The 105,063-nt window shown below is 47.9% G+C and carries 117 protein-coding genes; 40 read left to right on the forward strand and 77 right to left on the reverse strand.

From position 1 onward, the window contains the following. Positions 1-314 (forward strand): hypothetical protein (locus GLV97_RS20045; RefSeq protein WP_237418644.1); only part of this gene is annotated, 314 nt, incomplete at its 5' end. A gap of 25 nt (positions 315-339) precedes the next feature. Here GLV97_RS20045 and lpdA read toward each other — a convergent pair. The 5 genes from lpdA to GLV97_RS16115 form a co-directional block, all read right to left on the reverse strand. Continuing rightward, a complete protein-coding gene (gene lpdA, locus GLV97_RS16095; protein ID WP_160835461.1) occupies positions 340-1,749 on the reverse strand; it encodes a dihydrolipoyl dehydrogenase in 1,410 nt (469 codons plus the stop codon). 3 nt (positions 1,750-1,752) lie between these two features. Further along, positions 1,753-3,045, reverse strand: a complete 1,293-nt coding sequence (locus GLV97_RS16100; protein ID WP_160890102.1) for a 2-oxo acid dehydrogenase subunit E2 — start codon at positions 3,043-3,045, stop codon at positions 1,753-1,755. A 29-nt stretch (positions 3,046-3,074) separates the two neighbouring features. Next, positions 3,075-4,052 (reverse strand): alpha-ketoacid dehydrogenase subunit beta, encoded by a 978-nt coding sequence (locus tag GLV97_RS16105; RefSeq protein ID WP_160835459.1) that lies wholly within the window; start codon positions 4,050-4,052, stop codon positions 3,075-3,077. Between the two features lie 3 nt (positions 4,053-4,055). Beyond that, positions 4,056-5,138 (reverse strand): pyruvate dehydrogenase (acetyl-transferring) E1 component subunit alpha, encoded by a 1,083-nt coding sequence (pdhA, locus tag GLV97_RS16110; RefSeq protein WP_160835458.1) that lies wholly within the window; start codon positions 5,136-5,138, stop codon positions 4,056-4,058. Between the two features lie 598 nt (positions 5,139-5,736). Continuing rightward, on the reverse strand, positions 5,737-6,432 hold the full coding sequence (locus GLV97_RS16115) for a YkyA family protein (RefSeq protein WP_337194114.1): 696 nt from the start codon (positions 6,430-6,432) through the stop codon (positions 5,737-5,739). Positions 6,433-6,587: 155 nt separating this feature from the next. Between GLV97_RS16115 and def the strand changes: the two genes are divergently transcribed. Further along, positions 6,588-7,142 carry a peptide deformylase gene (gene def / locus GLV97_RS16120; protein WP_160890103.1) on the forward strand — a complete coding sequence of 185 codons (555 nt, stop codon included), beginning with the start codon at positions 6,588-6,590 and terminating at the stop codon, positions 7,140-7,142. Positions 7,143-7,181: 39 nt separating this feature from the next. Here def and GLV97_RS16125 read toward each other — a convergent pair whose 3' ends face one another. Beyond that, positions 7,182-7,958, reverse strand: coding sequence for a Cof-type HAD-IIB family hydrolase (locus GLV97_RS16125; protein WP_160835455.1), 777 nt, complete (start codon positions 7,956-7,958; stop codon positions 7,182-7,184). A gap of 437 nt (positions 7,959-8,395) precedes the next feature. Between GLV97_RS16125 and GLV97_RS16130 the strand changes: the two genes are divergently transcribed. Both GLV97_RS16130 and rnjA read left to right on the forward strand, forming a co-directional pair. Next, entirely contained in the window at positions 8,396-8,605 is a 210-nt protein-coding gene (locus GLV97_RS16130; protein WP_160835454.1) for a DNA-dependent RNA polymerase subunit epsilon, read from the forward strand. A gap of 3 nt (positions 8,606-8,608) precedes the next feature. Then, positions 8,609-10,276, forward strand: a complete 1,668-nt coding sequence (rnjA, locus tag GLV97_RS16135; protein WP_160835453.1) for a ribonuclease J1 — start codon at positions 8,609-8,611, stop codon at positions 10,274-10,276. A gap of 46 nt (positions 10,277-10,322) precedes the next feature. Here the strand turns inward: rnjA and GLV97_RS16140 are convergent, their stop codons facing one another. The 4 genes from GLV97_RS16140 to GLV97_RS16155 all read right to left on the reverse strand — a co-directional run bounded on the left by GLV97_RS16140 (position 10,323) and on the right by GLV97_RS16155 (position 13,713). After that, positions 10,323-12,044, reverse strand: a complete 1,722-nt coding sequence (locus GLV97_RS16140; protein ID WP_160835452.1) for a pyruvate oxidase — start codon at positions 12,042-12,044, stop codon at positions 10,323-10,325. Between the two features lie 116 nt (positions 12,045-12,160). Then, entirely contained in the window at positions 12,161-12,436 is a 276-nt protein-coding gene (locus GLV97_RS16145) for a hypothetical protein (RefSeq protein ID WP_160841964.1), read from the reverse strand. Then, positions 12,436-12,975 (reverse strand): hypothetical protein, encoded by a 540-nt coding sequence (locus tag GLV97_RS16150; RefSeq protein ID WP_160841965.1) that lies wholly within the window; start codon positions 12,973-12,975, stop codon positions 12,436-12,438. The genes GLV97_RS16145 and GLV97_RS16150 overlap by 1 nt, the downstream gene beginning before the upstream one ends. 66 nt (positions 12,976-13,041) lie before the next feature. Continuing rightward, positions 13,042-13,713, reverse strand: a complete 672-nt coding sequence (locus tag GLV97_RS16155) for a hypothetical protein (protein WP_160835449.1) — start codon at positions 13,711-13,713, stop codon at positions 13,042-13,044. 325 nt (positions 13,714-14,038) lie between these two features. Between GLV97_RS16155 and GLV97_RS16160 the strand changes: the two genes are divergently transcribed. Then, the gene (locus GLV97_RS16160) at positions 14,039-15,124 is read left to right on the forward strand and encodes a hypothetical protein (protein WP_160890104.1); all 1,086 of its coding nucleotides are present in this window, start codon (positions 14,039-14,041) and stop codon (positions 15,122-15,124) included. Between the two features lie 2 nt (positions 15,125-15,126). Continuing rightward, complete coding sequence (locus tag GLV97_RS16165) at positions 15,127-15,525, forward strand: Mov34/MPN/PAD-1 family protein (protein ID WP_160841967.1); 399 nt, start codon at positions 15,127-15,129, stop codon at positions 15,523-15,525. Between the two features lie 315 nt (positions 15,526-15,840). Here GLV97_RS16165 and GLV97_RS16170 read toward each other — a convergent pair whose 3' ends face one another. The 5 genes from GLV97_RS16170 to GLV97_RS16190 all read right to left on the reverse strand — a co-directional run bounded on the left by GLV97_RS16170 (position 15,841) and on the right by GLV97_RS16190 (position 23,118). Then, a complete protein-coding gene (locus GLV97_RS16170) occupies positions 15,841-16,506 on the reverse strand; it encodes a potassium channel family protein (protein ID WP_160835446.1) in 666 nt (221 codons plus the stop codon). Positions 16,507-16,911: 405 nt separating this feature from the next. Continuing rightward, positions 16,912-17,925 carry a cytochrome d ubiquinol oxidase subunit II gene (locus tag GLV97_RS16175; protein ID WP_160835445.1) on the reverse strand — a complete coding sequence of 338 codons (1,014 nt, stop codon included), beginning with the start codon at positions 17,923-17,925 and terminating at the stop codon, positions 16,912-16,914. Next, positions 17,922-19,283, reverse strand: a complete 1,362-nt coding sequence (locus GLV97_RS16180; RefSeq protein ID WP_160835444.1) for a cytochrome ubiquinol oxidase subunit I — start codon at positions 19,281-19,283, stop codon at positions 17,922-17,924. Before GLV97_RS16180 ends, GLV97_RS16175 begins: the two co-directional genes overlap by 4 nt. A gap of 246 nt (positions 19,284-19,529) precedes the next feature. Next, complete coding sequence (locus GLV97_RS16185; RefSeq protein WP_160890105.1) at positions 19,530-21,341, reverse strand: ABC transporter ATP-binding protein; 1,812 nt, start codon at positions 21,339-21,341, stop codon at positions 19,530-19,532. A 19-nt stretch (positions 21,342-21,360) separates the two neighbouring features. Then, positions 21,361-23,118, reverse strand: coding sequence for an ABC transporter ATP-binding protein (locus GLV97_RS16190; protein ID WP_160841970.1), 1,758 nt, complete (start codon positions 23,116-23,118; stop codon positions 21,361-21,363). Between the two features lie 377 nt (positions 23,119-23,495). Between GLV97_RS16190 and GLV97_RS16195 the strand changes: the two genes are divergently transcribed. Beyond that, the gene (locus GLV97_RS16195) at positions 23,496-24,338 is read left to right on the forward strand and encodes a mechanosensitive ion channel family protein (protein WP_160835441.1); all 843 of its coding nucleotides are present in this window, start codon (positions 23,496-23,498) and stop codon (positions 24,336-24,338) included. Positions 24,339-24,376: 38 nt separating this feature from the next. On the opposite strand, the gene GLV97_RS16200 is transcribed toward GLV97_RS16195, so the two are convergent. The 5 genes from GLV97_RS16200 to cbpB all read right to left on the reverse strand — a co-directional run bounded on the left by GLV97_RS16200 (position 24,377) and on the right by cbpB (position 29,835). After that, the gene (locus GLV97_RS16200; RefSeq protein WP_160835440.1) at positions 24,377-25,666 is read right to left on the reverse strand and encodes a hemolysin family protein; all 1,290 of its coding nucleotides are present in this window, start codon (positions 25,664-25,666) and stop codon (positions 24,377-24,379) included. A 159-nt stretch (positions 25,667-25,825) separates the two neighbouring features. After that, positions 25,826-26,941 (reverse strand): amidohydrolase, encoded by a 1,116-nt coding sequence (locus GLV97_RS16205; protein WP_160890106.1) that lies wholly within the window; start codon positions 26,939-26,941, stop codon positions 25,826-25,828. 100 nt (positions 26,942-27,041) lie between these two features. Continuing rightward, on the reverse strand, positions 27,042-27,761 hold the full coding sequence (gene dapD / locus GLV97_RS16210; protein WP_160835438.1) for a 2,3,4,5-tetrahydropyridine-2,6-dicarboxylate N-acetyltransferase: 720 nt from the start codon (positions 27,759-27,761) through the stop codon (positions 27,042-27,044). Between the two features lie 64 nt (positions 27,762-27,825). Next, entirely contained in the window at positions 27,826-29,295 is a 1,470-nt protein-coding gene (locus tag GLV97_RS16215; RefSeq protein ID WP_160890107.1) for an MDR family MFS transporter, read from the reverse strand. A gap of 75 nt (positions 29,296-29,370) precedes the next feature. Beyond that, positions 29,371-29,835, reverse strand: coding sequence for a cyclic-di-AMP-binding protein CbpB (cbpB, locus tag GLV97_RS16220; protein ID WP_160890108.1), 465 nt, complete (start codon positions 29,833-29,835; stop codon positions 29,371-29,373). 253 nt (positions 29,836-30,088) lie between these two features. On the opposite strand from cbpB, the gene trhA reads away from it, so the two are divergent. Then, the gene (gene trhA, locus GLV97_RS16225; RefSeq protein ID WP_160835435.1) at positions 30,089-30,727 is read left to right on the forward strand and encodes a PAQR family membrane homeostasis protein TrhA; all 639 of its coding nucleotides are present in this window, start codon (positions 30,089-30,091) and stop codon (positions 30,725-30,727) included. Positions 30,728-30,762: 35 nt separating this feature from the next. Here trhA and GLV97_RS16230 read toward each other — a convergent pair whose 3' ends face one another. From GLV97_RS16230 to GLV97_RS16240, 3 genes are read right to left on the reverse strand one after another with little or no spacing between them, the layout of a single operon-like run. Then, positions 30,763-30,963 carry a copper ion binding protein gene (locus tag GLV97_RS16230; protein WP_160890109.1) on the reverse strand — a complete coding sequence of 67 codons (201 nt, stop codon included), beginning with the start codon at positions 30,961-30,963 and terminating at the stop codon, positions 30,763-30,765. A gap of 13 nt (positions 30,964-30,976) precedes the next feature. Next, positions 30,977-33,382 (reverse strand): heavy metal translocating P-type ATPase, encoded by a 2,406-nt coding sequence (locus tag GLV97_RS16235; RefSeq protein WP_160890110.1) that lies wholly within the window; start codon positions 33,380-33,382, stop codon positions 30,977-30,979. Between the two features lie 13 nt (positions 33,383-33,395). Next, positions 33,396-33,713, reverse strand: a complete 318-nt coding sequence (locus GLV97_RS16240) for a metal-sensing transcriptional repressor (protein WP_027954028.1) — start codon at positions 33,711-33,713, stop codon at positions 33,396-33,398. Between the two features lie 138 nt (positions 33,714-33,851). Between GLV97_RS16240 and GLV97_RS16245 the strand changes: the two genes are divergently transcribed. Beyond that, complete coding sequence (locus GLV97_RS16245) at positions 33,852-34,517, forward strand: DUF4396 domain-containing protein (RefSeq protein WP_224872384.1); 666 nt, start codon at positions 33,852-33,854, stop codon at positions 34,515-34,517. A 143-nt stretch (positions 34,518-34,660) separates the two neighbouring features. On the opposite strand, the gene fadH is transcribed toward GLV97_RS16245, so the two are convergent. Then, the gene (fadH, locus tag GLV97_RS16250; RefSeq protein WP_160835431.1) at positions 34,661-35,428 is read right to left on the reverse strand and encodes a 2,4-dienoyl-CoA reductase; all 768 of its coding nucleotides are present in this window, start codon (positions 35,426-35,428) and stop codon (positions 34,661-34,663) included. 147 nt (positions 35,429-35,575) lie between these two features. Between fadH and GLV97_RS16255 the strand changes: the two genes are divergently transcribed. The 4 genes from GLV97_RS16255 (at position 35,576) to GLV97_RS16270 (ending at position 37,895) form a co-directional block, all read left to right on the forward strand. After that, positions 35,576-36,436, forward strand: a complete 861-nt coding sequence (locus GLV97_RS16255) for a metallophosphoesterase (protein WP_160841977.1) — start codon at positions 35,576-35,578, stop codon at positions 36,434-36,436. Between the two features lie 92 nt (positions 36,437-36,528). Continuing rightward, positions 36,529-37,083, forward strand: coding sequence for an SCO family protein (locus tag GLV97_RS16260; RefSeq protein ID WP_160890111.1), 555 nt, complete (start codon positions 36,529-36,531; stop codon positions 37,081-37,083). A 63-nt stretch (positions 37,084-37,146) separates the two neighbouring features. Next, positions 37,147-37,620 carry a YkyB family protein gene (locus tag GLV97_RS16265; protein ID WP_160835428.1) on the forward strand — a complete coding sequence of 158 codons (474 nt, stop codon included), beginning with the start codon at positions 37,147-37,149 and terminating at the stop codon, positions 37,618-37,620. A gap of 68 nt (positions 37,621-37,688) precedes the next feature. After that, a complete protein-coding gene (locus GLV97_RS16270) occupies positions 37,689-37,895 on the forward strand; it encodes a hypothetical protein (protein WP_035531270.1) in 207 nt (68 codons plus the stop codon). 35 nt (positions 37,896-37,930) lie between these two features. Here GLV97_RS16270 and GLV97_RS16275 read toward each other — a convergent pair whose 3' ends face one another. From GLV97_RS16275 to GLV97_RS16295, 5 genes are all read right to left on the reverse strand, one after another. Next, a complete protein-coding gene (locus GLV97_RS16275; RefSeq protein ID WP_160890112.1) occupies positions 37,931-38,836 on the reverse strand; it encodes a chemotaxis protein in 906 nt (301 codons plus the stop codon). A gap of 95 nt (positions 38,837-38,931) precedes the next feature. Next, the gene (locus GLV97_RS16280) at positions 38,932-39,342 is read right to left on the reverse strand and encodes a hypothetical protein (protein ID WP_160890113.1); all 411 of its coding nucleotides are present in this window, start codon (positions 39,340-39,342) and stop codon (positions 38,932-38,934) included. A gap of 59 nt (positions 39,343-39,401) precedes the next feature. Continuing rightward, on the reverse strand, positions 39,402-40,106 hold the full coding sequence (locus GLV97_RS16285) for a DNA alkylation repair protein (RefSeq protein ID WP_160890114.1): 705 nt from the start codon (positions 40,104-40,106) through the stop codon (positions 39,402-39,404). Beyond that, complete coding sequence (locus GLV97_RS16290) at positions 40,103-40,978, reverse strand: patatin-like phospholipase family protein (RefSeq protein ID WP_160835424.1); 876 nt, start codon at positions 40,976-40,978, stop codon at positions 40,103-40,105. The genes GLV97_RS16285 and GLV97_RS16290 overlap by 4 nt, the downstream gene beginning before the upstream one ends. Before the next feature lie 109 nt (positions 40,979-41,087). After that, positions 41,088-41,237: an FbpB family small basic protein gene (locus GLV97_RS16295; RefSeq protein WP_160835423.1), complete on the reverse strand. Its 150-nt coding sequence runs from the start codon at positions 41,235-41,237 to the stop codon at positions 41,088-41,090. A 108-nt stretch (positions 41,238-41,345) separates the two neighbouring features. Here GLV97_RS16295 and GLV97_RS16300 point away from each other — a divergent pair, with 108 nt between their 5' ends. From GLV97_RS16300 to GLV97_RS16315, 4 genes are all read left to right on the forward strand, one after another. Then, positions 41,346-42,497 carry an aminotransferase A gene (locus GLV97_RS16300; RefSeq protein WP_160890115.1) on the forward strand — a complete coding sequence of 384 codons (1,152 nt, stop codon included), beginning with the start codon at positions 41,346-41,348 and terminating at the stop codon, positions 42,495-42,497. 179 nt (positions 42,498-42,676) lie between these two features. Continuing rightward, positions 42,677-43,066, forward strand: coding sequence for a DUF3992 domain-containing protein (locus tag GLV97_RS16305; RefSeq protein ID WP_160835421.1), 390 nt, complete (start codon positions 42,677-42,679; stop codon positions 43,064-43,066). 84 nt (positions 43,067-43,150) lie between these two features. Continuing rightward, a complete protein-coding gene (locus GLV97_RS16310; protein WP_160835420.1) occupies positions 43,151-43,891 on the forward strand; it encodes a choice-of-anchor L domain-containing protein in 741 nt (246 codons plus the stop codon). Positions 43,892-44,007: 116 nt separating this feature from the next. After that, positions 44,008-44,865: an S-Ena type endospore appendage gene (locus tag GLV97_RS16315; RefSeq protein WP_160890116.1), complete on the forward strand. Its 858-nt coding sequence runs from the start codon at positions 44,008-44,010 to the stop codon at positions 44,863-44,865. Positions 44,866-44,944: 79 nt separating this feature from the next. Here GLV97_RS16315 and GLV97_RS16320 read toward each other — a convergent pair whose 3' ends face one another. After that, positions 44,945-45,094: an aspartyl-phosphate phosphatase Spo0E family protein gene (locus GLV97_RS16320; RefSeq protein ID WP_160836456.1), complete on the reverse strand. Its 150-nt coding sequence runs from the start codon at positions 45,092-45,094 to the stop codon at positions 44,945-44,947. Positions 45,095-45,391: 297 nt separating this feature from the next. Between GLV97_RS16320 and lepB the strand changes: the two genes are divergently transcribed. Further along, positions 45,392-45,919, forward strand: coding sequence for a signal peptidase I (lepB, locus tag GLV97_RS16325; protein ID WP_423784975.1), 528 nt, complete (start codon positions 45,392-45,394; stop codon positions 45,917-45,919). Between the two features lie 217 nt (positions 45,920-46,136). Here lepB and GLV97_RS16330 read toward each other — a convergent pair whose 3' ends face one another. From GLV97_RS16330 to GLV97_RS16340, 3 genes are read right to left on the reverse strand one after another with little or no spacing between them, the layout of a single operon-like run. After that, positions 46,137-46,280, reverse strand: coding sequence for a YvrJ family protein (locus GLV97_RS16330; protein ID WP_160835417.1), 144 nt, complete (start codon positions 46,278-46,280; stop codon positions 46,137-46,139). Positions 46,281-46,339: 59 nt separating this feature from the next. Next, positions 46,340-46,552, reverse strand: coding sequence for a DUF2922 domain-containing protein (locus GLV97_RS16335; RefSeq protein WP_160835416.1), 213 nt, complete (start codon positions 46,550-46,552; stop codon positions 46,340-46,342). 18 nt (positions 46,553-46,570) lie between these two features. Then, on the reverse strand, positions 46,571-46,795 hold the full coding sequence (locus GLV97_RS16340; protein ID WP_160835415.1) for a DUF1659 domain-containing protein: 225 nt from the start codon (positions 46,793-46,795) through the stop codon (positions 46,571-46,573). Between the two features lie 187 nt (positions 46,796-46,982). Between GLV97_RS16340 and GLV97_RS16345 the strand changes: the two genes are divergently transcribed. The 7 genes from GLV97_RS16345 to GLV97_RS16375 all read left to right on the forward strand — a co-directional run bounded on the left by GLV97_RS16345 (position 46,983) and on the right by GLV97_RS16375 (position 52,916). Beyond that, on the forward strand, positions 46,983-47,312 hold the full coding sequence (locus GLV97_RS16345; RefSeq protein ID WP_160835414.1) for an S-Ena type endospore appendage: 330 nt from the start codon (positions 46,983-46,985) through the stop codon (positions 47,310-47,312). 22 nt (positions 47,313-47,334) lie between these two features. Next, positions 47,335-47,664 carry an S-Ena type endospore appendage gene (locus tag GLV97_RS16350; protein ID WP_160890118.1) on the forward strand — a complete coding sequence of 110 codons (330 nt, stop codon included), beginning with the start codon at positions 47,335-47,337 and terminating at the stop codon, positions 47,662-47,664. A 439-nt stretch (positions 47,665-48,103) separates the two neighbouring features. Further along, entirely contained in the window at positions 48,104-48,607 is a 504-nt protein-coding gene (locus GLV97_RS16355) for a DoxX family protein (protein WP_160890119.1), read from the forward strand. Between the two features lie 301 nt (positions 48,608-48,908). Beyond that, positions 48,909-49,679 carry a carotenoid biosynthesis protein gene (locus GLV97_RS16360; protein ID WP_160835411.1) on the forward strand — a complete coding sequence of 257 codons (771 nt, stop codon included), beginning with the start codon at positions 48,909-48,911 and terminating at the stop codon, positions 49,677-49,679. After that, positions 49,660-50,322, forward strand: coding sequence for a lysophospholipid acyltransferase family protein (locus GLV97_RS16365; RefSeq protein ID WP_160890120.1), 663 nt, complete (start codon positions 49,660-49,662; stop codon positions 50,320-50,322). Before GLV97_RS16360 ends, GLV97_RS16365 begins: the two co-directional genes overlap by 20 nt. 21 nt (positions 50,323-50,343) lie before the next feature. Continuing rightward, positions 50,344-51,453 carry a glycosyltransferase gene (locus GLV97_RS16370; protein ID WP_237416963.1) on the forward strand — a complete coding sequence of 370 codons (1,110 nt, stop codon included), beginning with the start codon at positions 50,344-50,346 and terminating at the stop codon, positions 51,451-51,453. Continuing rightward, positions 51,450-52,916, forward strand: a complete 1,467-nt coding sequence (locus tag GLV97_RS16375) for a phytoene desaturase family protein (RefSeq protein ID WP_160890121.1) — start codon at positions 51,450-51,452, stop codon at positions 52,914-52,916. Before GLV97_RS16370 ends, GLV97_RS16375 begins: the two co-directional genes overlap by 4 nt. A gap of 45 nt (positions 52,917-52,961) precedes the next feature. Here the strand turns inward: GLV97_RS16375 and GLV97_RS16380 are convergent, their stop codons facing one another. The 17 genes from GLV97_RS16380 to GLV97_RS16455 form a co-directional block, all read right to left on the reverse strand. Next, positions 52,962-53,180, reverse strand: coding sequence for a hypothetical protein (locus GLV97_RS16380; RefSeq protein ID WP_160835408.1), 219 nt, complete (start codon positions 53,178-53,180; stop codon positions 52,962-52,964). Positions 53,181-53,259: 79 nt separating this feature from the next. Further along, a complete protein-coding gene (locus tag GLV97_RS16385) occupies positions 53,260-54,273 on the reverse strand; it encodes an ABC transporter ATP-binding protein (protein ID WP_160890122.1) in 1,014 nt (337 codons plus the stop codon). Then, the gene (locus GLV97_RS16390; protein ID WP_160835406.1) at positions 54,270-55,217 is read right to left on the reverse strand and encodes a C40 family peptidase; all 948 of its coding nucleotides are present in this window, start codon (positions 55,215-55,217) and stop codon (positions 54,270-54,272) included. Before GLV97_RS16390 ends, GLV97_RS16385 begins: the two co-directional genes overlap by 4 nt. A 14-nt stretch (positions 55,218-55,231) precedes the next feature. Next, complete coding sequence (locus tag GLV97_RS16395; protein WP_160890123.1) at positions 55,232-56,329, reverse strand: dipeptide epimerase; 1,098 nt, start codon at positions 56,327-56,329, stop codon at positions 55,232-55,234. Between the two features lie 16 nt (positions 56,330-56,345). Beyond that, entirely contained in the window at positions 56,346-57,266 is a 921-nt protein-coding gene (locus GLV97_RS16400) for a S66 peptidase family protein (protein WP_160835404.1), read from the reverse strand. A 55-nt stretch (positions 57,267-57,321) separates the two neighbouring features. After that, the gene (locus GLV97_RS16405) at positions 57,322-58,947 is read right to left on the reverse strand and encodes a peptide ABC transporter substrate-binding protein (protein WP_160835403.1); all 1,626 of its coding nucleotides are present in this window, start codon (positions 58,945-58,947) and stop codon (positions 57,322-57,324) included. A gap of 20 nt (positions 58,948-58,967) precedes the next feature. Then, on the reverse strand, positions 58,968-59,969 hold the full coding sequence (locus GLV97_RS16410) for an oligopeptide/dipeptide ABC transporter ATP-binding protein (protein ID WP_160890146.1): 1,002 nt from the start codon (positions 59,967-59,969) through the stop codon (positions 58,968-58,970). Between the two features lie 5 nt (positions 59,970-59,974). Beyond that, a complete protein-coding gene (locus tag GLV97_RS16415) occupies positions 59,975-60,931 on the reverse strand; it encodes an ABC transporter permease (RefSeq protein ID WP_160890124.1) in 957 nt (318 codons plus the stop codon). A gap of 1 nt (position 60,932) precedes the next feature. Next, positions 60,933-61,868 (reverse strand): ABC transporter permease, encoded by a 936-nt coding sequence (locus GLV97_RS16420; protein WP_160835401.1) that lies wholly within the window; start codon positions 61,866-61,868, stop codon positions 60,933-60,935. 15 nt (positions 61,869-61,883) lie between these two features. Next, a complete protein-coding gene (locus GLV97_RS16425; RefSeq protein ID WP_160890125.1) occupies positions 61,884-62,708 on the reverse strand; it encodes a M55 family metallopeptidase in 825 nt (274 codons plus the stop codon). 211 nt (positions 62,709-62,919) lie between these two features. Then, a complete protein-coding gene (locus GLV97_RS16430) occupies positions 62,920-63,363 on the reverse strand; it encodes a nucleoside deaminase (protein WP_160890126.1) in 444 nt (147 codons plus the stop codon). A gap of 97 nt (positions 63,364-63,460) precedes the next feature. After that, a complete protein-coding gene (locus GLV97_RS19845) occupies positions 63,461-63,607 on the reverse strand; it encodes a hypothetical protein (RefSeq protein WP_202409564.1) in 147 nt (48 codons plus the stop codon). Positions 63,608-63,698: 91 nt separating this feature from the next. After that, positions 63,699-63,947 (reverse strand): hypothetical protein, encoded by a 249-nt coding sequence (locus GLV97_RS16435; RefSeq protein ID WP_160890127.1) that lies wholly within the window; start codon positions 63,945-63,947, stop codon positions 63,699-63,701. A gap of 72 nt (positions 63,948-64,019) precedes the next feature. Further along, complete coding sequence (locus GLV97_RS16440) at positions 64,020-64,424, reverse strand: hypothetical protein (RefSeq protein WP_160890128.1); 405 nt, start codon at positions 64,422-64,424, stop codon at positions 64,020-64,022. Positions 64,425-64,492: 68 nt separating this feature from the next. Further along, complete coding sequence (locus GLV97_RS16445) at positions 64,493-65,329, reverse strand: phytoene/squalene synthase family protein (protein WP_160835396.1); 837 nt, start codon at positions 65,327-65,329, stop codon at positions 64,493-64,495. A gap of 2 nt (positions 65,330-65,331) precedes the next feature. After that, positions 65,332-66,807, reverse strand: a complete 1,476-nt coding sequence (locus GLV97_RS16450; protein ID WP_160835395.1) for a phytoene desaturase family protein — start codon at positions 66,805-66,807, stop codon at positions 65,332-65,334. Continuing rightward, entirely contained in the window at positions 66,804-68,288 is a 1,485-nt protein-coding gene (locus tag GLV97_RS16455; RefSeq protein ID WP_160835394.1) for a phytoene desaturase family protein, read from the reverse strand. Before GLV97_RS16455 ends, GLV97_RS16450 begins: the two co-directional genes overlap by 4 nt. A 264-nt stretch (positions 68,289-68,552) precedes the next feature. On the opposite strand from GLV97_RS16455, the gene GLV97_RS16460 reads away from it, so the two are divergent. Further along, complete coding sequence (locus GLV97_RS16460) at positions 68,553-68,756, forward strand: hypothetical protein (RefSeq protein WP_160890129.1); 204 nt, start codon at positions 68,553-68,555, stop codon at positions 68,754-68,756. Positions 68,757-68,831: 75 nt separating this feature from the next. After that, a complete protein-coding gene (locus tag GLV97_RS16465) occupies positions 68,832-68,954 on the forward strand; it encodes a YjcZ family sporulation protein (protein WP_084162986.1) in 123 nt (40 codons plus the stop codon). 191 nt (positions 68,955-69,145) lie between these two features. Here the strand turns inward: GLV97_RS16465 and GLV97_RS16470 are convergent, their stop codons facing one another. The 8 genes from GLV97_RS16470 to GLV97_RS16495 form a co-directional block, all read right to left on the reverse strand. Further along, the gene (locus GLV97_RS16470; RefSeq protein ID WP_160835392.1) at positions 69,146-70,504 is read right to left on the reverse strand and encodes a TrkH family potassium uptake protein; all 1,359 of its coding nucleotides are present in this window, start codon (positions 70,502-70,504) and stop codon (positions 69,146-69,148) included. A 165-nt stretch (positions 70,505-70,669) separates the two neighbouring features. Then, entirely contained in the window at positions 70,670-71,095 is a 426-nt protein-coding gene (locus GLV97_RS16475; protein WP_160835391.1) for a YwpF-like family protein, read from the reverse strand. A gap of 83 nt (positions 71,096-71,178) precedes the next feature. Continuing rightward, positions 71,179-72,192 carry a GTP 3',8-cyclase MoaA gene (moaA, locus tag GLV97_RS16480; protein WP_160836453.1) on the reverse strand — a complete coding sequence of 338 codons (1,014 nt, stop codon included), beginning with the start codon at positions 72,190-72,192 and terminating at the stop codon, positions 71,179-71,181. Positions 72,193-72,204: 12 nt separating this feature from the next. After that, a complete protein-coding gene (gene glp, locus GLV97_RS16485) occupies positions 72,205-73,473 on the reverse strand; it encodes a gephyrin-like molybdotransferase Glp (RefSeq protein ID WP_160890130.1) in 1,269 nt (422 codons plus the stop codon). Positions 73,474-73,857: 384 nt separating this feature from the next. Further along, entirely contained in the window at positions 73,858-73,986 is a 129-nt protein-coding gene (locus GLV97_RS20180; RefSeq protein WP_272917353.1) for a hypothetical protein, read from the reverse strand. Positions 73,987-74,117: 131 nt separating this feature from the next. Beyond that, complete coding sequence (locus tag GLV97_RS20185; RefSeq protein WP_272917354.1) at positions 74,118-74,249, reverse strand: hypothetical protein; 132 nt, start codon at positions 74,247-74,249, stop codon at positions 74,118-74,120. A 113-nt stretch (positions 74,250-74,362) separates the two neighbouring features. Continuing rightward, positions 74,363-74,503, reverse strand: coding sequence for a hypothetical protein (locus tag GLV97_RS16490; RefSeq protein ID WP_160835389.1), 141 nt, complete (start codon positions 74,501-74,503; stop codon positions 74,363-74,365). A gap of 370 nt (positions 74,504-74,873) precedes the next feature. Then, complete coding sequence (locus GLV97_RS16495) at positions 74,874-75,410, reverse strand: HD domain-containing protein (protein WP_160890131.1); 537 nt, start codon at positions 75,408-75,410, stop codon at positions 74,874-74,876. A gap of 153 nt (positions 75,411-75,563) precedes the next feature. Between GLV97_RS16495 and GLV97_RS16500 the strand changes: the two genes are divergently transcribed. Together GLV97_RS16500 and GLV97_RS16505 are read left to right on the forward strand one after the other, a co-directional pair. Next, positions 75,564-76,304: an SDR family NAD(P)-dependent oxidoreductase gene (locus GLV97_RS16500; protein ID WP_160890132.1), complete on the forward strand. Its 741-nt coding sequence runs from the start codon at positions 75,564-75,566 to the stop codon at positions 76,302-76,304. Positions 76,305-76,375: 71 nt separating this feature from the next. After that, positions 76,376-76,708: a hypothetical protein gene (locus GLV97_RS16505; protein ID WP_160835386.1), complete on the forward strand. Its 333-nt coding sequence runs from the start codon at positions 76,376-76,378 to the stop codon at positions 76,706-76,708. A 62-nt stretch (positions 76,709-76,770) separates the two neighbouring features. Here the strand turns inward: GLV97_RS16505 and GLV97_RS16510 are convergent, their stop codons facing one another. Next, complete coding sequence (locus tag GLV97_RS16510; protein WP_160890133.1) at positions 76,771-78,156, reverse strand: MFS transporter; 1,386 nt, start codon at positions 78,154-78,156, stop codon at positions 76,771-76,773. Between the two features lie 156 nt (positions 78,157-78,312). Between GLV97_RS16510 and GLV97_RS16515 the strand changes: the two genes are divergently transcribed. Next, a complete protein-coding gene (locus tag GLV97_RS16515; RefSeq protein ID WP_160890134.1) occupies positions 78,313-78,879 on the forward strand; it encodes an FAD-dependent oxidoreductase in 567 nt (188 codons plus the stop codon). A 43-nt stretch (positions 78,880-78,922) separates the two neighbouring features. Here GLV97_RS16515 and GLV97_RS16520 read toward each other — a convergent pair whose 3' ends face one another. Then, positions 78,923-80,443, reverse strand: coding sequence for a glycine betaine uptake BCCT transporter (locus GLV97_RS16520; protein ID WP_160842126.1), 1,521 nt, complete (start codon positions 80,441-80,443; stop codon positions 78,923-78,925). 151 nt (positions 80,444-80,594) lie between these two features. Here GLV97_RS16520 and GLV97_RS16525 point away from each other — a divergent pair, with 151 nt between their 5' ends. Beyond that, positions 80,595-80,975, forward strand: coding sequence for an SET domain-containing protein (locus GLV97_RS16525; RefSeq protein ID WP_160835383.1), 381 nt, complete (start codon positions 80,595-80,597; stop codon positions 80,973-80,975). A gap of 224 nt (positions 80,976-81,199) precedes the next feature. On the opposite strand, the gene corA is transcribed toward GLV97_RS16525, so the two are convergent. Continuing rightward, positions 81,200-82,150 (reverse strand): magnesium/cobalt transporter CorA, encoded by a 951-nt coding sequence (gene corA / locus GLV97_RS16530; RefSeq protein ID WP_160835382.1) that lies wholly within the window; start codon positions 82,148-82,150, stop codon positions 81,200-81,202. A 127-nt stretch (positions 82,151-82,277) separates the two neighbouring features. On the opposite strand from corA, the gene GLV97_RS16535 reads away from it, so the two are divergent. From GLV97_RS16535 to GLV97_RS16550, 4 genes are all read left to right on the forward strand, one after another. Then, on the forward strand, positions 82,278-82,844 hold the full coding sequence (locus tag GLV97_RS16535) for a GNAT family N-acetyltransferase (RefSeq protein ID WP_423784946.1): 567 nt from the start codon (positions 82,278-82,280) through the stop codon (positions 82,842-82,844). Then, positions 82,841-83,377: a hypothetical protein gene (locus tag GLV97_RS16540; RefSeq protein ID WP_160890135.1), complete on the forward strand. Its 537-nt coding sequence runs from the start codon at positions 82,841-82,843 to the stop codon at positions 83,375-83,377. Before GLV97_RS16535 ends, GLV97_RS16540 begins: the two co-directional genes overlap by 4 nt. 385 nt (positions 83,378-83,762) lie before the next feature. Beyond that, positions 83,763-85,133 (forward strand): PepSY-associated TM helix domain-containing protein, encoded by a 1,371-nt coding sequence (locus GLV97_RS16545; RefSeq protein WP_160890136.1) that lies wholly within the window; start codon positions 83,763-83,765, stop codon positions 85,131-85,133. Then, positions 85,123-85,587: a FixH family protein gene (locus GLV97_RS16550; protein ID WP_160835379.1), complete on the forward strand. Its 465-nt coding sequence runs from the start codon at positions 85,123-85,125 to the stop codon at positions 85,585-85,587. Before GLV97_RS16545 ends, GLV97_RS16550 begins: the two co-directional genes overlap by 11 nt. 532 nt (positions 85,588-86,119) lie before the next feature. On the opposite strand, the gene GLV97_RS16555 is transcribed toward GLV97_RS16550, so the two are convergent. From GLV97_RS16555 to GLV97_RS16595, 9 genes are all read right to left on the reverse strand, one after another. Further along, positions 86,120-86,329 (reverse strand): hypothetical protein, encoded by a 210-nt coding sequence (locus GLV97_RS16555; RefSeq protein ID WP_160835378.1) that lies wholly within the window; start codon positions 86,327-86,329, stop codon positions 86,120-86,122. Positions 86,330-86,342: 13 nt separating this feature from the next. Further along, entirely contained in the window at positions 86,343-88,277 is a 1,935-nt protein-coding gene (locus GLV97_RS16560; RefSeq protein ID WP_160890137.1) for a fructose-bisphosphatase class III, read from the reverse strand. A 108-nt stretch (positions 88,278-88,385) separates the two neighbouring features. Next, a complete protein-coding gene (locus GLV97_RS16565) occupies positions 88,386-88,580 on the reverse strand; it encodes a hypothetical protein (RefSeq protein WP_160842006.1) in 195 nt (64 codons plus the stop codon). A gap of 77 nt (positions 88,581-88,657) precedes the next feature. Beyond that, positions 88,658-88,831 carry a hypothetical protein gene (locus GLV97_RS16570; RefSeq protein ID WP_160835375.1) on the reverse strand — a complete coding sequence of 58 codons (174 nt, stop codon included), beginning with the start codon at positions 88,829-88,831 and terminating at the stop codon, positions 88,658-88,660. Between the two features lie 136 nt (positions 88,832-88,967). Further along, positions 88,968-89,411: a cell wall hydrolase gene (locus tag GLV97_RS16575; protein ID WP_160842007.1), complete on the reverse strand. Its 444-nt coding sequence runs from the start codon at positions 89,409-89,411 to the stop codon at positions 88,968-88,970. A gap of 207 nt (positions 89,412-89,618) precedes the next feature. Then, positions 89,619-90,581, reverse strand: a complete 963-nt coding sequence (locus GLV97_RS16580; protein ID WP_160890138.1) for an alpha/beta hydrolase — start codon at positions 90,579-90,581, stop codon at positions 89,619-89,621. Further along, entirely contained in the window at positions 90,565-91,191 is a 627-nt protein-coding gene (locus GLV97_RS16585) for a GNAT family N-acetyltransferase (protein ID WP_237418645.1), read from the reverse strand. Before GLV97_RS16585 ends, GLV97_RS16580 begins: the two co-directional genes overlap by 17 nt. A gap of 182 nt (positions 91,192-91,373) precedes the next feature. Beyond that, complete coding sequence (locus tag GLV97_RS16590; protein ID WP_160835372.1) at positions 91,374-92,300, reverse strand: manganese-dependent inorganic pyrophosphatase; 927 nt, start codon at positions 92,298-92,300, stop codon at positions 91,374-91,376. A 54-nt stretch (positions 92,301-92,354) separates the two neighbouring features. Further along, positions 92,355-92,771 (reverse strand): hypothetical protein, encoded by a 417-nt coding sequence (locus GLV97_RS16595; RefSeq protein WP_160835371.1) that lies wholly within the window; start codon positions 92,769-92,771, stop codon positions 92,355-92,357. 213 nt (positions 92,772-92,984) lie between these two features. On the opposite strand from GLV97_RS16595, the gene glnA reads away from it, so the two are divergent. Then, positions 92,985-94,295 carry a type I glutamate--ammonia ligase gene (gene glnA / locus GLV97_RS16600; protein ID WP_160835370.1) on the forward strand — a complete coding sequence of 437 codons (1,311 nt, stop codon included), beginning with the start codon at positions 92,985-92,987 and terminating at the stop codon, positions 94,293-94,295. Between the two features lie 501 nt (positions 94,296-94,796). On the opposite strand, the gene rsgA is transcribed toward glnA, so the two are convergent. The 3 genes from rsgA to GLV97_RS16615 all read right to left on the reverse strand — a co-directional run bounded on the left by rsgA (position 94,797) and on the right by GLV97_RS16615 (position 97,722). After that, positions 94,797-95,825, reverse strand: a complete 1,029-nt coding sequence (rsgA, locus tag GLV97_RS16605; protein WP_160890139.1) for a ribosome small subunit-dependent GTPase A — start codon at positions 95,823-95,825, stop codon at positions 94,797-94,799. 168 nt (positions 95,826-95,993) lie between these two features. Then, positions 95,994-96,773, reverse strand: coding sequence for an ABC transporter permease (locus GLV97_RS16610; protein WP_160890140.1), 780 nt, complete (start codon positions 96,771-96,773; stop codon positions 95,994-95,996). Then, positions 96,763-97,722, reverse strand: a complete 960-nt coding sequence (locus GLV97_RS16615) for an ATP-binding cassette domain-containing protein (RefSeq protein WP_337194115.1) — start codon at positions 97,720-97,722, stop codon at positions 96,763-96,765. The genes GLV97_RS16610 and GLV97_RS16615 overlap by 11 nt, the downstream gene beginning before the upstream one ends. Before the next feature lie 186 nt (positions 97,723-97,908). Here GLV97_RS16615 and GLV97_RS16620 point away from each other — a divergent pair, with 186 nt between their 5' ends. Next, positions 97,909-98,160 (forward strand): hypothetical protein, encoded by a 252-nt coding sequence (locus GLV97_RS16620; RefSeq protein WP_160835365.1) that lies wholly within the window; start codon positions 97,909-97,911, stop codon positions 98,158-98,160. A gap of 12 nt (positions 98,161-98,172) precedes the next feature. Here GLV97_RS16620 and GLV97_RS16625 read toward each other — a convergent pair whose 3' ends face one another. Beyond that, the gene (locus tag GLV97_RS16625; protein WP_160890142.1) at positions 98,173-98,526 is read right to left on the reverse strand and encodes a hypothetical protein; all 354 of its coding nucleotides are present in this window, start codon (positions 98,524-98,526) and stop codon (positions 98,173-98,175) included. Between the two features lie 174 nt (positions 98,527-98,700). Here GLV97_RS16625 and nfsA point away from each other — a divergent pair, with 174 nt between their 5' ends. Beyond that, positions 98,701-99,441, forward strand: a complete 741-nt coding sequence (gene nfsA / locus GLV97_RS16630) for an oxygen-insensitive NADPH nitroreductase (RefSeq protein WP_160890143.1) — start codon at positions 98,701-98,703, stop codon at positions 99,439-99,441. 12 nt (positions 99,442-99,453) lie between these two features. Beyond that, a complete protein-coding gene (locus tag GLV97_RS16635; protein ID WP_160890144.1) occupies positions 99,454-100,182 on the forward strand; it encodes an NAD-dependent protein deacylase in 729 nt (242 codons plus the stop codon). A 209-nt stretch (positions 100,183-100,391) separates the two neighbouring features. On the opposite strand, the gene GLV97_RS16640 is transcribed toward GLV97_RS16635, so the two are convergent. Next, positions 100,392-100,994, reverse strand: a complete 603-nt coding sequence (locus GLV97_RS16640; RefSeq protein WP_160835361.1) for a YczE/YyaS/YitT family protein — start codon at positions 100,992-100,994, stop codon at positions 100,392-100,394. A gap of 53 nt (positions 100,995-101,047) precedes the next feature. Between GLV97_RS16640 and GLV97_RS16645 the strand changes: the two genes are divergently transcribed. Continuing rightward, on the forward strand, positions 101,048-101,878 hold the full coding sequence (locus tag GLV97_RS16645) for a LysR family transcriptional regulator (protein ID WP_160835360.1): 831 nt from the start codon (positions 101,048-101,050) through the stop codon (positions 101,876-101,878). Between the two features lie 426 nt (positions 101,879-102,304). Here GLV97_RS16645 and GLV97_RS16650 read toward each other — a convergent pair whose 3' ends face one another. Further along, a complete protein-coding gene (locus tag GLV97_RS16650; RefSeq protein WP_160835359.1) occupies positions 102,305-103,516 on the reverse strand; it encodes a cation:proton antiporter in 1,212 nt (403 codons plus the stop codon). A 72-nt stretch (positions 103,517-103,588) separates the two neighbouring features. Continuing rightward, positions 103,589-105,063: penicillin acylase family protein (locus GLV97_RS16655; RefSeq protein ID WP_160890145.1), on the reverse strand; the 1,475-nt coding region annotated here is incomplete at its 5' end.

Consider the following 105,063-nt stretch of genomic DNA (forward strand, 5'->3'; position numbering starts at 1 on the left):
TGATCTTCTTGACCAAGTTAGCTGAGGCCGTGCCCGCGGCAAGCATCCATCGACAAGCGATTCGTGAGAATCAACAACAACCTTTAACCACTTCTCTTGATAGGAAAAGGAGTTTTTCAGTGGCCACGATCCACACAGGGCGCTTTTTCACATTTTCCTCAGCTTGTATAGTATTATGCACAGATACCTTTGAAAAGCCGTACAAAGAGTCCTCAGACGTTTTTCCTGCTGAAAGAGCTGTAAAGGCAGGCCCGATCTCCTCCTCCTTTCAATTAGAAAAACTGCAAAACGGCATAAAAAAACAGCCGGGCTGAAGCCCGGCTGTTTTTACTTTTACAATTACTTCGTGATGTGGATTGGCTGACCGATCGCAACTTCAGCAGCTTCCATCGTGATCTCACCAAGAGTTGGGTGAGCATGGATGGTAAGAGCCAAGTCTTCAGCCGTCATACCAGCTTCAATCGCAAGACCAAGTTCAGCAATCATGTCACTGGCATTTGGTCCGGCAATTTGAGCACCGATAACAAGATCGTCATCTTTACGCGTAACAAGTTTCAGGAACCCGTCACTGTCGTTAAGGGAAAGCGCACGACCATTAGCCGCAAACGGGAATTTAGAAGCTTTCACTTCGTAACCTGCGTCTTTAGCTTCCTGCTCTGTGTAACCAACAGAAGCAAGCTCTGGATCAGAGAATACTACAGCAGGGATGCCGTGGTAATCGATCTCTGTTTTCTCACCAGCAATCGCTTCAGCAGCCACTTTCGCTTCGTAGGAAGCTTTGTGAGCAAGTGGAGGTCCGGCTACGATATCACCAATTGCATAAACGTTATCAAGATTTGTGCGGCATTGGTTGTCGATTTCAATCAGACCTTTATCAGTCATGTTCAATCCAAGATCTTCAAGACCGATTTCATCGGTGTTCGGACGGCGTCCGACCGTGACAAGAACGTAATCAGCGTCGATTGTTTTCGTTTCGCCTTTTACTTCATACGTGACGGTTACACCGTCTTCGGTTTCTTCTACACCTTGAGCCATCGCATTCGTTTCGATAGAGACGCCTTTTTTCTTCAGACGTTTCTTCACGATGGAAGACATCTGTTTTTCGAATCCGCCAAGGATATCTTTCATACCTTCAAGGATGGTTACTTCCGTATCGAAGTTTGCGTACGCTGTACCAAGCTCCGTACCGATGTATCCTCCGCCGATGACGACAAGTTTCTTAGGAACTTCCTGTAGAGAAAGAGCTCCTGTAGAATCAAGGACGCGGTCGGAGAACTTGAAGTTCGGAAGTTCGATTGGACGGGATCCTGTTGCGATAATCACATTGTTGAACGTGTAGGTTTGAGAGTTTTTCTCATCCATAACACGAACCGTGTTTTTATCGACAAAGTAAACTTCACCTTTAACGATGTCTACTTTGTTGCCTTTAAGAAGACCTTCAACACCGCCGGTAAGTTTGTTTACAACACCGCTCTTCCATTCCTGTACTTTGGAAAAGTCGACAGTTGTATTTTCAGATTGGATACCCATGTCGTCGGCACCTTTGGCATGCTCATAACGGTGGCCCGCCTGGATCAATGCCTTGGAAGGTACACAGCCGACGTTCAAGCAGACACCGCCAAGGTTACCCTTGTCAACGATGGTTACTTTCTGACCAGTCTGGGCGGCGCGGATGGCAGCAACATAACCGCCCGGGCCCGCACCTACTACTAATGTGTCTAGTTCAATTGGGAAATCTCCTACTACCATACTTTACGCCTCCATCATGATTAGTTGTGGATCGTTCAGTAAACGCTTGATGTTGTTCATTGCGTGCTGAGCCGTTGCACCGTCAATAATACGGTGGTCAAAGCTTAGGGAAATAGCAAGAACTGGAGCCACTACGACTTCACCATCGCGTACGATCGGCTTATCAGCAATACGGCCGATACCTAGAATAGCTACTTCAGGGTGGTTGATGACTGGTGTGAACCACTGACCACCGGCAGAACCGATATTCGTAATCGTCGTGGAAGCACCTTTCATTTCTTCACCGGAAAGTTTACCATCACGGGCTTTTACAGCCAGTTCATTGATTTCACTTGAGATAGAGAATACAGACTTACGATCCGCGTCTTTAACGACAGGAACCATCAGACCTTTTTCTGTATCGGCAGCAATACCAATATTATAGTAATGTTTCTGAATAATTTCATCCGTATTGTCATCAATTGACGTGTTCAGAACAGGGAATTTCTTAAGTGTAGAAACAAGGGACTTCACAACATATGGAAGGTAAGTCAGCTTGATATCCTGTTCAGCAGCTACGCTCTTGAACTTCTTACGGTGGGCAACAAGTTCAGAAACATCCACTTCATCCATCAATGTTACGTGAGGAGCTGTATGCTTGGAGTTCACCATAGCTTTGGAGATCGCTTTACGGATACCGCTCATCTTCTCACGAGTTTCTGGATAAGCTTCGCCTGCAGCTGGTGCTGCCGGTTTGCTGGATGCTGCTTCTTCCTGCTTCTCTTCCTGTGCAGGTGCTTCAGCGGCTTCTGTTTGTCCACCGTTCATGAAGCTTTCGATATCTTCTTTAAGAATACGGCCGTTTCTGCCTGAACCCTGGACCTGACGGATTTCAATGTCATTGTCACGGGCAAACTTACGTACAGACGGCATAGCGATGACGCGCTTGTCTTCGTCTACATCTGCAGAAGCTGCAGCCGGCTGTTCCGTTTTTTCTTCTTTACTTTCTTCCTTAGGAGCCTCTGCTTCTTCTTCCTTGCTCTCTTCCTGAGGAGCTTCAGAAGACCCAGTGTCCTCGGAACCGTCATCAATTGTGATGATTACCGTTCCTACTGTTGTTGTTTCGCCTTCGTCGACGTGGATCTCTTTTACAGTTCCGTCCACCTGGGAAGGAATTTCAACGACAGCTTTGTCGTTCTGTACTTCACAGAGTACGTCGTCTTCTTTAACTTCATCGCCTGGTTTGACGAACCACTTTGCAATTTCACCTTCGTGGATACCTTCACCGATATCAGGCAGTTTAAATTCAAATGCCACGGGTATTCCCTCCTAGTAATTAGAGATAATTAAAAGTTCATAACGTCGTTGACTTTTTCAACGATCGTGTTGTGGTTAGGAAGCCATACTTCTTCCGCTTGAGTAAATGCATAAACAGTATCTGGTGCAGCTACACGCAGAACCGGAGCTTCAAGGTGAAGAATCGCTTTCTCCTGGATTTCAGCTACAATGTTGGAAGCAATTCCTGCCTGTTTTTGTGCTTCCTGCACAACAACAGCACGGTTTGTCTTCTTCACGGATTCAAGAATCGTTTCGTAGTCCACTGGGGAAACCGTACGAAGGTCAAGAACCTCAGCGCTGATTCCGTTTTTCTCAAGCTCTTCCGCCGCTTTAAGGGAAGAATGAACCATTGCGCCATAAGCGACAAGTGTTACGTCGGTACCCTCGCGCTTAACAGCTGCTTTATCAAGATCAACAGTATACTCTTCTTCCGGCACTTCTTCACGGAAAGAACGGTAAAGCTTCATGTGCTCAAGGAAGATGACTGGATCATTGTTACGGATGGAAGAGATCAAAAGACCTTTGGCATCGTAAGGGTTGGATGGAATGACTACACGCAGACCAGGCTGCTGTGCCATTAGACCTTCAAGGCTGTCCGCGTGAAGTTCAGGCGTGTGTACCCCGCCGCCGAACGGAGAACGAACCGTGATCGGCATTGGACGTGTACCACCGGAACGGTAGCGGTAACGAGCCATTTGGCCGCTGATCGCATCCATTACTTCGTAAACGAAGCCGAAGAATTGAATTTCTGGTACTGGACGGAACCCGGTAAGAGCCAGTCCAATGGACATACCGCCGATTCCGGATTCAGCTAGTGGTGTATCGAATACACGATCTTCGCCGAATTCTTTTTGAAGACCTTCAGTAGCACGGAATACTCCGCCGTTTTGACCAACGTCTTCACCGTAGATCAGCACGTTTTCATCATTGTTAAGTTCTGTGCGCATCGCGTCTGTGATGGCTTGGATCATTGTCATTTGTGCCATGATTTACTTCGACTCCTTTTCCTTATATTCTTCCAGCTGTTCCTGCAGGTTAGATGGAAGTTCCTCGTGCATAATACCGATAAGGTCGGTAACTGACTGCTTAGGAGTATTATCAGCTTCTTTAACAGCTGCTTTAATTTCTTCTTTTGTTTTTTCGATCAATTCGTTTTCTTCCTCTTCAGACCAAAGGCCTTTAGCTTCAAGGAACTTACGGAAACGAACGATTGGATCTTTCTTCTCCCACTCGTTATCTTCGTCTTCTGTACGGTAACGGGTCGGATCGTCACCAGCCATTGTGTGCGGGCCGTAACGGTAAGTAAGAGTTTCGATCAATGTAGGTCCTTCTCCGTTTACAGCACGGTCACGAGCTTCTTTCGTAGCCGCGTAAACAGCAAGAACGTCCATACCATCAACCTGGATACCTTCAATACCGGCAGCAACTGCTTTTTGAGCAATTGTCTGAGCTGCAGACTGCTTTTCAACAGGTACAGAGATCGCAAAGCGGTTGTTCTGTACAACGAAAATCGCCTGGGCACCGAAAGCACCTGCGAAGTTGATACCTTCGTAGAAGTCACCCTGGGAGGCACCGCCGTCACCAGTATAAGTAATCGCTACAGCGTTTTGGCCGCGCTTTTTATAGCCAAGACCAACGCCGGCTGTTTGTGTAATTTGTGCACCGATAATGATCTGCGGGCTTACTGCGTTCACACCCTCAGGCATTTGGTTTCCTTTGAAATGTCCACGGGAGAACAGGAATGCCTGGTGAAGCGGAAGACCGTGCCAGATCAATTGTGGTACGTCACGATAGCCTGGAAGGATAAAGTCCTCTTTTTCCAAAGCAAACTGGCTTCCCAGCTGAGAAGCTTCCTGCCCTGCTGTTGGAGCATAGAAACCAAGGCGTCCCTGGCGGTTAAGCGCGATAGAACGCTGGTCCAAAATACGCGTATATACCATACGGCGCATGATTTCTTTTAAATCTTCATCTGATAGGTCAGGCATGAAATCGTCATTTACGATTTCGCCTTCTTCGTTAAGGATTTGAAACGTTTCGAACTGGTTTTCAATGTTCTCTAGAGTTCGTTTCAAGTCATTCACCCTTTCCTTTCGTATTTTAAAATGGATGCTGTAAGTAGCTTTCCCAATTATGAAAAAAACTGTACCGATTTGCTCTTTACGTTTTACCCCTCACGTCTATGGATTAATCATGACGGGAAGATATCTAAAACTGTTACAATTGTTAACTAAGATTCAATGGTACAATGTCAATCCACTTTGTAGTTTAGCTCAATTCGTCATCATTCGTCAATCACTTCGCTGTAGATAATATCTATATGGTGAAAGAGCCAATGCACAGCCGTCGAAAAAAGGCTGATTCCGAGGGGAAAATCACTCATACTGTATCACCCGAAAATTTAAGCCTGTATTAATCTTACGTTTTTTCCCCTTAATAATCAAATGGGCTGCTTTGGTGTAAAGCCGTCCTGAAAGGCCCGTATGAGACACGCCCGGAAGTACAGTCCCCTTCCTTCAATAAGGACGCCCTTGTAAAGAAAGGTTTCTCTTATCGTAATGGATGTACTAAAGATCTCGAGCCGGCCAGCAGTACTAAATCGTAGTGATGCGGGGCCCTTCCACTGCATAAAACAACAAAAGACCCGCTTTCCTGCACAGCGGGTCTTTTGTTTTAGGACGCATCTTCTTCTGTCGTGTCCTCTTCGGATTCTTCATAGGTCACTTCCAGTTCCATCGTCTCATAAAGCTCTTTTTTCAATGTGTTGTATTCATCTGTATACTGGTTGAACGCTTCATTCTTCTCGATCACCTGATTGTAGCTTTCGTTGATCTGTTCGACCTGGGCTTTCAGGTCCTCTTCCTTCAGGTCTTCCTTCTGAGTCATTTCATACAATTCCGCATCAAGCGTGAGCGCCTCATCATAAGCATTGTATAATTCTTCATATGTACTATACCGCTTTTCCATCACATCAATGAGTTCCTGTGCTTTATCCCGGGCTTCCTCATTCTCTTCACCAAGATCTTCTACAGGAGATTTAATCTCATCAAATTCAGCTTTAGCTGCATCGATGCTCTCTTTTTCAAGCTCGAGCTTATTTCTGCGCTCCTCTACAATGCCAGCTGCTTCCTCTGATTTTTCCTTGATCTGATCAAACTGGTCCATATTCAAAGCAATGATTTCGTCATAAAGCTGTTGTTCCTTTTCCTCCAGTTCAACCATCGGCTCCTGCTGCTCACGGAAGGTTTCCTCCTGTGAAACAGCCTCCTCTAAATGTTCGTAAATTTGTTCTTCCGGTTCCTGATTCGAACATCCTGTCATAACTATGGCAGCTGCAGCCAGCGCCCCGATCATCGTATGTAATCGCACAACATTTCCCCCTCGTAATCCCTGACACATTATTGTAAACTAAGCATATCTACAATAGTATAATAATTGGCAGGAATTGAAAAGTACCGAATTGATTTACCTGCCCTGTCAATGAAAATACAGAGAAGGATATAAGGTTGAAAGGATGTTGTTTGATGATCACAATGGACGATATTGTCCGCGAGGGGCACCCCGCATTAAGGACAGTAACAGAAGAAGTACCACTCCCTCCTTCCGATAAGGATAAGAAAACATTGGAGGAAATGGTTCAATACTTGAAAAACAGCCAGGATGAACAGGTGTGCAGCCGTTACGGCCTGCGCCCGGGCGTCGGTCTTGCGGCACCGCAGATCAATGTGAATAAACGCATGCTGGCGGTGCATTTTACAGATATGAAAGATAAATTATACAGCTACGGCCTGTTCAACCCTCGTATAGTCAGTCATTCTGTTGAACGCACGTATCTATCCACGGGGGAAGGCTGTTTATCCGTGGACCGGGAAGTTCCAGGTTATGTTCCCCGCTACCGTAGAATTACGGTGAAGGCGACGGACCTCGAAGGCAATGAAGTTAAATTACGTTTAAAGGATTATGCAGCCATTGTCTTTCAACATGAAATTGATCACCTTCACGGAGTGATGTTCTATGATCATATTGACCAGGAACAGCCATTTAAAGAACCGGAAAATGCCACACCCGCCGACCGATAAAAAAAGAGCGCCGCTGTCCATTCAGCGGCGCTCTTTTTATTATTTTAATAATCCTAATTCATAAATCGCATGTGAAAGACCGTCTTCTGCGACATCAACCGTCACAAAATCACTCACTGCCTTCGTTTCAGATACAGCATTCCCCATAGCTACACCGGTACCGACCTCACGGATCATTTCAATATCATTCAATCCATCGCCAAAGGCAAAAGTATCCTCCATACGCAGGCCGGCAGCTTCTACAAGTTTCTTGATACCTTCTGCTTTTGAACCTCCTTGAGGAAGCACATCGCAGGAAACCGGGTGCCAGCGGATATAATCAAAAGCCGGGAAAGCTTCCCTGTATTCTTCAATTTCATCGCCCTCACAGAAGATCAAGGACTGATAAATCTTTCTTCCTTTATAAAAGGATGCGTCTTCATAAGGATGATCAATGTATAAAGTTCCAAGACTTGACGAAATATCTTCATGATCAGGAGTGGAAGCTCTCATTTCTTCATGGTTCATGAACACCATTGGGTGATCATTGGATTCTGCATGAGCATGCAGCTTCTCCAGGTCCGGGCCTGAAAGCGGGTTTGTGTAGACTTCCTTCCCTTCAAAGACGACATACTGACCATTGAAACTGATATAGGAATCGATTCCAAGCTCTTCCCTCAGTTCTTTGTACATAAACGGAGCCCGTCCGGTGGCAATGGCACAGTAAACCCCCTGCTCCTTTAAATCCTGAATCGCTTTTTTCGTCTTTTCAGGAAGCTTTTTATCGTGGTCCAGCAGTGTTCCGTCAATATCAAAAAAGGCAATTTTCTTATCCATAAGCGTTCCTCCTGCGTATTCAAATTCTTTATCATCTGCGTTCTTATCATAGCATGTCCTGCTCTTTGGCTATACTGTAGCATGAGTGGATAGGTTTGAGAAGAAAAACACACCATAATGACAAAATATAAAATGTAAATGTTTCATTCTTTCACAAACCGTATTATACTAGAGATAACAGGGATTGGGCGGTTTAACGTTTTTGGCGTTTTCTTCATCAACTTAAAGGGGATGGATGCAAATGATGAAGCGTCTGAGAAGAAAGCTTAGAAAACGTTGGAAAAATTTTATGAAACGGAAGACATACGCGTAAATCAATGTTTCAGGTGTACGGCCACCTGCACATACAAGAATCATTACCATAGACGATTGAATCGTGCTATGATGATGAGAGGACATGAATGTGGAAATTATATCTAGTTAGGAGCGATAACGTAATGATATTCAAAGTATTGTATCAGGAACTTGATACTGAAGTTCCTGTCCGCGAACGTACAGACAGCATGTACCTGGAAGCGGAAACAGAAAGACAAGTACGTGAAAAATTAAAAAATGCAGGATTAAATATCGAATATATCCAGGTGCTTGATGAGGATCACCTGGCATATGAGCAGCAATCCGAAGATTTCAAGCTGGAGCAGTTCTAACCGATGAAATTCGTAAAAAATGACCAGACCGCCGTGTTTGCCCTTGGAGGCCTCGGTGAGATCGGTAAAAACACATACGGTGTACAATTCCAAGACGAAATCATCCTCATTGATGCAGGGATTAAGTTCCCGGAAGACGAACTGCTCGGTATCGACTACGTCATTCCGGATTATACTTATCTCGTGCAGAACCAAGATAAAATCAAAGGTCTGTTCATCACGCACGGCCACGAAGACCACATCGGTGGTATTCCCTACCTTCTGCGTGAACTGAATATTCCAATCTATGCCGGCAAGCTGGCCATCGGCTTAATCCGTAACAAACTGGATGAGCACGGTCTGCTCCGCAGTGCGAAATTGAACACGATTCAGGAAGAAGACGTGATCAAATTCCGCAAAACGTCCGTTTCCTTTTTCCGGACGACACACAGTATCCCCGATTCTTACGGAATCGTCGTAAAAACACCACCGGGTAATGTCGTTCACACAGGTGACTTCAAATTTGACTTCACTCCTGTAGGTGAGCCGGCAAACCTTGCTAAAATGGCTGAAATCGGTAAAGAAGGCGTTCTTGCCCTCCTTTCTGACAGTACCAATAGTGAGGTTCCTGGTTTCACTAAATCCGAACGTGTTGTGGGCCAAAGCATCCATGACATCTTCACGCGTATGGACGGCCGTTTAATCTTCGCGACCTTCGCGTCGAACATCCACCGCCTCCAGCAGGTCGTGGAAGCCGCTATTAAACATGGTCGTAAAGTTGCCGTATTCGGCCGCAGTATGGAATCTTCCATCCGTATCGGCCAGGAACTTGGATATATCCGTGCCCCTAAGGATACATTCATTGATGCCCAGCAGATCAACCGTCTGCCGGCTAACGAAGTCGTCATCCTTTGTACCGGATCCCAAGGTGAACCAATGGCCGCCCTGTCAAGAATCGCCAACGGAACCCACCGTCAGATTCAAATTCAACCAGGCGACACCGTTGTGTTCTCTTCTTCCCCAATCCCTGGAAACACAATCAGTGTCAGCCGTACCATCAACAAATTGTACCGTGCAGGTGCTGACGTTATTCACGGACCATTGAATGATATTCATACGTCCGGACACGGCAGCCAGGAAGAAATGAAGCTCATGCTCCGCCTGATGCAGCCGAAATTCTTCATGCCGATCCACGGGGAATACCGCATGCTGAAAGAACACGTGAAATTGAGTCTGGACTGTGCGGTTCAGGAGGAAAACTGCTTCGTCATGGATAATGGTGACGTCCTTGCCCTTGGCAAGGAAGAAGCCTCCGTTGCAGGAAAAATCCCGTCCGGATCTGTATATGTAGACGGAAGCGGAATCGGTGATATTGGGAATATCGTTCTCCGCGACCGCCGTATTCTATCCGAAGAAGGTCTCGTTATCGTCGTTGTCAGCATCAACATGAAGGAATTTAAGATTGCTTCCGGTCCTGATATCATCTCCCGCGGATTTGTCTACATGAGAGAATCCGAGGACTTGATCAAAGAGGCCCAGCAGCTTGTCAGTTCCCACGTTGAAAAAGTGATGGAACGCCGTACGACTCAATGGTCTGAAATTAAAAACGAAATTACTGATACCATCGCGCCGTTCCTGTTTGAAAAAACAAAACGCCGTCCGATGATCCTTCCAATCATCATGGAAGTGTAATGAGAAAAGCCCGCTGTCTTTCGACAGCGGGCTTTTTATTGTTGAATTATATTAAACGCTGAATGGATTTTTTAAGGTCAGGAAGATCCAGCGTCCCGGATTCAAAGAATTCCTTCACAATATACTTGGAATAATTGACAGCTGAAGTATAATCAATTTTTCCTGGGAGTGGTGCCTGATCTTCAATGGCCACATCGATCAGAACCGGTTTATCAGATAAGAAGGCCTGCTTCATTTTAGTGCCAAGCTCTTCATAGGACTCAATACGGTACCCTTCTGCCCCGCAGGCTTCAGCAAATTTAGCGAAATCCACTTCGCCGAGATTCGTGGCATAATTCAGGTGTCCCATCTGTTCCTGCTCATATTTAATCATTCCGATTTTACTGTTATTTAAGACGACCATCTTAATCGGCAGGTCGTATTTAACAGCCGTAACGAAATCATGCATGACCATTGAAAAACCACCGTCGCCGGATACTCCGACCACCTGCTTTTCCGGATGAGCTTTCTGTGCCGCAATAGCACCGGGAAGTCCACTTCCCATTGTTCCGAGCCAGCCGGAAATCAGGAATTTCTGGTTGACCAGGTGAAGGAAGCGTGTCAGCCATACGGTAACGTTCCCAACGTCGCCGGAAACGACGGCCCCGGGCTTCAAGTGTTTTTCCAGTTCATACATCACTTGAGGCGCATGAAGAGGGTCTTCTTCCCTTCTCTTTTCTTCCTGGACGGCAATGCGCCAATCCTTCATCTTTTCCTGATAATAGGACAAATACTTACGGCTTTCCACAGGTGTTATTGAATCTGTCAGGGCCTTCAAGGTTTCCCGGCTGTCGCCGGCAAGTCCTGTGGTAATGGGATAATGCTTCCCAAGGTGAGCAGGTTCCCGGTCAATCTGAACCGCCTTCACCTGTTCAGGTAGAAAGTCCCGGTAAGGGAACTGGGTTCCGACCAAAATAAGGAGGTCTGTTTCCTTCATGGCGTGATAGGCGGGTTTTGTTCCAATCTGACCGTGCTGTCCTAAGCAGTAGGGATGATTATCCGGAATAATTCCTTTTCCTAGCAGACTCATGATAATCGGCGCTTTGATCGTTTCTGCGAAGGCAATCAGTTCATTTGCCGACGATTTGGTTCCCTGTCCGGCAAGGATGAGCGGCTTCTCTGCCTGTTCAATCAATCTCCTTGCTTCATTTAGATTTTCCTGACCAGGAAAGATTTCCGGTTTGAAAAATTCGCCGGAGGTACGTCTCGTCTTATCACTCTGTTTTTCAGCAAACAAATCATCCGGTACAATCAATACAGAGACTCCCTTATTGGCGTAGGCTTCCTTGACTGCCTGATCCAGCAGATCCGGAAGCTGCTCTTGGGTTTCCGCACGCTGATTAAAGACAGAGACATCATCAAACAGGCGTTCCAGATTAATTTCCTGAAACGCTCCTGTCCCTATTTCTTCGCTGTGAACCTGTCCAACGATGGCAAGGACAGGCGCACCATCAGCCTTCGCGTCATAGAGTCCATTTAATAAATGGATGGCTCCCGGTCCTGCTATCCCCATAGTCACGCCAAGCTTACCGGTCAGCTTCGCATAAGCGGCAGCTGAAAGGGCGCCGGTCTCTTCATGGCGGACCTGGAGAAATTCAATCTCGTCCTTTCTTTTACGTAAATCATCGATTAATTCATTTATAGAATCACCTGGCATGCCGTATACATGATCTACACCCCAGTCGATCAACTGCTGTGTTAATAGGGCTCCTGTACGCTTTTCAAACATGTGCTTCATCCTTTCAACTTGCTGAATTTCTGCATCTACCCTTTGTATTTCCTTAACCCTTCTTTCGTAAACAAAAAAAGAACGGGCCGTATCAGGCTCGTTCTGCAGGTCTCTTCCTATACATCCCCGTTCTCATTGTCCAAAAGGGCTGAAACTTCCTCCAGCTGGATCAACAGTTCCTCCATCATCGATTCGACCTCAACAAGATCGGCGGTCTTTTCCACCGTCCCTCTTTCCTCCTGTTTTTGTATGAGGTAGAGGAAAAGCAGCTTCAAGGAGTCTTCTTCGAGGAAAATGAAACTTTGATCATCAGCCCGTCTGGCACTCTTCTTCTGTTTCAGTTTTTCAACGAGCCACTGCTTGATGAACCTCTGTACATCTTCTTCCGCCATTACTCTCCCTCCCCTTTCACACCACTTGCACTCATCTGATTTAAGGAAGGGACACCTGATTCCCACCCTTTTCCATAGGCGTACCCATGCACACTGGCAGCATAAGAGGTTTCATGCTTCCACTTCAGTTGAAAATTTGCGAAAGTGAGAGATCCTCCCGGTTCAATGCCTGTATGGTCCAGAGGCTTCAACCAGAATTCATTTTTCTTCTGCTGTTCATCCATTCGAACCCAGGCCCCTGCCGCCTTCATTTTTCCAGCCTGTTCTTTATGTACATATTTCCCTGAGAATTGAAAAGGGGCATCCTCCGACATCTTAAGGCAGATATAAGGGTCGTGCATCTTCTGGTGACTCAAATTTCGAATATGGAAGCTTGCAATCATCATACATTCCTGGTCGGTATCATGGGAGATATGGATGGAATGGGTAAAAAAACAAATGACAGCCTCCCGCTGCCCTGCCTTCCACGCGTTGATTTTTTCCCGGATGTCCTGGATGCGGGCCTCCTGCTGCTTTTTCAACTGTAACAACCGTTCCATGCAACGCCACCTCCAAAAAAAATACAAGAGAGGAACGGTGTCCTCTCTTGTATTTATGCAACTGGATCAGCCATTATCACCATTGTCACCAGTCGGGAACAATACCGGACACTGCGGCGGCATTGTTGGAGCCGGGCAAGGCGGGATTGGAAGCATATCACGCGGCTCACAGAATTCAGCGATAAGCTCAAGCGTCACGGGATACGTAGACTGGATGCTCTGGCAGAGACGGACGGAAACCGTAATGTCATCAAGGGAATCCCCATCTGTACCATTTTCTTCACATGTGAAGTTACAAACGAAGCAGTCGAGGTCTGTATAAGTAACCTCTACGTCTGTTCCATCTGGAGCGCACAGCAGAACCTGCTCACAGCGGACGAAATCAGCTTCGCCTACTTCTACCACAGCTCCACCATTTTCTGCTGTCAATTCTACAGAAATGACTACCGTAAAGTATTTACGGATGTTCACAAGCTGAAGCGTCAACAGAGTACCGTCAACGACAAGCTCCTGGTCTACGCGTCCGACAATTTCAATTGGATCGTCTTCACGCGGCTCGACTGTACAGATGACCTCTTCAATGTCGTCACACTCAAGCTGTTCTCCTGAAGGACCGACGGGAAGATCAAAATCTCCGATTGTTAAATCAAACGAAGCCTCATTGATTACCCAGTCATAAACTTTTGTTGTGTTGATACATAGGAGCTCCTGGCCCCCATTAAGATTTTTTGCTTGCATGGTTAGCAAACACCTCCGAATAAGATTTTTCTTTCACTCGTAGCATATGTGTGGAAAAAAGCTTGGGTCTAGTACATTCGCTGATGTTTGGTTGGATTTTACAATTTTGTGCGAACACCTATATTACATGCAGAAGACGCCATATGGTGTCTGTCCCCTTTAAAGGAAATATCCCGGACATAACGTATGTGGAGCACGCATAAGCTGATATGTAAAAAGAGCCGCTTTACAACCATGGGCCGGTGTCTCTAAACCCACCCATTCTTGTGTCACGGATCGGCAGGGAATCAATACTATAATACTGTGCTGGTAAGGGTGATGAATGATGGAGCCGTACAGCCATACAGGACCAGACCATGTGGAACTTCTGAAATGGAACATCCGCCTTTTCAAAGAGATGATCCAATCGCTGGAAAATGGGGACTGGACTGTGGAAGAGGGGTACAGGGGAAAAGACCCACTTCATTATAAGTTATTGTTAGAAGGAGTTATTAACAAAATGGAAGAATTCAACCAGCAGCTTGAGCAGCGTACCAATCAGCTCACCGCTCAAGTGCAGCAACTGAGTGAGCATGTTCATCTATTGATTGATGATGTGGAAGGCATTAAGGAAAAGCTTGACCGCCTGCAATTGAATGACTTGATTCAAAAAATGAACGTGATCATCGAACAGCAGGATGACAAGGAACAGGAACAAGTGCAGCAATCCGAGAATGACCGTTTGAAAAGGGAAATCGATCAACTGAAATCTGAAATGATGGCTCAAAAGACGCAGGAATACGCAGAGCCGCATCCCCCGGTCCAGGAACAGACAGGGCCTAAGGTTTCAGAATACAGGAGACTTAAAACGATGCTGCATTCCTCCCCCATGTATCCGGCACAGCGACAGGACTATTACCCTCCGCAGCAGCCTTATCCCTACTCCAACCCTGCCTCCTACTATCCACCTCAGCCGGGCCAGTATCAACAGAACTATCCAGTCCCCAACGAATCGACACGAAGGGGCCAAAAACGATCATCCAGACATCCGTTTATTGAACCTGTCAAAAATACCATCTTAAAGTCGAGCGCAAAAAAAAACGATAAAGAACCAGCCCAGGACGTGAATGTCCATCATCCATCGGCGTTGACTATTGTACAGGAGGATCCGGAAAGCAAAAAAGCGCTTGTTCAATCCATTGCTCATTCGATATCATCCATCCCGGCCCCGGAACCAACTCCACCTGAACAGCCGGCACTGAGAGGTATCAAACGAACGTCCCCTGTATCCATCGAGAAGGCCAAAATTACACAGAAGCCGGATGCCGAACCCGTACAGAATGTCCAGGAACCGGTGTCAGAAAAGGAAACTCCTGCAAAAAAACGAGAGTTTTCCTCCATTTTTTCTATCTTTCAGAAGTGGAATGGGTAGAAGTGAGGATTGCTCAGCAGCTGTACCAGCAGATGGTGGATCACGGATATACCAGTCTTCCTAATGAAGCGTGCGGAATGGCTTCCGGAAAAGACGGGCAGATTGAACAGGTGTGGCCGCTTGTGAATGAACGCCCCTCCCCCCATCGTTTCTTTGTTAGTAAGTCCATCGTTTTCTCTACTCTTGAGGCCATTGAACAATCCGGGCAGCAGGTGCTGGCCATCTACCACACACATCCTGGAACAGCACCGGTGCCCTCCTCTTATGATCTTCAAAGTCATCCGGACACTAAGGTGAAAATGTTGATCATTTCCTATAAATTCACGCCTCCCCGCTCCGCCTGCTACTCTGTATTGTCCGGCCGGTATGTCAAACACCCATTTCACATCGGAGACCGTTAAGCGCCCTTCCCTTTTTTCAGGATGTGCTTATACTACAGTATTAAGGTGTAAGGAGAGGTGGCTGTGAAAGAAAGACGAAGTAAAAAACTGGTTAAGGTCAACCGGACCATAAAAAGTACACCAAGCCCAATCGTAATTGAAACGACGAAAAACAAAGTCGAACGTCCCGTTAGACGAGGGGGCTGCTGTCTAAAAAGGAAAAGCTGATTGATTCTCGCCTCCGAATGAGACCAATGAGCGGCAAGTCCTTATTTATTATTATCATTATTTAAAATAAAAAGCCCCGGTTCCTTTTTGGAATCCGGGGCTTCTGGTTTAGTCCTCTACTACAAGATTTTTCTCAAAACGGCTGATGTCCTTATCAGCTCCAATGACGATCAGGACATCACTTTCCCTGATCTCCTCGGTAGCCATTGGAGAGACAATCACATCTTTCTCCCGCTTAATAGCAACGACGTTACACCCATATTCTGCACGGATATCGAGGTCCACCAATGTCTGCCCGCCCATTTTACTGCCGGCTTTCACCTCGACAACGCTGTGGTCATCGGAAAGCTCGATGTAATCCAGAATATTATTGGAAATGATATTATGAGCAATCCTTTTCCCCATATCTCTTTCCGGGTGGACGACTTGATCGGCACCGATTTTGTTCAGGATTTTTTCATGATAATCATTCTGGGCTTTGACTGTAATCATTTTGATGCCCATCTCTTTCAAAATCAAAGTGGTCAGCATGCTGGCCTGTATATTGTCCCCTATGGCGACAATGACATGGTCAATATTACGGAACCCGAGCTCTTTCAGCGCATTTTCATCCGTCGAATCTGCTATGACAGCGTGGGACGCTATATCTCTGTATTCATTGACTTTGTCTTCATCCAGGTCAAGGGCGAGTACTTCCATTCCTTCGCGGCTCAGTTCCCGGCAGATGCTGCCCCCGAACCTTCCAAGACCAATAACAGCGAATTCCTTCTTCATGTTTCACGACTCCCATCTATCACGTAAAAATCTATGCTTATTCTATCACACAATGGTTATCATCACACCACAAAATAGAGAACCACGCCCCGCAGGCGCTCCGACCTCTCCCGTCCCGCGTAGGAACGTTCACTTATCTTGGAAAGACTGCTGTTTAGAGCCTGGAGGGTCCGTCTTGTGCAGGAATGGGACTCCTTCTGCAGGGGTTTGATGAATGTTTGCCCTCCCTAAGATTATGAAGGATAAAAAAAGAAGATTTTCTGTTCGACAGAAAATCTTCCTTTTATCAAAAACATCCAGGGAACGCATTCATGAAAAACGCTCTCATGGAACACCGGCACCAGGCCTGCGCCCAAGAGGCCCTGCATGACCACCCTGCGTAATGAGTAGAGAAGTATCCCTTCTCTACTTTTTCCCCTTAACGTAATCTGCATCGAACAAGAACATGCGCATCAGGAGAATCAGCGATGGAATCAGCAGCAAAAGACCTGCGATAAAGACGATGACAAGCGCCACAGCCATCGATTCATTCGTGACAGCATTGGTGACTGTTACATACGGGTACAGCAGATAAGGCAGATGAGAAGCTCCATATCCGAAGAAAGCCACGAAGAACTGAAGCATCACGGCGATAAACGCCCATCCGTAAAATTTTCCGATATAAACGAGAAACAGGGCAATAACAAAAAACCCTACAGAAATACCGAAGACCCACCATAAGTCAATCGCCCGTTGAAAATGCTCGGCATTCTGCTGACTCAAAGCAATAAACGTGGTCAGACTGGCAATAATGGTCGGAGAGCTCCAGAATAACGCATACTTCCTGACGATTTCGAGAGCGGGCCGGTCTCCCGCACGATGAGCATAATACGTTAAAAACATCGCGCTGATATAAAGAACAGAAACAATGGCCAGAAATACGACACTCCATGAATAAGGACTTGAGAAAAGCTCTCCATAGAGCAGCTGAACACCATTCTCCGTCTCTTCTATAAATCCGCCTTCTGAGATCGTCAGAGCCGTTGACAGGGAAGCCGGAATAAGCAGCCCTGTTGCTCCGTAGAGGAACATGTACAAGGAATTATCCTTTGATCCGTAATTCTCAAACGCATAAAAGGAGCCCCGGATGGCAATAAGAACAATGGCAATACTCCCCGGAATCAACAGAGACTGCCCGAAATAATAGGCCATATCCGGGAAGAACCCGACGAGACCGACGAAGAAAAAGACGAAGAATACGTTCGTCACTTCCCATACCGGTGAAAGGTAACGGGAAATCAGCTGATTAATCAAATGATCTTTTTTTGTCAATCTGGCATAGTAGGCAAAAAAACCAGCTCCGAAGTCCACAGATGCCACGATCAAATACCCGTACAGGAAAAACCAGAGGACTGAAATACCAATGATTTCATAGCTCATGACTGTCCCTCCCTGCTCGCTGCGGCTGTGTTCGGAAAGCGGTGTTCTAATTCAAGCTCCGCCGGCTTCCCTTTGAAGATTTTGCGGAGCGTCAGCAGACATCCGACTGCGAGAACAAAATAGACGGCAGCAAAGAGGGCAAACATCCAGCCGATATAAGGCGACGTCGTCGATCCTTCCGCAACGGTCATAAATCCTCTCAAAATCCACGGCTGTCTCCCGACTTCGGCATAAATCCATCCGAATTCAATGGCGAGCATCGTCAATGGACCTGCCGCCGCCACTCCCCATAAGAGGAACGGGTGGAATGGGTTTCCTTTTTTCCACTTCCAAAGCACAAGGAAAAGCAGGGAAATACCCAGAGTATAAAAGCCGATCGATACCATCAAATCAAACATGTAGTGGATCCATAAAGGCGGACGCTCATTTTCAGGCGTTTCCTCCAGTCCTTCCACTTCTGCATTGAAGTCTCCATAAGCCAGGAAACTTAAAGCATTGGGAATCCGAATGGCATTTTCGACTTCGTTATTTTCATTCAGTGTACCGAATACGACAAGGTCAGCGCCTTCTTCGGATTCAAAGTGCCATTCACCGGCAGCGAGTTTTTCAGGCTGATGCTCAGCCAGGAACTTAGCCGATAAGTCTCCGGCAAGTGCCGTAAGAATAGCAAAGATAAAGGTAGCCGTCATCGTCAGCTTTAATGCCTTTTTATGATAGAGCGAGCCTTTTTTCACCAGAATGATGAAAGCAGCAATTCCCGCAAGTACCGCAGCAGCGGTTAAATAAGAAGAAGAGATTACGTGAAACACCTTCGTCGGTGTAGCGGGGTTGAACATCGCGGCTATAGGATCCACGGATGTAAAACGCCCCTCCTCCAGCTCAAAACCCTGCGGAGTGTTCATAAACGAGTTCACTGTCGTAATGAAAAAGGCGGACATCGTCCCCCCGATGACTACCGGGATGGACAAGAGCCAGTGATAGATCGGCTTCTTGAACCGGTCCCACGTGTATAAGTAAATCCCAAGGAAAATAGCCTCAAAGAAAAACGCGAAAGTTTCCATAAACAACGGCAGAGCAATCACGTTCCCAGCGAGTCTCATGAAGCTGGGCCAGATGAGTGACAGCTGCAGACCAATCGCTGTTCCTGTCACAACTCCGACAGCGACGGTAATCGTATATCCCCTCGTCCAGCGTCTGGCGAGCAGGGTGTAGTGCGGATCCTTCCGCTTAATCCCGATCAATTCTGCAATAGACACCAGCACCGGGACACCTACCCCCAGTGTGGCGAAAATGGCGTGAAATAGTAATGTCATCGCAGTGAGTGCACGACTCACTTCGACGGTTTCGAATCCAAACATCTTAAATCGTTCCCTCCTACCCAGGAATGGTCTCCATAACCTTTCTGAGATTAGTATAAAACGTAAAACACCGTTATGGTATTCAAGATGATGACTATTTTGTGACAAACTTCACAAAGTCTTTACGATTCTTATCTTACCTCAGACCGCCGGTCATGTCGACCTATCTGCCTGTTCCCCTCTTCCTTCTTTGTCTAACGTTGGAAACAAGAAAAACCCTGCAGAAAAAGTTCTGCAGGGTTCCGTTTATATGGCATCGAGCATTTGAAACTGGGCCTTCACCAGTTCATAATATTCGCCGTGCTGATCCATGAGTTCATCATGCGATCCCTGTTCAAGGATTTTCCCTTGTTCCAGCACGAAAATGTTGTCAGCTTCACGGATCGTCGACAACCGGTGAGCAATCATAATCGCTGTTCGACCTTTCAGAAGCTTTTTCAATGCCTGTTGGATTTTCAATTCAGTCTCTGTGTCAATACTTGCCGTTGCTTCATCGAGAATCAATATCCTCGGGTTGGCCAGCAGAGCCCGTGCAAAGGAAAGCAGCTGCCGTTCGCCGGCAGAGAGGATGTTCCCGCGTTCCTCCACTTCCGTTTCATAGCTGTTGTTTAAGCGTTGAATAAACCCGTCGGCTCCCACCACTTCTGCTGCTTCTTTCACTTCTTCGTCTGTGGCATCCGGGCGGCCGAAGCGGATATTCTCCATAATGGTTCCAGAGAAAATGAACGTGTCCTGGAGAACGACACTGATCTGCTGCCTGATACTATCAATGGAAGCATCCTTCAAATCCACACCATCAATTTTCACTGCCCCTTTGGTCGGGTCGTAAAAGCGGCTGATCAAGTTGGCAATCGTCGATTTCCCTGATCCGGTATGGCCCACGAGCGCCACTGTCTCGCCTGCTTTCATCTCAAGGTTGATATTATGAAGGGCAATCCGCTTGGAATCGTAGGCAAACTGGACATGATCGAATTCGATATGCCCTTTCATCTCTTTTAATTCCACAGCGTCTTTCTTCTCTTCTACATTCGGTTCTTCATCAAGGAATTCGAATATCCTCTCAGAAGCCGCCATCGCCATGAGAAGCTGGTTGTACATCATCCCGAGTCTGGAAATAGGCTCCCAGAACATACCGAGGAAAAAGGCGAACGTTACGAAGTCTCCCACTTCGATCTCTCCCTGCAGAATCAGCCAGGCACCAAAGGATACGAGGATCACCGTACCAATGGCGTTGCTCATTTCTACAAACGGCCGGAACATGGCACTCCTCTTCGTCGCTTCCTTCCAAGCGTGGAAGTTATCAGCGTTCACTCCGTCAAAGTACTCGGTATTTTCCTTTTCCTGTGTAAAGGACTGCGTAATCCGTATTCCCTGCAGGCTCTCATTTAAATGAGAATTCAGCTTCGACTGCTGAATCCGTACCTGCTGCCAGGACCGTCGGATGTTTCGGCGGAGCTTCGTGGAAATGTAGAACATCAGCGGCATAATCACGAGAATCGCCAGGGCCAGTTTCAGATCCAGGGCAAGCAGAATAGCGATGATGCCTGTCAGGAGAACAATATCCATCAGAAGATTGATAATTCCGTTGGTAAACAGCTCCTGTAGAGAGTTGATATCATTCATGATCCGCACCAGAATGGATCCGGCCGATCTTGAATCAAAAAACTTGTGAGACAGCCGCTGAACATGGGAAAACAAATGCTGACGGAGATCATAGATTACATTCTGACCAAGGATATTAACATACTTTATCCTCAGGGCATTGGCAATATAGCTGAGTCCATACAAGGCGGCAATGCCCACCACAAGCTGGATCAATAAATTGGTGTCTCTTTCTGCAATGGCGAGGTCAATCGCCACCTTACCGATTAAAATCGGCACAACCAGCCGGACCAGTGTGGATACCAGCATGGAAATGATCGATACAGGCAGCAGGTTTTTCATATACGGTTTGATGTAGGCCAGCAGCCGCCACATCTGTGACCAGTTAAACGGCTTCTCGATGGCCTGGTCCTGTGAGTATTTGAAACGGTTTAAGTGTCTATTTTTATCCGCCATTGAAACCCCCTCCTTCCTCTCATCCATTGGATGCAGGATTCAGAATCTTTTCCTTATCCTGATATTGAATATCGTAAATGCGCTGGTAAGGTCCTCCATTGCTTAACAGGTCCTCATGGACGCCCCGTTCCTTAACTGCGCCATCCTCAAGAACGATAATTTCATCCGCGTGCTTTAATGAAGAAATCCGGTGGGCAATAATGAACGTCGTCCGTCCTTTCATGACCTCCTGGAGAGCTTTTTGGATCTTAAATTCCGTTTCCATATCAACCGCTGACGTAGCATCATCCAGGATGAGGACAGCCGGGTCAATAAGAATGGCGCGGGCAATGGCAATCCGCTGTTTCTGTCCACCGGATAACCCCATCCCCCGTTCTCCGAGAAGCGTGTCATAGCCATCAGATAATTCCATGATGAATTCATGCGCCTGGGCTCTCTTGGCCGCATCGACCACTTCTTCTATCGTCGCATCCGGATTTCCGTATGCGATATTTTCCTTAATGGAAGTAGAAAATAAGAACGACTCCTGCAGCACAAAGCCGATGTTCTTCCGGAGTGTCTTCAATCCATAATCGGAGACCGGGCGGCCGTCGACCAGGACGGCGCCTTTCTCAGGTTCATAAAAGCGGGTGATCAGCTGGGTGATACTCGTTTTCCCTGATCCTGTTGCCCCGATTAAACCGATCGTTTTTCCAGGGGGTGCGTCGAAGCTGATATCCTTGAGTGCTGAATCATCATTCTCCACATAGGTCAAGGTGACATCCTTGAAGGTGACGTGACCTTTCAGCCGGTCCTGCTGGATGGCCCCTTCCTTTTCCATGATCTCTTCAGGAGCTTCCAAAATCTCAAGCAGACGCTCTCCGGAGGCTTTTGCCTGTGAAAACTGGTTTATAACAAATCCAAGGTTCATCAAAGGGCCGAGAATGTACCAGACGAAGCTGAAAAACGCGACAAGCTCCCCCAGCTGAAGGGATCCGTTTATGACGAGGGATCCACCATAGGCCAGCAGAGCCACCACCGATACGTTCCCGATAAACTCCATCAGGGGAAAATAACGGGACCAAATGTTGGACGTATCGATGAACTTCGTGCGGTAATCATTGCTGCGATTGGAGAAACGGCCGATCTCATAATCCTCTCTGGAAAGAGACTTGACCGTGTTCATCCCGCTGATGTTCTCCTGTACTCTTGTGTTCAGTTTCCCGAAGGACTTCCGGATTTTACGGAATGCCGGGTGTACACGCCGGTCGAACCGGTAGACAACAATACCGAGAAACGGCATCGCTGCCATCGTGACCAGTGCCAGGGGAACGGAATAGTAAAACATTACTCCCAGACTGATTCCAATTAATAATACAATCCGGAGCAGTTCGGAAAATCCGAAGGACAAAAAGAAACGGAACCCTTCTACATCCGCGGTCAGCCGGGACATCAGGTCCCCGGTTTTGGCGTTGTCATAGTAGCGGAACGGCAGACGCTGCAGTTTCTTATAAATTTCATCCCTGAGGGTGTAGACAGAACGAATGCCGAAATAATCTCCATAATACTGGTTGAAGTATGTAGCCAATCCTTTAACAATCATAAGCCCGATAAATGCGGCACATAAGTAGGGAATCAAGCTGTACTGCTCCCCCGTGACGGCATCGTCAATCGTCTTCTGCAGTACAATCGGATAAACCACGGTAATGGCAGTAACAAAAAGCAGAGCGAACATAGACCATAAGAAGTAGCTTCTAAACGGCCAGTAAAACGATTTTAACTTTTTAAACGTATCCAAATCGTGACCTCCTTTGCTGTCAACGTAATTATAAATATATCGGGTATCGAAATAAATTGCCACCCATTTGAATTAATTTTTAAAATTTTCTGTTAGCCTCATCTTTTCTCTTTCCTGACTCGTGTTTCTTCCAAATAGACGAATGACCCTGTTCCTATCATTGAACAGCCCCGGCATGCATGTTCTTCTATGTTTGATCCATAATAACATAAGACTCTCCTACTCTATCCGTTAATTAGAAAGATATGTAAAAAACGTAAGCGGATATGCGATGTTTTAAGCGTTTTTTCGTTAAATCATTGAAATCCTCCGGGTGCTTCCGCTATTCTATTAGAGAGGTAAGTACAAGGACATGAAGAAAGGAGCTCTATCCAGCTATGAACTTATTTGAAGAAGGACTAAAATTTAACCTCTCAGAACTTGTCGAACTGCTGATCCAGGTCGGCTTGAAAGTACTCGTACTCCTGATTGGTTATGCCATTGTAAAACCACTCGGCCGTAAAGCCATTGAAACGGCCATCAACCGACTGAGCACACAAAGGAAACTCTCCGAAGGACGGAATAAAACATTACAGAAACTTTCTGTTAACATCTTTTCCTATGCTCTTATTTTCATTCTCGTCATGATGCTTTTCAGTGCTGTAGGCATTGAAATCGGACCCCTTCTTGCCGGAGCAGGAATTGTAGGTCTCGCTATCGGCTTCGGTGCCCAGGGGCTTGTATCCGATATCGTTACAGGCTTCTTTATTCTGCTTGAACGCCAGGTGGAAGTGGATGATTATGTAACAGCCGGAGGCTATGACGGCATTGTCGAGGAAGTCGGGATCCGTACCACACGCATCCGCAGCTTTGACGGTACATTGAACTTCATTCCGAACCGCAATATCTCCGGAGTGGCCAACCATTCCCGCGGCAACATGCGTGCCCTTGTGGACATCGGGATCGGCTATGATGAGAATATTGACGAAGCGATGGCTGTCCTGCAGAAAGTTGCCCTGGATTTCCAACAGGATGAACGCTTCAAAGAAGGCCCGGACGTCCTTGGCGTCCAAAGCCTCGGTTCCTCCGATGTCGTGATCCGTATTCTTGGTAAAACGGAAAACATGGAGCAGTGGGCAGTAGAACGCGATCTTAGAAAAGCGATGAAAGAAGCGCTTGATGCTGCAGGAATTGAAATTCCATTCCCTCACCAGGTATACGTTCATAAAAACGAAGAATAACCGAAAAAACGCCCGGATGGCTTCATCCGGGCGTTTTCTTATTCCTCTACTTTCCACACTTCCACTTTTTTGATCTGGCCTTTCACCATATCGACAACCTTAAAGGAATAACCGCTGTTCACGACGATTGTCCCTTCTTCTGCTTCATAATCCTGCGTGTAAATCCATCCCGATATCGTATCAATATCCTCATGATGAAGGTTCACTTGAAAGTATTCATTGATATCCTGAACGGCCGTTTTTCCTTCGACAAGATAATGACCGTTTTTCAAACGCTTGATGTCCCGCTCTTCTTCTGCATCGAATTCATCTCTGATTTCCCCGACGATTTCCTCAAGGATATCCTCCACGGTTACGATTCCAGCCGTTCCCCCGTATTCATCAATGAGAACAGCCATATGATTATGCTCCTTCTGCATTTTTACAAGCAGATCATGAATCGGTACATTTTCAAAAACCTTCATGACCGGACGCATAAACGGCCGGAGTGTTGTCTGCTGCTCCGCATCATCAAAAAGCAGCTCTTTCATATGAATGATTCCAATCACTTCATCCTTATTCCCATCAATGACGGGATAACGGGTGAAACGGTTCTGCTTCACTTCCCGGATCGTATTGGACACCGACTGATGAACATGGATGACAGCCATTTCCGTACGCGGGATCATAATTTCCTTCGCGGTCCGGTTGTCAAATTCAAAAATCCGATCGACATACGTATATTCCGAACGGTTGATTTCGCCCTTTTGATAGCTTTGAGACAAAATATGGCGTAGTTCTTCTTCGGAGTGCGCCTCTTCCGATTCATTGGCTGTGTGGTAACCGAGCATCCTTACAAAGATATTGGCAGCCCCGTTCAACAGCCAGATCAACGGGTACATGACCTTGCTGTAAAGCATGAGAGGCCTGGACAACATAAGGGTGATCGCTTCTGCTTTTTGAATCGCCACAGTCTTTGGTGCAAGTTCCCCGAGAACAACATGGAGAAATGTGATAACAAAAAAGGCAATGGCAAAGGACAGCGTATGAGTGACCCCTTCCGGCAGTGGAAAACGGTCAAACAAAGGACGCAGCAGGACGTCCAGTGTCGGTTCTCCCAGCCACCCTAAGCCGAGCGCCGTGATCGTGATCCCAAGCTGACAGGCCGAAAGATAGTAATCCAGATCGTTCAACACTTTCAAGGCGTTGCGCGCCCGTTTATTCCCGTCAGCAGCCGCCGACTCGATACGCGTTTTTCTCACTTTAACAATCGCGAATTCACTTGCGACAAAGAAAGCCGTTAAGATAATTAAAACCGCAACAGCGGATAATTTTAACACCGATTCCATTTCAGCCGATTCCCTCCCGTATGGAAAAAGAGGAGCCGTCCCTCCTCTTTTTCCACTGATTGCTTATGCGAACGTTCTACTACGCATATTTTACCAATATGGACGTATTCTAAACACCTTTCTCTAGTGTTCACATAAGCCGGGAACCTATACGCAGCCTTATAAGGAACGAAGGGTCTGCTCGACCGTATCGACGCCAACGAGGAGGGCTTCTTCTTTCGGCATTAAGGAGGATTGGTGCAGACCGGCCTCCGAGTCAACGCCAAGCCAGAACATAAAGCCCGGGATCTCCTTGAGCATGTATCCAAAGTCTTCCCCCGTCATGGCCATAGGTGCTTCCTTGAAGGTATAAGGGAGGCGTTCCATAATCTTTTGAAACGTCTCCACCTGTTCTTTATCGTTATACACCTGATGATAGGTGGAGCCATAATCAATGGAAACGCTGCAGTCGTGGGCGGTTTCAAATCCACGCGCCATTTTTTCGATCTCTTCCTTCACGAGCTGCATGGATTCCGGTGAGAGGGTACGGATCGTTCCTTCCAGTCTGGCTGTTTCCGCAATGATATTCTGGACCGTCCCCGCCTCGATTTTCCCTACGGTAATCACAGCACTGTCAAGCGGATCCATCCGACGGGCGACAATCTGCTGAATGTGCGTCACAAATGTGCTCGCCGCTACTCCCATATCATGGGTCAGATGTGGAAAGGCCGCATGACCGCCCACGCCGTGGAAATCAATGAACAGCTCACTCGTATTGGCAAACAGCAGCCCTGGACGTGAAGTTACCGTCCCTACAGGCAGCTCCGGTGCCACGTGCAGCGCAAAAATCACATCCGGCTTCATCTGTTTCATTGGACCGGAGGCGAGCATCGGCTCCGCTCCGCCCGGGCCTTCTTCTGCCGGTTGGAAAAGAAAAACAACATCGTCCTCAGCCGGGCTCTCAGCGAGACGCGACAAAGCGCCAAGGGCGATCGTCATATGAAAATCGTGACCACAGGCATGCATACGCCCTTCGTGGATCGATGAAAACGGATAGCCGGTGGTTTCGGTCAAAGGAAGACCGTCGATATCTGCGCGGTATCCGATCGTCCGCTTTCCTTCCGTCCCTTTAACATGGACAAACACGCCGGTTCTCCACGTCTCTATCGTCAGCCTCTCCTGAGGCAGTGTTTCAATGTAGGAAAGCAGATAGGTCTGTGTTTGATATTCTTCAAATCCCAGTTCAGGAATTTGATGCAGTTCCCTGCGGATGTTTACCAGTTGATCCAGTTGCACAACATTCACTCCTTCTATAGAAAAACCCTGCAGGATGCAGGGTATCAGACAGGCGCAGCCCGCTTTGGACTACGCCTGTACAAAGCATATGAAAGTGGTATTAGTTATCCAGCTTTCGCAGCTCCTGTTTAATTTCTGTTTTTGATTTTGTCTGATCATCAATTTCTTTAATGACCTTAGCCGGCGTTCCCGCAGCAAGGGTGTTGGCAGGCACGTCTTCTGTAACAATCGCACCAGCAGCGACTACAGCGCCTTCTCCAACCGTAACACCTTCCAATACAACCGCATTGGCGCCGATAACAACCCCGTCTTCAATGACAACCGGCTGAGCAGAAGGAGGCTCAATGACCCCTGCAAGCACAGCGCCTGCACCAATGTGGCAGTTCCTGCCGACCGTTGCACGACCACCGAGAACGACGTTCATGTCAATCATCGTACCTTCTCCGACTACGGAGCCGATGTTGATCATCGCACCAAGCATGATCACCGCTCCATCACCGATTTCCACTTGGTCGCGGATGACAGCACCCGGCTCAATCCGTGCATTGACCTTCTTCAAGTCAAGCAGCGGAATCGCAGAGTTGCGGCGGTCATTTTCAAGGACATAATCCTCAATGGCATCCTCATACTTTTCAAGAAGCGGCTGAATGACTTTCCATTCCCCGAAAATGACTCCCGTGTTTCCAGTAATGAAGTCCTGGACCTGGTCACCAAATTCAAGGCTTTCCAAGTCTTTTCCTTTAAGATAAACCTTTACAGGTGTAGATTTTTCACTGTTTGAGATAAACGAAATAATTTCGTTGGCATCCATTTGTTTCATCAGTCATCTCTTCCTCCTTTATGTATCTTTCATCCTTTACTTTATCAAAGGATGTCCGGGGTTATCAATCTTTTTTCGGAATTTGCAGAATGAGTAGAAAACTAACGGCCGCTAAAAGGACCAGACTGATATAGACAATATGGAGACCCGAGGTCAGCCCCTGCTGCAGCACATCAAGAGCGTCCTCCCCTAACGAGAGCCGCGTTTCTTCACGAAGGAGAGCATTCGTATCATCAATACTCAGCCGGCTGCCCATCCCAGCCTCCTCGATAACGTTCGATACCCGGCTGTTCAACAGGCCGCCGAGCAGAGCCGCTCCCAGAGCACTGCCAATCGTCCTCATAAACATATTGGACGCCGTCGCTATCCCTCTTTTCTCCCAGCTTACACTATTTTGGATGGAGACGATGAAGGACGTGGTCGTCAATCCCATCCCGACCCCGATGAACAGGGAGCCTGCCGCCGCAAATAAGGGACCTTTCTCAGGAGAAAGCAGGGAAAAAACAATGCTTCCGACAATAAGAGCGACACCGCCGGCGAGAGCGGTCGGCCGGAAACCGATTCTCAAAAACAATCGTCCGGCTGCAGCTGAAGCAGCCGGCCAGCCGATCGACATCGTTGTGAGGGTAAAGCCTGCTACAGTAGCGGACTGCTCCATCACGCCCTGGACAAAAGCCGGCAGATAGCTGCTCACACCGATTAAAATCATTCCCGTTATAAGCGAGGTCGCATTGGAATAACGAATGGACCGGATCTGCCACAGATCGAGCGGCATCATAGGGTCCTTCATCTTCCTTTCATGAAAAAGGAAGGCAAGAGCCCCGCCGCCCGCAATCACTGCCAGTCCGGCCATTCCCCATGAAAGCCAGGCGATGCTCGTTCCACCCTCCACCAGGATGACAATCAGGGAGCTGACGGAAACCATCACCCATAGGGAACCCGGCAGATCCACGCTCCGCTTTTCCGTTGTCTTCTCTTCCTTGAAAAAGAACAAAATGCCGAGGAGTGCCAGAATACCAAGAGGCAGGTTCATCCAGAAGACGTAGGGCCAGCTGAGCACGTCAACGAACAATCCGCCCAGCAGCGGCCCTGCGACCGCAGATATCCCCCATACACTGGACAGCCACCCCTGGATGCCGGCTCGTTCTTCTTTCGTATAAATATCTCCGACAATCGTTGTTGCAATCGGCATCAATGCTCCTGCCCCGAGTCCCTGAATCAGTCTTGCGCCAATCAGGACTTCCATCGAAGGCGCAAGCGCACATAAAACCGCTCCTGTTAAAAACAAACCGATCCCGATCATAAACACTGGTTTTCGACCAAACACATCGGAAAGCCGCCCGAACAGAAGAACGGTGGCCGCGTTTGTTAAAAGATAGGCTGAGAACACCCAGGAATACCACCGGAAACCGCCCAGGTCTGCAGCAATACTCGGCATGGCTGTAGAAACGATAGTGGCTTCAATAGCCGCCAGAAACATGGCAAGCATAATAGATGCAAGGACGAGACCTCTATTTTGTTGTGTCTTCGACATATGTATCTCCACCTTTTTCATTATAAAAAAAGATGACACCCGGTGGATGTCATCTATTTTACCATAGATGGAAGATTATGTTGTCTCCAGCATGGTATACTTCAATGTTTCATGATAGTGTTTGCTGAATTGTTTTAAAATTGTTCTACGGGTCACAATACCGTCGAATTCGCCTTTTTCGTTTGTCACACATACAAAAGGATGATCGATCAGTTTGTGAAGCGCATCAATCATCGTCTGCTCCTTGGTGAGACATGGAACTTGGTCATCCATGACTTCCTTGACCATAATTTCAGAAAGACGGTTCATTTCAAATTCTTCTATACCAATCGTTTCCTCTAAAATTCTCGTTTTGCTGATTACCCCTTGAAATGTATAGGATGGGTCCAGTACAGGCACAGCGGAATACCCGGACTTTACTAAAACGAGCAGGGCATGCTCCAGCGGGTTGCTGATTTGTACGTGGGCCACTTTCTCAGATGGAATCATCAGCTCCGATACTAATGGAATACGCAGTGTTTCTTTTTGTAAACTTACCATGTTCTACTTCACTCCTCTTTTTTCACGAACATTGAAGGAGCAGAAAGAGACGTTCATTGGACCATAAACAGTTTATCATACATCATCCTAAAACTCGAACCGCAATTCCCGACAAATCTCTCTCTGACCAGGTTGACGATTACCTGATACCCCGATATCGGTGTTGTCAAAACCTGTAAAACACACTTGGTCTTTATAATTCTTTCTAAACCGCTTATAATGAATATACTTGAACAATATTGGGGTTGAATCGATGCTGACACATACATTTACGAAAAAGGAAGAAATCGCCAATGCCATTACTCACGGAATTGGAGCTGTTCTGAGTGTGGCTATGCTCGTACTGCTGATCGTTTTTGCAAGTCTGGGAGGAAATGCGTGGCATATTACAAGTGTGACAATATACGGGGTAACAATGCTCCTGCTCTACACTTCTTCGACTCTCGTCCATAGTTTCCCTCCCGGCAGGGCCAAAGATCTGTTTGAGATTTTCGACCATTCTGCGATCTATTTGTTTATTGCCGGAACGTATACGCCGATCCTGCTCGTCCCGCTTAGAAGCTCCCTCGGCTGGACACTTTTCGGAATTGTATGGGGGATTGCCATTCTCGGGATCGTTTTCAAAGTATTTTTCGTGAAAAAGTACGTCTTCATGTCCACCGTCTTCTATCTTTTGATGGGCTGGCTCATCGTCCTTGCCTGGGAGCCCCTGACCGCACAGGTTCCGGCTGCCGGCATTACGTATCTCGTCGTCGGAGGCGTCCTTTATTCCATCGGGTCCATCTTTTACGTATGGAGAAGCTTCACCTACCACCATATGGTATGGCACCTGTTCGTCCTCGGAGGGTCGATTCTTCACTTCTTCACGATCTTCTTTTATATCATCGGATAATAAAAACGCTGCGCTTCATGCGCAGCGTTTTTTATTTAGACTACATCGTATCCCTGATCTTCGACCGCTTCTTTCAAAGCTTCATTGGAGACCGTATCGTTATGAGAAACACGGACTTTTCCCGATTCCAGGTTGACATCGGCTTGTTTTAACCCTGAAAGTCCGGTTAAAGCTCCTTCCACCGCCTTTTTGCAGTGGTCACATGTCATTCCTTCTACGTGCATCATCGTTTCCATTATTCTTCCCCCTTTACAATTTAACCCGCTTCAGCCGCAAGGCATTGGTAACGACACTGACCGAACTGAAGGCCATAGCCGCACCGGCGACCCATGGAGCGAGCAGCCCGAGCGCCGCCACCGGAATCCCTGCACTGTTGTAGGCAAGGGCCCAGAATAAATTCTGGCGGATGTTGCGCATCGTCTTCCTGCTGAGGGAAACGGCCTGGCTGAGGTGGACAAGATCCCCGCCGACCAGAGTGATATCGGCGGTTTCAATGGCTACATCAGATCCTGTACCAATCGCCACTCCGATATCAGCGACAGCGAGGGACGGCGCATCATTGATCCCGTCACCCACCATCGCCACTTTATGGCCTTCCTGCTGCAGCTCCTTCACTTTCTCTGCTTTTTCTTCCGGCAGCACTTCTGCGAATACACCGTGAATGCCTACTTCCTGGGCGATGGCTTCTGCTGTCCGGCGGTTGTCCCCTGTAACCATGTATACATCAAGACCAAGCTTCTTCAAATCGGCCACCGCTTCTCTTGATGATTCCTTCACCGTATCAGCCACAGCCATAATCCCTGCAAGCACTCCGTCGACCGCTATAAACATTGCTGTTTTGCCTTCCTGCTCATAATCCGCCATTTTCGATTCATACGTCTCGTAATCCAGCTGTTCCCGTTCCATTAACTTCCTTGTACCGATCATCACGTGGTGTCCTTCTATATCTGCAATGACCCCATAGCCGGGGACGGCCTCAAATCGGTCAGGCTCTGCCAGAGATACCCCTTCGTTTTCCGCGTACTCGACCACCGCTTCAGCAAGCGGATGCTCAGATGCAGATTCCGCAGAAGCAGCAAGACGCAGCACATCCAAACGGTCATCAAAGGATTCAAAATTCGTAATTTCAGGCTTTCCTTTGGTCAGGGTTCCTGTTTTATCCAGAAGGACCGTCGTCAGATTATGTGTTCCTTCCAAATATTCTCCGCCTTTATAAAGAATGCCCTGCTCGGCTCCTTTACCGGTCCCGACCATGATCGAGGTCGGTGTGGCCAGGCCGAGGGCACACGGGCAGGCGATGACCAGAACGGCAATCGCTGCTTCAAGGGCAGGGGCCCACTCTCCTGGTGAGACAAAGACCAGCCATAGGAGAAAGGTAAGGAGGGCAATTCCGACGACAATCGGTACAAAAATGCCGGAAATCCGGTCAGCGGTACGCTGAATCGGTGCCTTGGACCCCTGCGCCTCTTCGACAATTCTTACAATGCCGGAAAGAGCTGTGTCCCTGCCCACGCGCTCCGCTGTCATTCGAATCGTTCCATTTTTATTGATGGTTGACCCGATGACTGCTTCTCCTTCCATTTTCTCAACAGGAATGGACTCTCCGGTAATCATTGATTCATCCACAGCAGTCACCCCTGCACGTACGGTCCCATCGACAGGTATTTTGCCCCCGGGTTTGACGATAAGCTCATCGCCGACCTGAACCTGTTCAACAGGAATGTTCTCTTCCTTGCCATCTCTCACCACGACCGCTTCCTTCGCCTGCAGATTCAGCAGATGGGAAAGGGCCGCGGTTGTTCTTCCCTTGGCCAATGCCTCAATCAGTTTCCCAACCAGGATCAGCGTAATCAACACGGCACTCGTTTCAAAATAAAGGTCCGGCCTTCCATCCGGAGCACCCATCCAGCGGATCATTTCTACAACACTGTAAAAATAAGCGGCCGAGGTACCCAGTGCAACGAGCACATCCATATTGGCACTTTGATTGGATAATGCCCGCCAGGCCCCTTTATAAAACGGTGCCCCGATGTAAAACTGGATGGGGGTTGCCAGAAGAAACTGGAACCAAGGATTCATAAATAGTTCCGGGACGTAAAACGCCAGACCGAAGGGAAGATGCCCTGCCATCGTATAAAGCAGAGGAAGTGAAAGCAGAGCGGATATCCATAAGCGGCGCTTCTTCTGTTGGATTTCCTCTTCTTTCTTTTCCTTCTGCTCTTCCCTGTCCCGTTTCACAGCAGCCCCATACCCGAGTTTTTTCACTCGGGCGATAATATCATCCACCGTGACTTCTGAAGGGTCATATTCCACCACACCCGCTTCTGTCGCCAGGTTAATGGAAGCTTCATTAACGCCCTCTGTCCGGCTCAGCACTTTTTGGATACGGGAGGAACAGGCGGAACACGTCATTCCTTCTATATCAAGCTCCAGCTTCTCCATGCGGAGGCCGTACCCGAGCTTTTCCACTCGTTCTTTAATCTGACCGGCATCCACTTCATCACCGCGGTAGGTGACGGCTGCTTTTTCCATGGCCAGGTTGACGTCCGCCTGTTCCACCCCATCCATTCGATTTAACACTTTTTCAATTCTGGAAGCGCACGCGGAACACGTCATTCCCGTCACACCGAACTGGATTTCTTTTGTATCCGACATATCTAACCCCTCCTTATTTGGAGAACTGTTGAACGACTTTCATTAACTCATCAATGGCTTCGTCCCCGTCTCCCTTTTGAATGGCATCTTTCACACAATGGTGGGTATGCCTCTCAAGAAGCGAATAGCCGACACGTTTCAAAGCTTTATCAATCGCTGAAATCTGCACGAGTATATCGACGCAGTAGCGGTCATCCTCGACCATTTTCTGAATGCCCCGCACCTGCCCCTCTATTCTCCTCAGCCTGTTTACGACCGCCTGCTTTTCATCATCTGTTCTCGGAGTCACCGGGTCTTTCCCGCTGTTTTCCGGCAATGGATGCTCACACATGTTCTCCGCCTCCTTTTCTAAACTTAATATACCCGGTATAGGTATAGGTCGTCAAAAGAAACGTTTGAAATTCTATGTATGTTTCCTGTTTTGATATTTACATACCGGGGGTATACAAATTATATCTTTAATAAAGGAGTGATTGAATTGCTCACCATCCTCTCATGGACAGCCTTACTTACAGGGCTTGTCTGTTCTCTTATTTTGATCATTGATGTCATCCGTCATCCGCAGATGATGAAGGTGATGAACGTCGTATGGCCGATTAATGGCTGGTTTTTAGGACCTGCTGCTCTCTGGACTTATTTCAAATGGGGGCGTTTAAAGAGCAGGGATAATCAAAAGGAAGACAGCCGCGGGGAAGCGTCCAAAGTTTTCGTTTCCACCAGCCACTGTTCAGCCGGCTGTACGTTCGGTGATGCGGTGGGGGTACCCATCACAGCCGCGACGGGGATCACCATTGCCGGTTCTACATTATTTGCCCATTATGCGGTTGAATTCATTCTAGCTTATTTGTTTGGGATTTTATTTCAGTACTATGCCATTTATCCAATGCACAAAAATCTCGGCAGAAAAGGGGCTGTTTGGGCAGCCGTGAAAGCGGACTCCATTTCTTTGATTGCTTTTGAAGTCGGTATGTTCGGCTGGATGGCGCTCGTCCACTTTGTCTTCTTCCAACAGCCGCCGGAACCAACGACCGCCACCTATTGGTTCATGATGCAGATCGCTATGATTTTAGGCTTCCTAACCTCCTATCCCGCCAACTGGATCCTCGTTAAAAAGGGAATCAAAGAAGCGATGTAGTATACGTCCAAAGCCTGCTGTCCAAGTCCATCAAGGATAAGAACCTTTGGAACAAACAAAAAACTGCCGGAAATTTTCTCCGGCAGTTTTAGCTATTGGACAGTTATTTCCCAAGACCCGGGACGCTCCCTCTAAGGCTGTACTTAAAAAGGGAACTTATTCAACCACTGTCCACCATCCAAAGTAATGCACTCCCCATTCATATAAGCAGCTTCATCCGAAAGGATAAATCTCGCGAGTCCGGCAATCTCTTCCGGAGTCCCGACCCGGCCGAGGGGTACCGATTGGATGGTCCGCTGTGCCGCCTTTTCGGATTGAAACAATTTATCCGCCCCTCCTGTCCGTTCGATCGGTCCGGGAGCAATGGCATTGGCCCTGATGCCGTACTTGCTTCCCCACTCCACCGCCAGTGTCCGGGTCATCGTAAGAACGCCGGCTTTCGCTGAAGCGGAGTGGATGACACCAGCCCCGGCATTCCAGGCATATGTAGCCACCATATTCAGAATTGAACCTTTGATGTTGTTTTCAATCCAGTATTTCCCGACAGCCTGACTGCAGTAGAACGTCCCGTTAAGGACAATGTTGATGACCGAATTCCAGCCATTTGGCGAAAGTTCTTCCGCCGGAGCTATAAAGTTGCCGGCCGCATTGTTGACGAGATGATCGATGGTCCCGAATGCATCTACGGTTTCCCGTACCATCCGCTGCACGTCCTCCACTTCCCGGACATCCATCTGAATGGTCAAAACAGAAGCTTCCTCTCCCCCTGCGATTTCCTGCTTAGCTGCTGCCAGGCGTTCTTCATTCCTCCCGGTAATCACTACACGTGCGCCTTCGGAAACGAATCGTTTCGCCATGTGCAGACCCATTCCACTTGACCCGCCAGTAACGATGATCACTTGATCCTTCATCCTGCACCTCCATCTTTTTGACTTCATGTCTACATTCCACAAAAGGAAAATGAATTCCTGTTCATTTTCGAAATTTCATTGCTCATTCGACTTCTTCTTACAAAGATTCGTGATATAATGACGGGAGAATTTCAGAGGAGAATCGATATGAACTTAACACGCCGCCAGTTTATCAAGCGGATAGCCGCCGGGGCAGCCGGAGTTGTGGGGATCGGCGCCTTCGGTTATTCCTATGCCTGGTATGTAGAGCCGCGTCTGCTCTCCAGACAAGCCTATGTCATTGAACACCCAAAGGTACCACGTGCGTTTCATAACTTTAAAATCCTGCAGTTTTCCGATACCCACCTAGGGTTTCATTATGACTTGGATCAGTTGGAAAAACTTGTACAAACAATCAATGAGGAAGAACCAGACATGCTTTTGTTTACCGGTGATCTGGTGGATGAGCCGCAGACGTATCCTTTTCCACCGAGACTTGTGGAGGTGCTGAAAAAACTTCAGGCTCCACAGGGAAAATACTGGATTTACGGGAACCATGATCATGGAGGATATGGGACTGAGAAAATTCAACAGGTGATGGAAGCGTCCGGATTTCAACTGCTCCAAAACGAACATAGATCCATCAAAAACGGAGACACTTCCTTTATTTTAGCGGGGCTTGATGATGTAATGCTTGGAAAACCGGATATCGCCCGGGCTTTGTATGGAGCAGATGAAGAGCGTTTCACCTTATTGATGGTCCACGAGCCGGATGTCGCTGACCGATTCGCAGACAGGGCTGTCGATCTGCAGCTTTCCGGTCATAGTCACGGGGGGCAGGTACAGCTCCCTTTGATCGGTCATCTCATCACCCCCCCTTATGCCGATAAATATGTGGAGGGGCATTATGCAATCACAGAAGACTTTGATCTATATGTAAGCCGGGGGATCGGAACGACGCGGCTTCCTTACCGTTTCCTCTGCCGTCCGGAATACTCCGTCTTCCAGCTGAAACACCAGGATACCTGACTCGTACAGTTTTGTGACAGATTCCAGAACCGTCCTCTCCCTTCTCCCCTGAATGTTACACTAGACTCATCTATAGACATGGAGGCAGGCATATGAACGCAAAACTTTGGTTTGGACTTTTTTGCATGGTCGTTTTTATAACGGGATGCGGTTCCCAGGACATCCATACTCTGCAGGCCGTTAATCAGCACGGAGAAGAACGGACACTCCCAGAGGCCTATGAAGGGGACTATTGGGTGGCCGACTTCATTTTCACCAACTGTGAAACCGTCTGCCCTCCGATGACCGGTCATATGTCCAGGCTCCAGCAGCAGTTAAAGAGCGAAAACCTGGACGCCCGGCTCGTCTCTGTGAGTGTGGATCCGGAAAATGATACACAGGAAGTGCTTCAAAGCTTTGCTGATGCCTATCAGCCCGATTATGACCATTGGGATTTCCTCACCGGCTATTCCTACGAAGATGTGAAGGAATGGTCGATCAAATCGTTTCAATCCCCTGTGAAAAAAATGGAGGATTCCGACCAGATGGCTCATGGAACAAGCTTTTACCTTGTCGGCCCTGACGGGGATATTTTAGAAAGCTACAGTGGAACCAGCGCCGACAGCATCGATTTGATTATCAGTGATTTAAAGGAATATAAAAAGTAACGAATGTAAAATGTTGTCAATTTATAGAGGGAGCGCTATACTTGGATGGAAAGGAGATCTTAAATGAACAGAAAGCAGCTATCCGACCGTGAAATTGCCGAATCATTATTCATTGTAAACCGCCACGCTAAAACGGCCCCTGAGCCGAAGCATTTATACGATATAAAAAAACATACCATCGACCTCCTGCTGAAGGATAAACGGGCCAGGAAAGTTGGTCTTCATTACTCCGATCACCCTCGTTTAAGTCAGCAGCATTCTACTCTTCTGATCGAAATTGGCGGGTATTATTTCCACGTACCAGCAGCAAAGGACGACTTCCAGCAGCTGGAGCACTTAGGCCGTGTCGACCAGTCCTACCGCAACCCGAAACCGAAACTGTCTTTATCCCGTGCGAAACGGACCCTGTATCAATACTTAAACTGGAAACAGCCGGAAAAAACCTCGCCGCGTGCCTTTCATTCCACTCCGCAGCCTTCCCTGCTCGGTCAAAGGACAGAAACACCGTGGAATCAACGTCCAAGAAGAAGAATGTAATTCTCTTCCTTTTTATGTTTCGTTCTTTCAGGAAGAAGGAATGAAAGTACCAGAGGAGGAGGATGACAATGACAATGAATCCGATGGACGATTTTTTATGGCATTTAAAAAAGTATATGGAGTATACGACAGAAATGAGAGCTTCCTATGAACACCTTTCCGATCATGAAAAAAGCTTGATCGTGGAATCTTCCCCTACGAAACAGGGGCCGGAAACTCTTTCTAAACAGGCTTACGCCTGGCATGATGAACTGTTCGAACGACTCAAGAAATAAAGAAAATCCGCTGACTTCAGCGGATTTTCTTTATGTTACAGGATATGCTGATCAATCTTAGTCACCAGCTCCATGATTTCCGGCTTGGGAACCTGGGCATCTGCTCCTGCTTTTTCCCCTTGATGACGGAGGTCTTCTGTGATCAAGGAGGAAAAAATAATCACCGGGAGCTTCTGCAGCTCCTGATGATCTTTCAACAGCTTCGTCAAATGATGGCCATCCATCAAAGGCATCTCGATATCTGTAATGATGAGCTGATATTCGTCCAACACCGTTTTTCCATCGTCGATCAGCTCAGAAAGGTGCTCCCACGCTTCCCTGCCGTTTTCGAAACTGACAGTCCGGTCATACCCGGCTTTACTCAACGTCTCCTGAAGCATGGTCCGGAGCATGGGGGAGTCTTCAATCATAAGAATCTTCTTGGAAGAACGCTCCCGCTTTCCGAGCTCCCGCAGCTGGTCCGTTTTCATACCGCCCTCAGAATGGATGTCAGCCACCACTTTCTCAAAATCAAGCAGAAGGAGCATATCCCCTTCCCTTTTAATGACTCCTGTGATCTGCGTATGCAGCCCTTGGTATATGTGACCCGGCTTTTCAATATGCTCCCAGGAGATCTGGTGAATCTGAGTCACCGTATGGACGTGAAAAACGATTTTCGTCTGGTTGAATTCCGTAAGAATCAACTTGTCCTTTTCCGGCTGATCGGAAGCCGGAAATCCTAAAGCGTGTGCGACATCGACGACCGGCACGACTTCTCCGCGTATGTCAATGATCCCTTCTACGAATGGGTGTGCGCGCGGCACTTGTGTGACCGGCTGAGGGTTTAAAATTTCTTTCACTTTCAACACATTAATACCGAAGCGGTTCTCACCAATTCCAAATTCTACGATTTCAAGTTCGTTTGTATCCCTTTCCAGCAGCATTCCCTGCTTCTGTTCCATGAACATCGCCCTTTCTTCTAAACGTCCTCCTCTAGTATCGGATGGCTGCGGAAAGTCGTGAAGAAAAAATAAAAACTCCCTTGTAATAAGAGAGTTCAAGCGGCCTTCCTTCTTTTTCGCTTTGTAAATCTGCGGTAAGCCTGTTTCACCGTCAGCCACCCGGCAAGGCTGAGACCGTAACCGCTGATGGCCGAAAGACAGATAAACCAATAGTATTCCGGCAGCGTCGATGTTGTTCCTGCCATCGCATACCTGTCCACCATCTGCAGGAAAACGAGGACGAGCAAAACAGAAGACAGGCAGCTTAGAAATGTCAGCCAGTTTCGCAGTACCAGCCACTCGACCACCGGCTTCACCACCCACATGACAGATCCCATGAAAGCAAACACCAGAAAAAATTGAATGTATTCCGGCTCCATTCCAAAAATCTGAAGAAAATCTTCATTGAGCCATTGGATCGGTTCTTCCAAAAAATGTGGATCGAGCCATTCACCCATATTCATCATACGGTTCTCCTTTATTCTGTTCTCCTCACCATTATGAACAGCCGGTGGAAGGAATAAACCTAGAAATGCTTAAGGAGATGAGGCTGCTTATTTTTAAGCCACTTCAGCCCTTCACGACGGCTGAGCGGACGGCATTCATACATCGACAAGAAATGGAGGACACCCTCCGGGTTGGTTTTACTGTACTCCCGGAGTGCCCACCCCACGGCTTTTTCTATGAAAAATTCTTTCTCTTCTTTTAACCGGAGGATCGTTTCGAATAAGAGTGTTTCATCCGTCTCTTCCTTGTACTTCAGCTGAAAAAGAAGCGTAGAGCGCCGCAGCCACATCGAGTCCGCTTCACGGAGACGTTCTGTATACGGACGCAGCTGTCCAGGGTAAAGCTTAAAATATTCCCCGCACAGATGAGAGGCGATCATATCCACCGTATCCCACCACGGTTTTGTCTGCAGGAGCTTTTCATAGAACTCTACCGACTGGAGAGAAACCGCACTTCTGCCTTTGTCCAAAAGAGCCAGTGCTGCATAATGACACTCCCTCTCAGGCATCTGAAAAAGATGAAACGCCACTTCAAAACGTTCTTTTTCACTGAGAGTTTTCCACTCTTTCAAAAACGGAGCAAGGATCTTTTTCCGTTCAGGCGCTTTGATGCCGTAAAACGGAAAATGGTTTTTCATATAGTTCTCCATCGGCTGGCGCCGGCTTTCATTTTGATGCTCCACCAACGCCTCATTGATATCAGCAGCTAGATGCTCTGCTCTCATATCCGGCCCAGCCCTGCATGATCCACTTGAAGAAAATCGGTCAACTGCTCTCCAAGGGCCTCTGCTTCCTGATAGCCCTGCATATAGAGGTTATGCAGCCGGTCCCTGTTCCTTTCTATCCTGCTGACTACCAGCGGCTGACGCGGACGGATGACAAACGCCCGTCCCTCTTCTTCCATTTTTCTTACGTGCTCCAGCTGTGCGTTGTAATGGATATGCCGGTCGGCCATCGTTTTGGCGAAGTTCGGAAATTTTTTATACCGGCGGTTCAAATACCAGCCGGCTTTGGATCTGCCTTTGATATAACCGTCATTTCGAGTCAGGACGATCACATGCTTTTGGTTGCCGTCGTCAATCGAACGCTGCAGGGGAATAGGGTCGGCAATCCCTCCATCCATTAACTGAAACCCTTTGAACTCAATGCTTGGCGCAATCATCGGGAGCGAGCTGGAGGCCCGGATGACTTTCAGAAGACTGTCCCTGTCGTGGAAGGAATCAAAGAAAACCGGCCTTCCTGAATCCATATCAGTCGTCGCGACGACGAATTTCGCTGACTGCTTCATGAAGGACTCATAATCAAAAGGGACCAGTTCATTCGGAAGCTTATCAAAAAGGAAATCCATCCCGAACAACTGACGCTTGGTCAGCATTCGTTTATAAGATATGTATTCTGGATGATCCCCGTATTCGACAATGACCCGGTAATTTCTCCCGCGCTGTTTGGCTACATAGGAGCTGCCATTGCATGCGCCGGCGGAGGCTCCGACAACATAGGGAAAATGCACGCCCTGATCGAGAAAGTAATCGAGCACACCTGCTGTATAAGCACCCCGCATCCCGCCGCCTTCCAATACTAAACCTACGTCATTCATAGTTATCACCTGCCTGAAAATTGTTAAGGTTTATGCTTTACATTCTCCCACGTTCCTATGAAAATGTAAAAAGCAGCCCCTTACAGGCGGCCGCTTTTTCATGAGCTGATTAATTCATATAATGGTCGGGACGAAGTTTATTTGTGTGTTTTTCATCTATTTGTCTTTCGATGTCTTCAATCGCTTCTTCGTCTTGCAGCAGCTGCTGCTTGTTACGATCAACAAGTTCTTCAAAAGATAAACGGTGAATCGATCTCATTCTACACTTCCTTTCCCTGTTTTCGTTTGAATTATAACAAAATTCAACAAATGATATACCTGAATTGTTTGAACATTTTGTTAACTTTATGTAAAAAGGAGAGCTACAATGGAACATTTGATCAACCCCACAGTTAAAAACATCGAAATTTCCGGCATCCGGCGTTTTTTTAATATGGTCAGCCATTACGATGACGTCGTTTCCCTGACCATCGGCCAGCCGGACTTCCCTACACCCGATGCTGTCAAGCAGGCAGGTATCCAGGCGATTGAAAATAACCAGACAAGCTACACCCATAACGCCGGTCTCCTTGAACTGCGCCGGGCCGTTCAGCAGCATACAGCTGACTCGTATGGTCTTTCCTATCAGGCTGAGCAGGAGATCATCATCACCGTAGGAGCATCCGAAGCGCTGGACTTATCCCTGCGTACGCTACTGAATCCAGGTGATGAAGTCATCCTCCCCGGCCCTGTTTACCCCGGGTATGAACCATTGATCCGGCTTGCAGGCGGCACCCCGGTATTCGCAGATACGAGTGCGGAGGCATTTAAACTGACCGGCGACATCATTCAGGCGCATATCACTGAAAAAACAAAAGCAGTGATTCTTCCCTACCCCTCCAACCCGACCGGTGTATCATTAACAGAAGAAGAGCTGAAGGATATTGCTGCCGTCATCAAACAGAACGAAATCTTTATCATCGCTGATGAAATCTACAGTGAACTCGTTTATGAACAGCCGCATACATCCATCGCTTCCATTCCGGAGGTCCGGGACAACGTTATCGTCGTCAACGGGGTATCCAAATCCCACAGTATGACGGGATGGCGGATCGGCTATCTGCTTGCACCGGAATGGCTGTCGCGTCATCTATTGAAAGTCCATCAATATAACGTTTCCTGCGCAGCCTCGATCAGTCAATATGCTGCCCTGGAAGCACTGTCCAATCAGAAGCAGGAAGCAGCACGCATGCGTGACGCCTATAAAGAACGGCGTGATTACGCAGCTGGACGTCTTGAACAGATGGGATTGTCGTTTGCCCAGCCGGACGGGGCCTTTTATTTGTTCATTCAATTCCCACTGAATGGGAAGTCAACGACTGATAAAGCCGTCGAGCTTGTAGAGGAGGCCGGCCTTGCCCTCGTTCCGGGGGATGCGTTTTCCACCTATGGAGAAGGATACATGCGCCTTTCCTACGCTTACAGCATGGAAACACTGAAAAAAGGCCTCGATAGACTTGAGAATTACTTGAATTCATAGGTTATACCAACAACGGGCTGTCGTGGAAGTTCACGACAGCCCGTTTTGTTGGAGACAGGTGTATCTATTTTTATTGACAGCGCCTGATTTTAAAAACTTTCATTCTTCTAGTACACGAACCTATGCAGCTTCTTCTTTTTTTCATAGGCTGTACTATAACGATTGAAGGAGGATGACGAATGGCGAATTGTTGTTGTCCCGACCGTGGTGGTCAATTTGCTATGGATGAATTCTGCGGAAACTTCACGATTGATTGTTTAACCGATGCGCCAGCCCCGGACTTCGGTCTAGCTGAAACGGTCTGGTCCTCAAGTTTCACCATTGATGCAGGTACCATCAGCGTCTTTTATGATACCGGCTGTGCTGATCCCCTTACCGTCTATGTTGCCAATGGAGGGGTCGTTGTAGACACCTTCACTGTGCCCCTTGCCACCCTTGGAAGTAACGGGAATACAAGGTCGGTGACGGTTCAGGCCTTTGATGAAGTCCGTATCATTTGTAATACAGATGCCGCAGCAGGAAACTCATGCCGGGGAAAATACTGCATCAGCGCGAATTATCGATTATAACCAGCGGGGCAGGATTCCTCATCCTTTCCTGCCTTTTTATTTTACGATTAGAGGCTGGTCCATTTTGAAAGGTGGTGTGCCTATATGGCCACGATTGATGAAATTGTCGAAGCGCTGGTCACTCCTTTAACACAGTGCTGTTTAGTTAATGCAACGGTAACGGGTCCTTCTGATCAAAGCGAGATATTTTCTACACCACTGCAGGGCTTTCCGACAAATGGCAATGAATTCGTTGTCTTAAGCAGCGGTTTTGCAAGCCTGACGCCGGGGACGGCTCCTACGTTTGTTTCTGAAAACACAGGCGGCCCCATCGTTCCCGCTGGAGACCCCTTAGGTTCTCCGGACGGACAGGAGTCTCTTGATGTTGTTACGGTCAGGCTGCAATTCCTTCTGCCGAAGGACCCCGGCAAGCTGACATTCGACTGGAAATTCGGGACCGAGGAAAATCCACAGTTTGTCGGACAGTTTGCCGATTATTTCCGGGCGGATGTCTTCACTTCTCTCGGTACCGAAAATATTGCCCTGCTTCCCGACGGAACCCCCGTCACGGTTACAAACGCTGCACCCTTTTCCAATATGCCGAATGGGAGTTCCATGGCTCCTCTTCCTCCTTTTCCTACACCGAATGATGTTACGTACAACGCTGTGACCACTGAGATCTACACAGCAGAGCTTGATCTATCCTGCTACAGCTGTGAACTGATCACCCTACAGCTCCGAGTGGCTGACGTCATTGACCGGGTGTTTAACTCGGCTGCTTTTTTGGATAATCTGCGGATCACCGGCTGCGAAGACCCGGAACCTGTAAAACCGATCTGTCCTTAAGCAGGATTGATAATGCTGGGAAAAGGAGAAAAAAAGCTGTCTGCCATGATGATAAAAAAGAGGGACCAGCATGAATGTTTGCAGGTGCCGGCTACTATTCTAAAAGGGGGGATCTTATGGATAAGCATTGTATACAGGCAGAAAAAGTGTATGACTGGGTAACCGCACCACTTCAATTTACGAAATGCTTAACCATTTCGTTTGTGGATGACGTTCTCATGGATGAAGTCTGCGGGAATTTCACATTGATGAACGATTCCCGTGAACTGCTATGGCAGTCGCTGCTGGCTGAGCCTGTCACAGGCACCATTGTCCTCACCCTACAGCAGGGAGATTTGAATGATCTTTCTATCTTTATTAATGGAGATAAAATAAAAAGCGGTACAGGGAAAACATTCAGCAGAACCGTCCAAGGGCTCCAAAGTCTTGAAGTTGAGCGTACAGGCGATGGAATTTTAAAAGGAAAATACTGCCTGGATTTAAACTACATCCTACCTCAAGGTAAGGAAGAACTGCCCCTTGATTGCGAATGCTACACCTGCTTTTTAGCGGATGGGTGCTGCAGGAAAGCCGATATCACCTCTATTGTATGCAGGGAAATTGGACGGAGAAAAGAAGTTCCGGTTGTTCTGCCGTCGGGTGAAAAAATCACCTTTCATGAGATTACTTTATGTAAAGAAGGCTGTCTGGGTGTCAAACTTCCGAATGGGTGCATTTGCGTATGCGCCTTTTCCCAAATAGAAAAACTCCTTCTCTGTGCCCCGCCGGGGACGATCATCCAATGTGAAGTGACCAGCTTTACCTGCAGGGTCCAAACGATTACGAAAGTCAAACACTGCCTCTGTCTGGAACTGCTGGTTGATATCTGTCAGTCTGTAAAAGTCGTTCACCCTGCAACCATTGCTGTCACCGCTCAGGAATGTGAACCACGTCCACCGATCCGCCCTACTTCCTGCTCCGACCAAAAAAACTGATCTGCTCTTTATGTGAAAATGACATTCTGAAAAGGGCAGGTACATAAAAAAACTTACAGAACGGTAAGCTCTGTAAGTTTTATGATTGTTGTTGAATCTCGTTGAGTAATGTATCCAGCCGTTGACTAATTTGAACCGATTCCACACTGGAGAATCCCTTTTCATTCGCGACCTCCATCATTCTTTTCCGAAGGCGCTCAACCTCTTCCAGCATCGTCTCTTTATCCATAACCTGCACGTGCGACGACCTCCTGCCAGTCCTATCTTTTTTGTATTTATCTCTTTCATATACGTAAGCAAAAGGAATGTTTGTTCGCCTGTCCAACCTGCACGAAAAGAATTATCTCAATTTTCATTTCATTTGTAAAGTTATTTGCTAAAACAATTTACAATTCGACATAGGAAGACCGTCGTTTCCCCCTTTCCTATGTTACATATCCATTACATTGAAATCGATCTCCCTTTCATTTCTAAAGCAATATGGTAAAATAAGAGCGAAATCATATCTGTTCATCGAGAAAGGAAGATGAGATTGTCCGAACAATCTAAAAGTGAATGGCTGGAATGGTTAAAAGCCATCGCCGTCGCCATCACACTGGCCTTCATTCTAAGAACGTTCTTCTTCGCCACGTCTATCGTAGAGGGTGCCAGCATGGATCCTACTCTCCAAAACGGTGAACGAGTCATGTTCAATAAAATTATCTACTATATAGACGAGCCTGAGCGTGGAGACATCGTTATCATCGAACGTCCTGTCAAAAGTTATGTGAAACGAATCATCGGTCTGCCTGGAGATACCGTTGAAATCCGGGATCATGAGCTTTATGTTAATGGAGAGAAGGAGACGCAGGAATACTTGAGTGAAGATGCAGCCTCCGCTACAAGAGATTACGGTCCTGTTGATGTTCCCGACGGAAAATACTTCGTCATGGGAGATAACCGCTCCATCAGTAAAGACAGCCGCAACGGCCTCGGCTTTATTGAAGAAGATGAAATCATCGGCCGTACAGAACTGGTGATCTATCCATTTAATGAATGGGGACTAACGAATTAAAAACCTTTCCAGGCGAGGCACTGAAAAACTGAGGATTTGTGAAAGGTAAAGCTCAAAAAAGCGGATGGCATGGATACAAAATTTCCAAGCCATCCGCTTTTTTCTATTTTCATGAGGCTTACATTTCTCATTCCCTGTTAAAAACGCAATAGTACCTTGAAGCCGCATGATTTCGAGACCCGAATAGGAGGCAGCCTCGTTCCAGGCTGAATGTTTTTTATTTTTGATTGATCAGCTTCTCCGGCCACTGATGCATCGTTTCAATCAGCTGATCCAGCTTACCTTCGATACGGTGAAGCAGGTAAAAGGTCACCGCAACAGGAAAACCGACATCCGCCATAATCGATATCCACGTGTCCAAGGGCAGCATCCTCCTTTGATAAAAAAAGCCGCCCGCATCTCCCGGGCGGCTTTCCTCATTTACAATGTAATATCAAATACGTTCCGCTCCACAATGCGCGCTTCTTTCTTCGAGACAAGACTTCCACCTGTCGATGTGAAGCAGTCCTGAAGAAGGATTTCATCCATCGCAGCATTCACCGCAGCCGGATCCACCGGTTCTACAGGTTCATCCAGACTGATGGTCACCGTTCTGCTTTCTTCATTTAAAAACTTAAGCTCCAGCTTTTTCATTCCATGACCTCCCAGTCATTATTCTTCAGTAAGAATCGAGCGGTTATCACGAGCGACTTCTTCCAAGATGTGCTGTTGAAGCGGGGCAAGCGCAGCAGCTGTTTGATAGAGCTGTTCGTCTGATGCCTCGGTTTTCATGTTGTTAAACGATTTTGTCTTGTAAACCATGTTTCCCTCTTCGTCCTGTCCCACCGCTAATACAAGCTGCAGGCGGGAATCAATGCGGGTGTTGGTTACGGCCATGTTTCTCACCTCCTCTCACTTCTATAATCGAAGCGAAAGGCTGATAGGTGTCGGTCTATTTATCCTTATGGCCCAAATCCCAGAATGATATGCCTTCATAGACGGATGCACAAGCTGTTTCTACGATAATACATAGATTATTACTATAGTGTAGATGTAAAAATCGAGGCTGCAAGGAGGAATGAATATGTGTGGTGTCTACTCGGATTCCGGGTCCGCGTGCTGCCCCCAGGCACAGATCGTTCAGGAGGAAATCTGCGGGAACATCAATGAACTGCTGGTCGCTGAAACTCTATGGGAAGCGCCTGCCGGGAGTTATGTTTCTGCAACATTCCAAGTGTTTAATTCGGCATCAAGTGCAGGAAGCATTGTCACAGCCGGGGATGTCGTTTTGACAGCCCTGCCGGGGAACACAGTTTCCGAAAGTGTTAACAACCCGACATTATTTACGGTAACCACCCTCGCCGGGATAACCGGCACGTACTGTATTACGTTGTATAAACGTGTTTTAGCTTAATAAAACAAAGGAGAATATGATTATGTGTCAATCACATTCGGCCTGCTGTCCGCAGGCGCAGATCGTTCAGGAAAAAATTTGTGGGAATTTCAACGGCCTGCTTGCAGCTGAAGAAGTGTGGAGCGCTCCTGCAGGAAGCTACGTTTCCGGGACCTTCCAGATTTTCAACTCGGCTTCCAGCCTGGCTCCTGTAGCAGGGGCAGTCGTAGGTGTACCACCTGGGGTTCTTGCAGCAGCTCCAGGTGTTACTGACTCTGTCAGCGTCAACAGCCCGACTTCATTTACGATTACCTCTGCGATTGGCGACAGCGGTACCTACTGCATCACGCTTTACAAGCGCGTCCTTGCCTAATTCAATCAGATCTGCGTGCAGACAAAAAGAAAGCCCGGAAACCTCTTAGACAGGTAGCCGGACTTTCTTTTTTCTACGTATTAACCGTGATCAAAAATAGTGAGGCCGATCAACCCCAGCATAACGACAATACTCACAACATTCATGACGATTTCCATGATCTTCCCACTCCTCTCTCTGCTTCCATTCTAACAAAAAACGCTTTCATCTGCTTCTTTTATTTTCAGGCGTTCCCCGCATCTTTATACCTTCTCTTTTCCCGCTGTTCCTTATTCAAAACGAAACGTTCACAGGATATTCTTATCTTTATGTCCGTATTGTGAAATGGTGAACATTCTGACTCTTACTACGAACATGATGTCGTATACTGGAACTGTAGAAAAGATGCCGGCAATCATGTGAAATGTTGAACAAACTATTTTTACAAGGAGTGAGGATCATGTTGAATGATTTCTTTAGAACAAGCAGAACAGCTGCAGTCGTGTTAGCGGTCATCCGGGTATACCTTGGTGTAACATGGCTGAATGCTGGAATCGGTAAACTGACCGGAGGTTTTGAAGTTCAGGGATTTCTACAGGGGTCCATAAGCAAAGCAGAAGGTGCACACCCGGCCGTTCAAGGGTGGTGGGCGGGTTTCCTTGAAAGCTTTGCCCTTCCAAACCATGAATTATTTGCCCAGCTCGTGATGTGGGGGGAAATCCTTGCAGGTATCGCTCTAATCCTTGGTTTATTTACAACTGCTGCCGCCTTTGGAGGCATCCTGATGAATTTTGCTTTCTTATTCAGCGGAACTGTCAACACCAATCCACAGATGGTCATCCTGACGGTCTTTATTCTGGCTGCCGGTATCAATGCCGGACGGTACGGACTTGATCACTGGATCGTTCCACTCATCCAAAAACGCCGGCCGCACCTGCGCAAAAGTCAGCTGGCTCTTACGTAATAGATCAGCCCTTCACAAAGAGCAGACACAGGCCTGCTCTTTGTTCTTTGTGCTTCCACCCTTTTCAAGGTACCTTCCCCTATCCATTCCACTGAGGAACGCCAAAGCGTCACGGGCTGAAGATCCACCTGGTCCATTTTTGACCAATGAAGCTGAAGCCATACCCGCCGTTAAGCGGACGGTAAACAGATTTGAAGCGAATACAAAATATTGTTTATTTTGTATATGGATGAGGTATCATGAAAGAAGGTTACGGCCCTGATCCATCATTGAAATTTATCGTAGAAATTGAGGTGCGTTCATGTCCACTTATATTTTCCGTTTTTTTATTTTCTGGTACATATGCGGCGTATTCCTGGTCACCTTTGACTGGCTCCCTCCCTGGCTCGAATGGGCGAACAGTGTGTTCCTGATCGCTGCCGGAGTGGTCGCCGGGCTTTATTTTATACATATGTATGGAAAAAGAACAGGCATCCTTTACAGCCTGTTCATTATTGCTGCCAGTATTTATGTCGAGCATTTAGGTGTGGCCTACAACTTCCTGTTCGGAACTTATGATTATACCCAGGACTTCGGTGTCAAGATTGCCGATACCCCGATTACCATCGGATTTGCCTGGCTCTTGATCATCGGCTGCTCCCACGAAATGGCCCGTGTCATTTCCAGTGAACTTCCGCCTTTCATCCGTTTCCTGACGTTCCTTCTTACTGGAGCGTTGTGTGCGGTAACCATCGATCTTATCCTCGATCCTGTATCCTATAAAGTAAAAGAATACTGGATCTGGCAGGAACCCGGCTTTTATTATGACATTCCTTTCAGTAATTTTGCCGGGTGGTTCATAACAGCAGCCTTCTTCCATCTCGTCTTCCTGATTTGGAATCCGGATAACCAGGCGAATGACGGGACGTGGCCGAAACGGATGGCTCTTGTTTTCGGACTGATGGTGTTCCTGTTCATCTGCATGGCTTTCACCGGAGGGCTTTACGCTGCCATCACCCTTGTCGCTCTATTGACTGCCGGCTGGTATGCTCTTTATTTCTGGAGGAAAAAGCATGTTCAAGCCATCTCATAAACGTCCGGTCATCGAATGGGGATTCACCCGCTTCAACCGGATGTTCCTGAAGAAGCATTTTAACCGTATCCTTTTGGACGCTCCGGAAACCGTTCCGAAGGAGAATACCTTATTCCTCATCAACCATTCGGCATGGTGGGACCCTTTGTTCATCTTTTACCTCAATGACCAGGTCGTCCATTCCGATGGACACGGCATGATGCATGAGGAAGGGCTGCAGAAGTTTCCCTTTTTCAGAAGCATCGGCGCTTTTTCCATCAACAACAAGAGCCGGAAGCATCTTATGGAATCCCTCACCTACAGCGCAGATCTGTTGGCCTCAGGAAAAACGGTATGGATTTTCCCGCAGGGAGCTGAGCAGCCCCTTGAAAAGCGTCCACTCGAGTTTTTTTCCGGGATCAGCTATATCGTCCAAAAAGCACCACACGTCCACGTGGTACCTGTTTCTATTTATTATGCACTGGAGCATGAACGAAAGCCGAACGCTTACATAACGATCGGGGAGCCTCTTCCACAGGAGGGTTACGCCAAGCTGAACCGGAAGTCGATGACACACTATTTCGAAACGGCAGCTACGAAGCAGCTGGATGATCTACGGGCACGGGTCATACAGGAAAACCATGAGGTGTTCCGCCCTATTTAAACAGAAAGGAGGCTTCTGTCATTGCTATGGTTTATCATCCTTGTCCTTGGTTTAATCGTCATGAACCTATGGACAATCATTAACAGTTTATTCTTATATCCTTTGAGGGCAGATAAGCAGGAACAGACCGACCAAAAAGTTTCCCTGCTCGTCCCGCTCCGTAATGAAAGGGATAACGTGGAGGGCTTGATCTCCTCGTTATCCACGCTCACGTATCCGAATCTTGAAATGCTCCTTCTCGATGATCATTCTGAAGATGGCACCTATGAAGAACTGCTCTCGCTTACCGCAGGAGATCCCCGATATACCATCCTGCAGGGGAAAGAACTGCCGGATGGATGGAACGGTAAGGTACACGCCTGTCACCAGCTTTCAGAAAAAGCAGAGGGGGATTACCTGTTTTTCCTGGATGCTGATGCACGAGTCGTCCCTACAGTAATTGAAAAGACACTGGGGACCATGAGAAAGAGAAAAGCAGCGATGCTCAGTGGGTTTCCTTTCTATCCGAATCATCATTTTCTGAGCCATATGCTTGTACCTCTTCAGCATATGGTCGTACTGCTTCACCTTCCACTTTTCATCGCCAACCGTACGACAAAGCCGATGTTCACAGCAGCGTGCGGCATCTTTATCATGATTGAACGCTCGGCCTATCAGGCGGTCGGAGGCCATGAATCGGTCAAGGATTCCCTTGTAGAAGATGTTCATCTCGCTCGTGAAGTGAAAAAGAACGGCTACCGTATGATTCTTGCCAATATTACATCCTCCGCTCTTTCGTATATGTATGAATCCAATCAGGAAACGTGGGCAGGGTTTAAAAAGAATCTCTACACCGGTATCGGGCGGTCAACATGGATGGTCGTCTTCCTCACGCTCCTGTATGCCATTCTTTTTGTACTTCCCGGAGCTCTCGCTGTTTTCGGAACGGGAACAGGAACGCTTTACATGCTGCTCCCCTACGTATTACTAATCATGTTCAAAATGTATGTCGATGCACGAACAGGCCATCCTCTGTGGCTGTCCTTTCTCATGCCTGCAGCGGGAGCACTGTTGATTGCGATGATGTGGGCATCCATGCTTGTACATAAAAGAGGTCGTTCATATCAATGGAAAGGCAGGTCGTATCAATGAAAGCAGTCATTATCGGTGGTGGACTGGGCGGTCTTTCCGCTGCGGTCCATCTGGCCAGTGAAGGCGTAGACGTAAAAGTATTTGAAAAGAACAGCCATTTTGGAGGGAAAATGATGGCTGTAGATGAAGAAGGCTATCATTTCGATTTCGGTCCGAACACAATTACCATGCCGGAGGTATTTACGAGAGTCCTGGAAAAAGCAGGCCTCCCCTCCCATACGCTGACCTTTGAAAAAATCGAAACCCATACGCGCAACGTTTTTCCGAATGGGACAACCTTCGATTTTTCTACTAATCCCGATGTTATGAAAACTCAGTTGAAAAAGCTCGATCCTAAAGGTTACCAGTCCTATGAAAAGTTCCTGAAGGAAATTGAGCGCCTCTATCAGATGTCCCGGAAGCATTTTCTGCACCGCACATTCAATGGATGGAAGGATTATCTGTCTCCTTCTCTTATGAAGAGCATGATGAACGTGCGTCCGCTCCAGTCGATGGATCGTTTTTTCAGGGAGTACTTTTCCAATCCGGATATCATTCAGGCGTTAAACCGCTACTCGACATATATCGGATCCAATCCCTACAAGGCACCGGCCACATTCAGTATGATTGCTCATCTGGAATGGAATGACGGCGTCTATTATGTAAAGGGGGGAAATACGAGAATCGCGGAATCCTTCGTTCAGGCAGCAGAAGCCGCCGGTGTCCATCTGTACAGCGGGACCCCTGTTTCAAAAGTCCATACGTATCAGGGCCGTGCAGCAGGCGTGGAGACGAAGGATGGAGACTTCTTCGAGGCAGACCATGTGATTATCAACGGAGATCTGCTGCAGGCAGTTCCGGAGCTCATCGATCAGCAGGAAAGGAAGAAAATGAGTGATCAGAAGCTCGCCTCCTACGATCCTTCTATTTCCGCTTTCGTCATCATGGCAGGGCTCGACACCTGCCTCCCGCAGCTGCATCATCATCACCTGCTCTTTTCAAGGGATTATGAAAAAGAGTTCGATCAGCTGTCCAACGGAGCCTACGCGGATGATCCGACCATATACATCTGTACTTCAGCGAAATCAGATCCGGATGTCTCTCCTAAGGGGGATAATTGTTTTATCCTCGTCAATGCCCCGGCTGTGAGCGGTCATCAGCAGAACAAGGAGCACTATAAAGCGCTGGTTTATGACAAGTTGACAAAGGCCGGTATTCCTGTTCAAGATCACCTTGTCTATGAAAAAATCATCGGTCCGGAGGAAATCGAAGAGACTTTCGGGGCTCACCGCGGTTCGCTTTACGGCCCTTCGTCCAACAGCAGAAGCCAGGCCTTTATGCGCCCGTTCAACAAGTCCCAGGACCTTGAGGGGTTATGGTTCTGCGGGGGGAGCACCCACCCCGGCGGTGGTTCTCCGATGGTCGTGCTCAGTGGAGAAAATACAGCTAATCAAATCATCGGAAAAATCGTCCATATCGAGTGAATTCCGAACATTAAAAAAGGCTGCTGGAAATCCAGCAGCCTTTCTTTATGTAGCTCTGTACGTTTCTCCCTGTTTTTTATCTGGCAGACGCGACAGGAAATAGGATACAGTCGCAATCCCAATGAGAACCAACAGCTGGGAGGGCCCGCTTCCTGCTCCTCCTGTCTCAGGATCATATTGGAGCGTCAACAGCATGCCGGAGAGCCATTGATAAACAAAATACAATAGGATAAAGCTTCCTATGAATATCAGATACTTTTTCATCGTACCACCACCTTCTCCCTTCTATACGAAACAGGGAGCCAATCGTTTCAAAAAAAAGAGCACCTTCACAGGTGCATCCTTAGGAAAGAGTGATCTTCCGCCCTCGAACGGACGAGTCCGCTGGATCTTCTTCATTATAGAGGTGACAGGCGACATGGTGACCGCTTTCGATTTCCTGCCATTCCGGCACCACTTCTGCACATTTTTCCATCGCCGCCGGACACCTCGTACGGAACACACAGCCGCTCGGAGGGTCAATCGGACTTGGGATTTCCCCTTCGATTATCATTTGCTCCCGCTCATCTTCCAAATCCGGATCAGGAATGGGGATGGCAGACAACAGCGCTTTTGTATAAGGGTGAAGGGGGTTCTTGTACAGCTGGTCACTGCTTGTCAGTTCGACAAGGCGGCCTAAGTACATCACACCGATGCGGTCGGAAATGTGCCGGACCATGGATAAGTCGTGAGCAATAAACAGATACGTGAGCCCTTTCTCCTCCTGGAGCCGCTCCAACAGGTTGACCACCTGCGCCTGTACAGAAACGTCAAGCGCAGAGATGGGTTCGTCCGCAATGATGACGGATGGATCGAGAGCAAGAGCGCGGGCAATCCCGATCCGCTGCCTCTGTCCACCACTGAACTCGTGCGGGTAACGATTGGCATGGTCACGATTCAGCCCGACTTCTTCAAGCAGTTCATACACCCGTTCCAAACGCTCCCGTTTTGTCCGGAAAAGCTTGTGGATCTCCATAGGCTCAGCAATGATTTCCGCCACCGTAGATCTTGGGTTTAAGGAAGCATACGGATCCTGAAAAATCATCTGCATATCTCTTTTCAGCTGAAACTGCTCCTGCTCACTGCGGTTATGAACCCGTTTGCCCTTATAAAGAACCTCCCCGTCTGTGACGGGGTAAAGATTCATCATCGTCCGTCCTGTTGTCGATTTTCCACACCCCGACTCTCCAACAAGGCCGAACGTTTCCCCTTCGTAAATATCGAAGCTGATGCCGTCCACGGCTTTCAATGTTTGATTTCTGCCGATGTCAAAGTGCTTTTTTAATTGTTTGACTTCCAATACCTTTTCCATCGTCATCCTGCTTCCTCCGCTTCCTCCCAGTATCTTCGTACCGCACACAGTTCCTTTTCATAAATCGTACCGCGCAGGTCAATGATCTCGATGTTTTTTCCTACATTCGGCGAGTGAAGCATTTTTCCTTCTCCATAATAGAATCCGACGTGATGCACACGTCCCTGCCCTTCTTCATAGGCGAAAAACAGCAGATCACCGGGCTGCTTTTGATCGATGGGGATGTCCACTCCCCTGTTCACTTGATCGGTTGCATCACGGGGGATCATGTAGCCGTGCGCCTTATGAAGCGCATAAGCGAAACCCGAGCAGTCGAACCCATACGAACTCATCCCTCCCCAGAAATAAGGCAGATCGAGGAAGGTTTCTGCCGATTCAATGATGGCAGCACCACTGCCTTTGGGTATCTCTTCGGGCGAAGGATAAACGGACGCCGCCTCTGCGGAAATATAGCCTTCGCCATGTGGGGTACGGACTTTGATCAGGACCCCCTCCTCTTGAATGACGGGCAGGGATGTCAAATAACTGACCTCCAGAAATGGCTGACGTTTTTCATCCAGGAGCATCGTTTGTTTATCGTGGACAACGAGCATGCCATTTCCCTGCCATTTAGATTGAGGGAGAGCATTGAGCTGTCTTTCGGGTATATATCCGGGGTATCCGCGGTCATCTTTTTTTGATGACTGATGGGGAATAATGATGCGGGCCCAGCCATCCTTCATCTCATCGACGATCACTTCTTCCCCATATAGAAGCTGGGACTGGACGAGATTATCATCGCACAGCGCCAGTTTCTGCTTATGGTCCAGCTGATCCAGCCATTCAATCATGGAACTGACAGATGAAATCCCTGGTTCATCACAATCCCTCGGTGAATCCGGAGCCGTCCAGACCGTGGCTACCGGAACGGCCACCACCCAGACCGTGTCGATCGCTTTTTTCTTTATCATGGTCTTCCTCCTCTTTATGAAGTCGTGACATCCTCCCCGGACAAGCGGGTAATTCCGAGCCCCGGAGCCTGTGGGAGAGTCATGACCGCCTGATTGTACTGCACGCCCCCTTCCACCGGATCTGTCGTAAGCATGAGGGGGGCATCAAAATCCACTTTTGTTATGTTTTTCTGGCTTGCAGCAAAATGGGCCGCAGCGGTTATGCCGAGTTTGGTCTCAATCATACTTCCCACCATGCAGGGAATGCCGAAGCTTTCCGCAACCGCGTTGATTTTCAGCGCCTGGTGGATCCCGCCGCTTTTCATCAACTTTATATTGATCATATCAGCGCTGCCCGTCTTCAACACACGTACAGCATCCTGGGGAGAAAAAACACTTTCATCAGCCATAATGATTGTATCTACAGCCTCCGTCACCTGCTTGAGTCCATCCATGTCTCCAGCTTTGACCGGCTGTTCCACCAATTCGATCGGAAGCTTCCGTCTTTCCATCTCGCGAATGGCATTAACAGCCTCCTTTGCTGTCCACGCCTGATTGGCGTCAAGCCGGATGGCGGCTTCCTCTCCTACTCTTTGATGAATCGCTTGAATTCGTTCGATATCATGGTGGATACTGTCTTTACCAACTTTCACTTTTAATACATGAAATCCCTGCTGGATGTACCCTGCCGCATCATCCGCCATTTCCGCTGGTGTATTGACACTGACGGTGTAATCCGTTTCCAGTTGATCTGTCCACCCTCCAAGAAATTGGTAGAGAGGGAGACCGGCCGCTTGGGCAAGTCCGTCATACAACGCCATATCCACAGCTGCTTTAGCACTGGTGTTCCCGACACAGCTCTTATGGACAGCCTCAAAAACGGCTTCCCTTTTCAATAGATCAGCACCAGTTATTACCGGCTTCAAAACCTTCTCGATCGTGTACTTGATACTCGCAAGCGATTCACCAGTGATGACATGGGTGGGTGGAGCTTCTCCCCAGCCTGTCAGACCGTTGTCAAAGTGAATGGTTACGTAGATGGATTCAGCGACGGTCACTGTACGCAGTGCGGTTTTAAAAGGTTTGTGAAGCGGAACGGCTACGTGTGTGGTTTCTACGGACTGAATTCTCATGGCTTCCACCCTTTCCTTATTTCACACCTGGTGCCACCCTCAAACATTTCTCCCTGCTGGAAAGCTCCGCCTCTGCCCCGAGAGGCACAGCATAATGGGGCAGGCAGTGGCCGATTTTAAACCCGGACAGGACCGGCTTTTGAAGGTCAGCAAGGTAATGATGAAACACTTCCTGAAGTTCGATCGTCTCTTTTCGTTTTTTTGGTTCGGTGTCACTGAAATCACCGACGACAATGCCGGATGCCTCGTCTAGTTTGCCTGCCAGCTTTAACTGACTTAAAAAGGAGTCAATCCGGTATGGTTCTTCGCCGACATCTTCTATCAGGAGAAGGCGGTTCCTTGTCTCAATCTCATACGGAGACCCTATGGAATTGACGAGAAGAGAAAGATTGCCGCCCACGAGCCTCCCGGAAGCCGTTCCTTTAGAGATTACCTGCAGGGGCGACGTTTGATCGCTGTAAGTAAAAGGCTCCGGATCAAACAGCTGGGAAAACCGCTGTTTTGACGGATCATCAAAGTCAGGCTTCCCTACATCCGAACTCAACATCGGGCCATGGAACGTGACAAGTCCCGTCTGGCGCTGGATGGCCGTATGTAAATAGGTAATATCGCTGTAGCCCCAGAATATCTTGGGATTGCTGCGGATCAGGCTGTAATCGATGGAAGCAGCCAGCCGGCTGGTCCCATATCCCCCTCCAGCGCAGAAAATGCCTTTAATCGCAGGATCTCTGAACATCTGGTGAAGATCGTTCAGTCGTTCCCGGTCTGTTCCGGCCAGATATCCGTAAGTCCGTTTCACATTAGGGCCGATCCACACGTTCAGCCCGAGAGAACGCAGAAAAGGCAGCGCCTTCGCTAAGGAATCTAAATCTGGAGGACTGGCCGGAGCAATAACTCCGACCGTATCTCCTTTTTGTAATCGTTGTGGTTTCAGCATATATTCCTCCATAGAGAAGAGGCATGCCCGGCTGGGCCGGGTGCCTCTTTTGTTGTTACTTCTTATCTGCCCATTTCAATTCAAGGTAGCCGACAGGGTGACGGATCACATCGGATACGCCTTCTTTCTCAAGCAGAACGAAGTTGTAGAAGTGTATCGGGAAGATCGGCATGTCTTCAAATAAAATCTTCTCTGCTTCATACATATGCTCCCACCGCTTCGTTTCATCGGTTTCATTTTTCGCCTGTTCAATAAGTTGATCATACTCTTCATTGGACCATCCCGTACGGTTCATCGAGGAATCCGTGACAAAGCTCTCCAGGAAGTTGATTGGATCAGCATAGTCAGCAATAAAGGAGCTCCGTGACAGCTGGTGCTTCAAATCTTTTTGGTTCTGCAGAAATACGTTCCACTCCGCGTTTTCAAGCGTGACATCCACATCAAGGTTTTCCTTGAACATCTGCTGGATCGTTTCGGCGACTTTTTTATGAGACTCACTTGTGTTGTAGGAAAGGGTAATCGGAGGCAGTTCATCATACCCTTCTTCCTTCATCCCTTCCGCCAGAAGCTTTTCCGCCTCTTCGGCGTTAAACTCGACCAGGTTTCCATTCTGTTCACGGAAATCTTCACCGGAAGGCCCTTCAAACCCGTGAGAAACAAATCCATGGGCCGGCTCTTCTTTGTTTTTCGTTACATAATCAACAATGTCCTGCTGGTTGACAGCCATTGCAAGAGCCTGTCTAATCTTCTTGTTCTGGAAGGGTTCTTCGTTCACATTAAAACGATAAAAATAGGTGCCGGCCTGATCCTGGACCTTCAGCTGATCACTTTCCATCAACTCTTCGGACATATCGGAAGGGATATTCGTCGTATCCAGCTCTCCACTTTCATACATCTGATACTCGGTATTGGTATCGTTCACCATGGCCCAGTGAACTTCATCCAGTTTGACCGTATCCTTGTCCCAGTAATTTTCATTTTTCTTAAAGGTCATTTCACTGTCATGCTTCCACTCATCCAAGGTAAATGGACCGTTTCCTACAAAGCTGTCCGCTTCCGCAAACCATTCCGCATTCTCTTCCGCCACACTTTCGTTGATCGGGAAGAACGCCGGGTTGGAGATAATATTCAAAAAGTAGCCCGTCGGTGAGGAGAGTGTTACTTTCAATTCCTTGTCACTGACCGCTTCCACCATCACATCTTCCTTCGCCCCATCTCCATTGTTAAATGCTTCTCCACCTTCAATGAAGTAGCCGAGAAACGCAGCCGGTGAGGCTGTTTCCGGATCCAGCAGACGTTTCCAGGCAAACTCGAAATCGCCTGCTGTTACATCATCGCCGTTGGACCATTTGGCATCCTCGCGAATCATAAACGTGTAAACCTTACCGTCTTCGGACACTTCCCACTCTTCAGCCGCTGCGGGCTCAGGCTGGTGGTCCTTACCGAGACGGGTCATCCCTTCCATCAAGTTGTTCAAGGCATTCCAGGAAACGGAATCAAACCCCATCGGAGGATCAAAGGACGTCGGTTCCTCTCCATTGTTCAGCATCAGTGTTTTGGTATCCCCTGAATCTGCCTGTTCTCCTTCCGGACTATCCCCTTCACTCGAACTGTTCGCTGTACAGGCCGCCAGTACAGCAATCAAAGCAATCCCCCATAAAACATACAGCCACTTTTTCATCCTGCTACCCCTCTCTGTGATTATGATTGAATGGTTGCTGCGTGCTTCTTCGCCCGTTCATCCTGAAGCCAGCAGTCCACCTCATGTGTTTCGCTTCGGACCGTAGAATACGGATAAACCCTGCTGCACACTTCCATGGCAGCCGGACAACGGGCGGTGAATGGACACCCCCCGGGTGGAGAAAATAAATCCGGAGGCGTACCGTCAATCGGTATCAGCTTTTCTCCTTTTTGATCCAGACGGGGAACGGAATGCAGCAGTCCTTTCGTATAAGGATGCTGTGGTTCGTAAAAAATTTCCCGTCTCGTCCCTGTTTCAACGACTTTCCCTGCATACATGACGGCAATTCGATCGGCCACTTTCGCAACGACCCCCAGATCGTGAGTGATAAGAATGATCGAAACACCGGTTTCCTTTTGAATTTTGTCAAACAGCTGCAGGATCTGCGCCTGAATCGTCACATCAAGCGCTGTGGTCGGTTCATCGGCAATCAAAAGCTCCGGTTCACATATTAAAGCCATAGCAATGACGATCCGCTGCCGCATTCCCCCGGAAAACTGGTAGGGATACTGCTTCATCCGTTCATCAGGGTTCGGAATGCCGACGAGGTTCAACATATCTACAGCCTGGGCATCCGCTTCTTTTTTAGTTACCTTGCGGTGCTGTCTGAGCCCTTCCGTAAGCTGATCCCCGACAGTCAAAGTCGGATTCAATGCCGTCATCGGATCCTGAAAGATCATGGATATGTCGACCCCTCGGATGCCTCTCATTTTTCTGTCGGACAGTTTGGTCATGTCCTCTCCCTTAAAACGGATGCTTCCCTCTTTGATATGTCCCGGCGGGGTAGGGATTAAGCCCATAATGCTTGAGGCTGTTACACTTTTGCCACATCCCGATTCTCCCACAACCGCGAGCGTCTCCCCTTCATAAAGGTCGAGGTTGACCCCGCGTACCGCCTGTACTTCTCCTCCAAACGTCGTAAAGGAGATATGCAGATTATGAATCTCAAGAATTTTGTTCACCATACTCACCTCCTTAAACGCGGATCGAGCGCATCCTGCAGCCCGTCCCCGAGAACATTAAATGCAAACATCGTTGCTGAAATAAAGAAGGCCGGAAAAAACAAGCGCCACCAGTCTCCCGACAAAATCACACCGAGGGCATCGTTTGCCATGACTCCCCAGCTGGCATAAGGAGACTGGATGCCAAGGCCGAGAAAGCTTAAAAAGGCTTCAGCAAATATCGCAGTCGGAACGGTCAGCGTCATTTGGACAATGATCGGCCCCATCGTATTAGGCAGCAGGTTTTTCTGAATGATGCGTTTGGTTTTGGCACCAAAAGACTGCGACGCCATGACAAATTCATGGTGCTTCAGCTGCAGAACCTGTCCACGCACGATCCTCGCCATGCCCACCCAGCCAGTTACCGTAAGAGCAATAATAATCGTCAACAGACTCGGTCCCATCACCACTAACAGAAGAATGACGACGAGCAGGTAAGGAAGGCCGTATAAAATTTCAACGATCCGCATCATCACATTGTCTGTGCGTCCCCCTTTGTAACCGGAGAGGCCTCCATAAACGACTCCGATAAAGAAATCGATCAGGGCGGCCATCAAACCGACAAACAACGAGATCCTGGCTCCATACCACGTCCTTGTGAACACATCCCGGCCAAGTTCATCCGTTCCGAACCAGTGGTCCATGGAAGGAGGCTGGTTTTGATCAGCCAGCGAAGCCTCGGACACGGTATACGGAGAAATCCATGGGCCGATGACCGCCATCACGGCAAGGAAAATGAGAAACACAAATCCTGTCATCGCCAGCTTATTCTTTCTGAGCCTGCGCCAGGCATCCTCCCAGTACGAAAGGGAAGGACGGACCACAGATTCGGCTTCATCGATGTTTTTTTCCTTCGGCTGAAACCATTCATCGGGAATCGAGGACCGGGAATTGTCCGGGTGCTTTTCTTTTAAAGCAGACATATCAGCTGCTCCCTCCTTCCTTATGAAGTTTGATACGCGGATCTAAAAATCCATAAGCTATGTCAACAAGGAACAGCATGAACACAAGAAAGGCGCTGTAAAACACGGTCGTCCCCATAATGACTGGATAGTCCCGCTGGTTGATCCCTTCTACGAAATATTTGCCCATCCCGGGGATCGCAAATATTTTTTCGATGACAAACGTTCCTGTCAGGATTCCGGCTAGAAGCGTCCCCATGATGGTCACCACCGGCATCAGGGCATTTTTCAATGCATGTTTGACTATGATCTTGTAGGGAGAAAGCCCTTTGGCACGGGCAGTTTTTATGTAGTCCTGGGTCAGGGTTTCCAACATACTTGACCGTGTCAGCCTGGCGATGATCGCCATCGGCCCCGTGGCCAGCGCGAGTACAGGAAGAACCATATGTGCAGGAGAACTCCATGTCGCGGCCGGAAGCCACTCCAGCTGGACAGCCAGCTGTTGAATCAACATGGTAGCCAGAACAAAGTTCGGAATGGAAATGCCGAGAACCGCGATGGTCATCGCCATGTAATCGATGACATGGTTATGTTTTAAAGCCGCAAACACTCCGAGGGCCACCCCGGAAATAAGCGCGATCAAAACAGTCCAGATCCCCAGTTCTGCAGAGATGGGAAAACCACGGCCGAGCAGAGCATTCACCGTTTCCGTCGGCTGCTTAATCGATGGCCCGAAATCAAGGGTGATGATCGACTTTAAATAAAGCACATACTGGACAGCGAGCGGTTCATGTAAGTGGTAATGTTCCTCTAAATTCTGCTGCACCACTGCATTCGTTGTCCGTTCCTCGTTAAACGGTGATCCCGGAATAAGGTTCATCAGGAAAAACGTTAACGTGGCGATGATAAAGACGGTGACGATCATATAGACAAAGCGTTTTACTATGTATGTAACCAAGCGCTTCTCCCTCCTTCAGCTCGATGTGGCCTGCATAGCGAGTTCTGTCATGACGAGCATCGCCTGGTAGGCTTCCAATAGATGGGCGGCCTTGAAACGGACCGTCGTCGACTCAGGGTCGAGTTCGGTTCCCGGCATGAGATGAGCCCATTCCGCCTGTCCATAGTTCATGAATTCAATCTTCAGCTCAGGATGCTCCGGTGGTGTAAGCGGCTTGATTTCGGCCCGTTTGTCTATGGCCAGAGCGGTTCGTTCACGGAGGAGTTCCCCGGCTTTTTTCGGCGTCAGGCTCTTCACAGCTGTACGGGAAATCGTTTCTTTCACGGGCGCTGTCACGATATCCGGGATCAAAGCTTCTGCTTCAGCCGCTGCACAATCATCCCCAGCCACCATGAGTACGGGGACACCGTAATAGCCGGCCATTAACGCATTGAACCCCAGTTCCCCGACAGGCCTGTCATTGATAAAGAAATGGCGTACCCCGAACGTCATGGAATGCGACAGCACCCCTTTTTGTGCAGCTCTTGCGTGATACCCGATAAACAGGGCCCCATCAAAACCTCCATCAAGCCCCTGCACCATGGAATAAGGTTTCACACTTCCAGTAATGAGCGACACATCGGGATGAATGTCATCAATGAGCAGATTATTCATTTTCGAATGACTGTCGTTGACGAGAATCTCCGTCGCTCCTTTTCGAAACGCTTCTTCAATCACATGATTCGTTTCCTGTGTCATGATTTTCCTGGCGCGTTCATAATTGTGTTCGGACGAATCGACGAAGGTATGATCGGGAACTCCTGTTATTCCCTCCATGTCGACAGAAAGATACAGCTTCATACATTTCCTTCCTCTCTGGACATTTTGTGTTAAAATTTCTAATTTTCTCATAACTTTACCAATAAAAAGGAAAGATTTCAAGATGGAAAACGAACTATGAAATATTATTTCAAACCGCAGTATCCCCCGGATCCTGTGTATCACTGATGGTTTTCGACAAGTTCAGCTGTAAAAAAAACAAAAGAAAAACCGCCGGATTTCCCGACGGTCTTCATTCAAACAGTACTATTCCTTCCTCGTTCAACACTTTTCCTTTCACAACAGGATGGTGGGGGCTTGCTTTAAATACCTCTTTACTGGAAATCATGATCCCTCCGCCCGTTTTCTCAGCCATCTGCTTATTCGAAGCACTGTATATCAACCGGCCGATGCCGGTAAATACAAGGGCACCGGCACACATGACACACGGTTCACAGCTCGTATACAAGGTATAGTCTCCTAAGTCTCTCGTTCCTGTCTCCCTGCAGAACCGCCTGATCAATGCAAGCTCCGCATGATGGGTCGGATCGTTTTTGGTATGCACCTGATTTCCTTCCTCCATAAGTATGACACCGTCCTTAACAAGAAGGGCGCCGAATGGTGCATTCCCCTGTTTTTTTGAATCCTCAGCTATTTCAATCGCACGACGGATCATCCGTTCATCCTCCATCATCATCCCCCAACTCCTTTCTGTTTCTTTATGTTCCCTGAGCTGGGATCTCCTATGCTTTCTTCCACCTATGAAAAAGAGAGACGCATCGTAATCGTCTCCCTTAAAGTAATCGAATGTGTGTAATTTTCGTTTCCGGAAATTGTCTCATATGGCTTTCCCGGGCCTGTTCCCGGTGAGCAGCGAATACGGGAACACGTTTGACTACACCGGACTTAGCCTGGTAGTAGATCAAGTACTTCTCCTGCATCAGGACGCTCCTTTCTATAAACAACAGATGATCGTTACAAGTATCTGCTATATTATAGAAAACTATACCTGCTGACGTCCCGGCGGATGACTTATCCACTTTCTCTTTTCGTCCACTCGACCGCAGACTGGATGCCTACTGTCATCCCCGCTCCCGCCAGGAAAACCATCCCGTAGAAGGATACCAGTAAAGGGCCTGGAATTCCTGCAGCAACCCCGGCCGCACATGCTCCGCCAAAAGCAGGAACAGCGATCCAAAGAACAGATATCCCCCTTATCTTCCTTTCGATCAAAGCTCCTGAGACAAACATGCCGGCTGCCATCCATAACAAAAGCGTCATAAAGATCCTCCTTTTTCTCATACGATCAGGCCTGTCCTATAAAAAAAGCAGCGGTCGGCCTTGCTCCCGCTGTTATTTTCGATACCCTTCTGTTTTCCCTCTTGACCCTTGTTTGTTCCACAACTCATGAAAGGCCCAGTACGGACGACCATCATCAAAATAAAAGAGCACAGAATGCGACTCCGTTACGAGACCTTTTCCCTCACGGCGCCAATCCATCAACCACGCCGTTTTCAATCTGCGGATAGCCATTACATCTGAGAGACTTGTATGAACAGCAACGATCCTTAGAGGAGGCGCTGTCGATACTCCTTTGATGGCCTTTACCGGACTCCACCATTGTTCCATAAGACGGATTTTCTCATCCCATTGTCTACCACGTTTTTCCTCTACATGACCGGCCTGCTGTTTCTGCATCCACACAGTGATCCCCCAGCAAATGAGAAACAGGGCGCTGCACATCGAAATTATTCTCACTCGTATTCCCCTCTATCAGCTTATGCAGGCATCTGATGATCCTTTCCTCCATAAAAAAAGAAGCAGCATCACTGCATTTCTGCAATGATCTGCTTCTTCTGCTTGTCCGAAACGAAATTCCGGCGGCCGAACACTTGGTAATCATTTTTTCTAACGGTCGGCAGAATGGCCCGGTACATCTTCGCCGCTCCCCCGACAGGAGCCCTGGAATACACCGGGTAATGCGGGATGGTTTTCAGAGCGTTCTCATAGTAGGTTTCCGCGTCATCCGCAAGGTCCTCCCACATTTGAATGAATGCGTCGTTCACCTTTCCCTTCCGCAGATCCATGTGGGAGTAGCCATAGGAATCCATGACTTCTTTCGGTAAGTATACACGGTCGATTTCCATATCCTCGCCGATATCCCGGAGAATGTTGGTTAACTGCATGGCGTAGCCAAGCTCAACAGCCCCCTGCCTTAAGGAAGCCGTCCGCCCGGGAGCAATGACAGGCAGCAGCATAAGACCTACGGTACTCGCCACATGATAACAGTAGTCAAGAAGATCTTCCTTCGTCTCAATCAAGGAAGGATAAAGGTCCATCCGCTGTCCTTTAATCATATCAAAGTATGGGTCCGGATCTATGGAAAACCGACGGAAAACATCATCCAGAGCGAGCCAGCACGGATCATTCAGATCAAGCTTCCCCTCAAGGAACTGGTCGAATTCAAAGGCGAACTCCTCAAGTTCCGCTTTAGGGTTCGTCCCTTCGTCAACGATATCATCCACCCGCCGGCAGAAGGCATAAATGGCCCAGACCGCCTGTTTCTGCTGCCTGGGCAGCATAGCGAATGCTTTTGAAAATGTCTTGGAATGTTCTTCTATAATTCTTCGACAATGATGGTATGCTTGATTCAAATCCGTCATCATTAAACACCTCGCTTGTAATTATGCCTTTTTTTGGACCCATATTGCAAATAATCTGCCAATAATTTTGCTCCCTGCATCACAATCGGAACGCCTCCCCCGGGGTGAACAGAGGCTCCGACGGCATACACATTACTGATCGGATAGGGCTGCAGCTGCGGACGGAACACACCGGATTGAAAAAGGGTGGGCGCAATTCCGAAACTGCCGCCTTCAAACAAGCCGGCTTTTGCGGCATCCTCCGGAGTACGGACATGCATCCATTCCATATGATTCCGCAGATCAGGGAACCCACGGCCTTCCATTTCATCCAATACGTGCTCAATCAATGCCTCTTTTCCGCTCCAGTCTACGTCCTTTCCAGCCGGAACAGGAATCAGCGTATACAGCACCCCTTTTCCTTCCGGTGCAAGGGACTCATCCATAATGGATGGGTGGAACGTATAAAAGGAAGGTTCGTCAGGCAGCACCTTATCCATAAAGACCTGTTTCATGTGATGATCGAAATCAGAGGTCATGAAGAACTGATGAATCGTGTTGTTTTCATAGATGCGGTCAAGGCCCATATAAAGGAGGAGGCATCCGGATGAGGCGGTATACTTTCTATTCAAACGCTTCTTCTCCGGCATCAGTTTGTCCATCAGCGGAAAATCTCCATTGAGGATATATTCATCAAAAGAAAGCGTTTCTCCCCGGACGGTGATCGAAGAAGCTTCGCCATTCTCCACCTGGACATGGTTGACTTCCGCATTGGTATGAATGGAAACCCCGCGGCGTTCCAGTTCCTCCCGGATGACTTCAACGAGGTGGGCATAGCCGCCTTTGACATACCAGATGCCATGTTCATGTTCACTGTAGGAAACGAGCGAATACATGGCGGGGGACTGCTCGGGGTGGCCCCCGATATAAAGCGTCTGGAGCGTGTAGGCCTCCACAAGACGCTCATCATCAAAATAGCTCCGCATCATTTTTTTCACATTTTGATAAGCTTTCAATCTCATCAGGGTTTTGATGTTTTTCCCCGAAAAGAATGTCCGTTTATCAACAAAGGATTTCTCCAGAAACTGTGCTTTCCCTTGAAGGAACCTCGTTTTCATATCCTGAAGAAAACGGTCGAAATGCTGTTCGCTGCCTGGGAACTTCCTCGCAAGCTCTTCCTTCTGGAGAGCAGGGTCCCTGTGTTTCGTATACGTGGATCCATCCTTGAAATGAATATCATATAACGGGTCACACGGTTCCATCGGAATATCTTCTCTTTGGATTCCCGCTTCCTCCAGAATACTGAGCAGCATTTCCGGCAGCAGGACGATGGTCGGACCCTGATCAATTTTAAAGCCGTCATGGCGCTCGTAGGTTAAGCGGCCGCCGAGAAAATCGTTTTTCTCAAAAATCGAGACATGGCGCCCTTCCTGCTTGGATAAGTATAAAGCCGTGACCAGACCGCCGATTCCTCCTCCAACAATAGCTGTACGGGTCATACCGGCTCCACCTCTTTCTCTGTGATCCATCCTGTCGTAATTCTCGCTGATTCCAAAATCGTCGGAAGCCCGCTTCCCGGGTGTGTTCCTCCCCCGACAAGCCAGCAGTGGTCAAGCTCCTGGAAACGGTTATGAGGGCGGAAGTACATCATTTGGGACAGTTGGTGACCCAGACTGAATGTCGCTCCCTGATGAACAAAATGATCGGTTTCCCACTGTTTTGGAGTCAGAACCTTTTCGACGACAATATGATCACGAATATCGGAAAAGCCGGTTTTCGCTTCTATTTCGTCATAAACCAGTTGTTTAAAGGAGTCTTCCTTGCCCTCCCAGTCGATGTCGGAATAATTGTTCGGAACAGGAGCCAAAATGTATACGGCCGAATGGCCTTCAGGGGCCAGCGTGTCATCTGTGACACTGGCGTTATGGATATAAATGGACGGTTCATCAGATAAAACGAGATCCTTTGTCATTTCCTCCACATTCTTTTTATAATCCTCAGCAAACAGAATGGTGTGATGGGGCATCTCATATTTCTTATCCAGTCCGACATAGATCATAAAAGTGGAGCAGGAGAATTTTTTATTTTCCAGTTTCTTCTTCGAATGTTTGCGCAGCACGCCATCATCGACGAGTTTCGTCATCGCCTCGGCAAAATCGGCATTGATGATGTATTCGTCAGCCTTTACGACTTCGCCGGAATCCAGTTCCAGGCTGGAAATCTGCTTTTTGTCCGTATGGATGCGTTTCACTCCACTGTTCAAATGGATCTTTCCTCCATGTTCCTCCGTAACCGCGGCCATCGCTTTTGACAGCTGGTTCACGCCTCCAATGGGATGATAAACGCCCCATTCGTGTTCCATATACGATAAGATAGAAAAGGCTCCGGGACATTCCCAGGGAGACATACCGAGATACTTCGCCTGGAATGTAAAAGCAATTTTCAACTTTTCATCCGTGAAATAGTCGGAAAGGACATCGTACACCGACTTTCCGAGCGACAGCTTAGGAAGAGCCTTCAGTGCCCGTTTTGAAACGTAATCCGTCAGCCGGTTATGCTTCGTCTGCAAAAGCGGCATAAGCGCCTGCATCTTCTCTCCTGTCTCCTCCATAAACCGTTCATAACCTTGTTCATTTCCGGGGAAATGTTCCTGGATGACCTCGAGCATTTTTCTCCGGTCGCGGTACATAGGAACCCGCTTTCCACCAAACTGCAGCTCATACATCGGTGCCAGTTCTTTTAAATCGAGATAATCGTGAACGTTTCTTCCGGACATCTCAAAGATTTCCTCCATAATCTGCGGCATACTCAAAAATGTCGGACCTATATCAAATGTATATCCGCCTAAGGAAAAATGGCCGTTCCTACCTCCTACAAACGACTGTTTCTCATAAACCTCCACGTCGTATCCTTTGGCAGCTAAAATCATAGCTGATGCAAGCCCTCCGGGGCCGGCACCAATAACAGCAATCTTTTTCATTACGTTCACCTTCTCTTATGTGACATCAGTTGTGCAATCATTATACAAAATATGTACAAAACCAGCTATCTTTTGTATTTCTCCAATGTGCCGGTCATTTTTTCCTATACACATGATGTACCCTTTCTCATTCTTCTATAACCTACATAAGAGCATTCACCCTATTATTTTCGACACAAGTGTCAAAAAACCTCCCCCTCAAAATTATTCACGCTGGATAAAATCACGATTTCAGGAAATAATACAGCCGAAGGAGGACTGTCTATGTATGCAAACCAAAGAATTTCAGGGCCCTACTACCCTTCTCACTCGACCCATCACCCGCCCCACAATCAGTATAGTAACGAACATCTGAACCATTGGTGTGAAGAGCTTGATCAGTGCAGTCATCAGCAGACCCAGCAGGCAGAAGCTCTTCATCAAAGAAGCAGCATTACGAAGTTATCACCACCGACATTTATGAATTGACCTTTCTGGGTGAATGACCATACACAGCAGCCTCCCTCTGCATAGGCTACGAATGTAACAACAGGAGGTGAGCTTATGTACGGAGGCTATCCTTACGGAGGAAGACAGTGCCACAGACCCTGCTACCGCAACAACTTCGCTTTAATCGTCGTATTGTTCATCCTGCTTATTATTGTAGGTGCAGCATTTTACTGCTGAAGCGATGATCAATAACCGCTGGATGTAAACAGAGCGGAGTTATCAGTCTGAAAAGGAAGAAGGGGAACAGGAGGAGCTCACAGGCCCCCTCCCTCTTTCTACAGACTCATCCTATACCTTATAAAAAAAGAACACAGCCCAGGCTGTGTTCTTTGCCGTTTTCATGAAGCTGTATCCTGCTTTATTAAAGATTATCCGATAATGATTCTTTCTCTAGGATAATGATAATTTCCACGGGCATCGTTCTTCTGGAACGTAAATAGGAATGTCAACAGCCCTATTCTCCCTAAAAACATGAGGAGCATCAGGACACATTTCCCAAATGAAGTCATTCCAGGGGTGATCCCCAGCGACAAACCGACCGTTCCGAATGCAGACGTTACTTCGAATAATATTTCGTTCAAGGTATAAGGTTCTGTAATGGTAAGGGTAATTACGGCGCTCAGGCAGACGAACAAAGCGACAATCAGTACGACCACGGCTTTGTTCAAATCTTCCGGATGAACCTCGCGGCGGAAAATACGGATATTGTTCCCTCCCCGCGCAAAGGTGAGCACGAATATAACCACTAGAGCGAAGGTCGTCGTTCGAATCCCGCCTCCGACACTGCTTGGGGACGCACCGATAAACATCAAGGAGGACATGAACAGCTGCGTCTGCTCGGTAAACTGGTTGATATCAAGCGTCGACAGCCCGCCGCTCCGGGTCGTTACCGACTGGAAGAGCGCGTAGAAAAAGATTTCATGCCACGTCTTATCTGCGAAGAAATGATTGAACTCAAGAAGCACAATCATGATCGTTCCGAATACGACCAGCACGAAAAACGTCAGGGTTGTCAGTTTTGCGAACAGAGAAAAGCGGATCGTTTTCTCATCCTGGTTTTGGAGAAGGTACTGCTTCACTTCAATTAACACAGGAAAACCAATCGCCCCTGCTATAATCAAAATCATATTGATAAACTGGACAAAGTAGTCATCCTTAAACAAGATCAACGACTGACCCGTAATATCAAAACCACCGTTCGTCATCGCACTGATGGTCCCGAAAAACCCCTGAAGATAAGCTTCCCCGGGGTCAAAGTACTGCAGATAATACGTCCCCAGCACTAGAAATCCAATCAATTCAATAAGTAGGACGACAAGGACAATTTCCTTCACAAGCCGGACCATCCCCTGGAAGGAGGTCTGGTTCTGGTCGGTCATAATGAGACGCCGTTCCTTCAGGCCGATCTTTTTTCCAAGGACGAGCCAGATCAACGTCCCGAGGGTCATGACCCCGATCCCCCCAAGCTGCAGGACGATAGCGATAATGAAGATTCCTGTTGTACTGAATGTTTCGGCTGTAGGTACCGTCGTCAATCCTGTCACACTGACAGCACTGACGGCTGTAAATAAAATATCAATAAAGTCCAACTTTACGCCGTCCTGGTGAGCTACAGGCAGAGCGATTAAGATGGAAGATATGGTCACAGCGAGCAGATAATATACTGCAATCAACTGAAATGGTGTTAAATCGTTAAGCCAGCGCAGGCCTTTTCTTCTCACCCACATACTAAAACTCCTTTTGATGCTGCTTTTTCTGTTCGATGGTGACCATCATTCATAGTATAGCAGGATATTCGACATAATACTTCCGTGATTTATGAATTTACAAAAGCTGAAAAAAGAAGCACATAGAAGGCGTCTGGGGGATCCCAGACGCCTCTGTCCGTTCATTTAAGCTTTCGATTCGCTGCCTTTACGCTTGAACTGCTCCAACAGGTCCTCTCCTTGATATCCTTCATCAAGCAGCTGTTTGAGCACTTTTTCAACTTGTTCCTGCTGACGGTCCATCATCGTTCCCATGAAAATGACATTCATCGATCCACCAATTTCATTAAAATCAATGGGCTTGACCATAAACGTAGCTGGACGGTTCGTCTGTTTCGTAATCTTAGCCTGGATAATAATTTCATCCCCGTTCCGGTACATATCCTCAAAAAAGGAACGGTAGCTGTTATCCATATAAGCCTCAATCACCCAGCGGCCGTGATCATCCTCACGGTTGATAATTAAACCATCCTGCAGCTTTATTCTCCGCTGCGTGATGTCTTCGTTCTTCTCCTCGACAATGTCCAATGAAATCAATTTAAAGGTTTTCATCCGAATGACCTCCGGGATTCATCATTATTTCTCATTATAGAGGAAAAGGAGGGGTGGAGAAAAGGCTGAATCTTACTTTTTTTCTATCCTCCGATATAGGACATTTCGATTTTCCGCTCCTTCATGGGTTTCCCCTGTGCTCTGTCGACCGAATATTGATCCGCCCTTCCTTCCCAGACGTCTATCAAATAGCTGGTCATTTCCTCATCATCCCAGCCCCCTCTCAGTCTGCCACGCAGGTCATAGCCGGAATCAGCAAACAAACAAGTGTATAACTGACCATCTGCAGATAACCGGGCTCTTGTGCAGCTGGAACAGAAGGCTTCCGTAACGGATGAAATGATGCCGATTTCCCCCGATCCATCCTTGTATTGATAGCGGGAGGCCACTTCTCCATAGTAATTGGCATCCGCAGGAATCAAGGGCATTTCCTTATGAATCGCATCGACGATGCTTTTCTTTGAAACAACGGCGTCCATATTCCATCCATTATGATTGCCGACTTCCATAAATTCAATAAAACGCAGGTTGTCCCCCGTTTCCTTGAAATACCGCGCCATGGGCAGAATCTGGTCTTCATTCATCCCTTTTTTCACCACCATATTAATCTTGATGGCGAGTCCCGCTTTTCTGGCAGCTTCAATGCCTCGTAAGACGGGATCTGTTTTGACCCCTCTGCCGTTCGTCTTCTGAAACACTTCATCTTCAATCGCATCCAGACTGATATTTACGCGGTCAAGACCTGCTGCTTTCAGCTTTTCCGCCTGTTTCACGAGCATCACCGCATTGGTCGTCAAAGCGATATCCTTAATGCCGTCAATCCTGCGGATACGGCGGATGAGTTCATCCAGGTCCTTTCTGAGCAGCGGCTCTCCCCCCGTTAATCGGATTTTCTCCACACCAAACCGGGCGAAGATATGAACAAGACGAATGATTTCATCAAAGCTGAGACGTTCCTTTTCCGGCAGAAATGGATAATCCGGACCGAAGATTTCGGCCGGCATACAGTAGCTGCACCGGAAATTACATTTATCAATAACCGATATCCGTAAGTCTTTAATCGGTCTTCCCAGTCGATCTATAATACGGGAATCGATAGGATCACCCCTTTAAAATTTTGTCTGACCCTTCTGGTCTTCCAAAAGGACCGCTTCCACCATATCCCCTTGGCTGTATCCCCTTGTACCTCCTCTCAGCACGATGAACACATCTGTGTGGGCCAGCGAGGTAACCACGGCTGACTTATCCATGCCGGCAGGGTATACAACGATTTTTCCTTCTTCATAATCCACTTTTCCACGTACGAACCTTGTGAATGGGTTGGCTTTTTTGAAGTCCTCCCCAAGAACAGCTTTCACCCGGGTATGATAAGGACGTGTATTTCCCATAAAATGCTGAAGAATCGGGTGGACAAATAATTCACAGCCTACATAACAAGCCGAGGGGTTTCCGCTCAGCCCATACAGAAGTTTCCCACCATATTCAGCCACCGTCGTGACACTTCCCGGTCTCATGGCTACCTTATTGAACAACACTTCAGCTTCCAGTTTTTCATAGATGTCCGGCATTAAATCATAATCCCCGACAGAGACGCCTCCTGTCGTAATCAGGAGATCAAACTTTCCAAGAGCGTTGTAAACCGCCTCATAGCACGAGTCAAAATCATCATCCAGCTTCCCTAAATATGTACACGCTGCCCCGGATCTTTCCAGCTGGGCCTGAATCATATAAGCGTTGGAGTTACGGATTTTCCCAGGCACAAGCGGCTCATCCACTTCCAGCAGTTCCGTTCCTGTAGCAAAGACGCCGACGGTCGGCTTATTATATACCATTACGGTCGAGTACCCGAACGTGGCAAGCAGCGCCTGAACCCCCGGGTTGATTTTGGATCCTTTGGGAACAAGAACATCTCCCTGCTCCGTTTCCGATCCCTTGATGATGATGTTTTGTCCGGCATCCATCTTCCTTTTCAAAGTCATGATCTGTCGGCCAGCTGCATCTTCCTCTGTCGTACAGATCTCGAACATCGCTACACAATCTGCACCTTCCGGGATTTCAGCGCCTGTCATAATCCTGACCGCCTCACCGGACTGAAGCGGCCTTGAAGCCCGGTGTCCAGCCCCTACCGTTTCAATGACGCGGAACGTGCCGGGATTATCCCGTGACAGCTCCATCGTGTCCTCAGAGGCCAGAGCAAATCCGTCATAAGGAGATTTATGAAAAGGAGGAACAGCATGCGTGGCAGCTATATCCTCCGCCAGAATCCTTCCGCCGCTTTCCTGGAGGTCTACCTTATCCACACCACCTGTGCGTTTGTACTGCATCACTCTCTCCACCGCTTCAGAAACAGGGAGAGGTGTTCTATGTAAATGAGCCATATGCGTTCTTTCCTTTCTGTCACCTTTGAACGTGGACCTTCTCTTTCAAACATAAAGCAATCTTCCAACTTTTTCAAAGATTGTCGAATGTAATCATTTTTTCCCTTTCCAGATGAATCTGAAACATCAATCCTCCACACCTCTCAGAGCTTTTCGGTGACGAAACGGCTGCCACGTTTCGTTTATGGGTGGAGACCTGCCGCAGGCATTATCACCACAAAAGGGGATCACGCCCGCCACCGGAACCCAAAGGGAAAATGAGAACGGAATGCGACACCCGCTAAGCACCTTCAAAGGTTAACGAGCCTGGATATTCCTTTTCATATTCCCATAAAAAAAAGCTGCCGGAAAATTTCCCGGCAGCCTCGTGCTGTCTGTTTTCATTTAAATCGGGTCATACACATTGACTACGTGGTTCACTGCTGTTTCGCCCTGTTCTCTGCCGCGGGCGGCTTTACGCTCCGCCTGCTTCTTTCTGCCTTTTTCTGCAAGTTTCTTATTCCCTGAAGCCATCTCGACTCCCTCCCCTCGTCCTTATTCTTCTCCTTCAAGCTGTTGAATATGGGTACCAAAATTATGGTGGACCTGCCGCGGTTCCCTGCAGGCGGATAATAAAAATCCCCCTGCAGCGCAGAGGGACGACATTACAGATCATACTTAGTTTTTGCATCATTGATTTTTTCCTCAATCGCCCGGGCACGCTTGATGGATTGATCAACGGTTTTACGATGGATCCGTTCAATAATAATGGTAAACATCAGCATATTTAATCTCATTGTTCTACCTCCTCTTTGTGTTGAGGCTAATCCGTATCTTTCTCCGCATTGAACCAGCTCATGAAGACCGTCTTGAATGTTTGTGTCATTGTGTATTCTCCTCCTTATTGTTTTTACACGTATCGGTTGAAAGCGGATGATTTACGGTCGAGCCATTCGTCTTTGACTGTGGGCTGATAGCCGGGAAGCTGTTGCAGACGCGGCTGCTTCTTTTTAGTGACATGGATCGTAAAAAGGAAAAAATGAATCGTCATCGTTTCCACCTCCTTTATTATTTTTGTGTAAATTTATATCAAAAGAGTAAAATTACTCTATGATAGCATAAGAAAAAACCGCAGGAGGTCTGCGGCTTTTGATCATTCAAATCCATTAAAAAAGCCACAGGAATACCTTATGCACCTCCTGCGGCTATCATGATTCATTATAAGTAAAATAGTCGTTGGACTCAGATATATTTCCGAGCGCAGGTCGATGGTATGAAATTGTTCACGTATACAGTCGTTGTGTTTTTCATTGTATTCGACCCCGCTTTCTGAGAATTTTTTCTTACACTGGAAAGTATATAGAACCTTTTTCCAAATGTAAACCTTTTTTATGTGAATCATTTGACTTTTCAGTAATCCCCTATCCTGATTTAGGATTCCTATCATCGAAATAAGCTTCGATTCTCTGGTCAAGCTCATGGAGACGCCTCAAGGCTTCGCTTTTATCCATTTCCTTGTAATGATGAAGCCCCATGGGCTGTTCATCTTTTTCATCAGCCTTTGCGACGACATGTTGAAGCGGTGTTCTTTTTTCATCAAGGCCGAATGGAAGGTAGCTGTCTGTATGAAGAAGGACGGCAACCGATACTTCCTTCGCTGTCAAACGGTCTTCTCCCAGCCGGATCAGCAGTTTATGAGCTCTTTCCGCCCCTTTAATGGCATGGATATCATGCCGGCGGTATTCATCGTAATCCCACTTCCCATCCCTGTACCATTCATAGTGCCCCATGTCATGAAGCAGGGCGGACTTGGCAGCAAGATCAGGATCCACGCCCTTTTCCACTGCCATATCAAAGGCATAACCTGCCACGGTGACCGCGTGATGAATGCCTGAACGCTGAAGATACTTTTGTGTTATTCTATGCTTAAATACATCTACAAGGGTAACACGACCCATACGATCACCTCCGTCAATTTCAAGCTCCCCCTGAGACTCCGGGCTGCGCGGGAGAGCTTGTGTTTCCTTTTATTTAAAAAAGCTTATCATGAGGCTTGATTGAGAACAAGGCTTAAAAAGCTGTATCAATTTTACTAAGAAGGTGGACAACCCATGAGCGAACGAAATGAAACCGTCCTTATTACAGGTGCGGCAGCTGGAATCGGTTTTGGAACAGCCGTATATTATGCAGAGAATGGCTGTCAAGTGATCGGTGTGGACAAGGACCGGGAAAGAGGAAGAAAAGCAATGGAAAACCTTCCCGGTGGCAGAGGCGTCTTCTACTATTGTGATGTCAGTGATCCTCAAAGTACCGCCGGACTTTTTAAACAATTGAACGAAGACAACCGCTCCTTTTCCATCCTCATCAATAATGCGGGAGAAAGCACCTTTACATCCCTATTCGAATTGTCCGTGGAGGATTGGGACCGGATATTGAATACGAACCTCCGCAGTGTCTTCCTCTTTTCCAAGCTTTCAGCAGCCCTTTGGAAGAAGAACGGAACGAAAGGTAGGATCGTAAATATGGCTTCAACGAGGGCTTTGATGAGTGAACCCGATTCAGAGGCCTACGCAGCAAGCAAAGGCGGTATCACAGCGCTCACTCATGCCCTGGCCTCTTCCCTGTCTCCCTGGTCCATCCGTGTGAACTGTATCAGCCCGGGCTGGATCCACACGGGGCAGGAAGAACTCACAGAAGCGGATCACGCCCAGCATTTGTCCAATCGCGTGGGGCATACGACGGATGTGGCGAAAGCCTGCTTCTACCTGACTGATCCGGATAACGACTTTGTAAATGGGGAGAATCTTGTCATCGATGGCGGAATGACAAGGAAAATGATGTATGAAGAGTAAAAGCGTCGATGTTTAGCCTCCTCAGCACCCGGGTAACGTTATATCAACAAACTAATACGGAGGTGACGACAGTGAATGAGCTGTCTTCTTACCAGATTCAATTGAATCGCCCCTTGAAAACAAACGAAATCATGAAGGTGCATCATACCGTTAACCAGCACGGGTGCGATCTATACTTCCATCAGAATCAGTTAATTGCAGATGCCGGGCACCTTCCGAAAATGTTGTCCTTTTTCCTTTTTATGAATATAGATGACCCGTTCGTCCTGATCATTGACGGCCGCTGTGTGGAAGATGTGTACGAGGAGATCACCGCCTTTCTCGATGACACAATCGTCAACAGCGTCTGCCGGAGGAAGTACAGCTCCTCGATGGTTATGGATGAAACTTCGATCCCTGTCTGACAGGCATACTTACTGCTTCATGCCATTATAATTATCATACAAAACAAAGAAGAACCCGCTCCTTATACGGAGGCGGGTTCTTCTTTTGGTGCCGTCTTTCTCGTTTTGTTGTAGTTGAGTTTGAATTGAATCAATCCAAGGGCTATGATGACAGCAAATACTAAAAAGACGTTACTGTAAATCGCTGTATCCCCATTAAATCCGAGCAGGTTTATGGGCTGGAAGGGATCAAACAGATCAAGGGCTTTTCCGATGACCGCCCCGCTTAATGCCCCTGACACGAAGTTCAGGAGATTAAACACGCCCATGCCGACCCCTGTTTCGTTTTTATGAAGCAGGTTGGCCAGGATATCCGCAGAGGAAGCCTGGACGAGCGGGAAGCTCATGTAGGAAATGATGATGGCTGCGCTCAACACATACGGGTGGGCGCCGACCAGTGTGGAAAGGACAGCAAACCCTGTAACCAGCAGGGTTAAGGCAAGGTAAAGGACAAAGGTATTGCCTTTGGAATCGACAAGATTTCCGCCCTTCTGCCCCATCAGGGCCGCACTGACCGCCCCCGGGAATAGAATAAGACCGATTGTCATCGTATCCATCTGGTAGGCATCCCTGAACATAATCGGAAGCATAAACATCATGCCGAACAAGCAGACGACGCCAAGAAAGCTTGTGATAATCGTTGCTGTGTATTTGATATTTTTGAACAAATGAGGCGGGATAAACGGTTCGTCAATGGACTTCATCCGCCATAGATTCAAGGCAAAGAACAGGATGGAAACAGCGAACAGCCATGTGACCCCAAGCGTAATCCCCAAAAGAAGTGTAGAGATGAAACCTCCGATTAAGGCAGCACCCATGTAATCAATATACCCTTTCTTCGCTTCTTCCTGAGGCAGGTTCTTTCTAAGAAACGGCAGTGTTATTATAATCAAGGCCGAAGTCAGAAACAGATAACGCCAATCAAGGAACCCGGCGATAAACCCACCGGCAATGGGGCCGATTCCTGATGCAAAAGCCATGACTGAAGATACAATCCCGAGCACTTTTCCCCGTTCATTCGGGAAGTAGCGGATCGGAGCAAGGAAAACAAGCGCTGGAATCATGGCACCCCCGAGCGCCTGAATGACACGGGCCAACAGCACCATAGCATAGTTCTGGGCAAAGAAACCGAACAGAGACCCGGCGGCAAACACCGTAAGCCCGAATGTAATCAATGTCCTGTACGGGTAATAGTCAGCCAATTTGCCGTAAGTAAGAGCCCCTACAGCATAAACCATAATATATCCAGTCATTACCCAGCTGACTTCTGACGGCATCAACTGGTACGTTTTTGCGATGTCCGGAACGGCAATGTTAAACATGGTTCCGTTCATGACAGACATCATCATGACCGCACAAAGAGAGATCAGTAATCCCCTCGGATTGCGGACCGTTTGTTTTTCACTCATGATCTCTCCTCCTTTTATTTCGCATTCCGAAATGAATCATACGTGAGTTTATCCGATAAAGCAACGGGGTTGCTCACAAAACATGAAATTTAATTTTTCCAATCATTCCGATATAATAGAATTGTCTACCAATTTCACGTAAAGGAGCGTGAAGGCATGTACGATATTGGAATCATAGGTGCCGGCCCCGCCGGAGCCAGTGCCGGACTGTTTACAGCGAAAGCAGGTAAAAAAACATTAGTCATCGATCATGGAAAAAGCATAACCGCCAAAGCCTGGGTCGAGAACCATTACGGGGTGGATGCCGTTGAAGGTCCGAAACTCCTTGAAACGGGACAGCAGCAGCTGACGAAATTCGGCGCGAAATTGAAATCAGAAGAAGTCACTGCGATCCATTTTAAGGATGGCGCTTATTATGAGATTACAACGACGGAAGGAAGCTACCAGGTGGAGCACATCCTTTTTGCCACAGGGATGTCCGTGAAAGCAGCGGAACAGCTCGGTGTGAAAACAACTGAAGGGACAGAACCACGCGTCGCCAAAATTATCGACACAGATGAGCATGGGCGTACCTCTCTTCCGAAAGCATGGGCAGCAGGAACCGTGGCCGGAAAAAGTGTTCACACGATTATTACAGCCGGGCACGGGGCAGAAACAGCTGTGAATATCATCAGTCAGTTAAACGGGAAACGCTATGTCGATCACGACATTTTAAAGGATTGAGCAATAGAGAACCCCACCGCTCTGCACAGGCGGTGGGGTTCTTTTATTTATCTTTTTGTGGAGGATGGAACCGGCCGACGCCCAGCTCTCTCCCCTCCTTATAGATCGCTTTGATGAAACTGAACACCATCAGCAGCATTATAATGGAAAACGGCAGAGCAGCGATGATCATCGTGTTCTGCAGAGCCTGCAGCCCTCCGGTATACAGCAGGGCGACTGCGGTTGCGGAAAGAAGCACGCCCCACGTCAGCTTAATGGAGGTGCCCGGTGTTTCCGATCCACCTGTCGTCATCATGCCAAGGACAAAAGTTCCTGAGTCTGCGGAGGTAATGAAAAATGTCGCCACAAGCGTCATCGCAATGATTGAAGCAATCCAGCCAAGCGGAAGGTTTTCAAAAACACCGAACAAGGATTCTTCAGCAGCCAGCTCCGATATCATACGCAGACCGCTGTGCTCCATATCAATCGCCGTTCCCCCGAATGTGGAAAACCACAGGAACCCGATGATCGATGGAACAACCAAGACCGTAAAGACAAATTCCCTGATCGTCCGGCCTCTGGAAACTCTGGCTATGAAAACGCCGACAAACGGACTCCAGGCAATCCACCATGCCCAGTAGAACAACGTCCACGCGTCAATCCAGTCTCTCGTATCCGCGTTTAATGGAGCGATCCGGAAGCTCATCATCGGCAGATTCTGTACATACGTCCCAATCGAGTTCGTAAATAAGTTTAGAATAAACATGGTCGGTCCGAGGATGAAGACGAGCAGAAACAACAGGCCGGCCAGACCCATGTTGGCATTACTGAGAATTTTAATTCCTTTCCCAAGCCCTGACCAGGCGGAAATCATAAACAGGACCGTCACGACAGCAATGATTATAAACTGGACGAGAATGCCTGAAGGAAGATCGAACAAATAGGAAAGCCCTCCGTTAATCTGAACCGCACCAAATCCAAGCGTCGTTGCGACCCCGATCACCGTGGCCACAACAGCCAGAATATCGATGACCTGACCGAAGATGCCCCGCGCAGCCTTCTCCCCCACCAAAGGCTTCAGTGTCGCACTGATCAGACCCGGCTGTTCATGACGGAAATTAAAATAAGCGAGCACGAGGGCGACAATGCCGTAAATCGCCCAGGCATGAATCCCCCAGTGAAAGTACGTAAATCTCATAGCATCCTTAATCGCCTGCTCCGTTCCGGTCTGCCCCGTCGGTGAACTGACCGCGTAATGGCTGATCGGCTCAGCGGTTCCCCAGAATACCAGCCCGATGCCCATCCCGGCACTGAACAGCATTGCAATCCAGGTCGGACGGGAGAACTCCGGTTGATCGTCCTTTTTTCCAAGCTTGATCCTTCCCAGCGGCGTCACTAAGAAAGATAGACAGACGAGAAGGAATAACGTAACAACAATCAAGTAATACCACCCAAGGGTGTTGGCAATCAGCGTTTTTATCGATGAAGTCATCTGTTCGAGCGCATCCGGCCATACGACGCCGAACACAACCAGTACCAGCATAATTGCCGCGGATACCTTAAACACCATGTTGTATTTTTTCAGCAACGGGAATGCTCCTCCCTGTATTTGATCAGTCACGTATAGTATCCAACGGCTGGTTTTTCTTATTCTTTCAAAAGGAAAGTTGTGTTTTCATTCATGACCTGTCAGACTAAGGAAGGAGATTGCTTAATAGAAAGTGCAGGTGAACGAAATGATTGAAATACGGACTTCCACACTGGAAGACGATGAAATGGGCCGCGGAATGTTTGCCGTCCGTGATATTCAGAAAGATGAATTGATCCACAGGGCTCCTGTGATTCCTTACCCGAACGAAGAGCATGTGCATATTGAAAAAACGATGCTCGCTGATTATGCCTTCGAATACGGGGAGAATCATACCGCCTTCGTCCTTGGATACGGGATGATGTTCAACCATTCTTATAAACCGAACGCCAATTATGTCATTAATTTTGATACGCATACGTTTGACTTTTATGCTCATACAGATATTAAAGCGGATGAAGAAATCTTCATTAACTATAACGGCTTCGTCGATGATGATGAGCTGCTCTGGTTTGATCAGGAAGAATAATCAAAAGCGCCTGGAGTTATCTCCAGGCGCTTTTTCATTCAGCGGGGGCGGCGTTCTTCGATATCGATGGAGATTTCCAAAGGGTTAAACATGCTTTCATCTCCTTTGTTTATTTGATTATCTCCAGTATAGAACGCGCCCCTTTTTTTCTTAACGGTCACAGGAGTGAACTTCTCTCCTCCTTAAGACGGAAAAAAGACGGAGATCCCCTCTCCGCCTCTGTTTCAATCAAACCAGCCTTTATTCTTGAACCAGAAGAACATCCCTGCAGCTACGCCGATCATAATGATCCAGACGATGAGATAGCTGTACTGGAAACCAAGCTCCGGCATATGCTGAAAGTTCATGCCATACACACCGACGATGAATGTCAGCGGCATGAAGATCACGCTGATGACGGTCAGAATCTGCATGGTCCTGTTCGTTTCATGGGAGTTCAGGGACATATAGCTGTCCCTGATATCCTGGGTCATTTCCCTGTTGGACAAAATCATATCCGCGACTTTGATCAAGTGGTCATGGATATCCGCGAAGTATTCCCTCCGCTCAAACACCCCGTCCAAATGGTGAGAGTTCAATATGCGGTACAGGAGGTCCCGCATCGGGTGGACCGTCTGTCTTAAAGTCAGCAGTTCCCCCCTCCTGTCAAACAACTGCTCCAGCAGTGTTTCCATCGACAGGTTTTTCGTATTGTCCTCAATATCATTGATATGATCCTCAATGTTATAGATAATGGGGAAGTAGTTGTCGACGACTTTATCCAGAATCTGATGAAAAATATAATACTCATCCACCTGCGTAAAGTCGCGTGTCCGTTTTACAATATTATGCGCCTGATCCAGTGGACCGTTCTTTTCTTTATGAAAAGTGACGATGGAACATTCCCCGAGAAAAATGTCCACTTCCTTCCGCTCCAGCGTCCGGCTGTCCACTGAATGGATGACGAGAAACGTATGGTCGTCATAATAATCCAGCTTCGGACGCTGCAGTCCATGCAGACAATCCTCCACGGCGAGTGGGTGAAAGTGGAAGTCGGACTCCAAACGTTTCACTTCGTCTTCCGTCGGAGCTTCAAAATCCACCCAGTACCAATCCCAATGTTGATTGTGAAGGTCATCCACAGACAACCCTTCTTTCAGACCGTTTTCTTTTGAATAGGCCATGACTTGAATCATCTTCTCACCTGCCCTGCTTATGTACGTTTCCCTATTTTAATTCCACACCTCCATTTTTTCAAACAAGCTCTTCGAATTATGGTACGATGGAAAAAAGTGTGATCGGAGGGGGATACGCTTGCCAAAGCTGAAAAAGCCGTTAAAACTGACCACCAGCCTTGTTACATTAAGAAGCATTGAAGAAGAAGATATACCCGTTCTCTACCCATTAATATATGGAAAAAATGCGGAATGGAAAAAGTGGGATGCTCCTTATTATCCCCTTGAGCCCCATACGATGGACAGCTACAGAAGTCATGAGTACGCCAGAAAGCGGCGTCTGGCCCCTGATGAGCCCGACTCCCGGCTGCTCATCGAAGTGGATGGGATCATTATCGGCACGGTTTCCTATTACTGGGAACACAAACCCTCTCTATGGCTTGAAGTCGGCATCGGGATTTATAACCCCGCCTACTGGAACGGCGGTTACGGATCCGAAGCGCTCAAGCTGTGGATCGGTTATTTATTCCAAACCCTTCCCCTTGCCCGGGTGGGGCTTACCACGTGGTCGCGGAATGAACGGATGATGCGGGTCGGGGAGAAACTTGGAATGAAAATAGAGGGAAGAATGCGGAAAGTGCGTATATATCAAGGGGAATACTACGACTCCATCCGCATGGGCGTCCTCCGGGAAGAGTGGCATCAGCAGGTATGAACCGATGGAAACTCATCAGTGCTCTTCTTCTTTTTACGACGCTTATCTCGTCCTTCCTGGCTTTTAACTTCAGCCGTGCAGATGAAGTCGATGAATTTTCAGCTGCCGCCGCGGATTCTCTTGTCAAGGAGCTCCCCTACGTGTTCGATGATCTGATTGTCAGTTTCGAATCCTATCACAAAGAACCTTCTGAAGATACGGAAGCACAGATAAAAAACGCCCTTTTAACAAAAAGCCTCCAGCGGTTGACCGGAAATCAGCGCCTCCTTAGTACGGCCGAGCGTTCCTCTCTGCTTGAAAAAGGCTGGTTCAATGATTACACTCACACCCTGTTCACTCTGCACGGAATCATCACCGATCATTCCTTTGAACAGAAGACAGAAGAAAACAGTCAAGCATTCATTGAGGCGCTGCGCATGTTAAAGGAAGAGGTCGAAACGATCGTCAACGACCCCGCTTTTTCCATAGAGGATCGTTCCAAGCTGGACGAGCTGACAACAACCATCCAGCAGTTTAATGAAAACCACCGTTGAGAAAATTCTTTACAGTCATGGTTACGGATCAGTAGTGACCCGGCCGGAGGACTACGCAGCCCTGTCTGCGGCACCTGAGTGGTGTGAGTACCCAATGACCAGCATTTTCTCCAGATTCGAAAAAGCTCCCGTAAAGGGAGCTTTTTTTGTCTGTTCAGTGACGATTGTATGACAGGAAACGCACAATCCCCTCTCCTTTTCCATAATCATCCAATTCCGTTTGCCTGAGAATCTTATTTTTTTATACGATTATGGATGCTGATCATTTCTTTAAGGTTTTCCACAGTGCTTTATCAATTGGAATGATCCATGGAGGGCTTTTATCCGTTCACTTTACACAACACGAACAATCGGATACTACATAACTGTTGAAGGAGACGTAACGATGACAAACCAACCCGCACATAAACATTCAAAAAAGAAGAAGAGGGCCGCTCTCTACCAGACCTTATGGAAGTGGCACTTTTACGCAGGTCTTATCTTCGCCCCTTTTCTACTGATTCTGGCAGTTACAGGAGCTGTCTATTTGTTCAAGCCGCAGATTGAAACATTCCTTTACAGTGATTATTATCAGGTCACTGAGTCAGGGGAAGAAGTATCAGCAGCCGAACAGGTTCAGGCGGCTGAAGCAGAATATCCAAGCGCCGTCACCACCGCTTTCAGACCCGGAGAATCTCCTACCCGCTCTAGTGAAGTCAAACTTCAGAACGGAGGAGACAGCCTCACTGTCTTTGTTAACCCCTACTCAGGCGAAACGATGGGATCATTGAACGATGAGGATCGAATCATGGATAAAATCGAGGGAATTCACGGAGAGCTGATGGCGGGAACGACAGGCGACCGGATCGTCGAACTGGCCGCCAGCTGGGCCGTCGTTTTAATTGGGACAGGTCTGTACCTATGGCTCCCCAATAGAAAGAAAGGTCCTGGAGGCGTATGGTTTCCACGGCTGAACAAAGGGAAAAAAATCTTCCGCCGCGATTTACATGCTGTCCCTGCCTTTTGGATTTCTGCCGGCATGCTGTTCTTAATCATGACCGGACTGCCATGGTCTGGATTTTGGGGAACCAACTTTCAGAATATGGCTACGAATACTGGAGAAGGATATCCCCCTTCCATATGGACAGGCAGTGCTCCAACCTCCGATATTGAAACAAAAGATATCGCAGAGGTGCCATGGGCAGCGGAAACCCTGGATGTACCAGTTTCTGACATCCAGGGTCTTACCCCCGTTTCAATTAATGATGTTGTTCAAAAGGCAGAGCAGCTGGATGTTCATTCGTCATACAGCGTTTATTATCCAGACACCCCGGAAGGTGTCTATACTTTATCAGCCTTTCCGCCGCGGGCCCAGGATGAAGCTACTGTTCATATCGACCAGTATACCGGTGCTGTCCTTGCCAATTATCAGTTTGACGACTATGGATGGCTCGGCAAAACGGTCGCTCTCGGAATCACCCTTCATAAAGGAACACAGTTCGGCTTATTTAATCAACTACTGAGCCTGTTGATCTGTCTTGGCATCATACTGGTAGTTGTCAGCGGCTTTTATTTATGGTTGAAGAAGAATCCCGGACACGGGATAGGGGCTCCAAAAGAAATGGATAACAAAAGCAGCAAACCATTTTTCGTTTTACTCATTGTTCTGGGCTTACTCTTTCCTCTGGCTGGGATGTCTTTGTTGATCGCTTTCCTCATTGACTTATGGATTATTAGAAGAGTGGCTCCTTTAAGGAGGTTTTTCCATGAAGCGTAACACGTTGTTCATTCTGGTCGTTTCTCTGGTGCTCCTGACAGGATGTCAGCTGAGAGAAGATGCCGCTTCCCTTTATAAGGAGGAAAACCCTCTGGAGGCAGAAATCTCCGTCCCAGATGATCTGGTTAAGGGCGGATCGGCTGCCATTACGGTCACCCTTACTCAAAACGGGCAGCCTGTAAAAGATCCCGACTTCATTCATATGAACTGGACCCGTCCGGATGGAACGTCCGTGGGCATGAGATCGATGAGGAACCTAAAGGACGGTTCCTACCGTTCAGAACAAAGCCTCGAATTCGATGGCCTGTATTTTCTAAAGGTGCATGCATCAAATGAAGGATCGACCATTACACCAACCAGACAGGTTGTCGTGGGTCAACTGACACCCGAAGATATCCAGTATCTTCAGGAACAGGCTCCCGCCGATATCAAAAACCATGAAGGACACCATTAAAGAAAGGAAGGGTGTAGAAAAAGCCTGTATTAACCAGTTAGAGTTGTGCATTTTTCGTGTGAAGGGTCACTTTCCGCTTAACGGTGGATGAATGCCGCGGGCACGCCCTCAGCTGACTTGGCCTGTGCTGTTCCCGCAGGCATCACCACCGAACGCTCCTCGTGCCGACGTTAGCATATATAGGAGAGAGATTGTGCCCTGCGCAGGATCGCAGATTCAAAAGAACAGGCGCTGATGACCGCTGCCTGAAGGAGTATGAAAAACATTGCCCTCCATCCAACAAGGGCGAGCGGGGTGAAGAAGAATCTTTGTCGAATTGAAAGATTTCCAAAGGAGCGGTGCCCCTTCCACTCCTGCGGAAGAACGAGTGGTCCGAGATCGCCGAGCGTGGGCTTTGCGAGGAAGCTCGGGCGCTCGTCCGCGGAAAGGGAAGGGGCTTTCGCTCCTGGCGGTAAGAAGGAAAAAAAGCTTGTAAAGAAACAGGAGTTTCTTTACAAGCTGAAAGGAAGGCTGTTCCACAGCCTTCCTTTCTTCATCTTTCTTTATTATGCGTTTCACGAATAAGCAGATCCAGTTTTTCTTCCAGACGGTCCAGCTGCCTTTTCTTCTTCCTTGAAGTCATCCCAACAGAAATGACACCAGCGGCAGCAGCGGCAAGAACCAGGAAAAAGATGCCCTGGACAAGCAGATCTCCTACGACCAGACTTCCGGTGGTAAAGAACTTGGCTGCAGACAGGCTCATCCCATCCTCTCCCTCACTTCAAATACCGGTCTTTCAAGAGCTGCTTCAAGTTATCAATATCCTCCTGAATCTCCGCTCCAACATTCGTTTCCATCACTTTTTTCCGTTCCAGTTCCTTATCTACCAGGCGTTTCACAGACAAAACATCCGTTCCGTCACGGAGCACCTCTTCTTTGGAATTGAAGTGCTGGTGGGCTACCAGCTGCATCCCGTAGGAGTTGTACAGCAGCGTGTACCCGGCAATTCCGGTTTTCGGCTGATAGGCTTTTGAAAACCCACCATCGATGACGACCATTTTGCCATTCGCCTTGATTGGGTTTTCCCCTTCGATTTCCTTCACGGGTGTATGACCGTTAATGATATGACCCTGGTCCGGGTTCATATCAAATTCCTCAAGAATTTTCCTGCAGATCTCTTCATCTTCACGAAGGTAATAATACGGATTTTTCTTTTCCTTATGCGTTGACTTGTCACGGATAAAGTAACGTTCAAACGTTGTCATGGCCCGTTTACCGAACAAGGAGGAGTGCTCTCCTGTCCATAGATACCACACCATGTCTGTAGCCAGGTCATCTATAGTATTCGGATTTGCGAAGGCCTGGCGCAGAAATTTCTCAAATTGGTCAAGAAGTTCCCGGCCTGCGTACGTCTGGTTTTCGATCTTCATTTCTTCCATATTTCCATCTTCATCAATCGGAATGCACCCGTGAATGAGCAGATTGCCGTTGTATTTCAAATAGAGACTGCCTTTTTTCATTAAGAACTTCATATGTCTGGCCAGCTTCTCCGAATGCTGCACGGAGAACAACAGTTTATCGATCACTTCCTGCTCTTCGGGAAGCAGACGAGCCGGGTCCTCCGGATCAATGGTCGCAAAACAGGTATTTTCCAACGGATACGTTGTTCCCTGCAGCGTAATTTCCTGACGCTCATAATCGACCTTTTCAAGAAGACGGCGTTCATCCATATTGAAATAGGGGCGGCGTTTGATGATTGGACTTTCCAGCTTGAACTGAATCATGGCAATGGCCTGATGGATTTTAGAAATCTGGACGATTTCATCCTCTGAGGGCTGATAGCCGGATTGGATCTTCGGACGGAAAGGAGCGTTATCATCATAGTACTTTTCGGCGAGCGTCATAAGCGGACGCAGATTGATCCCGTACATATCCTCGATAATATCGAGGTTATTGTAGCGGGCGCAGATACGGATGATATTAGCCAGGCATACCTGGGAGCCGGCATACGCGCCGATCCAAAGCACATCGTGGTTCCCCCACTGGATATCAAGCGAATGGTAGTTCATCAATGTTTCCATAATTTTATCCGGCTCAGGACCCCGGTCGTATATATCCCCGACCACATGAAGATGATCAACGACGAGACGCTGCGTCGTATAGGAAAGGCCGATAAGAAGCTGATCCGCCTGATCGAGGGAAATCAGCTGCTGAACGATTTTATTATAGTAGGATTCTTTATTCGCAAAATCTTCGGTTTTATAGAGCAGTTCTTCCACGATGTAGACGAAAGGCTCGGGAAGGGCTTTGCGGAGCTTGGAGCGGGTGTACTTCGAAGAAGCATAGGAAATCAGTTTGATCATCCGCTCAATCATGACCTCATACCAGAGCTCCAGGTCCTCCCTCCGGTCAAAGGAATTTTTAATGCGCTGCATTTTTTCTTCAGGATAATAAATCAACGTGGCGAATTCGTTCAATTCCTGTTCAGAAAGAATGCCTTTGTACAGATCACTGATCTTTTCACGGACCTTGCCTGATCCATTGCGGAGTACGTGCTGAAAGGCCTGGTATTCCCCGTGCAGATCGCTGACGAAGTGCTCCGTTCCTTTAGGAAGGTTCTGGACAGCCTTTAAATTGATCAGTTCTGTAATCACTTTCTCTTCACTATCGTATTCCTTGGCAAGAAGTTCTAAGTATTTATCCTTTAACACGATGGCTCCTCCTCTCCCGCCGGTTTGGCAGGTTCGATATCTTATATAAAAAGTATAGCAGGTTTTTATATGGACCGCGCGCCTCGGTTTCCGAAGCGGCAGCGGAGACTATCCGATATAGGAAATGTAGACAAACGTCCCGATCCATAAAGCAGCCGCTCCCTGCATAACCCGATAAAGCCCGGTTTCAAACCATGTCAGCTTCCTCTGCTTCTTCGTCTTTCTTATCTGCAGGATGGAAAGCAGACTGCATAGAAGCAGAACCGCAATGGCAAACTCATACAGACTTTCTATTGTGCCCATTCTTCTCCTCCTCGTTCCAAACGGTCAAAGCCGCGGGATGTCCGGAAGCTCGTAAAAGCGCACTCCGATTGTCTTTCCTAAAAAAGCAACGTTAAAACATCAATAAAGAACGGAGCAAAAAGCAGAAATCCCGCTCCGAATAAAAGGATATAAAGGATTTTCGTTACGGGAGGCCGGTTTTCCATTCGATCCATTCTTTCGTTCAGTTCCTTCAGCTCCTGAATGATTTCCTCATGCTGCTTCTCTGTCATCTTTACCTCCAAAAAAAATTGTATGTAAGGGATGATTCCTGTTTTCTATTGTTTCAAAAAAACCGTGAACTGGCAATTCCATCCACCCGGATGGAATAAAAAAAGAGACCCTCTCCAGGGATCTCGTTTGTAACGCTCAGCTTCCAATATAGACACTATCACAGGTCCCCGGCGACGGCTCATAATAACAGTGCTGCTTGTATTGTCCCGCAAAGGGCTGGCCGTACCATGTGTCAGGACATGGGGCGTAGGGGTTGAAATACCAAAGGGCATATTTAGCCGGGTGCTGGCGCCAGTAATCCAGGTTCTTTTTCGCCAGCCTTTTTTCTGTGGAACGTGCCCGGTTATAGAACATGTTTCCTTTTTGAACAGCTTCAAACGAATAGTTCCCGCCCTGAACCTGATAAATAACATCATTGATGTTCCGCACATTTCTAAAATCCAGACAATCCGACTTCGCCCTGTTTACAATGACGTTCCCAACGTACAACATCCCCTGCTTCCCTTCCCCTATGGCTTCTGCACGCATCATCCGGGCCATTAAGGAAACATCTGAATCGTTGTATTGAATTCTCGGCATATCCTCACCTCGACTATTAGTGTATGAAAAAAGCCGCCGGTGATGAATAAACAAGTTCCACCGCCTCAAAAGGTTTACCCCGCCGGCATATCAGCAGGTCCCGGCAGATGGCCTTCCTGCATGCTTGAGATGCCGACGAAGTAAACGGCATCCCTGGAGATGGACAACCCACTGGTTTCCTATGGAAATCTTTTCAAGCGGACGCGTTCATCGATCAGCGTGAACGTTTGGATGCACCATGGTTTTCAAGGAAGCGGCTGTGTCCGCGAGCGCTTGTTCCGCCCGGTCCACGGTTCCTGCCATATTGATAAAACTGTGGACGAGGTCTTCGAAGTGAAGTCTTTCTGCACGCACCCCCGCTTCCTGCAGCTGCCTGTGATACGCCGCCGCCTCTTCCCGGAGGGGATCGAAATGGGCGGTGACAAGTACGGTTTCAGGAAGGCCTTGTTTATCCTCCATGCGAAGCGGAGAGACCTCCACCTTCCCACCCTCTTCCTCGTTGTTTAAATAATGATTGAAAAACCACTTCATTTTCTCGGTTGTCAAGTTATATCGAAAGTTTTCCAGATAACTGTCCGTTGAAAAATCGTAGTTAAGGACCGGCGTGATCAACAGCTGTCCTTGAATAGAAACATCCCGGCTGCCTTTATAATACCCGGAGACGGCTGCGGCCAGATTGCCTCCGGAGCTCTCCCCGCCTACGTACAGGGGGACCTCGGGCCATTGCCGGCGCGCCTCTAAGACAGACTCAAGCGCATCCTCATAAGCAGCTGGGAATTTATGCTCCGGTGCCAGCCGATACCCAACCGAGACAACAATGATTTCTGAATGAACAGCAAGATAACGACAGGCAGAATCGGCACTGTCGATGTCCCCGAACACCCATCCACCGCCATGGAAATAGACGAGAACCGGGAGATTTCCCCTGCCTGAAGGTGTATAGATGCGGACCGGAATGGAATGCCCTTGGGAAGCCCTGATGGAATCATCCCTGGTTTCTACACCATGGACAGGGATTTCAGGAAAATAAGTACGGGCAATCTTGTAGTACTCGCGGGATTGCCGGGGCGTCAGCACATCCAAAGGAGGATGGTGGAGTTCTTTCATTTTGCTGCTGATTTTATGTAGCAGGGCGGATACTTGTTCATTTACTTCAACCGTTTTTTCCATGAAGAGCCTCCTTTCCTTCTTTAGTTTGAAAGGAAACGTGAATACCCCGCTTGTTACGGACTTGTTCAACGGTCTGTTTCTCTCCGGCAATCAAAGCCGCCCGCTTATGAGGAAGATGAACGCGATGAAGAACTTCCCCGCCCAGTCCCTTCATGATGGGAAGGATGATCCTGTTACGGATATCCGGTTCTCCAATGATTCGTTCTGTTTCGTAAGTGAAGAATAAAAATTGAATCATAGACTGCAGCAGCTGCCTTCCTGCCTGCTTGTTCAAATACTTCTCAGGGCCGACAAGGACATGCATGCCAAGGTCTCCCTCACGGTGATCGTAGTAGTGATGAACAGGGTCATCCGCAGCTCTGTAGGCAATTAAGTAGCCTGCCGGTTCTCCATTCCAATCTACAAGGTAACAATCTTTATGTTCGGCTGTAATGGATGACTCCACCCATTCCTTGAATGGTTCCATCGGCAGATCGAGCTGCCAGAAGGGAGCGATGTGCTTCTGATGCATCCACGCATAAAGTGTGTCCGCATCCTCTAACCTCAATGGCCGGAACGTAAAAACATCTTTCTTTTCCAGTTCCGTGATTTCTACGTCAGTGATTTTCAATACGTCAACCCCTTATTAATGAAAATGATTCTCATTATCACAAATTATAGAGCCTGCCGGAAAGCGTGTCAATAAGGTACGAACCCCTCCTCCTCTGATAAAAGTGTTTAGAAAACCAATAAAAAAAGCTGCCGAGAAATTCTCGACAGCCTGACAAGGATTCAGGAGTATGCTGGATGTCCTTATCCAAAATACGTATTGAGTGGCGGAACTATCTGCTTCTTACGGGAGACAACGCCGCTGAGTACAGCCTGGTTCCCATCAAGGGACGTTTCAAAAGCTGCTGCTACAGCCGCTGTTTCACTTCCGACCGCAACGACCGTAGAATCACTTTCAAGGATATCCGTAACGACAAGAAGGAACAGATCCAGCCCTTTTCCGGACACGTTTTTATCCATGGCCGCTTCAAGCTCTGCCTTACGGGAAAGAACGTCGTTCGTATCCACCGTGTTCACCTGAGCGATTTCGACTTTCTTACCGCCCATATCGAATTCCTTGGCATCAAGGGAAATGAGTTCTTCGGCGGTTTTCTCACTGATATCCGCCCCAGCCTTCAACATTTTCAAGCCGTATTCCTCTGCATCGACACCAGCGATTTGAGCAAGTTCCTCCGCTGCACGGCGGTCTTCTTCAGTGCATGTCGGAGATTTGAACAGAAGGGAATCAGAGATGATCGCAGACAGCATCAGTCCTGCCATCGGCTTGGAAACCTCCTGACCTTTTTCCTTATAAAGCTTAAGAAGAATCGTCGCTGTACAACCGACCGGCTCTGCACGATAATACAGCGGTCCGTTCGTTTCAAAGTTGGCGATGCGGTGGTGGTCAATAACCTCAAGAACCGTCACGTCATCAATGTCTGATACACTCTGCTGGCGCTCGTTATGGTCAACAAGAATCACCTGTTCCACTTCATCAGAGACACGCTCTACAAGACGCGGTGCTTCGACGTTAAATTGATCCAGTGCGTATTGGGTTTCCCCGTTCACGTCACCAAGACGTACAGGTTCTACATCCTCTCCAAGGGCTTTTTTCAAGTCCGCATACACAAGCGCAGACGTAATCGTATCCGTATCCGGGTTTTTATGACCGAAAATAAGAGTCTTACTCATTCAAAATCATCCTTCCTATGTAAGTTTACTTGTCCGATACGATTATAAAATAGATTACCGCCTGCGTCCATTACCGCCGCTGTTTTTTGCTTCAGCGGACTCCTTCCCCGCCACTGCTGCTCCATAACCGAGCAGGACCTGGATAATCACCCCTGCATAGGGATCGGCATGAAGCCGTTCAGGGAATATTACCGCGCCCGGAATAAAAAAAGGTACATAAAGAAATAAAAAACAGGGTAGGACATATAGGGTAAGCAGAAAAAAGGTCCGTTTTGATAAACGATAGGAAGACAGGGACACCGGAAGGGCGAGGATGATGCCTGCAGGAATGTAAACGGTCTGCATCAGCAGAAGATAATAATAAATGTGCCCCGATGCCGCGAGCTTCTGCAGATCCGGCTGAAGGACAGCTATTAAGAAAACGTAGAAAAAACAGATCAAGACTTTTCCTATATGGTGGTATTTCGTCATGACAGGTCAGCTCCTTTCCTATCATGTTTATGAAACTATCTTCATTTTCTTGCTTTACACAAGTTTCAGAATATTTTTTTAGGGAATTTCCTAAAAGAGTTTGAGATTACTCTACACTTTATGTTAGAATTCCTTACATAAAGAAAAAAGAGCTACATATCCACGGTGAAATGGATACAAAACTTACAAATTATAAAGAGAGAGGGTAAATCAATGGGATACACGAAAGAACAGATTATTCACGAAGTCAAAGAAAACAAAATTGAATTTCTTATCTTGGAATTCACAGATATGCTTGGGGATACAAAGAACGTAGAACTTCCAGTAGAAGAGCTGGAAATGGTTCTTGAAAACGAAGCAATGTTTGACAGTTCCTCCATTTCCGGATTTTCAGATATTCAGGAAAGTGACATGTATCTCTATCCTGATCTCGACACATTCCTGCTTCTTCCTTCCCTTGTGGATGAAGACCGCAGTGCACGTTTCATCTGTGACATTTACAAGCCCGACGGTACACCGTTTGAAGGCGATCCACGCTTCATTCTAAAGCGCGCCATGCAGGAAGCTGAAGACATGGGCTATTCCGTCAACGTTGGACCTGAACCGGAATTCTTCCTATTCAAGCTGGACAGCGCAGGCTATCCGATCCGTGAAATGAACGACCGCGGCGGATACTTCGATGCTTCTCCGAAAGATAAAGGAGATAAAGTCCGCCGTGACATCGTACGTACCCTTAAAAAATACGGATTTGAAATGGAAGCGTCCCACCACGAAGTAGCTATGGGGCAGCACGAAATCAACTTCCGTTTTGACAGCATGGTGAAAACAGCTGATAACATCCAAACATTCAAAAATGTCGTAAAAGATATTGCAACCAACCATGACTATCACGCAACCTTCATGCCGAAGCCGATTTCCGGAGAAAACGGTTCAGGTATGCACTGTCACCTGTCCTTATTCCAAAACGGAGACAGCGCCTTCTATGATGAGGATGCAAGTGATGGCATTTCCAAAACGATGAAACAGTTCATCGCGGGTATTCTGCACCACGCAAGCGGAATCGCTGCTATTACAAACCCGAACGTGAACTCTTACAAACGTCTCGTTCCGGGTTATGAAGCGCCGGTAAGTGTGGCCTGGTCCCACTCCAACCGCAGCTGTATGGTCCGTGTACCAACAACCCGTGGAAAAGGAACACGCTTTGAAGTCCGTAACCCGGACCCGACTGCCAACCCATACTTGACGCTTGCTGTATTGATCCAAGCGGGTCTTGACGGCATCAAGAAGGAAATGGACGCCGGCGAAGCGGAAAGCCGTAACCTGTATGAAGTGGAAGACGAAAGTGTACCAACTCTTCCAACAAACTTGAAAGAAGCTCTTGGAGCCCTGAACAAAGATGACCTTCTTCTATCTGCACTCGGCGAGCACACATCCGGTGCTTATATCGAAGAAAAGCAAAAAGAATGGACAGAATATTCCCTGCAGGTCAGCAAATGGGAAATCGAAAAATATATGAACAAGTAAGAACCAAAAAAAGCATCTCCTGAATGGGAGATGCTTTTTTGCTGTAGAAAAAGCCTGTGTTAACCAGTTAGAATTGCCCATTTATCGTGTAAGGAGTAGCATTCCGCTTGTAGGTGGATGAATGCCGCGGACGTCCACCACCGAGCGCTCTTCGTGCCGACGTAACAATATATAGGAGAGAGATTGTCCACTAAGCAAATTCGCAGATTAAAAAGAACGGCATGGGCTGCGCTGTTGCCGATTGCGTGGAAAAGAAAAAGCACAGGTGCTGATGACGGCTGCCTCCCGACATATGAAAAAGACTGCAGCGGTGCCCCTTCCACTCCTGCGGAAGAACGAGTAGGCCGAGATCGACAAGCGCGGGTTTTGCGAGGAGGCTCGGGCGCTCGTCCGCGGAAAGAGGAGGGGCTTTCGCTCCTGGCGTTAAGAAAATAAAAACCCGTCCTGTGATGATGACTCTTTCATCAAGGACGGGTTTTCCATTATATGTCTGTTACCTACTTACTCTTTAATTGCATTGGGACCGTAAAGCATCCGGTTCGTACGATGTGTTCCATACTGATCCTTCAGCTCCTGACGCCTTAATTCCCGCTTCAGTTTATTGTAGCTGATCAGCCGCTTTTCTTCCATTTCTCCGTTTTGAATAGCTGTTCTTACCGCACATCCTGGTTCCTTTTCATGACGGCAGTCTCTAAATCGGCAGCTGTCACTTAGAGATTCGATGTCCGAAAACGTGTGATCAAGCTTTTCTTCCCCATTTCCCCATAGCTGCAGCTCTCTCATCCCTGGTGTGTCAATCATACAGGAGCCGCCTGGCAGATGGAACAACTCCCGGTGTGTCGTCGTATGACGCCCCCTGTCATCCTCCATCCTGACCGCCTGTGTCTCCTGAACGTCTTTTTCCAGCAGCGCGTTCATCAGCGTTGACTTTCCGACGCCGGAAGAACCGATGAGAGAAACCGTCAGTCCTTCTGCCAATTCGCCTTTCAAAGCCGCCAGGCCGCTTCCGGTCAGGTTATCAACAGGGTACACGGGGACGCCGGGAGCGGCCTTCTCGATTTGAAAGAGTTGTTTATGGAGTTCGTCGGTCAGGTCTTTTTTTGTACACACAATGACTGGACGGGCACCGCTTTCATACACCTGTTGAATATACCGCTCGATCCTTCTGGGATTCAACTCCCGGGTTAAAGCGGTGACGACAAAAACAATGTCCACATTGGCTGCTATGACCTGTTCTTTATGAGTCCGGCCCGCTTCGCTGCGGGACAGGACCGTCTGCCGGTTTAAAACACGCTGGATCTTCACCCGTGCTCCGTTATTATAAGGCTCGATCACCACCCAGTCCCCTACGGCAGGGAATCCGCTCTCTTCGACCGTATTGTATCGGAAACGGCCGGATACTTCTCCAAAGCGTACGCTGTCGTCATCCACTACGGTGTAGATGCCGTGCGTGGACGTGGCAATCCTTCCTGCCTGTTCCCCTTCTTTCAACTGATCATGAAAATAATTATGAAAATCTTTTCGTTTCATTCGATTCCTCCTGAGTGTTCGGAGGACGCTAAGAGTGGTGTCCTCCTGTTTTTTGCTGGATGCTGATTGTTGTGAACGTTTTATTATTTGACATAAACACCACTCCCCGCTTCTTTGTTCCTTTTAGTTTACCATAGAAGAATGTCCAGTATCTTCCTTTTACTGCAATTATCCACGGGAAACCGCCCGCTTCGCTGACACTGCCGCAAATGTAATGGTCAAGGTGCTGACTATGGTAATAGCCGCAACCCCCTGCATCATATCCCAGAAGACCCATCCGTCAATCAGGACCGTCCGCATACTTTCGAAAATATAGGTGGTTGGATTGATGGCAGCTGCAATCTTGAGCCACTGGGCGTCGATAAGTTCATACGGAACGAACGTGGTGCTCAAAAATATAAGGGGAAAAAAGATGAATGTTCCGGCCTGAGCAGCCTGAGCATTCCCTGTCCGTAAAGCAACGCCGGCGGAATATCCGGCAAAGGCCAGCCCCCATCCGATCGCAATCAATAGAACAAAAAGGACGCCTCCCACCCCTGTCTTCACTTCAAGGCCAAGAAGGAATGCGATGGCGATGATGAGCAGGGTCTGGACAAACAGCTGCAGCATCCCGGCAATGATCGGCCCAAGCACAATAGCCAGACGGGAGGCCGGTGTGAGCAGCAGCCGGGAAAAGAATCCGTTCTCAATATCCTTCACGATACTCTGGCCCGCTCCACCGGCTCCACCGATGGCTGCCGATACAATGGAGACAGGCAGAATAAAAGCTAAGTAGTTGGCCCCATCAAACGTCGGCAGCTGCGCGATCCCGCTCAAACCAGCTTCATAGACCAATAGAAAAAAAGCCGAAATCATGAGGTTGGGAATAAATGAAAAAGGATTTCTCAATGTCGTTTTTATATTTCTTCCGGTCATCAGCCATGTGTCTCTCCAAACATTACTCCCCATCGCTTTTCTTCCCCTCTCCGGTAATCTTAAGAAAAATATCATCCAGGGTCGGCGAGGATAATTGTATGTCCTCGACCTGAATGTTTTCGCGGTCGAGAATGCGGGCTACTTCCAGCAGCTGTCTCGTTCCTTCTTCGACATAAATCAAAATCTTTTCCTGCTTTTTAATGACATCCGCGTCGTTCAGCCCTGCTTTCAACTGCAGAAGGATCTGTTCACTATCCTCCCCTTCGGCAGGCGTGAGGGCGATGAGGTCACTTCCGATCCTTGCCTTCAACTCCTTCGGTGTACCGGTTGCAACGATTTCCCCATCGTTGATAATGCTGATCCGGTCCGCCAGGCTGTCTGCTTCTTCCAAGTACTGGGTCGTTAAGAAAATAGTCGTTCCCTTCTCCTTATTTAAACGCCTCAATTCTTCCCATACAGCCATACGGTTGGAGGGGTCCAGCCCTGTCGTCGGCTCATCCAAAAACAGAACAGCCGGTTCATGAACGAGGGTAAGCGCAAGGTCAAGGCGACGGCGCATCCCGCCGGAATACCGTCCGATTCTCCTGTCTGCGGCCTCCGTCAGTTGAACAATTTCCAACAGCCTCATGGCCCGCTCCCGGCCCTCTTTTTTACCAAAGCCAAAAATCCAGGCCTGCAGTTCAAGCATTTCCCTCCCTGTCAAATCAGGATCCACTCCGGTTTCCTGCAGAGCTACTCCAATGTGACGCCTCACTTTTTCCGGTTCACGGATGACGTCGCAGCCGGCTACATGTGCTGTTCCAGTTGTTGCGTTCATCAACGTGGTCAAGATCTGAACGGTCGTGGACTTTCCGGCTCCATTCGGACCGAGGAAAGCGAAAAACTCCCCTTCGTCCACATGAAAAGAAACATCTTTAACCGCTTGAATTCCGCCTTTTTTAAATGTTTTGGATAAATGTTCAACCTGGATACTTCCATTCACCTTTTCATCAGCCCCTTTATGTAAAAAAATGTTGTACGAACAAGTTTGAAACAGATGGTTCCGGGGTATACTTTTCATTACCTCAACTTATTGAAATGCGCCAAAACTAGACGTTTTTCACTGTTGAAGACATTAAACTCAGATGATAAAATTTTATAAAATTCAGAAAAAAGGAGAGACCCAACAATGATGGAAGCCTTATACCTTTATCCATGGGCAGCACCGCTGCTTGTCGGAATCGCCATTCTTTCCCTGATTGGAACCTACATCAGCTTTAAACAGGAAAAGTACTTACTGATGATGAGTATGGGAATCACTCAGACGCTGATCAGTACTTTCCTCGTCACCGGAGCTGCTCCCGTTCTATTCGGCGTCGGACTTACCCAGATTTATTTAGGAGTCGTCAATGTAAAAAGGGTGAAAGCTGTAAGACAATGAGTAATCATCGTCTTATAGAGCTTTCACCCTTTTTTCGATATAGGCACAGAGGTCCCCTACCGTACCAAAAACGGCAAGCGGATTTTCCAGCAGGGTGGGAGTTCCTGGGATGATTTTCCAATGAGTCAGCAGTGTTTGGAAGGTACGTAAAAAAAGCAGCTGGTTATTACGATAAATTTCCCGAAGGCTGCACTGGGTGGATAGATATTCAAACGCCGGCTGCTGCAGCACGGCTGCATCGAGATGGATATAATAAAGCACACTTTGATAAACCGCTGCCGGAAGGCGTTTATCGGCGGCCCCACCGCTTGTCTCCCTCTCCTTTTTGAAATGCTGAAAGCTGTAAAGATCCGCCACTTGTACCACCTCGTCTTTTTCCTATACTTAAAGATTCTCCACCCCTGTTCCGGATTCCTTCTACGGCAGAAAGAATTCAGCCGGCCTTATCATTACCATTCCTCTATCAATTTTGTTACCTTAAAAGGAAGCATGTATCATGACACCATGACACCTGAACAACGAATCAAGGAGGCAAAACAAATGAACCAAACGATAGAGACTCTGTTGAACCACCGATCCATCCGCAAGTTTAAAGATGAAAAACTGACAGACGAACAGCTGGATACCATCCTGAAAGCCGCCCAGCAGGCATCCACGTCCAGTTATATGATGGCTTACAGCATCATCGGCGTCACGGACGAGGAAAAGAAAACCCAGCTGGCTGAAATCTCCGGACAGGATTATGTAAAAAATAACGGTCACCTGTTGGTTTTCTGCGCGGATCTCTACCGCCACACCTTACACGCCACATCTGCAGAGTATGAGCAGATGCTGTCCAACCTGGAAAACAGCGAGCATTTCCTCGTATCCGCCATCGACGCAGCCCTCGCCTCCCAGAATGCCGCCATTGCTGCTGAAGCGATGGGACTCGGCATCTGCTATATTGGGAGTCTCCGCAACCAGCTGGATAAAGTCGATGAAATCCTTGATCTTCCTAAGCATGTCCTGCCGCTGTTTGGCATGGTCATCGGCGTCCCGGATCATGAGCCGGACCTGAAACCACGCCTGCCGAAGCAAGCCGTGTATTTTGAAAATGGCTACAACAGGGATCATAAGCAGGAGCTTACCGACTTCGATAAGGAAATTGCCGCCTATTACGAGGCAAGGCAGACAAACAACCGCAGTGATTCCTGGACCGATCAGATGCGGCGTCGTTTTACAAAACCGATGCGTATGGATGTGACAGGCATCGTGAAGAAAAAAGGATTCAATAAACAGTAAGGAGAGATCCTCATGTCCTATCAAACGGCAGCCGCGCAGATCGAGCGTGCGGGCCGGATCGTCGTCCTCACAGGTGCGGGGGTCTCAACGGCAAGCGGGATTCCGGATTTCCGCTCCAGTGAAGGATTGTGGACCGAAGATTATTCGCGGGAATACTACATGTCGAATGATTACTTCCAAAGACACCCTGAAGATTTCTGGAAAAAGTACAAAGATATTTTCCAGCTGAAGCTTTTACAGGACTACCGCCCGAACAAAGTTCATCAATTCATCCATGAGCTCGAAACAGTGGACCGGCAAGTGTCCGTCATCACCCAGAACGTAGACGGCCTTCATCAGCTGGCCGGAAGCACGTCTGTCCTTGAATATCACGGCACGTTGAACCAATCGTTCTGCCAGGACTGCGGGCGGGCGTATCCGTTGGAAGATGTGATGCAAGCGGTGGTCCCTGTGTGCCGGGACTGCCGGACAACCCTTAAGCCCGGAGTCATGCTTTTCGGAGACCTCATCACGGCGCATGACGAAGCAGAAAAAATGGTTACCGATGCTGACCTGCTTCTTGTTATGGGGACCTCCCTTCAGGTCACGCCTTTCAGTCTTCTTCCCTATTACGCATGGGAACAAGGAACCGCAGCGTCCATCCTGATCAATAATGAACCGACAGACAAGGATCATTTGTTTGATACCGTTTTACACGATGACCTTTCCCATGCTGTCCAACAGCTTCAAAAATATCTCTAAGAAAACAGTGGCAGAAGCTGGCCGTCAGGCTGTCGAGAAATTCTCGGCAGCCTTTTTTATATGAATGATCCTCTGCTTTTACACTTGTGAAACCGGCTGCGTTTTAAGAAAGAAGCGGAGCGTGGCTGTCCATATAACATGCAGGGAGCAATTAAAGATAACCAGCACTTTTTCTACGGTCTCACGAGCAGCTTCTGCCGATTGGTTTTTTATGAAGGGAGCAGCGCGGCTGTCTTTGCGGTCCAGAGCTCAATGCACGGTCCGGCAAGAAACACAGAAAGCACTGTCCCCAGCCCAACCGGACCGCCGACTCCATAGGCCATCAACGTTGCCAATACAGCAACAACAACCTGAGCACTTCCAAGCCTCATACGAAAACGCTCGCTGATTGAAACAAACAAATCATCGGCTGGCGCCCGTGGGAATCCAGTCTGGATATAAAGCGACAAGCCAAAGGTAGCTGTAATGAGCCCTCCGGTGAAGATCAGGATTTTCATCCAAAGCCCAAGCATGCTGAAATCCCAGTTTCCCATCACAACGATGAGCCAGAAGTCCAGAATCAGACTTTCCAACACGATAGGAATAAAAGCAAGAAGATCCGGCCCCCTTTTTTTCAACCAGGCATTAACAAAAATAACAACAAGCTGGGTGATGCCGAACCAAAAACCGGCGGACATACCGAATCGTTCACTGAATCCGACAAACAAAGCCGTCCAGAACCCCGCCCCGAGGGAAGCTTTCACGACAAGTGCTGTACCGAAATAGACAGTGATGATGCCCATGATATAATAAAATAACCGATTCCATTTCAATGCAGACCCCCCTTTCCATCCCCCTATTTTTCAATTGCCAGGAGGTTATATCCATGCACTTGCAGCGGATTCAATCATTCATCGAAATTGCCCGTTATCAAAGCTTTACAAAAGCAGCCCAGTCACTGCTGATTTCCCAGCCTGCCTTAAGCAGGCAGATGAAAAAGCTGGAGGAGGAGCTCGGATTTCCATTATTCCTAACGTCACGAACAGGAATCGAATTAACCGCAAAATCCAAAGCCCTCCATGAAGAGCTGGCTCCCCTCTTTTCCCAGATCACCAATATCATTGAACACTACCAGACGGAAGGGCGCATACGGTTTGGCTCTACGCCCTACATCAGTACGTATTACATGAATGACTTTATGCCTTCCTTAAATACGATTGATATTCTCGTTACGGAAGTCAGACAGAACAGCCGTGAGCTTCTCCCACTTTTAGAGAACCGCACCATCGATGCAGCGATTGTCGAAGGCCCGCCGGAATGGGAAGATCTCTGCTCATCGTTTCTATTCCGGGACCACTATGTGGCTGCGGTTTCCAATGATTCCCCCCTTGCCGGGCTCGAGGAGGTTTCCATGGGAGACTGCCTGAAGGAGCATCAGATCCTGCCTGCCGAAAACAAGCGGTTTACAGACGCCTTCCAGTACCTGGCTGAAAAAACAGGACGCTCTTACAAAAGCACGGCCGTACATGACCATGCTCATTCCGGATTCGTTTCCCAAGGTATGGGGATTGCCTATTTCCCTGAATTAATGGCAAAACACATCGAATACCGGGGCATCACCTTTCTTCCCATTCAGGAACGCCCGCTTTATAGAGACATGTATCTTGCCTCGACATCACCATCTGCCTTCCAAAGACTCCTCCATGTTTTTGGATAATGGCAGTATAAAACGAATATCCGCGTTATAGGAAATGCCGTTATCGCATGAAGCTATAACTTTTGGACATAAAAAAAGACGCCGGGAGACGGGAGTCCACTAAAAACTCTTACCTATCAAAAGGAGCGGTTAGAGGTTGTTGTTTCTCACGAACCGCTTTTCGATGGATGCCTGCCGCGGACACGGCCTCACCTGCTCCCACAGGCGTCACCATCGAACGCTTATCATGGAAGCCAACGGTGTCCCATCTAAAAAGAGTGATGGATAAAAAATCACTCTCAGCTTGTAGAGAAAACCCTGTTTCCTACCTCATGAAAATACAAAAAAGCAGCCTGCATGGAAGATTTCATGCAGGCTGCTTTATTAAACTTTACCCTTAACGTACCCTCCGTTTTCCAGTGGCCCCGCTGACGGTCCCTTAAAGACTCAGGCAAGTCCCAGTTTTTTGATCAGCGGCTTCAACGTCAGCCCCTGAACAATCAATGAAAACAACACGACCGAAAAGGTTAAAAGCAGCACCTGGTCCCTGCCGTCAAAATCCATCGGCAGACTGAGTGCCAGAGCGACGGACAAACTTCCGCGCAGGCCTCCCCAGTTGATCAGCAGACGCTCCTTGGCATTCAGCTCCTTGATCCATCCCGTACTGACGTAAAGGGCAATCGTCCGGCCGGCCAGGACAATGATGATGGCGCCGGCGATATAGCCCCAGTTTTCCGATAGGTTGATGTTCCGGATCTCCAGACCGACCATAAGGAAGATCAACGCGTTGGCAAGTAGTGTGATGGAGTCCCAAAACGTGTTAATGTTCGTTTTGGTCTGCTCAGACATGCCTATTTTCGCACCGTAATCTCCAAAGACAAATCCAGCGACAACGACGGCAATAACTCCGGACGTATGAAAATGCTCGGCAATAAAATAGCTTCCGAAAAACAACAATGCACTGAAAGCCACTTCGAGCGGATAATCATCAAAAAACCGGATGATCTGTGAAAAGACAAAACCAATGACAAGGCCGACAAACGCACCGCCAATGGCGAACTTCAGGAACATGAATACGCCACTGCCCAGACCGGACCAGCCCATTTCAATATAAGTAAGCAGATAGATACTGGCGATTTTAAATAATACGACGGCGATCCCGTCGTTAAAAAGGGACTCGCCTTCCATAATCGTCGACATCTTCTGAGGAACTCCGAGCGATTTAAAGATCGAGAGTACACTGATGGGATCCGTTGCACTCATCAAAGCTGCAAATGTAAAAGCCACAGCCAGAGGAAGATCGAGGAAAAAGTAGGACGCTGTTCCGATACAGATCGCCGATATAAACGTCCCCATAAACGCAAGTCCCATCACGGTCTTCTTTTGCGAAAACAGATGATGGAATGGCAGCTTCAATGTTGCATCACCAAGTAAAATCGGTAAAAACAACGAGATGATGGTCGCCTGAAATACTTCTGACTGGGTAATGTACCGTTCCGCTTCCTCTATGAACGGCAGTTCTGTCAAGCCCAGTGCAAGACCTACAAGAACGAGCGCAATCGAATCCGGCTCCTTTAATAATTTTGCAATGGCAATGACGGTGACGGAAATGGCTAGTAAGATTAAAATCTGGATGAATACATCATGAAACCCATGCACAGCAAGTGCCCCCCTTTAATGAAAATGACATCTTTAGTCATTCCCCAAACCCTTCTATTGTAAGCATTCCCGTTAAGGGCGGAGCGTAAGTACTTTTCCTTCCTGTTCATTCAACCGGGTGACATGATACTGCCCTTCCACCCAGGGTTCCAGTTGATCATGATACCAGTCACTGCGGAAATGCCCGGACTGCCCCGGTCCGACGACGTGATAGCCCACTTCCGGATCAGTCATATCGATAACAAAGCGCCAGGAGGCTCCGTGGTTGACGAGGCCGTTTTCCTTAAACCCGGCCGCTCTGACGGTTACCCGGCTTCCACTGACCGCACGGGGCTCCCCGGGGTTCAGGAACCGTTCCAAAAAACCGATGCTTGATAACGGATGGGTAAACTCAACCGCATGAAAGCTCCCCCAGGTCCATGCAGAAGGATCCTTCCCAAATTCCTCTTCCAGCTCCTGTATCGTGTTATTAAAAGCCTCAGTAATCAAGGCCGAGCGTCCGCCTGCCTTTTCGACCCAAAGAGATGTTTCTCCTTTCCGGTCTTTTCTCAACAGCTCATCCGTCGTCTGTGCAGAACCCCGGAAAAGGCTTTGAATGGATTCAGGGATGGACGACTGATACAATTCGTTTTCAATGTTGGCCATCCAATGATGGAAAATGAGCGGCTGCGGAAAATTCCGATCGTCTTCCAAGTTCCATTCCTCCATGATTTGAAGCGCCTGCTTCTCCACCTCACCGCGGGCCTTTGTGTTTTCCATCAGGTAAGGAAGGAACTCTTCCGCTTGAAGATTTTTGACATCCATCTGCATGGTCTGAACGTCAGCTGCAGTCACAGCTTCATCACTCTCAAGCATTTCTGCAATCCGTGTGTACCGGTATGGCTGAGCCCAGTTATGGCTGATATGATACGGATACTCCTCCGATACCACTTTGTTGTTGGCTGTTGCCACGTACCCTTGATCAGGATTGATGACCGTGGGCAGCTCATCAAAAGGAATGTAGCTCTGCCACTCATCCTCCGCTTTCCATCCTCTCAACGGCAGAAGCGCATCATCAGGATCGTCGTAAACCGGAATGCGGCCATTGGCTTTATAGGCGATTGTCCCGTCCTTTCCTGCAAATACGAAGTTTTGGGCTGGGGCTGAAAATTTCTCCAACCCTTTTTCAAAGGATTCCCAGTCATCAGCCTGATTCATTTCCAGGATCGCATCCAGTTCTGCTGTCGCATCGAGAGCAGTCCAACGCAGCGACAGGACCGTGTCTCCTCCAGCTCCTTCACTGAATTCGCTGATTACAGGTCCATGCCTCGTCTCGAGCACATCCAGCTGTACATCGCTTCCATCTTTCACCTGGATGGTTTCCTCCATGACGTCCGCCTGCTCCCACTCCCCTTCATATAAAAACTCCTCAGGATTATCCGTGGCCACTGAAAAACTCCTTTTCCTATCAAGAGAAGTGGTTAAAGGTTGTTGTTGATTCTCACGAATCGCTTGTCGATGGATGCTTGCCGCGGGCACGGCCTCAGCTAACTTGGTCAAGAAGATCA

The sequence above is a fragment of the Halobacillus litoralis genome (assembly GCF_009856355.1).
Taxonomy (GTDB): Bacteria; Bacillota; Bacilli; order Bacillales; family Halobacillaceae; genus Halobacillus; species Halobacillus litoralis_B.

What these genes read in the sequence shown, in the direction of transcription:
- corA (WP_160835382.1), bottom strand. Translation starts at nt 82,150, where the DNA reads ATGATTCAAGTCATGGCCTATTCAAAAGAAAACGGTCTGAAAGAAGGG.
- GLV97_RS16355 (WP_160890119.1), top strand. Translation starts at nt 48,104, where the DNA reads ATGTTGAATGATTTCTTTAGAACAAGCAGAACAGCTGCAGTCGTGTTA.
- GLV97_RS16315 (WP_160890116.1), top strand. Translation starts at nt 44,008, where the DNA reads ATGGATAAGCATTGTATACAGGCAGAAAAAGTGTATGACTGGGTAACC.
- rnjA (WP_160835453.1), top strand. Translation starts at nt 8,609, where the DNA reads ATGAAATTCGTAAAAAATGACCAGACCGCCGTGTTTGCCCTTGGAGGC.
- GLV97_RS16365 (WP_160890120.1), top strand. Translation starts at nt 49,660, where the DNA reads ATGTTCAAGCCATCTCATAAACGTCCGGTCATCGAATGGGGATTCACC.
- lpdA (WP_160835461.1), bottom strand. Translation starts at nt 1,749, where the DNA reads ATGGTAGTAGGAGATTTCCCAATTGAACTAGACACATTAGTAGTAGGT.
- GLV97_RS16320 (WP_160836456.1), bottom strand. Translation starts at nt 45,094, where the DNA reads ATGGATAAAGAGACGATGCTGGAAGAGGTTGAGCGCCTTCGGAAAAGA.
- GLV97_RS16260 (WP_160890111.1), top strand. Translation starts at nt 36,529, where the DNA reads ATGAACGCAAAACTTTGGTTTGGACTTTTTTGCATGGTCGTTTTTATA.
- GLV97_RS16590 (WP_160835372.1), bottom strand. Translation starts at nt 92,300, where the DNA reads ATGAGTAAGACTCTTATTTTCGGTCATAAAAACCCGGATACGGATACG.
- GLV97_RS16465 (WP_084162986.1), top strand. Translation starts at nt 68,832, where the DNA reads ATGTACGGAGGCTATCCTTACGGAGGAAGACAGTGCCACAGACCCTGC.
- GLV97_RS16290 (WP_160835424.1), bottom strand. Translation starts at nt 40,978, where the DNA reads ATGAATGACGTAGGTTTAGTATTGGAAGGCGGCGGGATGCGGGGTGCT.
- GLV97_RS16310 (WP_160835420.1), top strand. Translation starts at nt 43,151, where the DNA reads ATGGCCACGATTGATGAAATTGTCGAAGCGCTGGTCACTCCTTTAACA.
- GLV97_RS16580 (WP_160890138.1), bottom strand. Translation starts at nt 90,581, where the DNA reads ATGGAAAAAACGGTTGAAGTAAATGAACAAGTATCCGCCCTGCTACAT.
- GLV97_RS16345 (WP_160835414.1), top strand. Translation starts at nt 46,983, where the DNA reads ATGTGTGGTGTCTACTCGGATTCCGGGTCCGCGTGCTGCCCCCAGGCA.
- GLV97_RS16470 (WP_160835392.1), bottom strand. Translation starts at nt 70,504, where the DNA reads ATGTGGGTGAGAAGAAAAGGCCTGCGCTGGCTTAACGATTTAACACCA.
- GLV97_RS16475 (WP_160835391.1), bottom strand. Translation starts at nt 71,095, where the DNA reads ATGAAAACCTTTAAATTGATTTCATTGGACATTGTCGAGGAGAAGAAC.
- GLV97_RS16550 (WP_160835379.1), top strand. Translation starts at nt 85,123, where the DNA reads ATGAAGCGTAACACGTTGTTCATTCTGGTCGTTTCTCTGGTGCTCCTG.
- GLV97_RS16385 (WP_160890122.1), bottom strand. Translation starts at nt 54,273, where the DNA reads ATGACGATGGAAAAGGTATTGGAAGTCAAACAATTAAAAAAGCACTTT.
- GLV97_RS16175 (WP_160835445.1), bottom strand. Translation starts at nt 17,925, where the DNA reads ATGAGCTATGAAATCATTGGTATTTCAGTCCTCTGGTTTTTCCTGTAC.
- nfsA (WP_160890143.1), top strand. Translation starts at nt 98,701, where the DNA reads ATGAACCAAACGATAGAGACTCTGTTGAACCACCGATCCATCCGCAAG.
- GLV97_RS16575 (WP_160842007.1), bottom strand. Translation starts at nt 89,411, where the DNA reads ATGCCGAGAATTCAATACAACGATTCAGATGTTTCCTTAATGGCCCGG.
- GLV97_RS16460 (WP_160890129.1), top strand. Translation starts at nt 68,553, where the DNA reads ATGTATGCAAACCAAAGAATTTCAGGGCCCTACTACCCTTCTCACTCG.
- GLV97_RS16240 (WP_027954028.1), bottom strand. Translation starts at nt 33,713, where the DNA reads ATGTGTGAGCATCCATTGCCGGAAAACAGCGGGAAAGACCCGGTGACT.
- GLV97_RS16255 (WP_160841977.1), top strand. Translation starts at nt 35,576, where the DNA reads ATGAACTTAACACGCCGCCAGTTTATCAAGCGGATAGCCGCCGGGGCA.
- GLV97_RS16490 (WP_160835389.1), bottom strand. Translation starts at nt 74,503, where the DNA reads ATGACGATTCATTTTTTCCTTTTTACGATCCATGTCACTAAAAAGAAG.
- GLV97_RS16125 (WP_160835455.1), bottom strand. Translation starts at nt 7,958, where the DNA reads ATGGATAAGAAAATTGCCTTTTTTGATATTGACGGAACACTGCTGGAC.
- GLV97_RS16435 (WP_160890127.1), bottom strand. Translation starts at nt 63,947, where the DNA reads ATGACGCTTTTGTTATGGATGGCAGCCGGCATGTTTGTCTCAGGAGCT.
- GLV97_RS16105 (WP_160835459.1), bottom strand. Translation starts at nt 4,052, where the DNA reads ATGGCACAAATGACAATGATCCAAGCCATCACAGACGCGATGCGCACA.
- GLV97_RS16455 (WP_160835394.1), bottom strand. Translation starts at nt 68,288, where the DNA reads ATGAAAAAGATTGCTGTTATTGGTGCCGGCCCCGGAGGGCTTGCATCA.
- GLV97_RS16450 (WP_160835395.1), bottom strand. Translation starts at nt 66,807, where the DNA reads ATGACCCGTACAGCTATTGTTGGAGGAGGAATCGGCGGTCTGGTCACG.
- GLV97_RS16570 (WP_160835375.1), bottom strand. Translation starts at nt 88,831, where the DNA reads ATGACAGAGAAGCAGCATGAGGAAATCATTCAGGAGCTGAAGGAACTG.
- GLV97_RS20180 (WP_272917353.1), bottom strand. Translation starts at nt 73,986, where the DNA reads ATGGCTTCAGGGAATAAGAAACTTGCAGAAAAAGGCAGAAAGAAGCAG.
- GLV97_RS16375 (WP_160890121.1), top strand. Translation starts at nt 51,450, where the DNA reads ATGAAAGCAGTCATTATCGGTGGTGGACTGGGCGGTCTTTCCGCTGCG.
- GLV97_RS16380 (WP_160835408.1), bottom strand. Translation starts at nt 53,180, where the DNA reads ATGAAAAAGTATCTGATATTCATAGGAAGCTTTATCCTATTGTATTTT.
- GLV97_RS16170 (WP_160835446.1), bottom strand. Translation starts at nt 16,506, where the DNA reads ATGAAGAAGGAATTCGCTGTTATTGGTCTTGGAAGGTTCGGGGGCAGC.
- lepB (WP_423784975.1), top strand. Translation starts at nt 45,392, where the DNA reads ATGAGATTGTCCGAACAATCTAAAAGTGAATGGCTGGAATGGTTAAAA.
- GLV97_RS16400 (WP_160835404.1), bottom strand. Translation starts at nt 57,266, where the DNA reads ATGCTGAAACCACAACGATTACAAAAAGGAGATACGGTCGGAGTTATT.
- GLV97_RS20185 (WP_272917354.1), bottom strand. Translation starts at nt 74,249, where the DNA reads ATGAGATTAAATATGCTGATGTTTACCATTATTATTGAACGGATCCAT.
- GLV97_RS16645 (WP_160835360.1), top strand. Translation starts at nt 101,048, where the DNA reads ATGCACTTGCAGCGGATTCAATCATTCATCGAAATTGCCCGTTATCAA.
- GLV97_RS16265 (WP_160835428.1), top strand. Translation starts at nt 37,147, where the DNA reads ATGAACAGAAAGCAGCTATCCGACCGTGAAATTGCCGAATCATTATTC.
- GLV97_RS16180 (WP_160835444.1), bottom strand. Translation starts at nt 19,283, where the DNA reads ATGTTTGGATTCGAAACCGTCGAAGTGAGTCGTGCACTCACTGCGATG.
- GLV97_RS16270 (WP_035531270.1), top strand. Translation starts at nt 37,689, where the DNA reads ATGACAATGAATCCGATGGACGATTTTTTATGGCATTTAAAAAAGTAT.
- GLV97_RS16405 (WP_160835403.1), bottom strand. Translation starts at nt 58,947, where the DNA reads ATGAAAAAGTGGCTGTATGTTTTATGGGGGATTGCTTTGATTGCTGTA.
- GLV97_RS16295 (WP_160835423.1), bottom strand. Translation starts at nt 41,237, where the DNA reads ATGAGATCGATTCACCGTTTATCTTTTGAAGAACTTGTTGATCGTAAC.
- GLV97_RS16305 (WP_160835421.1), top strand. Translation starts at nt 42,677, where the DNA reads ATGGCGAATTGTTGTTGTCCCGACCGTGGTGGTCAATTTGCTATGGAT.
- GLV97_RS16390 (WP_160835406.1), bottom strand. Translation starts at nt 55,217, where the DNA reads ATGATAAAGAAAAAAGCGATCGACACGGTCTGGGTGGTGGCCGTTCCG.
- glnA (WP_160835370.1), top strand. Translation starts at nt 92,985, where the DNA reads ATGGGATACACGAAAGAACAGATTATTCACGAAGTCAAAGAAAACAAA.
- GLV97_RS16635 (WP_160890144.1), top strand. Translation starts at nt 99,454, where the DNA reads ATGTCCTATCAAACGGCAGCCGCGCAGATCGAGCGTGCGGGCCGGATC.
- GLV97_RS16150 (WP_160841965.1), bottom strand. Translation starts at nt 12,975, where the DNA reads ATGGAACGGTTGTTACAGTTGAAAAAGCAGCAGGAGGCCCGCATCCAG.
- GLV97_RS16500 (WP_160890132.1), top strand. Translation starts at nt 75,564, where the DNA reads ATGAGCGAACGAAATGAAACCGTCCTTATTACAGGTGCGGCAGCTGGA.
- GLV97_RS16515 (WP_160890134.1), top strand. Translation starts at nt 78,313, where the DNA reads ATGTACGATATTGGAATCATAGGTGCCGGCCCCGCCGGAGCCAGTGCC.
- GLV97_RS16185 (WP_160890105.1), bottom strand. Translation starts at nt 21,341, where the DNA reads ATGGCGGATAAAAATAGACACTTAAACCGTTTCAAATACTCACAGGAC.
- GLV97_RS16215 (WP_160890107.1), bottom strand. Translation starts at nt 29,295, where the DNA reads ATGTCGAAGACACAACAAAATAGAGGTCTCGTCCTTGCATCTATTATG.
- GLV97_RS16140 (WP_160835452.1), bottom strand. Translation starts at nt 12,044, where the DNA reads ATGTTTGAAAAGCGTACAGGAGCCCTATTAACACAGCAGTTGATCGAC.
- GLV97_RS16510 (WP_160890133.1), bottom strand. Translation starts at nt 78,156, where the DNA reads ATGAGTGAAAAACAAACGGTCCGCAATCCGAGGGGATTACTGATCTCT.
- GLV97_RS16285 (WP_160890114.1), bottom strand. Translation starts at nt 40,106, where the DNA reads ATGAGAGCAGAGCATCTAGCTGCTGATATCAATGAGGCGTTGGTGGAG.
- GLV97_RS16275 (WP_160890112.1), bottom strand. Translation starts at nt 38,836, where the DNA reads ATGGAACAGAAGCAGGGAATGCTGCTGGAAAGGGATACAAACGAACTT.
- GLV97_RS16340 (WP_160835415.1), bottom strand. Translation starts at nt 46,795, where the DNA reads ATGGCCGTAACCAACACCCGCATTGATTCCCGCCTGCAGCTTGTATTA.
- GLV97_RS16595 (WP_160835371.1), bottom strand. Translation starts at nt 92,771, where the DNA reads ATGACGAAATACCACCATATAGGAAAAGTCTTGATCTGTTTTTTCTAC.
- GLV97_RS16540 (WP_160890135.1), top strand. Translation starts at nt 82,841, where the DNA reads ATGAACCGATGGAAACTCATCAGTGCTCTTCTTCTTTTTACGACGCTT.
- GLV97_RS19845 (WP_202409564.1), bottom strand. Translation starts at nt 63,607, where the DNA reads ATGCAGGAGAAGTACTTGATCTACTACCAGGCTAAGTCCGGTGTAGTC.
- GLV97_RS16620 (WP_160835365.1), top strand. Translation starts at nt 97,909, where the DNA reads ATGATGGAAGCCTTATACCTTTATCCATGGGCAGCACCGCTGCTTGTC.
- GLV97_RS16495 (WP_160890131.1), bottom strand. Translation starts at nt 75,410, where the DNA reads ATGGGTCGTGTTACCCTTGTAGATGTATTTAAGCATAGAATAACACAA.
- GLV97_RS16130 (WP_160835454.1), top strand. Translation starts at nt 8,396, where the DNA reads ATGATATTCAAAGTATTGTATCAGGAACTTGATACTGAAGTTCCTGTC.
- GLV97_RS16395 (WP_160890123.1), bottom strand. Translation starts at nt 56,329, where the DNA reads ATGAGAATTCAGTCCGTAGAAACCACACACGTAGCCGTTCCGCTTCAC.
- dapD (WP_160835438.1), bottom strand. Translation starts at nt 27,761, where the DNA reads ATGAAACAAATGGATGCCAACGAAATTATTTCGTTTATCTCAAACAGT.
- GLV97_RS16200 (WP_160835440.1), bottom strand. Translation starts at nt 25,666, where the DNA reads ATGGAATCGGTGTTAAAATTATCCGCTGTTGCGGTTTTAATTATCTTA.
- GLV97_RS16360 (WP_160835411.1), top strand. Translation starts at nt 48,909, where the DNA reads ATGTCCACTTATATTTTCCGTTTTTTTATTTTCTGGTACATATGCGGC.
- GLV97_RS16335 (WP_160835416.1), bottom strand. Translation starts at nt 46,552, where the DNA reads ATGAAAAAGCTGGAGCTTAAGTTTTTAAATGAAGAAAGCAGAACGGTG.
- GLV97_RS16195 (WP_160835441.1), top strand. Translation starts at nt 23,496, where the DNA reads ATGAACTTATTTGAAGAAGGACTAAAATTTAACCTCTCAGAACTTGTC.
- GLV97_RS16235 (WP_160890110.1), bottom strand. Translation starts at nt 33,382, where the DNA reads ATGTCGGATACAAAAGAAATCCAGTTCGGTGTGACGGGAATGACGTGT.
- cbpB (WP_160890108.1), bottom strand. Translation starts at nt 29,835, where the DNA reads ATGGTAAGTTTACAAAAAGAAACACTGCGTATTCCATTAGTATCGGAG.
- GLV97_RS16555 (WP_160835378.1), bottom strand. Translation starts at nt 86,329, where the DNA reads ATGAGCCTGTCTGCAGCCAAGTTCTTTACCACCGGAAGTCTGGTCGTA.
- GLV97_RS16545 (WP_160890136.1), top strand. Translation starts at nt 83,763, where the DNA reads ATGACAAACCAACCCGCACATAAACATTCAAAAAAGAAGAAGAGGGCC.
- GLV97_RS16415 (WP_160890124.1), bottom strand. Translation starts at nt 60,931, where the DNA reads ATGTCTGCTTTAAAAGAAAAGCACCCGGACAATTCCCGGTCCTCGATT.
- GLV97_RS16425 (WP_160890125.1), bottom strand. Translation starts at nt 62,708, where the DNA reads ATGAAGCTGTATCTTTCTGTCGACATGGAGGGAATAACAGGAGTTCCC.
- GLV97_RS16445 (WP_160835396.1), bottom strand. Translation starts at nt 65,329, where the DNA reads ATGACGGATTTGAATCAAGCATACCATCATTGTCGAAGAATTATAGAA.
- glp (WP_160890130.1), bottom strand. Translation starts at nt 73,473, where the DNA reads ATGGCTCATTTACATAGAACACCTCTCCCTGTTTCTGAAGCGGTGGAG.
- rsgA (WP_160890139.1), bottom strand. Translation starts at nt 95,825, where the DNA reads ATGAAACGAAAAGATTTTCATAATTATTTTCATGATCAGTTGAAAGAA.
- GLV97_RS16155 (WP_160835449.1), bottom strand. Translation starts at nt 13,713, where the DNA reads ATGCAAGCAAAAAATCTTAATGGGGGCCAGGAGCTCCTATGTATCAAC.
- GLV97_RS16525 (WP_160835383.1), top strand. Translation starts at nt 80,595, where the DNA reads ATGATTGAAATACGGACTTCCACACTGGAAGACGATGAAATGGGCCGC.
- trhA (WP_160835435.1), top strand. Translation starts at nt 30,089, where the DNA reads ATGCTGACACATACATTTACGAAAAAGGAAGAAATCGCCAATGCCATT.
- GLV97_RS16160 (WP_160890104.1), top strand. Translation starts at nt 14,039, where the DNA reads ATGGAGCCGTACAGCCATACAGGACCAGACCATGTGGAACTTCTGAAA.
- GLV97_RS16610 (WP_160890140.1), bottom strand. Translation starts at nt 96,773, where the DNA reads ATGGGGAGTAATGTTTGGAGAGACACATGGCTGATGACCGGAAGAAAT.
- GLV97_RS16565 (WP_160842006.1), bottom strand. Translation starts at nt 88,580, where the DNA reads ATGGGCACAATAGAAAGTCTGTATGAGTTTGCCATTGCGGTTCTGCTT.
- fadH (WP_160835431.1), bottom strand. Translation starts at nt 35,428, where the DNA reads ATGAAGGATCAAGTGATCATCGTTACTGGCGGGTCAAGTGGAATGGGT.
- GLV97_RS16430 (WP_160890126.1), bottom strand. Translation starts at nt 63,363, where the DNA reads ATGATGATGGAGGATGAACGGATGATCCGTCGTGCGATTGAAATAGCT.
- GLV97_RS16300 (WP_160890115.1), top strand. Translation starts at nt 41,346, where the DNA reads ATGGAACATTTGATCAACCCCACAGTTAAAAACATCGAAATTTCCGGC.
- GLV97_RS16230 (WP_160890109.1), bottom strand. Translation starts at nt 30,963, where the DNA reads ATGGAAACGATGATGCACGTAGAAGGAATGACATGTGACCACTGCAAA.
- def (WP_160890103.1), top strand. Translation starts at nt 6,588, where the DNA reads ATGATCACAATGGACGATATTGTCCGCGAGGGGCACCCCGCATTAAGG.
- GLV97_RS16280 (WP_160890113.1), bottom strand. Translation starts at nt 39,342, where the DNA reads ATGATGAATATGGGTGAATGGCTCGATCCACATTTTTTGGAAGAACCG.
- GLV97_RS16350 (WP_160890118.1), top strand. Translation starts at nt 47,335, where the DNA reads ATGTGTCAATCACATTCGGCCTGCTGTCCGCAGGCGCAGATCGTTCAG.
- GLV97_RS16145 (WP_160841964.1), bottom strand. Translation starts at nt 12,436, where the DNA reads ATGGCGGAAGAAGATGTACAGAGGTTCATCAAGCAGTGGCTCGTTGAA.